Below are 114,550 nucleotides of genomic sequence, written 5' to 3'. Positions count from 1 at the left end.
TGCATGAACCACGAGATCCTTTCGATCTCGCTGTCCCGCAACGGGTTCTCCGGCTTGCGCCCGACCCCGAACAGCCAGAGTTCGTGGTACCGGTCCAGCGGGTGGTCGTCGAAGGAGAATCCCTTGATGTCCGCGCCCTTGGCGTAGTCGTCGGTTCCCCGGTGCGCTCTGGTCACCGTGAACACGGCCTCCTCGTTCCCCTCCCGCAGCAACGTGACCAGCGTGTCGAGCGAGAACGGGAAATCGGTGGAGTACGTGCCCCGGGAGTCGATCACCATCAGAACGTTGATCGTGGCCTGCGGAATCATGCCCCGAGACTGACACGCCGCCGGTCGGGCGCGCTGGGTCCGTGACCGGATACCTCACCTTCGGGTACGGAGCCCCGACGCGTGGCCGATCCCGCTCCGGCCTTCGTTCACTCGCACCAATCAGATAGGCGATTCGGGGTAATTTCTCACCAGATATTGAACTCGTTGAACCTTTTCTTCCGTGTCCGCCTAGTACACCTCCGGGTCGACGACCCCCCGGCACCTCAACGGTGTCCGGCGCTGATCCGGAGGAAGGACGCGATGGACGACACAGACCGGTCGGAACCGTTGCTGCGGCACCTCTCCAGGCGGGACCGAGAACTGTTCTGGCTGTTCGGCAAGGGGCCGCGGCGCACTGTATCCGACCCGGCCATCCACCACGCGATCGAACGCATGGCGGCCACCCATCCGACGGTCACCGCCGTGGAGCACCACGGCGAGGCCATCACCTACCGTGAGCTCGACGCCCGTGCCACCGCCCTGGCGTGTCACCTGGCCGACCTCGGCGTGCGCCCCGGCGACCACGTCGCCCTCTTCCTGCGCCGCTCGATCCCCATGGTCGTCGGCATCCTCGCCACCCTGAAGGCCGGCGCCGCCTACGTTCCCCAGGACGTGGCGATCGCCCCGCCGGCCCAGCTGCGCCACGTCCTGGCCATCGCCCGCCCCCGGGTCGTGCTCACCACCGCCGACCACGCCGACCACATCCCCGGCGGCCACCCGATCCTCACCATCCCCGCCTCCGGTGCAGACCAGGCCCGGCCGGCATTCCGCCCGCGGCGCCCCGCGCGACCCGACGACCCGTGCTACGTCCTGTTCACCTCCGGCACCACCGGCATGCCCAACGGCGTCACCGTCACCCACGGCAACGTCGTCAATCTGCTCCTCACACAACCGGGTGACCTCGGGATTCAGCCGGGCTGGCGGGTCGGTCAGCTGCTGAACATCGCCTTCGACATGGCCGCCTGGGAGATCCTCGGGTGCCTGTCCCACGGCGCGACCCTGGTGATCCGGGGCGAGGACATCGCCGCCACCGCCCGCGACCTCGACGTCATCGTCGCCACGCCGACGATCCTGAGCCGCCTGGACCCGGAGGGCTGTCCACGGGTCAGGGTCGTCGCGGTCGCGGGGGAGCCGTGCCCGGGTGCGCTGGCCGACCGGTGGGCCGGCCGCGCGGCCTTCCACAACGGCTGCGGGCCGACCGAGGTGACGATCGTGAACACGATGGGACGTCACCGGGTCGGGGAGCCGGTGACGATCGGCCGCCCCACGCCCAACAACACCGTCTACGTCCTCGACGAGCACGGCCGCCCCTGCCCGCCGGGCGAGCCGGGGGAGATGTGGGCGGGCGGTGACTGCGTGTCCGCCGGCTACCTCGACAACCCCGACCTGACCGGCGAGCGCTACCGCCCCGACCCGTTCCTTGGCGGCGACCGTCTGATGTTCCGCACCCGTGACCTGGCGCGCTGGACCCCCGACGGCGACCTGGAACACCTCGGCCGCACCGACGACCAGGTCAAGATCCGTGGTTTCCGCGTCGAGCTGGACTCGGTGTCGGCCGTCCTGGAGACCCTGCCGGGCTGCACGCGGGCCGTCACCCTCAAGCTGGACAGCGACCACCTGGTCTCGTTCACCGCCGGCGCCGGGGTCGACCCCGACGAGGCCCGCTGGGCGGTGTCGCGGGCCCTGCCGTACTACTGCGTGCCGGCCGAGGTGTATTCGCTCGACACCCTGCCCCAAACCCCTCGGGGAAAGATCGACAAAGCGACCCTGCTCGACCTCGCCCGAGGCGCCGGGGCGATCGCGTGACCTCGACCCTCCCCGCACCCCTGCCCACCCAGACCTCCTTGCCGCCGCCCACCGCCTGGTGGCGCAGGTTTGGCAAGCACCCGCTGCTGATGCACTACAATCGCTTGGCGGCCCTGGTCATCGCCGCGAACCTGGTCCTGCTGGCGACCGTGCCGATCACACCGGCAACAACCGCCGACCTGGCCATGGCCAACGTCGCCCTGGCCGTCGTGATCCGCCAGCAGTACGTGATCAACCTGCTGTTCCGGCTCGCCACCAGCGTCCCGACCAGCTGGCCGCTGCGCCTGCGCTGGACCCTCGCGAAGGTCTACCACTTCGGCGGCCTGCACGTCGGCGGCACGATCGCCGGCTCGCTGTGGTTCACCACCTCGGTCGTCCTGCTGACCGTCGACGGCACCCGACCGGCCGTCCTGGCCGTCTCCTACACCGTCGTCGCCCTCCTGGGGGCGATGATTGCCACGGCGGTGCCACCCGTGCGCTCCCGCCGGCACGACATCTTCGAACGCGTCCACCGCTTCGGCGGCTGGGCGGCCCTGGCCCTGCTGTGGACCCAGACCATGCTGCTCGGTGCCAGCTGGTGGCTTCTTGCCGTGATCACGGCAAGCATTGCCCTGCCGTGGGTGCGTCTGCGCCGGGTCCGCGTCCGGATCGAACGCCCGTCCGCGCATGTGGTGCTCGCCCGGTTCGACCACGGCGTCACCCCGTTCGCCGGCTCGTCCACCGCGATCAGCCGCCACCCTCTCCTGGAGTGGCACTCGTTCGCGAACGTCCCCGCCCCCGGCCAGTCCGGCTTCCGGCTGACGATCTCCCGGGCCGGTGACTGGACCGGCAAGCTCATCGACGACCAACCGGAAACGTTGTGGGTCAAGGGAATCACCACGGCCGGCGTGGCGAACATCGAGACCCTGTTCACCCGCGTGGTGTATGTGGCGACCGGCAGCGGCATCGGCCCCTGCCTGCCGCACCTGCTGGCCGAACAGGTCCCGTCCCGCCTGGTGTGGGCCACCCGCGACCCCCGCGTGACCTACGGCGACGCGCTGGTCGACGAGATCCTCGCCGTCCAGCCGAACGCGACCATCTGGGACACCTCCCGCAACGGCAAACCCGACATGGTCGCTCTCGCCCATGCCGTCTACCGGGAGTTCGACGCCGAGGCCGTCATCTGCATCTCCAACAAGAAACTCACCTGGCAGGTGGTCCACGGCCTGGAACGCCGCGGCATCCCCGCCTACGGCGCCATCTGGGACTCGTGAAGGAGAAACCGTTGCCCACCATCACGATCGACCGCGACGACCGCGTGGTCACCGTCACCCTCAACCGCCCGGAGGTCCTCAACGCGCTCAACGGCGAGGTCCTCGGCGAACTCCTCGACGCCCTCGTCCCGCTCGACGCCGACCCGGGCGTGGGCTGCCTGGTCATCACCGGGTCCGACCGCGCCTTCGCCGCCGGCGCCGACATCCGCGAGATGTCGACGAAGTCCTCGGTGGACATGCTGACCGAGGACTACTTCGCCGGCTGGGACACCTTCGCCGCCCTGCGCACCCCGAAGATCGCCGCGGTCGCCGGCTACGCCCTGGGCGGCGGCTGCGAACTGGCGATGATGTGTGACTTCGTCATCGCCGCCGACACCGCGAAGTTCGGCCAGCCCGAGATCAAGCTGGGCGTCATCCCGGGTATCGGCGGCACCCAGCGGCTCACCGCGCTGGTCGGCAAGTCCAAGGCCATGGACCTGATCCTCACCGGCCGTCTGATGGACGCGCGGGAGGCCGAACGCGCGGGCCTGGTCGCCCGGGTGGTGCCGGCCGACCAGCTGCGCGCCGAGGCAGCGGAGGCCGCCGCCACGATCGCCTCCTACGGCAAGCCGGCGACGATGGTCGCCCGGGAGGCGGTGAACCGCGCGTTGGAGGTGGGCCTGTCCGAGGGGGTGCTGTTCGAGCGGCGCACCTTCCACGCCCTGTTCGCCACCGACGACCAGAAGGAGGGCATGGCCGCGTTCCTGGCCAAACGCCCGGCACGGTTCATCGGCCGCTGACATCGTGCCGGCGTCCGCCGTCCCCGGGCGGCGGCCGCCGGCACGTTCGGGTGAATTCTTGGCGGCGCCTTTTCCCGCCGTGGCCAGGCGAACGGCGGCTCGAGGGGGTGAAGTCCCAGGTCGACGTGATCAGCATCGTCGTTTTTCTTAGGGCGTCCGGACAACCGTGATCCTCCGCCGGGAGCCGCCATGGCGTCGCGTCGTGCTGTTGGTGTCATCGCTGTGGCCGCGGCCCTGTTCGCCGCCATGGCCGGGCCGGCGGTGGCGGTGGTGCCGCCGGCCACCGGCTCGACCACCGTGGTCACCGTGCGCACCGGCGGGGACCGGGACACCGACACCTCCGTGGCGCCGCTGGCGGGCGTGCGGCTGGCCCTGTACGACAGCGCCGAGGCCACCGATCCGGTCGCGCAGCCGTGGGCGCTGTGCGTCGCCGACACCGACGGCGACTGCAATTTCGTCGTGCCGGCCACCGACGGCGCCAACGAGGGCCGCCGGTTCTTCGTGCGCCAACTACCTGACGGTGTCCCGGACGGCTGGTTCACCAACCCGGTCCTGCGCACCGGCTCGGGCAGCGGGTCCAACTCGGTCGAGCGCACCTACCAGTTCCAGACCCCGCCGATGGTCGCCGGCCGGACCTATTCGTCGACCGACTCGTCGATCGACTTCATGTACAGCCACACCTACAGCGACGGCGCGGCCTCCGACGGCGTGTGGCAGCAGTCGAGGGACAACCCGCCGCTGGACGCCGACTGCGGCTTGGACGTGGCTCTGGTGCTGGACCTGTCGGCGTCGGTCGGTAGCAACCTGCCCACGCTCAAACAGGCCGCGAACGGTTTCGCTGACGCGCTGGTCGGCACCCCGTCGCGGCTGGCGGTGTTCTCCTTCTCCGGCACGTCACCCAGCGCCGGGACCGACAACCACCCCGAGCTGACCTCGGTGTCCACCCAGGCCGGCGCGGACGAGTTCAAGAGCATCTACGCCGACTGGGAGCTGGGCGCGGGCACCAACTGGGACCAGGGCGTCTACGCCGTGGCGAAGGCCAGCGAGCGGTACGAGCTGGTCATGGTGCTCACCGACGGCAACCCGACCCGGTTCGGCACGCGGCCCAGCGGCGACGGCTCCAACACCCACTTCGTCGACGTCGAGAACGGCATCTTCTCGGCGAACGCCGTGAAGGCCAAGGACTCCCGGCTGGTGGCGCTGGGCATGGGTTCGGGCGTGCAGGGCCCGACCGGCCTCAACCTGCGGGCGCTGTCCGGCCCGGTCGCCTTCGACAGCGCCGACCCGAACCCCCTGGAAGCCGACTACTACCAGACCACGACCTTCGCGGCGGCCGCCCAGGCCCTGCGGGAGCTGGCGATCTCCCAGTGCAGCGGCACGGTCTCGGTGGTCAAGCTGCTGGTGCCGGCCGGGAACACCGGCGAGGACGTCACCGGTTCGACGGTCGCCGGCGCCGGCTGGCAGTTCAGCGCGACCAGCGACGACGCCACCGTCATCGACTCCCCCCAGACGACGACCGATGACGGCACCGGCTCGGTGTCGTTCGACCTGACCTTCCCCGGCGGTTCGACGTCGGCGGCGGTGACCGTCGACGAGACCCAGCAGCCCGGCCACACCCTGATCACCCAGGGCGGGGAGAACGCCGTCTGCCGCGACCTGTCCGACGGCAGCCCGGTGCCGGTCACCAACAGCGGCGCGACCGGTTTCACCGTCGAGGCGTCCGCCGACGCCCCGGTCAGCTGCCAGGTCCACAACCGCCCCGGCCTCCCCGCGACCGTGACGGTTGACAAGGAATGGATCATCGACGGCGAGGTCTACGCGGAGGGCACCCAGCCCCCCGGCTTCACCGCGGACCTGACCCTCACCGGCCCGGGCGGCGCCCCCGCCACCCCCCAGCCGTGGGCCGAACCCCGCCCCGGCTACGTCCAGGGCGACACCACGACCATCGACGAGTCGCTCACCCTGACCGACCCCGCCTGCACGGCCGGCGAGCCGCTGCTGGACGGCACCGAACCGCTACCCCACACCACCACCCTCACCTCCCCGACCAACCACCACACGATCACCAACACGGTGACCTGCCACGCCCACCTCACCCTGGTGAAGAAGGTTCGAGGCGACGCCGACCCGACCGCCTGGACCCTGTCCGCCGACGGCCCGACCCCCATTACCGGCGCCACCGGCGACGAGTCGGTGACCGGCGCGCTGGTCGACCCCGGCACGTACCTGCTGTCCGAAACCGGCCCCGCCGGCTACACGGCCGCCGACTGGACCTGCACCAGCACGGAGGGCGAGGTCCCGGTCGAGGCCGCCCAGGTGACCCTGACCCGAGGCGCCGACATCACCTGCACGATCGTCAACACCGTCGAGTCTCCTGGCCCTGGCCCTGGCCCTGGCCCTGGCCCGGGTCCGGGTCCGGGTCCTGAGCCGGGCCCCGGTCCCGTTGGTGGTGAGGGTGGGCAGCCAGGAGGGCTGGCCACCACTGGCGCCACCGTGTCCACCGCTGTGGGCGTGGCCGCCGCCCTGCTCCTCACCGGCCTCGTGATCGTCCTCACCACCCGCCGCCGCCAACGCGGCTGACGCTCACCGCCGCCGCCACGACGGTCGCCCCAACCGAGCCCACGCCAACGTGAACCGGGGGAAGAACAGAAGAATCCTCGCGAACACCGCCCCCACCGGCGCCATGATCAGCGGACTCCGCACCGCCGAGGTCACTGACGACAACACCACCCCCACCACGATCATCCCCACCAACGCCCCAAACCCCCCGACGACCAACGTCCACGCCGTCCGCCGCAACGGCTTCCGCTCGCCGGTCACCCCAACGTCACCAGCACCATGCCCGCGGCCCGCTCCGCCCGCGCGCAGTCCTCCCCACCAGCCCCTGAACCAACCGCGACATCGACGAAGGTCACCACCGAGGTGTCCGACACCCCGAGGAAGATCTTGCACCCCCTGTACTTGGCGGTCAGCTCGTCGGCAGCCCGAATCACCGGGTACCCGTCGATGCTGTCGGTGGTCCACCGAGAGCAGTCCAACGTCCCACACTGCGCATACTGATCAGCCAACCCACCCTCCGCGAACACCACGATCCGCAGGTAGTCGGACTCATCCGGCCGCTGCGCGTCCCGGTGCAGATCACACGTCCCGTCCCCGTCCCCCCGAACGACCCCCGGCAACCCCAATTCCCGCCGCTGCCTCTCATCCAGCAACGCACAGGCATCCGCCCCCACCTCCAACGGCCGCCCCACCTCCGGAATCACCAGCGAGGTCTGCTCGGCGGGCTCCGACGCAGGCGTTGGGTTCGCTCCTTCATCAGAGCACCCGGACAACACGAGTGCGGCGGCAACACCAACCGCCCACCTCGATCGCGTCATTTTGCGGCCCCCAGCCGTTGTTGCGCGGGTGATCATGTCCAGACGGCGGTTCCACACCGCGTCCACCGATCTTTAGGCACCGCTCCCGGCGGCGCCATAGTGATCGCGATGGTAGGCAAGGTGCGCTTCGTCGACATAGTGCTGGTCGTCGACAGTGAGCGGTCCCAGCAACGTCCCGTTGACCCATACTTGCCGCTCGGCGTCGATGATCATCGCCCCGTTGTCAAACAGGACATGGCAATTGGGGCACAAACACAGAACATTGGACGGAATGTCCGGCCCGTCATGCCCTCGGCCGAGTGGTCGAATATGCGCACCCTCAGAGTAGCTGCGATCGCCCGCGACGACTAATCGTGTCCTGCATGCTTGGCAAGTATCGTCATATAAGCTTTTGATGAATCGCGAAACCTTGGTCGACCGCACGATCCGTTGAACGGTCTCATCGCGGCGCCCCGGAGTGACCTCCCCGTCTGGTACCGCCAGATCACTGCGCTTCCTAGCTCCCGGACCACTGTCGGCCTTGGTCAACTTGTAGCGACAGACTTGGAACCCGTGCTGGCCGGCCTCCCGCCAGGCGTCGACTACGCGGTACAATCCGTCGTAGCGAAGGCCCGATTCTGGTGCGTAGGAAGAGCCCTTATGTGCTCCCCGGATAACTCTCACCAGCGCGCCACTGATAGAGCTCGTCAGTAGCCCTGCATTTCCCGAATCCTCGAACGTCTGATCCGCAACCTGTCGCTTGTTCTTGTCCTGCCCGCCGTGGCCGGTATAAATGATGAGGTTCCCAAGGTCCTGATCATCGATGTAGCCGCCGGATACAACAATTGATTCGGCGCCAAAAGCTCCAGTTCCACAAATCCCGGCCTGTGTAGGCCGGTGCACCCCGCTGCGATGCAGCGCTGCGCGATTGGCAAAGGTCGATCCTTCAGGATAGCCAGCGATCTCTCCGTAGCGGGCGCGTTCGCTGGGTTGCGGTAGGCGACTGAGATCGCGGGCATCGAATCCCAACCGCTGCAAGGTGCGAACGACCGAGGCAGCGCCCCCGGAGAAGTCCTTTGCCCGCCAGAACGTGTCGGTAGCAAACCCGTGCGCTACACCAACGATCGCTGTCGAATCATAGGTCCGACCATCGTGCACCAGGACGAATCGCTTCGCTGGCCCAAACCCATACGTCGAACGGAAGGCTTCGGCCCCTAGGCGCTCGTGCTCTGCAATGGCGCGCTCGACCGACACCTGCGTGACATCACCTAACCCCATACCCGCACCGTAGCCGAACCCACCGACAGGGTGTCACCTGTTCGTGTCTGTATCTGCGTGCTCCGCGCCGCAGCACTACGTACCACGGGCCCGGTGCTCCTCTTCTGCGGAAGCACCGGGGGCCGCTGTCGTGTTCGTTAGTTGACGCTCACGATCTTGCCGGTGACGGCCACATCCCCAGATTTGGTCGACAGGAACAGCGGAATCGCGTTGTACTCGGACCCGCTCACCTCCAGGGTGCTGATCACTTCGCCGCTCTCGTCACCCGCTACCGCGATGGTCACCGTGTACTGCCCGAACGTGTCGGGATCCAGGTATCCGTTGTAGTTCAGCTCCGGGGTGACCGTGATGGAACAGCCGGCGGACCCGAAACACTGCTTCTCGGTCACCTTCAGGTCGACCGTCAGGTCGGAGGCCGACGGCCAGCTCTCAGCGGGCGGCTCGGGTTCCTCGGTGTCCGGCGCCGCGGCCCGTGCGACGTTGTTGGGCTTGGCCGACTTTCCGGTCAGGTCGTTGAGGTCGTCGACGAGTTGCTGTTGCACCACCACGGTGCCGATCACGGCAAGCCCGGACAGGGCCAGCGACGCAACGGACAGCCACCGCTCCGTACCCCACACGGAAATCAGGGACATGACGACACCGGCGACGCCGAGGATCGCACCCGCGTTGTTGAGGATCGGGATGGGGATAAGGGCGCAGCCGGCGAGCCCGACACCGAAGGCAACCCACGCAAGCGGCCGGAACTTCCGCTGCGGCGCGGGCGCGGGAACCGGCGGGGCGACGGCGATGTGGTGGGGGTAGGTCATGGTCTGTCCTCAGGTGTTGTCGTTGGTGTTGGTTGGTTTGCGGACAATCACCCCGCCGATCGCCGCGACCAGCCCGATCAGCCCGACCGGGGCCGGCCACAGGCGCCGTTCTGACAGTGCCTCTCGACACTCCATCAACGAAGCTCCAAGTTGCTCTGGGAGTCGTCTCTGCCGTCTGTTTTGTGTCACTGAGGACAGAGAAATATTTCTGGACACAAAGTACGACCTTCACACCCACGTCCGCGACGATCGCGATCACCACGACGAGCACCGCCGATGCCCATCGTCGCCTCTGCGCGATGCGTCCTGGTGATCGTCAGGGAAGTCCTGTCGGTGGCCGCAACGCAGCAGTTTGGCGCGGCCAACCAGCTCAGGCGTCGGCGGTGAGGTTCGTGCCGTCCCAGACGAAGCGGGCCGTGGTGACCGCGTCGTCGCCGTCGTGGCCGGTGATGAGTTGGTGGATCGCGACGCCGCTCAGTTCGGGGTAGGTGCACCATTCGTGGTCCGAGGTGAGTAGCAGGTCGAGTCGCAGCGCGGACAGCAGCGCGAAGACCTGTCCCCGGTTGTTGGTGTCGACTCCGACGAACACCTCGTCGAGCAGAATGACCCGGGGGCCGGTCGGCACCGCCTCGTAGTGGGCCGCGACCGCGGCGAACAGCGGCAGGTGCAGGGCGATGGCCTTCTCACCGCCGGACAGCGCGCCGTGCAGTTTCTTCGTGAGCGGTTGCCAGCCGGCGCCGTTCGTGCGGTCCACCTTGACGTCGAACCGGTGCCAGGCGGTGTAGTCGAACACCTGGCCCAGCTGTTGTTCCCAGCTGGCGGCGGTGTCGTCGGCCTTGGCCTGTTCGATCCGGTCCCGGAAGAACTGGTGCAGGGATTCGCGGTCCGCGTCGGTCAGTCGCGCGGGGTCCTTCAGCAGGAGATCCCGTGCGGCTCTGGTTCCGGGGGGCAGTTCGGGCGCGACCCGCCAGACGAGCTGAACCGACACTTTCGACGCGGTCCGAACCCGCTCCAGCCGGTCGTTCATCGCGTCCACCAGTTCGCCGGCCTGACGAATGCGTGCGGCGAGGTGGCGGCGGGTGTCGCCGGTGAGGGTCTGGTCGAACAGTTGCCGCTCGCGTTCGGTGATCTCGTGCCTGCTCCGCTCGGCGTCGCTCTTCAGGATCGTCAGCAACTCGGCGGCGCCGACCCGGACACCGTCCACCAGGGCGGTGAAGACCTGGACGTCCTCGTCGGTTTCGAGGTCGAGGTCGGCCCGCGCGCTGAGCGCCGTGCGGCACTCGTGCACCGATTCCGAGAGCCGGTGCAGGGCGTCACCGAGGTTGTTCGGTTCGTGGGGCATGGTTGGCCAGGCGGCGGCGACCAGGCGGGCGGTGTCCAGGGCCGCGCGCACTCCCTCCGACGAGGAGAGCGTGGCGGTGAACCGGTCGAGTTCGTCGAACGCGCTGTCCGCCGGGAAGCTCGTGGTGGCGAGCTGCCGGAATCGGCGAGCCGCGGTGTCGCGTACTCGGGTCGCTTCGTCGCGGGCGTCCGCGTCGGCCTTGCTGCGTTCGGCCAACACGCCCAACCGCTCGGCGAGCGAGGCCACGCCGCGGTGGGCCGTGCTGAGCTCCTTGCTGAGATCGGACAGTCGACCACGCGACGCGGCCAGCTCGGCCAGCACGTCCCGGTAGTCCACTCCGATGGTCTTCTCCACCGCGTCGAGCTTCGCGGCGAGTTGACGCAGGGTGGCTTCGGCCTCCCCGGCTTCGGTCTCCCGCTGAGTCGCGGCCGCGTTCGAACGGGTGGCCCGTTCGTCCGCCTCGACGGCGGCGCCACGAGCCGCGACCAGGTCGCGATGACCGTCGAGCCACAGTTCGGCCTGCTCCCGGAAGCTCTCCACCGCGTGTTCGTGCGTGGTCAGAGCGGATCGTTGGGTGGGCAGACCGTGTTCGGCCGCGACGACGGTGAGGGCGTGCAGGGCGGCGGTGGCCCGCGCCTCTCGCGTCGACAGCGTGTCCAGCCGCTTGCGGACCGTCCGTTCGGCGGCCACCACGGCGGATTCCAGGCGCGTCAGCTTGTCGCGTGCGGCCCGGATTCCGTTGAACGGCGGCCGGGAGCTTCGTTCGCTCGCGAGCACCGCGCGGCGGGCGTCGATCGCGTCCTGGCGTCGTTCCAGTCCGCTCAGCGTCTCGTCGACGGTGGTGAGCTGGCGTTCCAGCTCGCGCCGGTGGCGTTCCCTGGCCCGTTGCCGGGCCACCGCGCCGATGAACTCCGTGTGGGCTTTCTGCCAGCTGCCGCGCAGGTTTCCCCATCGCCAGTCGCCGTCCGCGCTGATCGCCACAGGATGTCCCTCCGGCAGTCGCTCGCCGTAGGCGACAGCCGCGAGAAGCCGGGTGACGCTCGAAGGCGGCACGGGGGTGTCGGTCTCGGGAACCAGGACGTCCACCAGCGACCGTCCCGGGGCGGCCGGGACACCTTCCGGCAGGGCGAAGACGTCGTGACCGACGACCTCGCCGGTCGGGCCGACCCACGCGTCCAGCGCGCCGGCCGACTGCAGTGCGGCTTCGACGGCGCACTGGGTCGTGTCCGGCACCTCGTCGGCGAAGCGGACCAGCTGCCACAGCGGGGCGCCGGTCATCGTCGCGCGGTCCGTCGTGCGGGTGGGTGGCGCGTCCGGGGGTCGGTCGTGTTCGTCGGCCAGCCGGTCCAGGTCCGCGCCGAGCCGGTCGCGTTCGGCCAGCGCCGCCGTGCGGTCCGCGGCGATGACGGTTTCCGTGCGGACCAGGTCGGCGCGCACGGCTTCGGCGACGTGCTCCACGTGCTCGACGAGCGAGGTCTCGTTCTCCACCAGGTCGGCGAACACGTCGAGGTCGGCGAAGCGCAGCTCCCGACACCCGGCCGCCCACTCGCGGAGCGCACCGGCCAGGCCGTCCAGCGCCCGCTCGTACTCCTCGTCCGCCGCCGCCCGGTCTTCTCCGGCGCTCGAAAGGTCGGTCCGGGCCTCATCGAGGTCCGTTTCGGCCTCCCGGCGACGCTCGATCGCCTTTTCCTGGGTGTCGAGCGCCTGCCGCACGGTCCAGACCTGGCCCAGACGTCCCTTGACCGCCGCGCGGAGCAGGGGCCGTGACCGGTCGGCCTCGGTGTCCAGCGTCGCGGCGACCTCGTTGTGGACGCTGGCCAGGCCTGCCCTCGTCGCTGCCTGCCGGGCCTCGTCAGCGCGGGCGGCCACGGTGTGCTCCCGCGTCGCCACGTGGCGCTGCGCCGCGCGGGCGCGGTCGGCGTCGTCGTCCGCCTGAGCGCGTGTGACGTCGGCGTCGGCACGAACGCCCTTCGCGCGGGTTCGCGCCTCTTTCGTGTGCTGCCTGAGCTGGTCCAGCTCCCGGCCCTGCTGATAGGCCTCGCTGTCCACGAGGCCGTCGATGCGGGCCTTGGTCTCCTCCTCCTCGCGACCGAGGTTCTCGACGAGCCTTTCGGTAGTGGCCTTGTCGGCCGCGACTCGGGCGTGTTCGTCGGCCGAGCGACGCGCTGACTTGGTGAGGTTGTCCAGCTCGGTCGTGGCGGAGATCAACGTGGCCGAGGCGGCGCGCAGCACTCGCGCGGCGTAGGTGCGCTGCCGGGCCGCGAGGCTCCGTGCCGCCGTGACCTCGGCGTCCAACGTGGCCAGTCGCTCACGCTGCCGGTCGAGCCGCTCGAAACCCTCGGCCAGGTCGGCGACTTCCTGTTGCCCCAACGGCGGCAGCGCCCGAGAGAGCAAAGTGGACAGCAACGACGGGTCGAGCCGCTGGGACAGTTTTGGGGTGCGCAGCTGGAGCAGCGCGGTGATCAGCGCGTCGTAGCGTTGCTCGTTCAGCCCGGGGAACAGCGTCGTGCGCACGGCGGAGCGGTACTCGGTCGCGTTCGGATGGAGAACACCGTGGTGACCGAGCGCCTGCTCCAGCGCGCTTCTGGTGAGCGGCGTGCCGGCCTCGGTGACCAGCGACAACCCCGTCGGCAGGCCGACGCGCTGCGTGGTCGTGAAGTAGTCGGCGTGCACGGCCGTGGTGTGGGTGCTGGCCTGGAGCCGCGCGCCGCAACAGAACCACGCGTCGGGCTCACCGGGAAGGTGGAACTCCAGCCACACGTAGCCGACCCGCGTCGTGCCGGCCGCGCCTTCGCCCATGAGGTTCCAGTGCATGGTGCGCTCACTGGTGCCGAACGTCGACAGGCGGCTCGCCCGCAGGTTCGCGTCGAACAGGAACGGCAGCAGCAACTCCAGCGCCTTCGACTTCCCGGTGCCGTTCGGCCCGCGCAGCAGCAGCCTGCCATGGTGGAACTCGAACGCCTCGTCGTAGTACCGCCAGATGTTGAGAATGCCGGCACGGGTCGGCACCCAACGCCTGGTCGGCGTTTCGGCTGGTTCGGGTGCGTGCCTCGGCAGCTCGGTGACCGTCACAGCGGATCCTCCCCGGAGTGGCTGCTCCGCGCCGATCCCGCCGCGTAGCGTGCGGACGCGGGCAGCGGGTGCACCAGCCCGTCGGTGATCCGGACGAGACCGAACCCGCGCAGCACGTCCAACGCGTCGGCCACGAGAGCCGCGACACCATCGTCGCCGCGGTATCCCTTCCCCCACGACGGGAACTTGGCGAGTAGGGCGTTGGCGGCCAGGCCAAGCTGCTCAGTCGTCGTCACGGATCTGATGTCCTCCAGGAGAAGCAGCGCGGCCACCTTGGCGTTGCTCCCGTCATCGGGGAACCTGCTGTCGGTGGCGATGCCGTCTGGATCGACGAACAGCACGCCTTCGGCCCGCTCCTCGATCAGGAACCCGCCCTCCTCAGCCGCCCGCCGCACCAGCTGGCGGCCGGTCGGCGAGTTGAGGTAGGCGCGCTCGTCGGCGGACAGATCGTCGAGATGGACGACCGGGTCGTCGACCAGCTTGCGGAAGATCGAGTGCCGCAACCACAGGTTGCGTTGGACCTCCGACACGGGCGCCTGGCCGGAGGAGTGTTCGGCGGCGGCGCCGTAGCGCCGCTCCCGGGACACCGCGACGAGCAACTCCTCGAACCGCGCGGGGACCTCGTCAACCGGAACGGCGAGCTGGGACACCCCGGTCGGCGCGGACAACAGCCGCATGAGCAGCGCGGCGTCGACCTCGTAGAGCACCTTGGCCGCCGCGGAGTCGACGAAGGACTCCGTCGCACCATCGAGCACCTCGACCGCGCCGAAGTGTTCGAGCATGCGTAACGCGTCGACGAACGCCATGCGTTCCGCGCGGGCGGACGGGTCGAAGGTCGCGAGCACGGGGTCGGTCGCCGTGGCCCGGGTCACCCGGTCCGCGAGCAGCCCGATGGTGGTCACCGGCACGGTCAACAGTTCGGCGGCCGCCACACACAGCAGAACGTAGCGGCGTCGGTCGAACGGCGCCCGACCGGAACGGTGCCGGCGCGGCGGCCGGCTGGCGTCGGCCATGGGGCGGACCTTGGCCAGCCGGGCGTAACCCAGCCGTGGCTCGACGACCACCGACCAACCGCAGTAGTAGTCGAACCACTTCCTGATCGGTTCACGACGCCGGCGCACCAGGTCGAACGACTCCGCCGCCCCGCGTTCATGGACCAGCGGGCTCGCCAACATGATCCGGATCCCCCTGGCGATCTCCTCGCGCTCGGCGGTGACCAGCTGGTTCGACAGATTGCTCACCGAGCGGCCCTCCGAACGTGGCGGTGACCGAACGCGCGGATCTCGATCTCGTAGTCCGGCCCGGTGAACCGGCCGTGGGGTGTGGTCAGGTGCGCGATCGCGTTGTCGACCGGCGGACGCAGAACGATCTCGATCTTCCCGTCCGTCGTCGTGGCGCGACGAGTGCCGGCGGTGGTCGGACCGTTCGCCAACGCTCTCCCGAGCAGCTCAAGGAGCCGTTCGAACGCGCTGTGCTGGAGACGTCCGAAGCTGGACAGCCGCACCGGCCCGCCGGTGTCGAGCAGGTGCCACGCGGCCTCAAGCTGTGCCCGCTCGGCGAGCGCCTGCTCCGCGCGGGCGGCCTTCACCGCGGCGACGTCACGGACCCGCCCGGTGCGACTGAACCGCTCGGTCCTGCCGGAGGACCTCAGCAGCGGTGACACCTCGACCGGCGGCGCGTCCGCCCAACTCGTGGAGCTACTGACCAGTTCCGGATCCGGATGACCGAGATGCGCGTGCCGGGCGGGGCTGAGCCCGGTGGCGGTGGACCACAGCCGGTGCAGATGCTCCTGATCAGGCAGGACGGTGAACCACTTGGCCAACTCGCGGAAGTCGGCCACCGCGCTGCTCGCTCGGCGCCGTGACTCGGTGATCCGGTCGAGCACCTGCAGCAAGGTGATGATCGCGCGCCGGGCCACCAGATGCAGCTGTTCGACGCGGGGACGGGTGCCGTCGCCCGGCAGGAACCAGGCCCGCAGCCCCTCCCACCGGGCGTGCCGGTGCGCGAGCCACTCCGGCCCGGGGTCGTCGCCGGAAAGCCTCGGCAGCTCGGCCCCGAGCAGCGCGCGGTGATGCACCAGGCCCAGGCCGTGGGCCTCGACCCGGTCGATTCGGGTTTCGATCGCGTGCGTGCGCTGGTCCAGGTTGGTGAGGAACTCCTGCAGGTAGGCGACGGTGGCGGCTTTGACCTCGTGGAAGGTCGACAGGTCCGCGCCGTCGGCCCGCAGCAACCGTTGCAGCTCGCCGTTGAACTGCTTGGTGTTGGAGCGCAGCGCGTCGAGGTGGCCTTCCAACTCCATCACGGTGGTGTAGATGCGTCGGTCGGTTCCGGTGGCGTCGTCGAGCAGCGTGCCCAGGTCGCCGAGGCGATCGGAGATCGCGTCGAGCACGGCGGTCTGAAGTGCGCCGGCGGAGGTCAGGACCGACAGCGCGTGCAGCACCCCCGCGAACGCCGCCTCACCCTGCCTGGTCAGGGAGTACTGGAGGTTGCGCCGCTCGTACTCGCTCGCGGTGCGGTAGTTCTCGGCGTGGTTCTGGGTGACGTCGACGAGGTTCCAGTCGTGCAGTTGTCCCAGCGCGGCGGCCAGCTCGCTGTCGTCGATCGCGTCGAGCCAGCCGACCGAGCGCAGCCGGGCACGCACGTCGTCCAGGCCCAGCGACGTTTCCAGACGTTCGTTGGCCTCGCCGAACGCGTGGAGGACCGAGACGTAGAGCCCAGCACGATCACCGCTGGTGAACCGGAACATCTCCGGTGGAACACGGATGGGTTCCACGCAGTCCTCCCCCCTTTCGTCCGTCCCATCCCACCGTCCCGTCGGGCATCGGTAAACGGAAATCACCGAGTTGGGCAGTATTTGTCCAGTTTCTCCAGGAGTAGATCCACCACGCGTTCCTCACTCACCGTCACGTCGTGGGCCCGGAGCTGGTCGGCGAGAGCCGCGTCCCAGGGTGCGTCCGTCACCCGCCCGACCGAAGGCCCGGTCGTGTCGACCGCGAGCGCGTCGAGGTAGTCGGCCGTGCCCATCAGCCACGGTGTCGCGCCCGTGCGTGCCGCCACGTTCGCCGCGATCCGGATGCCCTCACCGTCGAAGTCGCCGTGATACCGCAGAGCACACCCCGCCGAGGCGAGGCCGCGCAGCAGCAGGATGCCCGCGCTGTTGGGCCACCCGGACGTGCACACCACCGGCGGGCACCGGACCCCGAACCGCGCGAGCGCCAACGCGACGACGCTCGGATTCTCGAACACCCAGACGGTGTCGGGGAGACCGGCGGGCCAGGTCGTGGCTCGTAGCTGACCGAGGGTCAGCGCCGCCACCTGACCGGCGTCGGCACACAGCCGCAGGATCGAGCTGACCAGGCCCGACCCCGGCGGGCGCATCCCCGCGACGAGGACCACGGAGGAGAGTTCGTCATCGGCGACGCCAGCGCGTTCCCAGAGTTGGCGCCGTTGGGTCACGTCGGTGGGCAGGGGCAGGTCGTAGATGGTCGCCAGCCCGCGAAGCACCATGGTGGCGCGCCGCGTCCCGTCGTCCAGGGCGTGCGTGTCCCGCAACGTCCGGTCCGCGAGCACCGGCAGCGGCTCCCCGGCGGCCGGAAGTTCGCCGAGCACCCGCAGCACGTCGTCGAGCAACGACCTGGTGCTGGCGACCGAGCCACCGACCAGCCCCGCTCGGCGCACGGACCCCACCCAGTCGATCAACGCGGGCTGCCGGACGACGACAGGATGCCGCGTCAGCCACTCCCACAACTCGGCCCGCTCCGCGGCGACCTCGGCACGCCGCCCGGCCCGATCCGCGATCGGCCCGACGAGCCGGGTCACCACTTCCCGCAGGTCATCACCGGTCTCCGCGAGAACGTCCTCAAGTCTTGCGACCGACACCGTCACCTGCTCGGCTGGCAGCCGGTCCATCCCGAGCAGGTCAGCCAGCGCGACCCGCTGGTCCTCGGTCATCGGCCCGACTCGAACCCGACTCACCGCACGTCCCGACGACAACCGCTCGTGTGCGGCACGCCACAGCGGAGCAAGGCCGGTCGAGAACTCCCGGATGGTTCCTCCCCTCCTGACCGTTCGAGCGATGTTGGATGTTCGCGATAGTAATAGTCGAGTCGTGCGGCGGCACTGACAAGGTGGACAGCGCGTGTCCGCAACGTTTCGTGTGCTGGCCGAGTTTGACCAATCCGGGAGAATCGGAGAACGCGCCATGTCGGTGGTCCGCAGGTGTCTCACTGGGCACTCCGCTCCGCGAGCCATGGGCAGGAACTGGCTGCCCACGCCGTTCCAGGCGACCGCGAGGGCGGCCAGCCGAGGTCTCCGAGGTGCTGCGGTAGTTGAGCCGCAGCCTGCTGCTACGGCCCGTGATGGAGACGCCCAGGGCACCGAGTGACACGTTGGGGTCGTAGCTCCGCTGGTGAGGCCGCCGGAGAAGCCGGCGTTGCGACGGGAGGTGGGGTGCGAGTGATGACGGGAAGTCGGTGAAGGGCTCACCAGCGAGGACGCTGCGGCCGCTGTCGGCGCGTCGCCCGCATCGGGCTGTTTCGTCACCTGATCAGAGGCCGCCGCCGGAGATGGTGCGGTGGACGGACGGGCCGAACCACGACGTCAGAATCGACGATGTCTCGAATGGAGAGTACTGATAATCCAATAACGGCGCATTACCGTATAAGAATCTGAGTCCCACCGAGTTCGAGACAGGGCACGCGTCGCCACGCCACGGCGGCGCCTGGCGCGCCCAACGTGTGCGGCAAAACGCGGTCAAGGTTAAGTCGATCTTCCAAATGCTGACGTCTGCGGTCTTGGCAACGAACTCGTTGTTTCGCTGGGGATACCGAGCGTGTGACACTCCTTGTCAACCTGTGCGCGCGGGAGGACCGTTGACGAGCACGCATCGCATCACCGACCGGCAGGACAGCGACGCGGCACTGCGCCTGCTCAAAGCCGTCGCCGTGACTCACTCCTACAACCAGCGGGCGCAGACACTGAGCTTCGGCGTCTCGATTGCCCTGGCCGTTGCTGGCCTGCTAATCGGGCCGGGTTCGCGGTACGGCACCGCGGTCGCCCTCGGTGGCACGCTCTGGGCCGCCGTCTACAAGATGGTGATGGAACCTTGGGCTGAGCGGTACCTACGGATCGCCGCGACGCTTCAGGAGAGGTTCGACACCGACGTACTAGGCCTGCCGTGGAACCGGGTCGTGGTCGGGGACCGCGTCGGCGAGGACGAGGTCAGCCGACTCAGTCGGCATTTTCGCGGCGACGAGGACCGGCTACGGGGCTACTACCTCGTGGCCAACGCCGCAGCACCTTACGACCTGCTCTTCTGCCTGGAACAGAACCTGGCCTGGGGCTCCCGGATCCGGCTCCGCTTCGCCCAGATGACGCTCTTCATGCTGGTGTTGTGGTCCGTGGCGGGCGTCCTGCTCACCCTGGCCACCGGCGCGACGGTGGCCGGACTGGTCATCGGGTGGTTCGTTCCATCGCTCGGTCTGCTGCTCCTGTGCCTGGGGACGTACCGTATTCAGATGGCGAGCACCCGAGATCGGCTGCGCGTCCTCGGGTTGGTGCGTGCGGTCGTCGACGAGCACTCGTCGCCGGTGATCGCCAGTCCAGCTGAGTTGACTCTCTTCGCCCGGCAGGTCCAGGACGCGCTCTATCACATGCGGCGTCTCCAGCCGCGCCTGCCGGCCTGGTATTTTCAGCGCTACCACGACGAGGACAGGTCCGATTTCCAAGTCAGGATGCGGGAACTTGAAGGGCGGTTTCCCCAGTCATGACCGCCTTGGACGAGCTGGCCCGCGAATTCGAGGACTCGGCCGTCGCGTCGGCGATCATCGAGTCGCTTCTTGACAATGGTGTTGAGATTCGTGGCGGCATAGAACGGCTCCGTCGTGGTTACACCGGAGCCCGGCTCGCGAAAGCACAACTAGTTAACGTCAATGGTCAGCCAATGCCGCGCTGGTGTGTTATCAAATACTGCCCGCCGGTGCTGATGAATCATCAGCGGGAGAGTAGGCGGCATGCGGCTGCTCTGCGGGAAGCGCCCCAAGAATTCTGTGAGCGACACCTCGCGAGGATTGCCTTTCCTCCGATTTCTTGTCCCTCGAACGCCCTTGTGATCGGCCAGTTCAACGCCGATGGCATTCCGCTCGGGACGGTAGAACTTGACCAACTGGCGGAGGCCTGCGAGGTGGTCTGGAACACGATTCTCGACCGGTGGGCCGGTCCGGGGTATGACAGCGAGCGGTCAACGCTGGCGGAGTTGCTGGCGTGCGAACTGGGCGACAGCTTTCGTCCTGGCGGCTGGCTACATGACTGGGCGCAGGCGAATGACCTGCTGGTGCCCGCCTTTCTGGACCTGGAGGGCGAGGAATCACCGCTGCCCAACCCATGGCGGCTGTTCGACGAGGACTTGCCCACGACGCGGGCGGAGATTCATTATCTGGTGGGCCGGACGCACGGCGACCTGCATGGGGACAACGTCCTCATACCTGTGCGCAACGGATCCATCCGCCCAGCCGATTTCCGGCTTATCGACCTGGCCACCTACGACGCGCGAGCACCGTTGAGCCGGGATCTCGCCACCCAGCTGATGTCGTTGTGCTGGCGTGAGATCGGGGCAAGCTCCGAACGCAGTCAGGAGGCGTTCCTTGTCTATCTGGTGAACGATTACCGCGACGAGCTGCTCGACGGCCGAATGCCGGGAGATGTGCGGAAGGTCATTGATGCGCTGCGCGAACCGGCGCTCCGGTTCGTCATCCAGAACGAATGGAATCAGGAGCACTGGCACCGACAGTTGAAGGTCTCCCTTCTTGCGCAGGCCATGCTGCACACCGCCTACTCGTCGGGCGGTACGCCTGCGAGCCGATGGTGCTCGCGGCTGGCTGGGCGGCTCACCCGGGCGCTTCTCGGCACGGCAAACCTGCCGACCGGCCCACTGATGCGCTTCGACGCGGGAAAGCTCGTCGAGGCGACACACGCTACGGCGGCGCGGACGATTGACCGGTCAGCGAGTGACGGATCCATCTTCGTCGACCGCACGGGTCAGCGGGGTCGCCTTCGCGCAGCCCTTGCGGACCGGGTCACCTCCGTCATTGTGGTCAGCGGACCACCCGGAATCGGCAAGACCGCGCTGGTCCGCGAGGTGCTCACTGATCTGGGCCTGACCGATCCGGAAGACGAGACCACTGCGGTCCGTTGGCACGACGCCACACCATACGGGGAGATCGATGTGCCGACCCTGCTCAAGGACATCGAGCCACCCGGATCGGACCGGGTGGCCGGTCCGTCCGCACGGGCACGCCTGGAGATCGCCCTGGACAGCCTTGGCGAGTCCGGCGGCATCCGGCCGGTGATTGTGATCGACTCGGCGGAGAACCTTCTCAAGGAGGAACATGTCCTCCGTGACTCGGAGCTTGACCTGGCGCTGGAGGCAGTACAGGGCCGGCTGCGCCCCGTCGTGAAGGTCGTCCTCGTTACGCAGCATGTGCCCAGCGCGACGACGGGTGTGGCCTGGCCGGGGACGGCGTGTCAGATCAACCTCGACGGACTCGAGCCACCCTGGCTGCGTGAGCACTTCGCCGAACTTGATCCCGGCAACGCGTACGGTCTCGCCGACCTGCCCGAGCAAGATCTACGGCACGTTCACGGCTTCCTGGCCGGTAATCCACGGCTCGCCGAACTTCTCCACGCGGTCCTCAGCTTCGACCCGCCGGGACTGCAGGCCCATGAGGTAGGACCGTGGCTGTCCTCCGTGCCGGCGAGCGAGGTGCACCAACGCCTGGTGCGCCGATATGTTGACCTCCTTCCCGCCGAACAGCAACTGGTGTCGAAGGGCTTGGCGGCGCTCGGAATCCCGGTGAGCACTGACGCCGTCATCGGCGTCCTGGCGCCATATCTGTCGAGGGAGTTGATCGAGTCGGCCCTGCGCGCGCTCGTTGCGGCGCGCCTCGTCCTGGAACGCCGGGACGGACGCAGGTATGTGCGAAAGACCGAGGTTGAGGCGGTCATCGGTTACCTGGGGCGTGACCGGCACACGGATGACGGCGGGTCCCCCACCCGGCGTGAGCTCGCTCTTCAGGCAGCCAAGGTTCTGGCGGTGATGCAGAAAGACGACGACGAAGTAGATGGCATGGTGGATCTGGAGATGCACTTCGCGCGGGTCGACGCCTGGCTACGGGCGGGTATGTACGAGCAGGCCCACAGCCTTATCGAGGAGATGGACGACCTGGTGCGTCGCTGGGGCAGCGGCGCGGAATTGCGTGCTCAACGGGAGGCCGTGCGTGGCCGGCTCGGCGACGACCGGGAGGGCGAGATGCTGAACCTCGCCGGCCTGGGTCACATCTACTCGTACAGCGGCGAGTTCCGGTCGGCGCTGGAGGCTTATCAGGCCGCGCTCAGCATCGCCAAGCAGGACCAGCTTCGCGAGGCGATGCGCCAGATCTACATCAACATGGGTGCCATGTTCTGGGAGAACAACTACCTCGCCGAAGCCGAGGACCACTACGGGTGGGCGCTGGGACTGGCAGACGAGGACGACGAGGACGGTGGTGACGACGACCGTACAGTCGTGCTGCGCGGCGACCGCGCCGCCGCACTCGTCGGTTTGGCCGACTCCCGGCAGCGGCGCGGCAGCTATCGACGTGCGGTCGAGCAGGCTCTGGCGGCTTTCGAAGCGGCTTGGGAGGCCGACCCCGGACAGGCGTTGGGCGCCGCGCTGCGGTTGGCGCGCTGGTACGCCGAGCTGGACCAAATCCCAGACGCGCTGACGATGCGGGCGAGGTCTGCCGAGCTCACATCGGCCCACCCCGATGCCTCGGCGCGAGCGGAGTTGCTCACCTTGACCGCCGACTTGTACCTGTACCAGGACCGGTACCAAGAGGCGCGGTCGGCGGCGGCGCAGGCCGTCGAGGTCGCGCGTGTCCGCCGTGACCCGATCAACTTGCGGCGCTCCCTCACCACCGTGGCGCTTGCCGATGTGCACCTGGGTGATTTTCTGGCGGCCCGCAGGGCCATTGAGGAGTCAGCCCGTTACCGGGTGGCAGGCAGGGACACCGCGGAGCTCGCGCTCCGGGCGATCATCGCATACCGGTCCGAACTGCCAGGCACCGCGCGGGATCTCTTCCGGCAACTCCACGATGAGACAAGCCGACGCACAAAGGCCGACAGCAACGATCTTGTCGCTTGGGACTTCGCCGGGATCGCCCGGTGCCATTCCGTCCTCCTCGGTGAGGTGGAGCCTGCGTGGGCGCTGGACGCGTTTCGCCGGGCACGACCGACGTCGGCCCAGCAGACGCCCGGACTGGACGACCGAATGAGATTCATGGTGAAGACGCTGGCCGGAAACTGCCCGCGCCTCGATCACGTGCTCACGGAACTGGCGCGCATCCGGCCGGGCCGCGGCGGTTAGTTCCCGAACCAGCCTTCCTCATGCGCCAGGATAATGGCCTCCAGCCGGGTACTGACGCCGATCTGTTGGTAAAGCGACTGAAGGAGCCGGTACATCGCTCGCTCGGAGTAGCCGGTGTCCGAGGCCAGCCGGGACACGGTCCAGCCGTCGGCGAGCCGTCGCAACAAGGCGACCTGCTGCGTCGAGGGAGCCGATCGGCGCGAAGGCCGGCCGCCACGCTCGGCTACCAGGAGGTCGGCCACGTCAGCAGGCATGACAGCTTCACCGCCGAGAGTCGCGGACACCGCACGCTGCAACGCCGGCACCGTCGCCGCGCGTGCCAGCACCGACCGCGCACCGGCTCGCATGGCCTGCACGCCAAGCGAGGAAAGGTCGCCGGATGGCAGCGCGACGACGAGCGGGCGGGGACGTAGACGACATAGGGCGGTCAGACGGTCCAGATCCTCGGTGGAGTGCAGGGTCAGCAGCACCACCCCACCCGGGCGTTCGCGCAGCCAGGCCACGGCGTCCACAGGCTCCTCCACGTGATGTCCCAGGCTCGACAACGCCGCTGCGACGCCACGCCGGAACATCGGTAGGGGGTCCAAGACCGCGACATGAACGGTCACCGTGACCCCCACACCTCCCCGTGGCCGCTCGGCCACCAGTGGGAACGGCAGCCGACAGCATAGGACGGGGCAGGGGTCTGCCAGCAGACGGTCGTAGGTGCGCGCGATCGGTCATAGACCTGCGGTGCTTCGCATTCTTAGCGTCAAATCGTCCGACGACGCACGGAGGTGCCCGTGGTCTACTTCGATAAGTCTGGCCGCCCCATCCGTCGGAAAGTCCGGCGCCGCACCCTACCGGTCGATCCCGAAATCAGCGACGCCAAGACCCGGTACATCCTCGAGGTCGCCACAGCCCACCCGAGGTTTACGCCGGATGAGGTGTTCGCCGAGATCTACTACGGCCGGCGCCGCCACGACATAACCAAGGCCATGGTGCGCAGCACTCTCTCCGGTCGCCGCCGCACGTCCACGCGGCGACCGCGGTGGTTGTTCGGCCGGTGAAGTCCGGTAGGGCGTTACATACGCTCGTGACGCGGTGACGCCGTTCGGCACCACCGGCGTCGTGCTGAGCCTCACCGCCCGCTGACAACTGGTCCCGAACCCGCCACCGGTCACCAGCTTGTGAAGGGAGCACACCGTGCGGTGAGCCGGTAGGTCGTCACTTCCAGGAGGGTTCACGTGCGCCCATCTCCTCGTTACCCCTGTCCGGTCGCCGGTGGTCGAGACAGGTGCAGACCCCTGGCCGCCGCCACGGTCCCGCACACCCGTGCTGGCAGCACTCACCACACTCGGCGGTCGCGACCAGACGCGCATCACCGATCCCCGTTCTCACGTCGTGTTCCGCTCGCGCCATCTCCCTGTCTTCCCGATCATTCTGCAGCTGGACTACCGCTCGCCGGGGTTCCTCGCCGTCCTCGGGTGACCGGCACTGCACGTGCCAACGGGTGAGACGACCGCCGGCCGGGTGATGGCCAGCGGGCCGCCGTGACGCCGTCTGGTCCGGCGACGCTGGACCAGACGGCGGTCTTCCGCGGAGAGCGGGGGCATTACGGTGAATTATCGGGGCGATCTTTCCGGCCGGCCGGTCGACCACCACTTCCGTTGCCAGAGCTCGGAAAGTCGAGGTGCGCTGGTGCGCATTCCCATGCACAGATACAGATTCGCGGCGTTGGCCGCCCTGGTTGTCGCGAGCGCGGCCGTTCTGGTCCCGCTCGGGTCACCGACACCGGCGGCGGCCGCGCCGGAAACCCAGCGAACATCCGTCACCGCCTACGACCACAGTGCCGAGAAGGGCATGCCGGGTACCCGGGGTCCCCTTCCCAAGGGCTTTTCCCGCACCCGGATGGCCGTGAAGTTCCGCGCCGACCGGGATGTCCACGTCCGCGCCGGTCAGCCCGTCGCTCGCGACGGTTCGGAAACCGCGGCCCTGCGGGACATCCTGGCGAGGTATCCGGGCACGGTCTTCACCAGGTCCCAACCCCAGTCCGAGGCGGCGGTGGACGCCGAACGCGAACGCCTCGAGGCCCGTTCCGGTCGTGAGCTGCCCGACCTGAACTCCTGGTTCGACGTGAGCGTCGGCGGTGACATCGAACCGCTGCTGGCCGAGCTGAACGCGCTGCCGTCCGTCGAACTGGCCATGGCGCGGCCGGACCACGCCATCACAGCACCCGCTGATCCGTTGCAGAGCACGCAGGTCTACCGCACTGGCGTGTCACCGAACTCCGGCATCGACGCGGACTTCGCGCACGCCCTGCCCGGCGGCAAGGGCGCTGGCATCACCATCACCGACGTCGAGGCTGGCGGGCGGGACTCCGCCGCGCAGTCGTTCGGGTCGATCGCCTCGGGTGACGCACACTCGTTGATGGTGGCCAAGATCGGCACCTCCGAGGTCGGCACCGTGCGGGCGTGGGGTGCGGGCAGCAGTGGCCAGCTCGGTCTCGGCACCACCACCGGCTCGCCCGTCTTCATGGCGGTGCCGGGCCTGACCGACGTCACCGCGGTGGCCGCCGGCGCCAACTTCTCCATGGCGCTGAAGTCCGACAACACCGTCTGGACCTGGGGCGCCAACGGCAACGGCCAACTCGGCAACGGCACGACGACCAACAGCACCGTTCCGGTCCAGGTGAGCGGGCTGACCTCGGTCACCGCGATCGCCGCGGGCGGCGACTTCGCCGTCGCCGTCCGCAGTGACGGCACGATGCGTGCCTGGGGTGCCAACGCCTCCGGTCAGCTCGGCGACGGCACGACCACCCAGCGCCTCACCCCGGTCACGGTGTCCGGCGTCAGCGGCATCTCGACGGCCCCCGGCGCCGTGGCGGCCGGCGCGAGCCACACGCTCGCCGTGCGCACCACCGGCGCGCTGCAGGCCTGGGGCGCCAACGCCTCCGGTCAGCTCGGCCGCGACCCCGCGACCACTCCCAGCAGCTCGACCGCCCTCACCGTGTCCGGCGTCAGCGGCGCCACCCAGGTCGCCGCGGGCTCGGCCGCCAGCTACGCACGGCTGTCCTCCGGCGCGGTCTGGTCGTGGGGTGCCAACGCCTCCGGCCAGCTCGGCAACGGGACCACCACGACCACCTTCACGCCGGCGGCCATCCCCGGCCTGAACACGGTCAGGACCGTGACCGCGGGCGGGTCCGCCGCGGCGGCGACGCTCACCGACCACTCCGTCCGGTCGTGGGGGCTCAACAGCAGCGGGCAACTCGGCACCGGCGGCACCACCAACGCCAGCACACCCACCTCGGTGTTCGTGTCCCAGGGCGCGACCCAGGTCGCCGCGGGTGCCTCCCAGATGCTCGCGGTCGAGTACACCCCCGGACTGGACACCGATCCCAACACGCAGACGTACGTGTGGGCCTGGGGCGCCAACGGCAGCGGCCAGCTCGGCACCGGGAACACGACCGCCAACACCAGCCCGGTGCGGTCGGCGGCCATGCGGAACCTGTGGAACACCTGCCACGAGGACGTCGCGACCCGGCCGGCACCCGCCGGTCCGCCGGTGCGGCTGCAGGTCATCGTCGGCTCGCCCTGCCTACCGGCCGGCGGCAGCCTGCACGGCACCGCCTCGGTCGGCTTCGTCGCCGCCGACGACGACAACGGCGTCGGCCTCAACGGTCTGCTGCCCGAGGCGCGCCTGCAACTCGTCAACGGCGACGACTGGCAGGGGTCGGTCGCCCTGGCCAGGACCAACTCCCAGCCGGGAGACGTGATCTGGTTCGAGGTGTCCGTCGCCGGCGGGCCATGGGAGATCTGGGGGCCGATCTACGACGAGGTGGTCACCGCCACCGCGGCCGGCATCACCGTCGTGCAGCCGGCGGGCAACGGCAGCCTCGACCTGGACGGCACGGACCCCTGGGCGGAAATGCTCATGGGGCGGCCGGACTCGGGGTCCATCATCGTCGGCGCGGGCCAACCGTCGTCGACCATGCCGTGGACCGAGGAATGCGACCCGGCCGACCCACACCCCGCGCCGCGCACCGTCCGGGACTTCAGCACGTACGGCACCCGCGTCGACGTGCAGGGCTGGGGGAACTGCATCGCCTCGTTCGGCGGCCTCGGGCCGGGGCGCAACGACCTCACCCCCACCGAGACCGATCCGAACCGGATGTACTGGTCGAACATGAACGGGACCTCCGGGGCGGCACCGATGGTGGTCGGTGCGGTCGGCGCCGTGCAGGGCATCCTCACACAGTCCGGGCCGCCGCTCTCGCCGCTGGAGATCCGGTCGCTGCTCAAGCGCACCGGAGCGCCGCAGCCCGCGACCGACACACGGCACATCGGTCCACTGCCCGACATCCGGGCCGCGATCAACGACATCAGCGGCGGGGTCGCGGCCGGCACCGGCCACAGCCTGACGCTGCGCTCCGACGGCGCGAACGGCCAGCTCGGTGACGCGACCACGACCAACCGACCTGTGCGACGCAGGTCAGCGGGTTGACCTCGGTGATGTGCATCGGCGCCGGCTCGGCGCACGCGGTCCGCGCGGACGGCACCGCGCGGTCGTGGGGCCAGAACAGCACCGGCCAGCTGGGTAACAGCACCATTCAGGTGATGGTCAGCGGAACCTGACCGCGAAGTGCATCCCGCCGGTGTGTCGAATGGACACACCGGCGGGATGCACCAGTTCCCTCAGCAACTTCGAGACCGTCGATCGGGCAGCGGATCTCGTTGCTGTTCAAGCAGATCAGCCGGCGGCGAGCCGACGATCCTCGTCGAGGTCGAATCCGGGGCCCTGTACCCCGACCGTCGCGAGGACTTCGAGCGGTACACCTGGATGTTCGGCCGGTTGCGTGACCTCGCGCTCGCACCGGCCAGGTCGGCGACCCTGATCAGTAAGGTGGTGGAGGAGCTGTGAACCCTGCGACAGGAAAGGTGGTCCGGGATCATGATCCCGGACCCGACCACGATGCGGTGGCGCAAATCCAGCTACTCCAGCGGTCAGGGCGGCGAGTGTGTGGAGCTGGCCCATAGCGGGGCGATGCGGGACAGCAAGAACCCGACCGGACCGGCGCTCACGACCGGCGATCTGCGGGTCCTCCTCCAGGAGGTCAGGCGCGGCCGGTTCGATCTCGGCTGAGCGCCGTCACTACAGGCTGCTGGCGAGCACGCGCTCGAGGGTTGCGCCTTTCGTGTTGTTCCTACGGAGCGCTATTGCCCGGTGACGTTTGGTTCGTAGTGTGGAAAGCGCTGCGGAAGGGGGCGACATGGGCACCTCCATCAGGTGGCGCGGACCACGCGGCGCCGGCTGGACGACGTTCCGGCGTAGCATCGGGCAGCTCGGCGGTACTGCCGGGATGGCGAGGACCCCGGAGGAGATCCCGAATCCTCGACAGGGCGACGGCCCGATCTCCCAACGGGGCGTCAGAACACGGGGGCAACGGTTCTTCGACGCCCTCGAGGAGGAACTGAGGGCGGACCCGGAGGCCTTCGGTCTCCGCGACACGATGCGCGCCGGCGCGAGCCGGCTGGTCCGGGCCATGAACGAGCTACGCCACGACCTGGCGGCGTTCGGTCCCCCGCCCGCGGAGTGGACAGGTTCCGACACCGAGTGGTTCATGTCGGAGTTCGTGACAGCGGTGGCTGGCGAGCGCACGGGCATCATCGACGCTTTCGTTCGTCGTAGCGCCACCCGGTGCGCGGAGGAACTTCTGAACGATCCTCGCGTGCGACGAGCAGTGGCGGGCCAGACGCGCTCGTCCAGTCTGGCCATGGACCTGTTCTGCAGCGTGTACAGGCTCTTCTTCGCCGACATCGTGACAGAGTTCGCCAAGGCCGCGGTGGCCGAACAGGTCAAGCTGGCGTTGCCGGGCCTGGTGCTCATCGACCCGGGTGGCCAGATCCCGGCCTGGGTCGGCGAGCAGGTCGCCTCCTGGATCCCGAACCCCTGTGAACAGGGCAAGGACGACAGTGACCGCTCGGTGGCAGACCTTGCCGCGGACCTCGTGGGCGACAACGTCGACCGGGCGCTCGGGCTCACGAGCGGGACAGAAACATGACGGCCGGAGCACGCAGGTTCGAGTTCGCCGACCCGCACCAGCACCAGCGAGGTGGCGATTGGGAACCGTTGTCCGAGGACGACTTCCGTGACCGCCATGACAGGCTGGACAAGCTGATGGACCTTGCCGGCGCCGCGCCGGACTGGGCCTTCGACCTGCTGCGTATCGCCCGCGCCGTGTATGTGGTCGACAAGCGGTACCTCCGGGCCCACACTCAGGACGGTTGGACCCGCCAAATGGACCTCACCGTCCATCTGGTGGCGCCAGAACGCTGGGCTGCCCCTGTTCTCGGCCGGGTAGCGGCCCTGCTCAACGGCCTGACCGGCGACCAGTGGACGATCACAGTCCTGGGGGGAGCCGTACCACAGCGGCCCCGTCTGCACTTCGGCACCGCCGGCGCGGTCACCTTGTTCTCCGGCGGACTCGACTCGAGCGCGCACGCAGCCCACCTCGCCAGGACACGCGACGACCGCCTGCTGTTCGTCGCGTTCGACGACGTGCTGCAGGAGACCCAGCGGCAGATCGCCGAGTCCATGGGGCAAGGGAAGGCCCTCAAACAGGTCGGCCAAACCGTCTCCCGCGGTCCGCTCGAGTCCAGCAGCCGGTCCCGTGGCCTGCTCTATCTGGCGAGCGGGGTGTGTGTGGCCGCGGCCAACAGGCTTGACCGGGTGGCCGTGCCGGAGAACGGGCAGCTCGCGGTGAACCCACCCCTCACCTCCGCACGTCCGAGCGCACTGTCCACCCGGTCCGTCCACCCGTGGACGCTGTCTCTGGTCAACCAGATCATCGACGACATCGGCGGCGACGTGCGCGTCGTCAATCCGCTACTGCACCTCACCAAGGGAGAGGTGTGTGCGCTGGCCATCGAGTCGGGCCTGGATCGCCGGATTCTGGGCACAACGATCAGCTGCGGAAACCCTCGAGGAAAACGGTTCAGTGGCTACTTCAACTGCGGTTACTGCTATCCATGCCTGCTGCGCCGCTCGGGATTACACCATGCCACCGGCGACGACCCGACCGAGTACTCCTTCGACTTGGCCGAGCTGACCGTCGACGCGACCAACTCCGGAGACTTGCGTGCTCTCATGCGTTGGCTGTCGACGCCCTTTGCGGCCCGTGACCTCATCGCGGACAGTCCGTTCCCCACCGACGTGCCCGCCCCGGCGGTTCTGCCCATCATCCGCCGAGGCCGCCAGGAACTCGGGACAATGATCGAATCACTCGTTCCCGCGAAGCATCCGCTACGACGGTTTTGGGCGCCAGCCGTAGAGACAGTCGAGTGAACGGATCACCTTGCCGATCAATTCAGAGCTCAACTCGCAGGCCTACTCGCGGACCCGCGCTCCGTGAGCAAGGTCCTCGCGGAGGTTTTCATGTTCCGCCGCTCGATCTGACAAGCGCCCGGCGACCACGTTCGTCAGGACGAACCTGGGCGGTTCAGGAGACCGTCGAGCAGTTGATGTAGGTCGAGATCGAACCAGGTATTCAGGTCGGTGTCGGGAAGGCCAGTCAGTGGCGGTGCAACGGTCCGCGTGTGACCCGACGATCGGCGATACGAGGACATGTGCGCCGCAGCAGACCGCCGTCTCGTGCACCCTGACGGAGGTACGCGTGGTCGCCTCGACGACAAGTCGTCGAGGCCGTTCGGGACGTCGTCCAGTCCAGGTGGCGGTGTCAGGGCCGACCGCTCGTTGGCTGTGCCGGTCACGGAGTGCGGTTGGACGTCTGCGCGGTTTGCGCCTCGACACTGACACTGCTGGCATCCGGATGTCGACTTGGGGTAGGAGTGCGTCGTGCGCGACTGGATCGGTGGCCTCTCCTCGACGTGTTTCGAGGCGGCCGACGGCGTCTCGTTGACGTCGCCGTGACGTTGGTCAATCCAAGCTGTTAGGCACGGCGCGAATCCCAGCCAGGCTTCGTGGCGATAGCGGAGTGTGACGGTTGTAACCTATCTAGGTTAACTCGAGGGAGTGATCTGGGGGTAGCGTGCCGTCGATACCGGACACCGCGCGGAACCTGTTGCGCGCAGATCGTGAAGACTTGGTGCGGACGTTGGCGCGTCAGACTGGCGTCGAATACTCAGGAGCGGACAAGGGTGAGCCAGGTGCGTGGCGGAACAGTGTTCCGCTGCTGCTCGATCTGTTATGCGACGCGGGACTCGGACACGTTCAGGTGCTCCTTGAATACCAGCTTCCGTACAGCCCTCGCAGAGTCGACGTGGTGCTCTGCGGAGTTCACCCGGAGACCGGGCAGGCATCCTACGTACTCGTCGAACTGAAACAGTGGTCTTACATGAGGGAGGTCGGTCCTGGCTTGGTGATGTCCGCCAAGCCACCCAGGCAGCCCGACCTGCACCCTGCCGAACAAGTGCGCAGATACTGTCGCTATCTGCTCGATTTTACCCCGTCGTTGGCCCGGGTGCCTCGTGCTGTGCGGGGGATGGCGTACCTGCATAACTTGTCGCAATCGATCGACCGTGATCCGGATGATTTTGGTCAGCTGTACGCGGCAGATCAGACCGGCGATTTCGTGGCTGATCTGGCTTCGTTGCTGGATACGGCGCCGAGCGCGGCGGACGGAGCGGTGAAAGCCGTTCAGGACCTGATCAAGATGCGTAGGGCGCCTGCGCGAACATTACTCAAGACCGCTGCCGGAACATTCGAGGGTAGGCAGGGTTACCTGCTCCTTGATGCGCAGAAGGTTGCCTACGACTTGGTGTTACGTGCAGTCGAGCAGGCAGACCGCGCAGAGGAAAGCACACAGAAGACGGTGGTCGTGGTCCGGGGTGGCCCGGGATCGGGCAAGAGCGCGATCGCGATCGCGCTCTTGAGCACGCTTGCGGAACGGCAGGGAAAGGTGCTTCATGCCACGGGATCCAGAGCATTCACTGAGACGTTACGTCGCGATGTAGCTGCCGGACTTGAGCGTCCGGAATCGATTTTCAAATATTTCAACAACTTCGACCAGGCTCCCCATAATTCCCTCGACGTGTTGATCTGCGACGAGGCTCATCGTATTCGTGACAACAACATGCCCGAGCGTTGGCTGTGGAAGTATCCGCCGCAGGTTGCGACGTTGATCGATGTAGCCAAGGTGCCAGTATTTCTGCTTGATGACAATCAGAAAGTCCGGCCTGGCGAAAGTCATTCTGCGGCGCGAATCGCCGAGGTAGCGAGCATGAAGGGACACCGAGTTCAGGAGATTGACCTGGACGGCCAGTTCCGCTGCGGCGGTTCCGCGCACTATGATGAGTGGGTCCGGCGCCTGCTGGGTATTGTTGACCGTGAACCAGTCCCTTGGTCTGATTTGGTCAGAGGTACGGATGACGAGTATGTGGTCGACTTGGTCGACACGCCGGCCGCGCTTGAAGCCTGGCTGGAGCGGCAGCGGGCCAACTTCGGCGGTGTGTCGCGAATTGCTGCCGGTTTTTGCTGGGACTGGCATGATCCGATCAGGGATGACAGTGGGTACAGGCTCGTCGACGATGTGAAAATTGGCGAATGGAGCCGTCCTTGGAACGTCAGACAAGGTATGGAGGAGCCGGGATTTCCGTCGGCTTCCTACTGGGCGTCGGACTCTCATGGCTCGGGTCAGATCGGATGCATCTATACCGCGCAAGGCTTTGAGTACGACTGGGCGGGCGTCATTTTCGGAAAGGATCTCGTGATCCGCGATGGAAGATGGTGTCCGCAGCCGAATGAGTCATTTGACCGGTCGGTGAAGAGGGCCAGTGTTGCGTCATTCGATGAACTTGTTCGCAACACCTATAAGGTTCTCATGACACGAGGAATGCAAGGTGTGTGCCTGTACTCGGAAGATCCGAAAACCAATGATTTCCTTCGAAAGTACTGTCGTTGATCTGGGCTGATGTCGCTTCCGTGTGCTAGTCATTCGTCGGCGTGGAACGCCAGAACAGTGACTCAGAACAGCATTGCGAAGAATTCGTTGGCCGTGCACGTCAGTTCCCGACGAGCTCCCGTAACTTCTCCCGTGTTTCGGGGTCGGTCGAGTACAGGGCTGTGCCGACCATGCCGCGGGTGAGTAGCACCTTGTAGGTGTTGCGGATCAACCGGTCGTAGTCGGACTGTTCGGCGCGGGCGACGACGGAGTCCTCGCTGGTCGTGCGGTCGGCGACCCATCCGTTGCCTCGCCAGACCAAGTCAGGGCCGAAGATGACACCGTTCCAGTCGTACTCGAAGCCCTGGGCGGTGTAGATGCAGCCGATCTGGTCGAAGCCCGCTGGGTCGGTGGCCCAGAGCTGGGACGGGGGTGCGCCGTTGACTCCACGGTCGCCCTTGACGTTCCACGGGCGGCGCCAGTCGCCGATGACGACGTCGTCGAGTAAGCCGCGTTGGGGATCCGGGTCGCTCCAGGGCCAGCAGAATCCGGCGGTCATCCGCGCCTTGTAGTCCTGGTCTGCCTTCGATCGCAGGAAGGCCTCGAGCTCGGTCGGTGAGTCGACCACCCGGAGTTCGAAGCGGCCGTCGGTCTCCCATGCGACCGGCTCGGCCTCGCCGTCGAGTCCGAGGAGGCGCAGTACCCACTCCTCGTACTTGCGGCTGCCGCCGCAACGGAACTGTCCATCGAGATTCACGTGCCGCACACTCAGGTTCTTGGCCGTGGCCATGGCTTCGATCTGGGCGACCGTGCCCAGCTCACCTGGCCGCACGACCTGGTGCTCGTCGAGCAGGAACACCGGTACGCGGGAGGCGTCGATCAGCTCCTCGACCTGCGGCTTGGTACTGCGCTTGGCGGCCGGCGTGTAGCGGTTGTTCGAAGTCTCCCGGATCCGGTGTGCCTCGTCGCAGACGAGGGCGTCGAGGTCGTTGCGGCCGACGTTCATGAAGCTGTTGAAGTACTGGAACAGCTTCTGAACGCGGGTGGTTCCCTTGCCCGCGACCTTGCGTAGGGTTGTCGTGAACGACTTGGAGCCGGTGGCATGGAGTGCCTTGAAGCCGTTGCGGTACAGCTCACCGAGAACGCTGAGCGCGATGACACTCTTGCCCGAGCCGGGCCCGCCGACGATGACGATGACTTCCTTGTGATCGGCCCGTGCGGATCGACGTACGGCGTTGAGGACGAGCCGGTACGCCACCTGCTGGTCGTCGAGGAGAACGAACGACTCGCGGTTCTTGATCTCCTCGGCGGCGAGGGCCATAAGCTGCTTGCTCGGACCGAGCCTGCTGGAGAGCAGTTGGTCGGCAGCGGGTGGATACGGCGCGATCCTGCTGCGCAGGAAGCTGAGCAGAGCGCCCCTGGTGGATGCGGTGAACAGCTGCCCGTGGAGGTCGGCCGGCAACTCGTGGAGAGAGCTGACCCGCGCCTCATCAGCGTTGTGCAGGTAGGCCACGCCGGCAACGGCATCGGAGATGTCTTGCAGGCTGCGAACAAAATCGACCAGGAACTCGCTGTAGCGCCGAACCTGCGCGATCGGATTCAGCGTCACCCGACCGGGTGGCCCTGCGGGTTCGCAAAGTTGAGGGTCGCCGTCGATGACGCTGGCACCGGACCACTGCTTGAGCTCTACGACGACGTAGGAGACCGCTTGGCTGACCGGATGCCGGCCGGCCAGTACCACGTCGGCACGCAGACTCGTCAGTGGAAGCTGGTACTCGACGAGCATCTCGACCTCACCCAGGTCGGCGTCGACCAGATCCTGCGCGAGGGCTGGCAGACTCGCTGCCCACGAACGCTGCTCGCTGTCACCGGGCTGGCGACCGTACGTGAACCGGAACTGGGTGGCGAGGTGTTGGGTGAGAGAACCTGAGCGGTTCATCTCGAGGACCCCGTGGGCCGTCCTCCGTAGCAAGATCATCGCATCCCCCAGGAGTGATCACCTGAAAGGGTGATAATAGGCCGATGGCGACCTGCGACTCTTGGTGGGCGTGTGGGTTTTGTCCTGCTTGGTGGCCTTCGATCCGACGGGTGTGGCGCTAGACCTCGTCGCCGCTGCGGAGCTGGTCGTACTTGTCGGCTCGCCCCTTGGCTAGTTCCACCGGATAGCGGCGCTCATTCCGCCGCACCTTGTCCCGCAACGCGGCGGCGAGATCAATGTCGAGGCGGTCTGCGAGTTGTAGCAGGTACGCAAGAACATCCGCGACCTCGTCGCGGACACGTTCCGCCTGCTCCGGTCGCGTCATGACGTCGGCTGACTCGTCGGGTGTGAGCCACTGGAACAGTTCGACCAGTTCACCGGCCTCACCAGCCAGAGCCATGACGAGGTTCTTGGGGGTGTGGAATCGCTCCCAGCCTCGCTGGGCAGCGAACTCACGCAGTTCGCGCTGAAGATCGTTCAATACCACCCCAGTTACGTATCACACACGACCTGACAGCGTGCGAAGGACTCAGTTCGTTCGACGAACTGGACCTTCGGCCCCAAAGATGGACTCAAGACTTCAGGGCGAAGTTCCCAAGAGTCGTTGTGGCTGTGCGAAACGAGTGCCCCCGGCAGGATTCGAACCTGCGACCTGCCGCTTAGGAGGCGGACGCTCTATCCCCTGAGCTACGAGGGCTACGCGGACAGGGTAGCGGGTGGGGGGTGGATGTGGGGTACACGGTCGCTGAGATCACTGTCGGTGATGGGTTGTGACCTGGGGGTGGGGGCGGAGTTGGGGGGTCGGGGGTGGGGGAACGGCGCGATAGGGTCGGGCTGAGGGTGTGAGCAGGGGAGGGCCGGTATGGGTGATGGGCGGCTGGAGATCGATGCGGTCTCGAAGCGGTTTGGGGATGTGGTTGCGCTCCGTGAGATGAGCTTCGACGTCCGGGCTGGGGAGTTGTTCGGGTTCGTGGGGAGCAACGGGGCTGGGAAGACGACCACCATGCGGATCGCGTTGGGGGTGTTGGCCGCCGACTCGGGGGAGGTTCGGTTTGATGGGCAGCCCGTGACGCTGGAGACGCGGCGGCTGATCGGGTACATGCCGGAGGAGCGGGGGCTGTACCCGAAGATGAAGGTGGGGGAGCAGCTCGTCTACCTGGCTCGGTTGCATGGGTTGTCGAACGGCGACGCCACTCGATCGATGGTGGAGTGGACTGAGCGGTTGGGGGTTGACGGCCGCCGGGACGATGACGTACAGAACCTGAGTCTGGGGAATCAGCAGCGGGTGCAGTTGGCGGCCGCCCTCGTGCACAATCCGAGCATTCTCGTGCTCGACGAACCCTTCTCGGGGTTGGATCCGCTCGCTGTTGAGGTGATGAGCAAAGTCCTGCTGGACAAGGCTTCTGAGGGGATTCCGGTGGTGTTCTCCAGTCATCAGCTGGAGTTGGTGGAGCGGCTCTGCCACCGAGTCGGGATCATCCGTAGCGGGCAGATGGTGGCCAACGGGACCGTGGACGAGCTTCGGGCGTCGGGAACCACCGAGATCGTGGTTGACGCTCCTGGTGCCCCTGTCGGGTGGGCCGACCGACTGAACGGGGTCACAGTGCGCAGTCACGACGGGGTGCGGACCGTGCTTGCCCTGGGGGACGGGGTTGACGATCAGGCCGTGCTCGCCGCCGCGCTCGCCACGGGGCCGGTGACCGAGTTCAGCCGGCGGCGGCAGTCGTTGACCGAGCTCTACCGCAACGTCGTCACCCAGGAGGAGACGGTATGAACGCGCCTCGGGGGGACGTTCGGCTCGGGTCCTGGGAAGCCGTCAGCCTGGTCGCGGGGCGGGAGGTTCGGACCAAACTTCGGTCCAAGGCCTTCATCGTCACGACCGCCGCCACGCTTCTGCTGCTGGTCGGGTTCGCGCTGGTGATGAAGTTGATCAGCGGCGGCTCGGACGCGACCATCGGGGTCACCCAGCAGACCGCCACCCTCGCCAAGCCTCTGGAGGCCGCGGCGGGCGCCGTCGGGGAGAACATCGACACCGTCACCGTGTCCGAACAGGACGGGCGGAGCCAGGTCGCTGACGAGAGCATCGACGCGCTCGTCGTCGGGAACAGTGGCGGTGAGCTGCGGGTCGTGGTCAAGAAGGACCTCGACGACAAGCTGCGCAACGCGCTGAACGTGCTCGCCGGCCAGCTCGCGCTCAACCAGGAGATCGTCGACCTCGGAGGCGACCCGGCCCAGGTCAACGAGGCCGTCGCCGACGCCACGGTCAGCGTCGAACCGCTGGAGGAGCCGTTCCCCTACGACGGGCAGCAGCTCGTGCTCGGCGCCGTCGCCGGCATCCTGATCTACATGTCCTTGCTGCTCAACGGGCAGATGGTCGCCCAGGGCGTCGTCGAGGAGAAGTCGTCGCGGGTCGTTGAGCTGCTGCTGTCGACGATTCGGCCCTCCCAACTCATGGCCGGGAAGGTGGTGGGGATCGGGTTCGTGGGGCTCGTCCAGATGATCGTCATCGGCGGGGTCGGGGTCGCGGCGGCGATCGCGTTCGACGTGCTGACGATCTCGATCTCCACCGCCGTGGGGACCGTGATCTGGCTGATTGTCTGGTACATCCTCGGATTCCTGATGTACTCGCTGCTCTTCGCTGGGCTCGCGGCGCTCGTCTCGCGGCAGGAGGACGTCGGCGGGGTGATCTCGCCAGCCCTCATGTTCGTCATCGTCGGCTACATCCTCGGGATCTCCGTGCTGCCGTCCGACCCGGACAACGCGCTGGTCGGAGCCCTGTCGATCATCCCGGTGTTCGCGCCGACACTGATGCCGATGCGGCTGGCGATGGGCGGGGTGCCCGGCTGGGAAGCGGCGCTGTCGGTCGCTCTGGTCGCCGTGCTGATCCCCGTTCTGGTGTGGCTCGCCGGACGCATCTACGCCAACGCCGTCATGCGCAGCGGGGCCCGGGTGCGGCTACGGGACGCGTTGAGAACTGCCTGAGACCCCGGTAACCGTCCGCGACCAGGTACGATCTCCCCGAACACGCACAACTGCACAAAGCCCGCATGACCGCCCACTGTCGGGGAGGCGTTCGTGATAAAGGTGCTTCTCGCGGACGACGAAGATCTCGTTCGCTCGGGACTCCGCACAATCCTGTCCAGCGCAGGCGACATCGAGGTGGTCGCCGAGTGCGACGACGGGCTGCACGTGGCCGACCTGGCCCGCCAGCACCGTCCGCACGTCGTCCTGCTCGACATCCGCATGCGTTCCGCCGACGGCATCGTCGCGTTGCGGCGGTTGCGCGGACTGCCGGAACCACCGGTCGTCGCCATGCTCACGACCTTCGACGTCGACGAATACGTGCAGGAGGCGCTGCGTGTCGGCGCCAGCGGCTTCCTGCTCAAGGACACCGAACCAGCGATGCTGATCAAAGCCGTTCGGGACCTCGCCCGAGGCGGCGCCGTGCTCGACCCGAAGGTCGCCGCGCGTGTGCTGTCGGCCGTCGCCGACGGCGAACGCGCGGCCGAACCGGCGCGGCGGCTGCTGGCCTCACTGTCCGACCGGGAACGTGAGGTCGTCGCACTCATCGGGCAGGGCATGTCCAACGCCGAGATCGGCAGCGCCCTGCACCTGTCGGAAGCAACCGTCAAAGGCTACGTGTCGGCCGTGCTGGGCAAGATCGGCGCGGTCAACCGGGTCCAGGCCGCGCTCGTCGCCTACCGAGGCGGGCTGATCGCCTAGATCCGGATCAGATCCGCCAGCAAGCCGCGCTTGACCACGGCGAGTTTCGCCAGTTGCGCGCGGGAGGCGGCGATCGTGGCCGACTGGGCGTCCAGCACGGCGCCGACACGGCGCTGCTCCGGCAGCGAGGGCACGGGGGATGGTCGCGCCGGCGTTCACCGCCGTACTGCTCGCATTGTCGCCGACGCTGGTAGCGCATGAGAACTGGTTGCCCCGACATGCTCGACGCGTTGCTCGTCGGCGCCGGAGTGCTGTGTTCGGTACGCCTTCACCAGCACGGCACGCGGAATTCCTGTCTGGTCGCGGGGCGCCAGTACGCGGCCGCGTCGGTGGCTGTCGCGGCCGTTCTGGCGCGCCGGCGGGAGTGCCGGCTGCCGGTGGCGAGGAGCGCTGCGGTTCTCGCGTTGGTGCTCAGCACGCCGATCGCGGTGCTCGACCGCGAAGCGTTCCTCTCCGGCTGGGAATTCGAACGTGCGGGTTATGCCGCCGGCCACGACAGAATGGAAGGCGACGCGGTCCGCGTCTATCTGGATCTGCTGGTCAGCGCCGCGACCACGGCGGGGTTGTCGCGCTTGCCGTGGTCGTCCGCGAACGACGGCCGCCTGGGGTCCTCATCCTCGAAGGCCTATGACTGTTCGGTGGCCTTTGGGTGGGCGGGACTCGCCAGTACGACCCAGACGATGTGCCGATCCGGATCCGGGCAGTACCAGATCCGGCCACCAGCGGTGACCTCGTACTGCCACTGCTCCAGAAGCCGCCCGTGGATCTCGCGGGTGCCGAGCGTGCCGCGTAGGCGACTCTGCCGCGAGGGGTTCTGTGGGGTGCACGGTCGCTCAGTGAGAACGACCCAGGCCTCCCAGGTGTTCGAGTGAGCGGTGTGGCACAACTGCTCCCAGCCTTTGGCGGCTTCGTTGGTGGCGAAGCGCGCCTCCCAGCCGTCGGGACGTCGTGGCGGGGCGACGCGGTCGCCGCGTTTCGCGGGCACGATCAGGACTCGAACGGGCTGGCCACCGGGCCGAGATCGTCGTTGAGGGGGGTGCTGAGGCTGGCGGCGAGTTCCGGGGCGGCGTGGACGGTCGCGGTGGTGTGCCACTCGGCGATCGTCTGTTCTAGTGGGGACCACTGGCCGAGTTCGGCCGAGATCTGGAACGCCCGGGTGAAGTCGGCGACGAACTGGCGCTGGTCGTCGGGCGGGAGCACGTCGACCCAGGGGAACGCGTCGATCAGCGATCGCGCGATCGCCTCGTGGGCCTCCGGCGGGAGGTGCTCGACCAGGCTGCGCAGGGCGCGGGCGGCCTGTACGGCACCGGCGGCGGACCTGGAGGCCCGGTCGGCGCGGATGAGCAGCAGCGCGGCGCCGTCGCGGCGGCGCACGCGCACGTCACCCTGGTCGGCCAGTGCGGCGACCGCCTTGGGGTCGCGTTGCAGTTCGCTCCACTGCACCTCGGTGGTCATGAGTTAATTCTGAACTTTTTCAGAAGACTTCGCAACCGCGGTCAGGTGCCTGTGACCTGCGATGTTCCGTCGGGGGAGGAGCGCCACTGGGCGAACGGCCGGTCCAGGTGCCACCGCCCGTCCCGGTGGCTGAGGACCCGGTGTGCGCAGTGCTCGGGGTTCGACAGCGACTCGAACAGGTCGATGCTCCACGCGAACAGCCGCCTGACCAGCAGTCGCATGGTCAGGCCGTGGGAGACGATCAGCACGTTCCCCGGGTGGTCGGTGTCCTTGGCGATCCGTGTCTCCAGCTCCGCCAGGAAGCTCGCCACACGGTCGTCGACGTCGGCGCCCGACTCGCCGTGTTCGAGCCGGTAGAAGAAGTGGCCGAACTCGTGCCGCTTGCGTTTCTGGATCTCCTGCTCGATCGGGTCCTGCAGGTTCCCCCAGTCCTGTTCGCGCAGGCGGGGCTCCGGGACGGTGCGTTCCAGCAGGTCGGACACGCCGAGCAGGGCCAGCGTGCGCACCGAGCGCACGTACGGGCTGACGTACGCGGCCGCCGGTTCGGTCAGCAGCCCGCGGACCGCCGCGCCGGCCGTCCGCGCCTGGGACTCGCCGCGGGCGGTCAGGGGCAGGGCGTGGTCGGGGGTTCTGGTGTACGCCAACTCGTCGATGTTGCCGACGCTCTCCGCGTGCCTCAACAGGATGATCCGCACAGTACGTATCGTGCACGGTCGGTACCTATTACATTGCTTGTGCTGGCCAACGCGAGGAGTGTCACATGATCAAGTACGTTGCCCTCTACCAGGCACCGGCCGACCCCGAGGCGTTCGACAAGGCCTATCTCGAGTCCCACAAGCCGCTCATCGACGACGTTCCGGGGCTGGTCCGCCAGGAGGTCGCCAAGGTGACGCGGACCTTCGTGCCCGGCTTCCTCGGTGAGACCGCCCCCTACCTGATCGCTGAGCTGTACTTCGAGTCCAAAGAGGACATGAAGACCGCGCTGCGGTCGCCGCAGTGGCAGGCCGCTGGCGCGAACCTCACCGAGATCGGTGGCATGGAGCTGGTGGCGATGTTCTCCGCCGAGGTCGTCGAGTGAGTGCTCCCCGCACCGCCGCGGTGATCGGCGGCGGCACCATGGGCGCGGGCATCGCGCACGTCCTGCTCGCCGCCGGCACCCGGGTCACCGTCGCCGAGAACGGCGCCGCCCGGGTCGCCGCCGCCCAGGACGCCGTGGCCGCCTCGCTGCGCAAGGCCAGCGAGCGCGGCAAGCTGACCACCGGCGTCGACGAGCTGCTCGCCCGGCTCTCGGTCGTCGACGGCATCGCCTCGCTGCCGCCGGCCGCCGAGCTGGTCGTCGAGGCCGTCCCGGAGGACGTCGCGCTCAAGCGGCAGGTGCTCGGCGACGCCGCGGTGAGCTGCCCGGACGCGGTGCTCGCGTCGAACACCTCGTCGCTGTCGATCGGGGGGCTGGCGGCCGGGCTGCCCGGCGAGCGGGTCATCGGCATGCACTTCTTCAACCCCGTGCCGGTGCAGGTGCTCGTCGAACTCGTCGTGCACGACGGGCTCGCCGAGGGCACCGCCGCGACCGTGCGCGGCTACGCCGAGGCGCTGGGCAAGACCGTCATCGAGGTCCGCGACTCGCCCGGCTTCGCGACCTCACGCCTCGGCGTGGCGGTCGGCCTGGAGGCCATCCGCATGCTGGCGGAGGGCGTCGCCACCGCCGAGGACATCGACACCGGCATGCGCCTGGGCTACGGCTGGCCGATGGGCCCGCTGCGGCTGACCGACCTCGTCGGCCTCGACGTGCGGCTGTCCATCGCCGAGCACCTCGAACGCGAACTCGGCCCGAGGTTCACCCCTCCCGACCTGCTGCGAAACATGGTGGCGCGCGGCGACCTCGGTCGTAAGACTGGCCGGGGATTCTTCGACTGGTCATAGAGGAGCGGTGGCATGCGGGTGCGGGACTACCAGGCCGACGACGACGCCGACCTGTACGAGCTGTCCCGGATCGCGTTCGGCGGCCCGCGCGAGCCCGGCCCCCGGTCCTACTGGTCGGCCCACGTCGGCTTCACCGGCCTGGTCGCCGAGGACGACGGCGGGCTGGCCGGCTGTGTCAAGGTGCGCGAGTACGGCCAGTTCTTCGGCGGCGAGTCGGTGCCGATGGGCGGGCTGGCCAACGTCGCCGTGCACCCGCACGCCCGGGGCCACGGCGTGGCGAACACCCTGCTCGACGCCGCCCTGGTGCACATGCGTGACCGGGGCCAGGTCGTCTCCGCGCTGTTCCCGTCCGCGCCGGCGCTCTACCGGGGGCGGGGCTGGGAGCAGGTCGGCGTCTACGAGAGGGTGACGCTGCGGGTCGAGGCGCTGGCGATGCTGCCCAGGCCGGCGACGCGCCCGGTGCTGCGCCGGGCCGCCGAGGAGGACCTGCCGGCCGTGCTGGACGCCTACTACGCCCTGGCGTCCACAGTGGACGGAATGCTGGACAGGTCGAGCGCGTCGTTCCGCCCCGAGCAGCCTCTCGAGTTCGACCTGATCGACCTCGTGCCCGGCCCGGACGGCTCGGTCCAGGGCTACCTGCTGGCCGACCGCCCCGACGGCCAGCAGGTCATCTGCCACGACCTGGTCGCGCGCGACCCGCTGACCGCGCTGGGCCTGCTGGCCAACCTCGGCCGCTGGACCGGCATCGTCGACGAGGTGTCGCTGCGGATCGTCGACCCCGCCTGCTGGCAGTTCCTGGTGAACCAGCCGGTCGCCCACGACATCCGCAACCACCCGTGGATGCTGCGCGTGGTCGACCTGCCGGCCGCCGTCGCCGCCAGGGGCTGGCCGATGGCCGAACACCTCACCCCGTTCGCCATCGACCTGGACGTCACCGACGAGCACGCGCCGTGGAACGCCGGGCGCCACCGCATCGTCGTCGAGCACGGCAAGGTCACCTGTGAACCCGGCGGCGCCGGCACCGTCCGGGTCGACGCCCGGGCCCTGGGCCCCTGGTACGCCGGCTCCGCCGACAGCGCCATGCTCCGGCGCGCCGGCCTGATCGACGCCGCCCCGGCCGACGCCCGGATGCTCGACGTTCTCACCGGCGCCCCGCACCCCTGCCGAATGGCCAACACGTTCTGAGGCGGGAATTGTTGTCCCGGCGGGGAAAGCGCCGGGAAAGCATCGACAGAATTCCTGTGCGGGCTAGGGTGGAGCCATGCCTGACCGTGAGCCGACGCCCGAGGACGGTCCGTTGTTCCGCTCGGCCCACGACCGGGCGGACGCGATCGACCGCGCGGACGGGGGACCCGAGAAACGCAGGGCCTGGACACGTTTCGTCCCGACCGCCCTGGCCGCGCTGGCGGAAGGGTTTCTGCGGGAGGCACTGATCACCGGCGCCGTGTTGTTCTCGGTGATCGCCGGGGTGATCGGGGCGACCTCGGGAGACACCGTGTGGGCGGTGATCTGTGTGGTGTCGGGAGTTGTCGGGGTGGTGGCGATGCTCGTCGCCGTGGCGCGGCACTGGTCGTTCGGTCGACAGTGGGCGGTCATCCTCGGCGTGTTCGTCCTCCAGGCGGCCGTGATGGTCGCTTTTTGGCAAACGCACTGAAATTCCCGCTGGCGGCGTGGCATGCTCTCCGGGTTGACGACGTTGACGGGGAGTGTTCATGGCGGACATCACGGTGGAACTCAGTGATCTTCGGGGTTGGGCGGGTCAGGTCGAGCGTGGATCCGGGGCCATGGAAGCGGCCCACGGCTATGCCGCCAGCAATATCGCCGACGCCGATTTCGGGAGAATTCTGGAGCTGATCACCGGCGACTACGCGGCGCTGATCACCGCCTTCCACACCGTCCTCCAGGCCGACGCCACCGGGCTCGGGCGGGCCTCGACCGCGCTCGGGTCCAGCGCCGACACCTACCAGGCCGAGGACGAGCGCTCCCGCGAGCGGTTCACCACGATCGGCGGCCAGACCGCCGACATCACCGACGACGGTGTCGCCACCGGGTTCGACGACGGCGCGTCGGCCACCGGCAAGCTCACCCCGCCGACCGACGGCGGGGCGACGCTGCCCGAGGTGTCGTTCGGCTGGATCCTGGACAAGGTGTGCGAACTGGTGGTGTGGGTGGGCGGCCCGGACCCGCGCGAGTACGTCACCAAGTGGATCGCCGGTGACGTGGCGAAGGCGTCGAAGCAGGTGTCCGCCTGGGAACACGTCGCCGACTGCGTCGAGGTCGTCGACGCGAACCTCGACGCGGGGCGCGGGGCGATCGTGCGCACCTGGACCGGTGACGCGTCGGCCGCGTCCGCGTCGCACATGGACAAGTGGAGCACGTGTTTCACCGACCAGAGCACGGCGATGCGCCAGGTCGCCGCGCACCTGCGCGACGCCATCCAGCAGGCGGTCAACATGGCCCAGGTCGTCGTCGACATCATCAAGACGGTGATCAGCCTGGTCTCCGCCGCGCTGAGCAACGCCGCGATTCCCGCCTACGGGCAGTGGAAACTCATCAAGACCGTCAAAGAAGCCATCACGATGATCAACAGCGCCCGTAAGGTGATCATGGTGTTCTGGAACGCGCTGAACATGGTCAAGGCGCTGTTCGTCGCCGCCGTCAGCACGTTCAGCGCCGAGTCGCTGCCGCCGGCGCCCGCGGCGGTCCCGGCGTGACCAGCGACTTCTCCAGCCTGGAGGACCAGTTCCGCGAGGCCAGCGCCCAGTTCGACGAACTCGTCACCCAGACCAGGCAGGACCTCGCCCGCTTCCAACGCGACAACGAGCCGACCCCGGAGGAACTGCGCGACCTCCAGGAGGCCGCGCAGGCCGGCGACCTCGGCTTCGACATGGAGGAACTCGCCCGCCTGGTCTCCGAGGGCGACGACACCTGGCCGGCGATCTTCGCCGGCGAGTCCCCGAACGCCGCCCTCCTCCAGGGCCTGCTCACCCGCATGATCGACGAGAACCAGGAAGCCACCCGAACCGCCATCGAGGACGACCCCGACTTCGATCCGCTGCCACCTCCCGAGGAGCTGTAGCGCGGTAGGCAACACTTCCGGTCGTGGTGGGCACTACCTGACATGACGATCGACAACCGGACGGACCGGGAGCTGTGGGACACCGCCCGCGGCGGCGACGGCGGGGCCTTCGGCCTGCTGTTCGACCGCCACGCGCGTGCGGTCTACAACCACTGCTTCCGGCTCGTCGGGTCCTGGGGAGCGGCCGAGGACCTGACGCAAGCCGTCTTTCTCCTGGCCTGGCGCAAACGGGCGCGGGTGCGGCTGACCAACGACTCGGCGCTGCCGTGGCTGCTCGGCGTGGCCACCAACGTGGTGCACTCGCACCACCGCTCGGTGACCAGATGGCTGCGCACCACCCAGCGACTGCCGATTGAGGACATCCCCGACCACGCCGAGGACGTCGCCCGCCGCATCGACGACGAACGACGCATGACCGAGCTGCTGGCGGCGGTGCGGGAACTTCCCCGCAACCAGCGGGAAGCACTCAGCCTGTGCGTGTGGTCCGGCGTGTCCTACGCCGACGCCGCCGCGGTGCTGGGGATCGCCGAGGTCAGCGTGCGGGCGCGGGTCAGCAAGGCCCGCGCCCGGCTCCGTGACCAGCTCACAGCGCCCGTCGTCGCGCTCACCACCCCGGAGGAGGCTCTCTGATGAACACCACACTGCCGCCGGCCCGCGACCTGCCGCCCCACCGGCACGCCCGGATCCGCGCCACCCTCGTCCGCGCCGCGAGCCAACCGCCGCCGCGCCGGTGGCTGGCCCCGGCTCTCACCGTGACCACGGCGGTCGTCGCCCTCGGCCTGGTCATGTGGTTCGTCCCCCTCGGTGACAGTGACGGGCAGGTGGCCGGGTCGGCCACGACCACCGCCGCCGCGCCCCCGACCACCGCCGAGGAGGGCCTGCGGCAGATCCAGGTGCCTGCCGAGGACGTCCCCGGGCTCGTCCAGGGCTGCGTGGACAGCGCGGGCGTCGAGGACTATGCGGCGTTGGCCGGCGAGCCGGCCGGCACCTTCGAGCTGAAACTCGCGTTCGCCGACGCCGCCGGCCAACTCGCCGTGCTCTACAGCGGCGAGATGGTGATCACCTGCGAGTTCGGCGGCGAGTACAAGCCCGGTTTCGCCGTCCTGGGCGAGTTCCGGCCACCGATCTCCGCGGACCTCAACCAGACCGCCCCCGTCACAGGCGACCCGGAGCAGGGCTACCAGCTCGTCGTCGGCCGCGTCGATCCCGCCACGACCGCCCGGGTCACCCTCACCGTGGCGGACCTGACCACCGACGCGACGCTCGTGGGCGACGTCTACGCCGCCCGCGTCATCCGCCCGACCGACTGGTGGCTCGCGGGCGACAACCCCCCACCGGCGACGGTCGACGCGTACGACGCCGAGGGCAACCGCGTGGGCGGCGTGACCCCGCACCCCTGACGGGGCCTGTCCACTAGTCACCGGTCGCGCAGCCACAGTGCGTTTCCCAGACGAGGTCCAGCGGGGTGATCACGCTGAATCGCCGCCGCGCCGATTCCACGGACTCGTGGGTGGCGAACAGTTTCTGCCCGGTGGGTTCCCGGCGGAAGGTGACGACGTTACGGCCGGACGGCAGGTCGATGTCGAGCCCGTAGGCGAAAACCTTGTCCGGATCCTCGGTGCTGACCAGGGCGAACGGTGTGGCGGTCATGTGGTTGCTCCATGGGGTAGTGGCCCGAAGGGCCAGGTGGTCGCGATCTCGTTGCCCAGCCACTGGTACAGCGTGTCGTCGCCGAGTTCGTCCGGCCGGCCGGGCTCCAGGTCGTGGTCGAGACCGCAGTCGTTCGGGACCGGCCCGGCGACCACCGTGATGGGCACCTCGGTGTCCTCCGGCGCGTGCCCGGTGGTCGCGACGTGGATCTCGGTGCCGCACGGTGTGCGCCACGCCCAGGTGTTCCCCCGGGCGAGCGTGCGTCTCCATTCGACGATCCCCGCCGCGATCAGCGCCGGGTCCGTCGCCCGCAACCGGACGATCACCTGCGGGTGGCCGTCGGCGGTGAGCTGGATCGAGGACATCTCCGAGTTCATCGGACAGTCCCGGAAGAACTCCCGAAGGGAATCCAGGACGGCCAGATAGCGGGCGGATCCGTTCATGTGCTCCCCAGGGTTGATCGTCGGCGCAGTCGGACCGGGACCCGGGCGCCCGGCACGACGGTGCCCTCGGGTGCGGGGGTCAACGGCCCCAGCCCGCCCGGCTCGTCGGGGCGGGGGATCGTGAGCAGCGCGCGCAGCACCCACACCGCACTGACCTGCGGCGGCTGGTAGTAGCCCCAGTGGACGTGCGTCGGCGCGAACACGTCCGCCGCGTCGAGCGGTACCCGGTAGGCGTGCGAGGTGTTCTCGTCGAGAAGCACCACGACATCCGCGCACGTCGGCCACCGGTACAGGCCGGCGAGCACGTCCGGGCCGTGCTCGTCGACCCGGAACTGGTGCCAGAGGAAACCGCGCCGGCCGGCCTCCGCCAGCAGCGCGTCCAACTCCGTCATGGTGTGTCCCGTTCGGTGCTCGTGCCGGCCTTTCCGGCTCCCCACCCAGAGTCGGTCCACGGCAGCGGCGGCAGTACGCCGCCGCCGCTGCCGTCTGGCGCCTTCTCCCGTCGTCTGCCCTGATGAGGCGGTCGGCCGGCGTACGGTGAGGCGAGAACGGAACGGGGTCGGAGGTACACGGTGGGTGATCAGCCACGGACACGGCTGGAGCAGATCCTGCGCCAACGCCACCTGACCCTGGAGGACTTCCGGCGACGCTACGAACGCGCCGCCGGCACCGACCTGAGCGAACGACAGGCCTACCGCTGGGTCGCCGGAGACCTCCAGTCCCTGCCCTACCCGCACGCCCAGGCCGCGCTGGAACGCCTGTTCGGCGAACCGGCGGCCCACCTGTTCGGCGCGCCGTACGGGACCGGGGCGGTGGTGCCGGCCCGCCGGTACGGCGACCGGGGCAGCGCCCGAACCGACTGGCAGGGGCAGGTGGTCGCCATGAGCGCCGACCGCGCACGAGATTTTCTGACAAGAGCGGAGGCATCCAACGTGGGTGCGGAAACCATCGACCAGTTGGCAGACGACATCCGCCGGCTGGCGGTCGCCTCCCGGGAGCAGACGCTCATCCAGCTCCTCGGCGACCTGGTGGACACCCAGGACCGTGCGTTCAACCTGCTCGAAGGTCGCCAGAAACCGGACCAGGCCCGGGACCTGTACCTGCTCGCGGGCGTCGCGACCGGGTTCATGGCCAAGGTGTCCCACGACGTCGGCGCCGCCCACGACGCGATGACCCAGGCCCGCACGGCCTACGTCTGCGCGGACAACGCCGGACACGACGGGCTACGCACCTGGGTACGTGGCCTGCAGTCAGGGATCGCCTACTGGTCGGGCCGCCGCGACGACGCACTCCGGTACGCCGAACAGGGCGCCGAAACCGCCGCCCGCAGCCGTGGCAGTGCCAGCATCCGACTCAGCAGCGGTCAGGCACGGGCGCTGGCGGCGCTGGGCCGCATCGCCGACGCGCGTGTCGAGATCGACCGGGCCGCCGAACTGCGCGAGCGGTTCCAGCCGGACGACCTGGACAACCTGGGAGGCGGCTACTGGTTCCCCCGGTCCCGGCAGCTCTACTTCGCCGCCGACGCCCTGACCTGGGCCGCAGACGAAGCCCCCCACACCGAGCGGCTGGCGACCGAGGCACTCGACGCCCTCACCACCGCCCCCGCCCACGACCGAGGCTTCGGCGACGAACCAGGTGCGCGGTGCGCGCTGGCCCTGGCCCGCGTCCAACAGGGAAACGTCGACGGCGCCGCCGAAGCACTGGCCCCGGTACTGGAACTGAAACCAGCCCAACGAATCCACGGCATCGTGACCTCGGTCGAACACGTCCACATCGCCCTCCACCGGACCAGCCGGCCCAGCAGAACGACGACCGACCTGCTGGAAGCCATCCAGGCCTTCACCGCCGCCCGCCTGTCCCTCCCCAAAGCCGACGACCTCCCGTGACACCGCGCCGCACGCGTGTCAGAACCTGGACCACCGAGCTGACATGGCACTGAGACCAGCCGGCAGGACACTGTCGTCCCTGACCGGGATCGTGGTCATGGCCGCCGTGCTGTGGCTGGTCCTGAACTTCCTCTACGCCCCGAGCTGTGGCCGGTTCGCCTGCTCCTACATCCCATCCTGGTGGCCGACGGCATCGGCGGAAGGCACCACCGGGGACGGCTGCCCGGACAGCCTCACCGACGCCGTCACCGACGCCGCGTGGGCCGCCGACCGCTATGACAGCATCGCGGATGCCACGATCACGACCGGTCTGTTCTTCGACGAGGACGGCAACGCGTTCCGGTTCGACAGCCGGCGGGACGACGACTCGGAACGAGTTCTGTCCACCTTGTACGACCTGGGTGTGGTGCGGTCGCCGGTGCGGCCCAACGTGGTCGATCATGTGGAGGCCAAGGTGGCGGCGCTGATGCGCGAGAACGAACTCAGCTCGGGAGTGCTTGTGATCAACTTTCCTCGCGGGGTGTGCGGAACCGAGATCCAACTCCCGTACACCTGTGCGGCCCTCGTCCCGGCTCTTCTGCCCGACGGTGCCACGTTGGCAGTCTGGTCACCCCGCGAAATCGCCGACGGTCGCCCCTCGGTGAAACTCACCGGGAACGCGTCATGACCGCCAGGCTGGCCACGGTCGACCTTGCCGGTCCGGACGACCGGAACCTGCGGGCAACCGGGGTCTTCTACCTCCGTGATGCCGTCCACAACGTCTCGTTCGACAGTGTGGACGCGGTGGTCACGGTGCTGGACCTGCTGGACTCGCTGGGCGACGACTCCATGGTGCACAGCCTGTACCTCACCCCCCAGGGTGAGCCGGCGTCGGCCAACCTGCGGTTCCAGTTCAACCGGGACCACCAGGTGGCCGCCGCCGTACTGGTCGCCCTGGACAAACAGCGACGCCTTCACTCCTGGCGCACGACAGGCACCGCCGGCCGGGACGACGTCACGCTCGTCCATGACGCCTGGAACCCGGGCGACACCGTGCTTCCACCCGAGTCGTTCATCTCCGTCCAGGCACTGCGGTCTGTGGTCGTCGAGTTCGCCATCGGCACCGGGCTGCCGCCCGGCCCGGTCGAGTGGGTCGCGGTGCCTGATGTCGGCTGGTCCTGAGGTGGTGAACGCGAACCACAACGGCGCGGAGCGTCTACGGGACGTAGGTCGGGGTGAAGGTCACCGGGAGGGCGGTCAGGGCGCGCATCCACACCGACGCCCGCCAGTTCAGGGCTTCGGCGGGGACGGCCAGGGTCAGGTCCGGCAGGCGGTCCAGCAGGACCTCGACGCTGGTCTTCGCGATCGTCTCGGCGAGTTCTGGGGCGGGGTAGGGGCAGCCGTGTTCGCCGTGGCCGAAGGACATCTGGGCGCGGTTGCCGCCGGCGCCCGGGTCGGCGGCCTGGACGTGCGGGTCGGCGTTGGCCGCCGCCAGGCCGAGGACCAGCAGGTCGCCGGTGCGGATGCGTTGGCCGCCCAGGCGGGTGTCGCGCGTCGCGATACGGCCGATGTAGTTCTGGGTGGGTGTGTCGTGCCAGAGGACCTCGTTGAGGGCGTCGCCGACGCTGGCTCGGCCGCCGGACAGGTTGGTGGCGAAGCGGTCGTCGGTGAGCATCAGGCGGATGGTGTTGCCGATCCAGTTCGTGGTGTGCTGGTGGGCGGCCGACAGGATCAACAACAGGTCCAGGCGGATCTCCTCGCCGGTGAGGTTGGCGGCGTCGGCCAACAGTGCACTGGGGACGTCCTGGCCTGGCAGCTCACGCTTGTCCTCCACCAGGACCCGCATCGTCTCCTGGACCCGGTCGAACGCCTCCATGGAGTTCGCGCCGGTCGAGTCCAACGACGCCACCAGGTCGGCGACCAGGCCGGGGGTGTCGGCCTCGGTCATGCCGCACATGACCGCCGCCGCCTGCAACGGGATGCGCTCGGCGTACTGGGACATCAGCTCCGCCTCGCCGCTGCCGGCGAACTTGTCGATCAGCTGGTCGGCGATGCGTTCGCAGTGCGCGCCGAGGTCGAACTGGTCCACCGACGCCAGCGCGTCGCTGATCGCGGTCGCCCGGCGGCGATGCTCTGGGCCCTCGGTGAACATGATCGAACGGTTGTAGACCACGTAGGCCATCAGCGGCCAGTCGTCCGGAATGCGGTCCCACGCGTTCCACCGGCGGGTGTCCCTGGCGAACAGTTGCGCGTCCGTCGTCACCTGGTGCAGTTCGCGGTAGCCGCACACGAACCACGCCGGCACGTCGCCCTCCAGCAGCACCGGGGCGACCGGGCCGTAACGCCGCCGGATGTCCTCGTAGAGCGCACCCGGGTCGCGCTGGAACTGGGGGCCGTAGAGCTTGGCCAACGCCTCGGTCATGTGCCGGCACCTTCCGTGGACAGCGCGTACAGGTGGTCGACGAGGGTGATCAGCACCCGCTTCACCGACTCCCGGTCCCGCGCGTCACAGTCGACCAGCGGCACGTCCCCGGCCAGCGACAGCGCCTCGCGGACCGCGTCCAGGTCGTGGCCGGCGCCCGGGAAACTGTTGCGGGCCACGATGAACGGCGTCCCGTGGTGCTCCAGGCGGTCGATGGCGTACCAGGAGTCCTCAAGGCGCCGGGTGTCCACCAGCACCACGGCGCCGAGCGTGCCGGCGAACAGCCTGTCCCACAGGAACCAGAACCGTTCCTGGCCTGGCGCGCCGAACAGGTAGAGCACCATCTGCTCGTTGAGGCTGATCCGGCCGAAGTCGAACGCGACGGTCGTGGTCGTCTTGTCCACCGCGCCGGCGTTGTCGTCGACCCCGACCCCGGCCTGGGTCATGGTCTCCTCGGTGCTCAACGGTCGGATCTCGCTCACCGAACGGACCAGGGTCGTCTTGCCGACCCCGAAACCACCGACGACCACGATCTTGAGGCCCTCGGTCACTGTGCTGGCCAGCGGCGTGTGTGCCTGCGGGTCAGAGGTTCTTGAGTCCAACGAGCACCTTCTTCAGGATCGCGGCATCGGGCAAGTGCGCGTTCGCGCGGGCGGACGTCGGGTTGCGCGCGGTCACCCGGCCGCCCGCGACCAGGTCCGACAGCAGGATCTTCGTCACCCCGACGGGCAGGCCGAGCTCGGCGGAGATCTCCACGACGGCCGCCGGCGCGCGGCACATCCGCATGATCCGCACGTGCTCGGACTGCATCCCCGGCTCCGGCTCACCGTTGGTGACGATCAGCGTGACCAGATCCAGGTTGGTGTCCTTGGAGCTGCTGCGGCCCCTGGTCAGCGTGTAGAGCCGGTCGGGGCCCTCGCTGTCGAGGTGGCGGCGGGTCATGCCGGCCGCGAGTGCTGGGGCCGGCGGGGCGGGGCGATCAGGAAGTCGCCGATCTGCTCGACCAGCTCGTTCATCTTGTGGCCGATCAGGCCCACGTCGGCTTCGGCCTCGGCCAGCACCGCCAGGTGCGCGCCCTCACCGGCCTCCACGATGAACAGGATGCCGCCGTGGAACTCGGTCATCGACTGCCGCACGCCGCCGGTGCCGTCGCCGAACTCCACCGACGCGCCCTGCGAGAGCGCCTGCACACCGGCGGCGATCGCGGCGAGCTGGTCGGCCTTGTCGATGCTCAGGCCAGCGGTGTGGCACAGCTTCAGGCCGTCCCGGGACAGCACGAGCGCGTGCGTGGCACCCGCGGTGTCGGACACCAGGGTCTCCAGCAGCCACGTGAGGTTGGCGTCGGTCGCCATGCCGGTCATCGGTGATCATCCTCTCCGGTCGCTGACGGACCTGCGGACGGATCGGTGGTCTGGCCACCGTCCGGGGACTTGGGGGTGCGGCTGCCTTGCTGGAACGCGCTGAACCGCGCGGCGAGGTCGGTGCGCGGCTTGGGCCGGGGCGGCACCGGCGGCTCGCTGGCGCCCCGCACGCGGGCCAGGGTGCTGCCGCGCGGACGCTTGGGCAGCGTCAGCTTGTCCGGTGGCTCGGTGTCCTCCGGTGTGCTGTCCGGTTCGGGAGGCTGCCCGGGATCGTCCTCGGTGGGCCGGGCGGCGAGCTGACCGGGCTCGGGCTCCGGTCGCGGCGGCGGGTCCGGGTCGAGGACGGCGGTCGTGCCCCTGGCCTGCCGGGCGGTGCCCCGGCGCGGCTGCGGCGACGGGGTCGTCGGCAGCGCCATCGGCAGGGTCGACGGCGCCGGCAGATCGGCCTCCTCACGCGGGTGCACGACCAGCTGGTTGGGCACCCGCACGACCACACCGGTGCCGCCGCGCGAGGAGGGCCGGAAGTACACGTGCAGCTTGTGTTTGCGCGCCAGGGCACCCACGACGACCAGGCCCAACCGGCTGCCGGAGAGCCGGGCGAGGTCCAGCGGCCCGTCGGTCGAGACCACCGCCTCGGCGCGCGAGAGCGCCTGCGGTTTCATCCCGAGGCCGCCGTCCTCGATGGTCACGACGACGCCGCTGTGCAGCTCCTCGACGTAGACGTGCACCTCCTCGGTCGGCGCGGAGAACCGGGTGGCGTTGTCCATCAGCTCGGCCAGCGCGTGCATCACGTCCTCGGCGGCGTAGCCGACGATCGCCGCCTCGCTGCCCGAGTGGACCCGAACCCGCTGGTAGGCCCGGATGCGGCCCATCGCGCCGCGCAGGATGCTCTCCATCACGATCGGCCTGGTCCAGCGCCGGCCGGAGCGGGCGCCGGTGAGCACCGCGATGCTGTCGGCCAGCCGGCCGGTCTGGGCGGTGCTGTGGTCGAGTTTGAGGAGGTCACCGAGCACCTCCTCGGAGTGCCGGCCCTCCATCTCGCGCAGTTCGGCGAGCATGCTGGTCGCCATCGCCTGCACGCGGCCGGCGGCGCTCGCGCACGCGGCCATCACCGCCGCGCGCTGGCGTTCGCTCACGCCGACCTCGCGGGTCACGGTGCGCAGCAGTTCACGGTGGATCCCGTTGGCCGGACGGGGAAACTCGTTGAGCACGGTGGTCGCGGTGGCGCCGTCGCGGACCCGGCCGGCCGCCGCCGGCACCACGTCGTTGACCAGCGTCGCGCTCTCCCGCTCCAGGGCCGCGAGCCGGGCGCGGTGCACCTGGACCCTGGTCGCCGCGTAGACGCCGGTGCCGACCGCGACGCACAGCGCGACCGACAGTCCGCCGGCCACCAGCGCGACCGGTAACTGGTGGTCCTCCGGCACCCGTAACACGATCCAGACGGTCGCCACACCGGTGACCACAACCGCGACGAGCAGGGCGAATAACGCATCGGTCAGCGAAGACCGTTGGGACCGTTCGGAAACAGGCGCTCGTGCTGACATCGCGTTCATCCTCGTGCTCGGCTGCGCACAGAAACATACTGGACAGCGCAATCCAGGGACCTGCGCACCGGTACTGACCAGGAAAATCCTGTACTGCCAAGGAGTTCCCAGCGGCCGTGAACACGGTGCCGACAAGGTCTGGTCCATTTTCTGGCATGATGTCCCGACGCGCGCCGGCGAGGTGCCGGCCATTCGGGGAAGGGCGGCCTACTCATGCCTGGCCAGGTGTCCACCGACGAGCCGACATCCCGATCGCTGCCAGGCTCGGGGAACTTCGTCCGGACCACACTGACCTTCCAGCGCTCCCCACTGGACTTCCTCGGCGACATGTTCCAGGACTACGGGGACATCTGCACGTTCCGGTTGGCCGCCAACAAGGTCGTGGCACTGTCGCACCCGCACCACGTCAAGCACGTCCTCCAGCAGCGGGCCGGCAACTACACCCGCAGCACCGCCGCGCACAAGATGGCCCGCAACATCTTCGGCAACGGGCTGTCGGTCATGGAGGGCGGGCCGGTGTGGCGTCGTCAGCGCAGGCTGATGCAGCCCTCGTTCCACTACCAGCGGGTCGCGTCCATGAGCGACCACATGGTCGCCGTGATCAACGACCGGCTCAGCTGGTGGGACCAGGCCGCGGCCGACGGCGAGGTCATCGACATCAACGACGAGATGCGCCGGCTGACCTTACGCGTGGTGGCGCGGGCGCTGTTCGCGCTGGAGGAGGGCCCGGTCGTCGACCGGTTCGCCAACGCCATCGAGACGCTCGACAGCGAGCTGACCGCCTACATGCGCTTCCCGCTGCTGCCGCTGTCGGTGCCGACCGCCGGGCACCGCCGCTTCCACACCAGCCAGGCGATCGTCGAGGAGATCATCGACTACGTGATCACCGAGCACATGGTCGACGACCATGACCGCGGTGACCTGCTGTCGATGCTGATCCAGACCGAGGACGAGGACACCGGCGAGCGGATGTCCGAGCGCCAGCTGCGCGACGAGGTGTTCACCATGCTCTTCGCCGGCCACGAGACCGGCGCCAACATCCTGACCTGGGTCTTCTACCGCCTGGGCCGCCACGCCGACATCCAGCAGCGCGTGCAGCAGGAGATCGACCACGAGCTCGACGGCCGCGACCCGACCCTGGCCGACACCACCAAGCTCACCTACACCCGCCTGGTGATCGACGAGGCGCTGCGGATGTATCCGCAGCAGTGGCAGGGCTGGCGGCGCTGCGTGGAGGAGGACGAGATCGGCGGCTACCGCGTCCCCGCCGGCACCGACATCTTCTTCAGCCCCTACCACCTGCACCGCCACCAGGACTTCTGGGACGACCCGGACGCCTTCCGCCCGGAGCGGTTCGCGCCAGAGGAGGTCGCCCGCCGCGACCGCAGCGCCTACATCCCGTTCGGCTCCGGCCACCACATGTGCATCGGCAACCAGTTCGCGCTGACCGAGATGCTGCTGGTGATCGCGAGCGCGGTGCAGCGGTACCGGTTCGAGCTGACCACTGACAAGCCGGTCGAGCCCAAGCCGCTGATCACCCTGGGCCCCGACCAGCCGGTCCTCACCAGGCTGCTGCCCAGGGCCCGCTGACCGGCGGTTTTGTGGCGCGATTCTCGGGGGCTTCTCAGGCGCGTCTCAGCAGCGGGCGCGACACTGGCCGCATGCGCATCCTCGTTGTCGACGACGACCGGGCCGTTCGGGAGTCGCTGCGACGGTCCCTGCAGTTCAACGGTTACCAGGTGGACCTGGCCAGCGACGGCGCGCAGGCGCTGGACTCGATCACCGCCGACCGCCCGGACGCGATGGTGCTGGACGTGATGATGCCGCGCGTCGACGGCCTGGAGGTGTGCCGGCGGCTGCGCGGCACGGGCGACGACCTGCCGATCCTGGTGCTCACGGCCAGGGACACGGTGTCCGACCGGGTCGCCGGCCTGGACGCCGGCGCCGACGACTACCTGCCCAAGCCGTTCGCCCTGGAGGAGCTGCTGGCCAGGCTGCGTGCGCTGCTGCGCCGCCGCAGCTTCGACCCGGCCGGCGGCCAGGAGGCGAACCGGCTGTCCTTCGCCGGCCTCGAACTGGACCCCGGAACCCGGGAGGTGCGCCGGGGTGAGCGGCCGATCAGCCTCACCCGCACCGAGTTCGCGCTGCTGGAGCTGCTGCTGGCCCACCCCAAGCAGGTGCTGACCCGCAGCCGCATCCTGGAGGAGGTGTGGGGCTACGACTTCCCGACCTCGGGCAACGCGCTGGAGGTCTACATCGGCTACCTGCGCCGCAAGACCGAGGCCGACGGTGAGCCGCGGCTGATCCACACCGTGCGGGGCATCGGCTACGTGCTGCGGGAGACGCCTCCGTGAGTTCGGCGACCATCGTCAGCCGCCGGCGGATGTCGCTGCGGTCCAGGGTGACCTGGCTCGTGGCGAGCTGTGTGGCCGGCGCGGTCGCCCTGGTGTCGCTCGGTGCCTACCTGACGGTCAAGGAGAACCTCTACGCCCAGATCGACAACGCGCTGATCCGCAAGGCCACCGAGACGGTCAAGTCCGACGTCATCGCCAACACCCCCAGCGGCAGCTTCCCGGCGGCGTTCCTGCAGCTCAGCGACGTGCAGTTCGCGGTGATCGACGCCAACGGCCGGGCGCTGTTCCCGGAGGAGGACCTGCCGCCGATCGGCGGCACCGAGGTGGGCGTGGCCCGGGGCCAGGACAACGGCGAGATCCGCACCGACCTGCGCACCGACACCCGGGTGCTGTCGGTGCGCTACGGGGACGGGCAGGCGCTGGTGCTGGCCCAGTCGCTCAAGCCGACCAAACAGCAGCTGGCCGACCTGGCGTTGGTGCTGCTGCTGATCGGTGGTGCCGGGGTGGTGGTGGCGGCGCTGGCCGGCACGGCCGTGGCGCGCACCGGGCTGAGCCCGGTCCAGCGGCTGACCAGGGCGACCGAGCGGGTGGCCAGAACGGGTGACCTGCGCCCGATCCAGGTCGACGGCGACGACGAGCTGGCCAGGCTCTCGCACAGTTTCAACGTGATGCTGGCGGCGGTGTCCGACGCGCAGGACCGCCAGCGGCAGCTGGTGGCCGACGCCGGCCACGAGCTGCGCACGCCGCTGACCTCGCTGCGCACGAACCTGGAGCTGCTGCTGTCGGCCGAGCGCCCGGACGCCCCCACTCTGTCCGAAGTGGACAGATCGGAGATCCACGCCGACCTGCGCGCCCAGCTCGACGAGCTGACCCAGCTCATCGGCGACCTGGTCGAACTGGCGCGCGAGGACGGCCCGGGGCAGGTCCGGGAAAGCGTCGACATGGTCGAGCTCACCGAACAGGCCCTCGACCGCGCCCGCCGCCGCGCCGGCGACGTGCACTTCGAGGTCGACCTGCGACCGTGGTTCCTGCTCGGCGACCCCGCCGCCCTGGAACGGGCCGTGCTCAACCTGCTGGACAACGCCGTGAAGTTCAGCCCGCCGGGCGGGACCGTGCGGGTCGACCTGCGCCCGGCCGGGCACGGGTACGCGTTCCTGCAGGTCGCCGATGCCGGGCCGGGGATCAAGGACAGCGACCTGCCGTACGTGTTCAACCGCTTCTACCGCTCGGACGAGGCGCGCACGCTGCCCGGCTCCGGGCTGGGCCTGGCGATCGTGAAGAGCGCGGTCGAGCGGCACGGCGGGGCGGTGTACGCGGGGCGCTCGGCCGACGGCGGCGCGCTGATGGCGATCCGGCTGCCCGGGGCACCTTCGACGGGCTGAACTCACCAGGTCCCCATAGGTTGGTCTCAGGCCGCTCTCAGGACGAGCACGCAAGGTGATGACATGACCGAGGACAACCGGGACACCACCCCCGAGGAGCCGACGCGCCGGCCGGACGACGGCCCGCCGGCCGACCGGACCGGCTCCACCCCTGGTGACCAGCCCACCGCAGCCCCGGGGACCCCGCCCTCCGGCGAGCCGTCCTCGACGTCGCCCTACGCCCGTCCGCCCAGCGCCCCGACCCCGCCCGCCGACCCGGCCCCGCCCGCCGCGCCCTACGGCGCGTCGCCCGCCGGCGGCGAACCGGCTCCCGGCTCGTCGCCCTACGGCACCCCGCCCTCCGCCGACCCGGCCACCCCGCCCTCCGCCGGCCCGCCGGCCGGTGAACCCGCCACGGGTTCGACCACCCCGCCCGCCGGGCCGGTTTCCGGCTCCTCGCCCTACGGCGCCTCGCCCTACGGCTCCCCGGGCACCTCCCCGTACGCCAGACCCGGCTCGTACGGCCAGCAGCCGGCCGGATCGTCGGCCGGATCGTCGGCCGGATCGTTCGCCGGGTCCGGCGAGGACACCCCGCCGCGCGGGTTCCCCGCCCAGGGCGAGCGCGTCCTCTACGGCACCGCCTTCACCCAGGGCGGCACCCACACCTACAGCCCGCCCTCGGCCGCCCCCACCCCGCCCGGGGCGCGACCGGGACGCCGGACCAACGGGCTGGTCGTCGGGCTCACCGCGCTCGCGCTGCTGGTCGGGGGCGGCGCGGGCGCGGTCGGCGGCTACCTCGTCGCCGAGAACAACACCTCCGGCGGACCCGTGCAGAACTCCCTGGACACCCCGCCGCCGACCGAGCAGACCTCGGCCGCGCCGGCGGGCTCGATCGAAGCGGTGGCGCAGAAGGTGTCGCCGAGCGTGGTGCAGTTGAAGGTGCGTGGCCAGACCTCGGCAGGGGAGGGCTCCGGCTTCGTGATCAGCTCCGACGGGCTGATCGTCACCAACAACCACGTCGTGGAGGCCGCCGCGCGCGGCGGCGAGATCGTCGCCGTGTTCCACGACGGCAGCACCGCCTCGGCCGACATCGTCGGGCGCGACCCGACCTCGGACGTCGCCGTCGTGCGGGCCGACCGCACCGGCCTGCCGGTGGTCGACCTCGGCCGCTCCGACGACCTGCGGGTCGGCGAGGGCGTGGTGGCCTTCGGGTCGCCGTTCGAGCTGTCCGGCACGGTCACCTCCGGCATCGTCAGCGCGCTGCACCGCCCGACCAGGGCCGGCGGCGAGGACGGCTCGCAGGCCTCGGTGATGGACGCCATCCAGACCGACGCGGCCATCAACCCCGGCAACTCCGGCGGGCCGCTGGTGAACATGCAGGGGCAGGTCGTGGGCATCAACTCGGCCATCTACAGCCCCACCCAGAGCGGCTCGGTCGGCATCGGCTTCGCCATCCCCATCGACCAGGCCCGACGCACCGCCGACGAGATCGTCGACACCGGCAAGGCCACCCAGACCGTGCTCGGCGTGACCGTCCGGGACAACGAGGAGGGCGGCGCGCTGATCGTCGAGGTCAGCCCGGACGGGCCGGGCGCCAAGGCCGGTCTCAAGCAGGGTGACGTCGTCACCAAGCTCGACGACCGGCGGATCGACACCTCCGACGCCCTGGTCGCCGCGGTCCGCTCACACGCCCCTGACGACAAGGTCACGCTCGAGTTGAGCAACGGTTCGCGCACAGTTGACGCGACTCTTGCCGGACAGGAGGTTGAAACTGAATGATTAGCATGTCAACCACCTGACCCCTGGAACGCTCGGCCCCAGGAAGGGGCCGAGACCAACCCCGGCTCGATGCCCCCGGGCCGGAAAGAGCTCCTCGCGGGCTCTGCACGACGGCACCGCACGCGGACGGATCACCCCTCGCTCGCCCGCGTGCGGTGCCCTTTTGGGAGCCGTCGGCTCACTGTTCCCGACGACCCCGTCCGGTCAGGCCGGCCGTCACACCGGCTGTCAGACCGGCGACGGCGACCCCCAGCCACACCACGCCCAGCGCGACGGCCAACCCGGTGACGTAGTCCCGGTCATGCAGCCCGGGGTTGGTCGCCACGCCGAACGGACGCCACAGCAACGGCACGGCGAGCAGGGCGAGCAGCCCGCTCAGCGCCGCCCCCAGCGCGACCGGCGCCCGCCACGCCACCGGCACCACCCGCGCCACCGCCAGCCCGGTGAGCCCGACCGCCGGCGCCACCACCAGGTCGTGCACCAGCGGGGCGCCGACCAACCACACCAGGACCTGCGCCCAGTTCCGGGCGCCGAGGGCGAACTCCAGCGCCAGCCACCCGCCCCACGCGAGCGCCGCCACGCCGGCGAGCGCGAACACGGCCCTCACCGCGGCTCCACCTCCAGTCGCGTGACCCACTTGGTCTGCGTCACCCCCGGCCGGCTGGGCGCGATCAGCCGGCACGGGTACCCGTGGTCCAGTGCCAGTGGCTCGTCACCCAGCCGCAGCGCCAGCAGCGTTGCCGGGTCGGCGGCGTGCGCGCCGGGCAGCAGGCTCGACCGGTACGCGCCCCGCCGTTCCAGCGACCGCACCCGCACCGGCGACCCCGGCGCGCCGCCGGCCAGCCGCAGCAGGTCGGCCACCGGCACCCCCGTCCAGGACGCCGACTGGTTCCACCCCTCCACACACGCGATCGGCAACGACGCGCTGGTCTGCGGCAGCGCGCGCAGCTCGGCCAGGGAGAACGCCCGGGTGCCGCCCGGGGTCACCACCGTGAGCCGCCACGAGTCGTCGACCGCGCGTACCCCGGCCGCCCGCGCCGTGCGGTTGACCGGCACCCCCTGCGGCCCCCGGTCCGAGCGCCACGACAGCGGCGACACCGGGCGCAGCAACGGAACCGCGGCGCCGGCGGTGGCGACCACCGCGACCCCGGTCGCCAGCCCCGTGCCCCGCAGGAACCCCCGCCGGGTGAGGATCCCGCCGGGCGGCGCGGACCGCTCCCCGCCGTCACCTCGGGTGAGCCCGCGCCGGATCACCGGCAGCTTCACCGCGACATGCACCAGCACCGAGCCGATCGCCAGCCACCCGGCCACGTGGTGCGCGGCCGGGAAGCCGAACCCCCACACGTAGTTCTGCGCCACGTTGAACAGTCCGGTCACGACCTCGAACAACGCCGCCCCGGACAGCACCAGGATCGACCCGCGCTCGATCGCGTGGGGCAGGGACCGCACCAGCGGTCGCGCGAACAGCTTCGGGTAGACGCTCCACAGCTTGGCCAGCAGCAACGGAATCGCCGCGACCCCGGCCACCACGTGCGCGCCCTGGGTGACCCGGTAGAGGTCGACCGGCGAGGTCGGCCAGCCCGACCCGGCGCGCGCGAGCTGGCTGAGCAGGCCGGTGAGAAAACAGATCCCGAACGCGATCCCCAGCCACAGCCCGATCCTCGCGGTCACCCGCTGGTCGTGCGCCGCACCGCGGAAGTCCCGCTCGGCGGGCGGCCGCAATTTCCTGCCCGTCATGCCCGTACCTGCGCGAACCACCGGCCGCCGGCCTCGCGGACCCAGCCGGTCGACAGGCCGGCCGCACCGGCGACACCGGCCACCGCGTCCGCCGCCAGCCACGCCCAGTCGAACCAGGCGCCGCCGGTCGCCGCCGTGGCCACCCGCACCCGGCCGTGCCGCACACCGCCGCCGGGCGGGTCCACCTCGATCAGGGCGCTTCCGCCGGCGCGCAACAGTTCCCGGACGCGGCCCAGCAGCCTGACCGGGTTGCCGCCGATGCCGATGTTGCCGTCGACGAGCAGGACGTGGTGCCACCAGCCCTCGCCGGGCAGCCGGTCGAACACGTCCCGCCGCACCGCCGGTGCGCCGGCCGCGACCGCCAGCCGCACCGCCACCGGGGACACGTCGGTGCCCAGCGCCGGCACGCCGCGCGCGCACAGGGCGGCCACCATCCGTCCCGGGCCACAGCCGACGTCCAGCGTCGGTCCGGTGCAGTGCCGCAGCAGCAGTTCCTCCCCGGACTCCGGGGCGGCCCGCCAGCGGTCGGTCGGCAGGGCGATCCGCTCGCCGTCGCTGCGCTCCAACCAGCAGGGCTGGCCGAGCAGACCCGGCGCGAACGCGTCGGTGGTGATCACCCGGCCACCGCCGCCAGCTCCCGCGCGAAGCGCGTCCCCGGTGCGATCGCCGCCACCCTGACCGCGTCCACCATGGTGTCCACATCGGACAACACGGGCAGCAGGTCCACTCGCAACCCGTTGTCGCGCAGCGCGAGCAGCGTCCGCGACCCGGTGTCGGACCGGGACATCGGCACCGAACGCAACGCGGCGGCCTCGGCGGGGGAGCGCAGGCCAAGACCCCACCACCCGCCGTCGCTGGCCGGCCCGAGCACCGCGTCCGTGCCGTCAGCGACCAGCCGCACCACCGCCGAGGCCAGCACCCGCTGGCTGACCTGCGGGGTGTCCATGCCGATCTGGAGCACCGCCAGCCCGGGAAAGCGCTCGCCGACCTCGGCGTGCGCGTTCACCAGCCGCTCGGCGAAGCCGTCGCCGCGCTGGTCGATCACCGTGCACGCCGCCAGCTCCCCGGCCAGCTCGGCGGACCGCTCCGCCGCCGCCAGCTCGCCGGTCAACGCCACGACCGGGACCACGCCGGGAACCGTCCGTACCGCAGCCAGCGTGTCCAACAGCGCCGCCGCCGCCAGCCGGGCGGCCAACCGGTCGCCGACCGCGCGGGCCAGCCGGGTCTTCGCCAGGCCGGCGACCGGCGCCTTCGCCACCACCAGCAGACACACCTCACTCACGACGACACCCCCTCGCGGGCCCGGTCACGCGCCCGCAGCACCGTCGCCATGTCCCGCACCGCCCGCGCGGTGCCGAGCGGTGAACCGGACACCTTCGAGCGGGTTCCGGCCGTGCGCGGACGGTAGGCCACGTCCAGCTCCGCCACCGGCCAGCGCGCGTCGGCCGCCCGCAGCAGCAGCTCCAGCGGGTAGCCGAACGCGCGGTCGGTCACCCCGAGGTCGAGCAGGTCCTCCCGGCGCACCGCCCTGGCGGGCGCGAGGTCGGTCACCGGAAGTCCCCGCCGGCGCACCAGCGAGGCCAGCAGCCGGTTGCCCAGCCGTGCGTGCCACGGCCACGCCCCCCGGGCGACCGGGACCCGCCGACCCAGCGCGAGCCGCGCCCCGCCGGCCACCGCCGACACGAGGCCGACGAGGTCGGCGGGGTCCAGCGAGCCGTCGGCGTCGAGGAAGCACACGATCTCCGACCCGGCGTTGAGCAGTCCTGTGTGGACAGCGGAGCCGTAGCCCGGCCTCGGCTCCAGGACGACGGTCGCGCCGTGCGCGGCGGCCACCTCCGGCGACCCGTCGGTCGATCCGTTGTCCACCACGATCGGGCGGTAGCCCGGCGGCATCGCGGCGAGCACGCCGGGCAGGGCAGCCGCTTCGTCCAGGCACGGCAGCACCACGTCAACTTGGTCCATGCCAGCAGAAGCTAGGCCCACCCAGGAAGGTCGGAAACCCTTGTGACGCTTACCAAAATATGACGTCGCCGAAGTTCTTACGGAGTGCTGACGGATGCCGGTACCGCCCGGCCCGAGCACCCCGCCGGGCCTACCGTTGGCCGCCGTGCCCACTGTCCCGACCCGACACCGCCCGCCCGCGCGCACCGGCGCGCGCGCCGACCTGATCGCCGGCACCGCGGCCTGGGTGCTCGTGGCCGTCGCCCTCGCCGTGGGCATGCTCACCGACGCCCGGCTCTACGGCGGCGCCCAGTTCCCCAACGCCTCACCGCGTTTCGGCGAGTACCCGGTCCTCGCGCACCTCGCGCCGCACCTCGGGCCGGGCACGCCGCTCGCGGTCCTGCTCGCGGTCGCCGTGGTCGCGTGGGGTCCCACACTGGCGCGACGGCTGCGCTGGCGCGTCCTGCTGGCCACCGCCTACCTGACCTCGCTGGCCTGGATCCTCGCGCTGGCGCTGGTCGACGGCTGGCGCCAGGGCGTGGTGCACCGGCTGGCGACCCGCGACGAGTACCTGTACGAGGTCCCCGGGATCACCGACATCCCCACCATGCTGCGTACGTTCACCACCAGAATCCTGTCCCAGCAACCGGACTCGTGGACGACACACGTCTCCGGGCACCCGCCGGGCGCCACCCTGACGTTCGTCTGGCTCGACCGGATCGGGCTCGGTGGCCCCACCGCCGCGGCCCTGGTGTGCGTCGCGGTCGCCGCGCTGGTCGCGGTGGCCGTGCCGGTCACCGTCGCCGCGCTCGGCCGCGCCGACCTCGCCCGCGCGGCGGTGCCGTTCGTGTGCCTGCTGCCGGGCGCGGTGTGGCTGGGGGTCTCGGCCGACGCGATGTTCGCCGGCGTCGCCGCGGTCGGGGTGATGCTGGTGGCCCTCGGCGCTGCCAGGGGAGTGATGCCGCTGTGCGCAGCCGGCGGCGCGGTGCTCGGCTGGTCGGTGTTCCTGTCCTACGGCCTGGTGCTGATGGCCCCGGTCGCCCTGGCCGTCGTGTGGGTGACGCGGTGCTGGCGGGCGCTGGCCCACGCCGTGCCGGCCGCGCTGGCGGTCGCCGCGGTGTTCGCCCTCGCCGGGTTCTGGTGGCCGGAGGGCTACGAGTTGGTCGTGCGCCGGTACTACGAGGGGATCGGTGCGGTCCGCCCGTACTGGTACTGGGTGTGGGCGAACCTGGCGTGCCTGGCGCTGGTGGTCGGCCCGGCCGCCGCCGCCGGGCTGCGCCGCGCCGCCCCCCGGTTTCTGACCCCGCGTCCCGACCCGGTCGTCGCACTGGTCGCCGCCGCGGCGCTCGCGGTGGTGGCCGCCGACCTCTCCGGCCTGTCCAAGGCCGAAACCGAACGGATCTGGCTACCGTTCGCGGTGTGGCTGGTGGTCGCCGCCGCGCTGCTGCCCAGGGCGTCGTGGCGGTGGTGGCTGGCGGCCCAGGCCGCGACGGCACTGGCGGTCAACCACCTCCTGCTGACGAACTGGTGACTGGATGAGTGCCCCCTCAACCGGCCACCGGGGCGCGGAGCGGGGCGTCGGCGAACTCGGCCACCCCCTGGGCGAACGGCGTCGCGGCGCGGAAGCCGAGGAGTTCGCGGGCCCTGGCGGGATCGGCGACCACGTGCCGCACGTCGCCGGGGCGGGCGCCGCCGACGACCTCGGGGGCGGGGCCCGCGCAGGCCCTGGACAGCTCGGTGGCCAGGTCGAGCACGGTGCGCGGATCGCCGGAGCAGACGTTGACCGGGGTCAGGGCGCCCTGGCGGGCGGGGGTCCCGGCGGCCAGCACGTTGGCCAGGGCGACGTCGGTGACGTGGACGAAGTCCCGGAGTTGGTGGCCGTCCTCAAGGACGGTGGGCGGCTCGCCCCGGTGCAGGGACGAGCGGAACAGCGACGCCACGCCGGCATAGGGCGTGTCGCGGGGCATCCGAGGGCCGTAGACGTTGTGGTACCGCAGCGCCCAGACCGCGCCGCCGGTCTGCCGGGCCCAGGCCGACGCGAGATGTTCCTGGGCGGCCTTCGTCGCGGCATAGGTGCTTCTCGGGTCGATCGGGGCGTCCTCGCCGACGAGGGCGGGGGTGAGGTCGCCGCCGCAGGTGGGGCAGGGCGGTTCGTAACGACCACGGTCGAGGTCGCCGGCGGTGCGGGCGGGCGGCCGGACCGGGCCGTGTTCGGGGCACCGGTAGCGGCCCTCGCCGTAGACGACCATGGAGGAGGCGAGGACCAGGTTCGCCACGCCGGCGCGGTACATCTCGGTGAGGAGCACGGCCGTGCCGTAGTCGTTGTGCAGCACGTATTCCGGGATGTCGGACGGGTCGAGTCCGTGGCCGACGACCGCGGCCTGGTGGCAGACGACGTCCACGCCCCGCAGCAGCCGCGCGACCAGCTCCGCGTCCCGGACGTCACCGACGACCACCGACCGGTCCGTGCCCTGTGGCCCGTGGGCCTTCGGCAACAGGTTGTCCAGCTGGACGGTCTCGTGGCCGTGTTCGGTGAGCAGGTCGGCGACGTGGGAGCCGACGAAGCCTGCCGCGCCCGTGATCAGCACTCGCATGCTCCCGACGCTAGGGCGACGGGAGCCGTGGGACGCCCGCCAGGACGACCACGTCACCGAATCGTCAGATCCTCGGCGTCCGGCCCGGTGACCAGCGGGCCGGCACGAGGACGCCGCCGTGCGCTGGTCGCCGGGCCGCCGGCGTCCGCTCCGGCTGGTGGACCCGGACCGTACTGTGACCGGCATGAGTCGTGTCGCCGTCGTGTTGCCCGGGGGCAGGTTCGGGCCGCACGCGCCGTTGCTGATGTACGCCGCCGACGCCGCCGAGGCCAGGGGCGCCACGCCGCACCACGTCACCTGGGACCCGCCCTACGACCCGGCCGCCCTGCCGCTGGAGCGCGCGGAGCGGTGGGTCGCCGAGCAGGTCCCGGCCGGGGACCTGCTGATCGGCAAGTCGCTGGGCAGTCTCGGCGCGGGGGTGGCCGCCGCGCGCGGGCTGCCGGCGGTGTGGCTGACCCCGCTGCTGACCATCGCCCCGGCCGCGACGGCGCTGCGCCGGGCCAGCGCGCCGGTGCTGCTCGTCGGCGGCACCGCCGACCCGGTCTGGGACGGTGCCCTCGCCCGGGAGATCACCCCGCACGTCCTGGAGGTCGAGGGCGCCGACCACGGCATGTACGTTCCCGGGCGGCTGGCCCGCTCGGCCGAGATCCTCGGGCGGGTCGCGACCGCCGTCGAGGACTTCCTCGACGACGTCGTCTGGCCGGCGTGACCGCCGTCCTGGTCGTGGACGACGACCTGACCGTGCGTGACGTCGTGCGCCGCTACCTGGAACAGGCCGGGCACCGGGTGGCGCTGGCCGACAACGGCGAGGACGCGCTGGCCTGGGTCGCCGGGAACTCCCCGGACCTGGTGGTGCTGGACCTGATGTTGCCGGGCATCGACGGCCTGGAGGTGTGCCGGCGGCTGCGGGCCACCAGCACGGTCCCGGTGATCATGCTGACCGCGCTCGGTGAGGAGGAGGACCGGATCGCCGGGCTGAGCCTGGGCGCCGACGACTACGTCACCAAACCGTTCAGCCCCAAGGAACTCACCCTGCGGGTGGGCTCGGTCCTTCGCCGCGCGGCCACCCCGCCCCCGCCGCCGCCCAGCAGGGTCCTCGCCGACGGCGACCTGGTCCTGGACCTGTCCGCGCGGGCCGCCACGCTGCGCGGCACCGGGCTCGCGCTGACCACCCGCGAGTTCGACCTGCTGGCCTTCCTGCTGGCCAACCCCGGCGAGGCGTTCGACCGCGAGCAACTGCTGGAACGGGTGTGGGGCTGGGACTTCGGCGACCAGTCCACAGTGACCGTCCACGTGAGACGACTGCGGGAGAAGGTCGAGCCGGTGCCGGCGAAACCGGTCCGGATCGTGACCGTGTGGGGACTGGGGTACCGGTATGACCCCGCGTCCTAGCCAGCTGATCGACCCTGGCGAGTCCTTCGGCGACCTGCTCACCCACGCCCTGCACATCCTGCCGGTGGCGCTCGCGCTGGTGGCGCCGGTCGTCGCGCTCGGCGCCGCGCTGCTCTACCGGGTGCGGCGCGGCTCGCTGGCGCTGACGATGACCGTGCTCGGGCTGGTACCGGTGATCGCGATGCTGACCGGCGTGCTGGGAGTCAGCGGGTTCATGTTCACCGCGACGTTCACCACCGTCGCGCTGGTGTGCCTGCTGGTGGTCGCGGTGACCCTGCCGGTGGCGCTGATGCTCGGCCGGGCCATCGCCCGGCGCAGCGTGTGGGAACGCGAGGCGCGGGAACGCGAACGGGCCGCCGAGGCGTCCCGGCGCGAGCTGGTGGCGTGGATCAGCCACGACCTGCGCACCCCACTGGCCGGCATCCGCGCCATGGCCGAAGCGCTCGCCGACCGCGTGGTGGCCGAACCCGGCGAGGTCGCCGGCTACGCGCACCGCATCGGCGGCGAGACCCGGCGGCTCTCGGACATGGTCGACGACCTGTTCGAGCTGTCCCGGATCACCGCCGGCACCCTGGCGCTGACGATGTCGCAGGTGGCGCTGCGCGAGGTGGTCGGCGACGTGCTCGCCGCCCAGACTCCGCTGGCCACCCGCAAACGCGTGCGGGTCCTCGCCGACGCCGCGCACGCGCCGGTCGTGCTCGGCAGCGACCCCGAACTCGCCCGCGTCGTGCGCAACCTGGTGTCCAACGCGATCCGGCACACCCCGCCGGAGGGCACGGTCGCCGTCCAGCTCGGCGTCGAGGGCCGACACGCCGTGCTCGCCGTCGACGACGCCTGCGGCGGCATCCCCGACGGCGAGCTGACCAGGGTCTTCGACGTCGCGTTCCGGGGCTCGGCCGCCCGCACCCCCAGCCGCACCGACGACGACCAGGTCGGCGGCGGGCTCGGCCTGGCGATCGCCAAAGGCCTGGTGGAGGCGCACCACGGCCGGATCGGCGCCCGCAACCACGGGCCCGGCTGCCGGTTCGAGGTGCGCCTACCGCTGGCCGGCTAGACCGTCACGAAGTAGCCGGCCAGGTCGGCGACCAGGTCGATCGTGCCGAAACCGTTGTAGAGCCACACCTGCGAGCCGGTCCCGACAGCCGTCGACACCAGGTTCGACGACGTCTGGCCGGCCACCAGGTTCAGGTTGGACGAGCCGGGCCGCACCGGCGCCGCCGCCGTCCTCGGGAAGACGGTGACGTAGGTGCCGACGGTCGGCGCGACGCCGGTGACGTTGAGAACCGCGCCCGCCGTGCCGTCCTGGCCGTAGGTGGGCAGCGACACCGCGCTGCCGCCACCGGTGGCCGGAACCCAGGTCACGGCCGCCGAACGGGTGTCAAGCAGCCGACGCGGGACGACCGCGACGAACCGCGCGCCGCCACCGGGCGCGTAGTACCCGGCGAGGTCGGCGAGCAGATGCACCGTGCCGGAGTTGTTGTAGAGATTGACCGACCGGTCGGCGCCGAGCTTGACGGTGACCAGGTTCGGCGTCGGGTCGGCGCCCCGCACGTTCAACGCCGACACGTCCGGCCGGGGCGCACCCGTCGGCCAGGCCGTGACATACGTGGAGCGCGAGGCGGACACGCCGGTCAGCGTCAGCGTCACCGCCGTCGCGTCCGCCGGCACGGCCGCCGACAGGTCCAGCGTGTGCGTGGCGCCCTGCCCGACCGGCGCGCCGGCGCGGGTGTCGAGCACGCGCCTCGGCGCGAGCGGGGTGTGCAGCCCGGTGGCGTCGGGGGCGTACCAGCCGGCGAGGTCGGCCAGCAGGTGGGTGCTGCCGGTGTTGTTGTACAGCCGCACGATCCGGTCCGCGCCGACCTGCACGGTCACCAGGTTGGACCGGATCTCGCCGGCCGCCAGGTTGAGGTTGGACACCGTCGGCCGGGGCGCCCCGTCGGGCCACACGGTGACGAAGGTCGGGGAGGTGGTGGTGACCCCGGTGACGTTGAGCACCGCCGCCGTGGCGCCCGCCGGCAGCCGCGACGACAGGTCGAGCACCACCGACCCGCGCGGCCCGACCGGCGCGCCGGACCGGGTGTTGAGCACCCGCACCGGGTCCACGGCGGTGTAGCCGGCCGGCGCGGAGGCCTGCGTGGCGAGCGCGTCCAGCGTGGCCTCGCCGCCCCGGACGTAGTTGAGGTCGGTGTTCGCGTCGATGCCGGGGACCGTGCCGGTGGCGGTGTACTGCCAGAGCGTGTAGTCCGGCCAGCCGGCGGGCATCGTCGGGGTGGGGGCGTAGGAGGCGACCCAGAGTGGGTGGCTGGCGAACGCGGCGCTGCCGCCGGTGCAGTCCCGCCACCAGCTGGCGGCGGTGTAGATGATGGCGTCGGTGCCGGTGCGCCGCTTCACCTGGTCGACGAAGTCGCGGATCCAGGTCACCATCTGGGCCGGGGTGAGGCCGTAGCAGTGGTCGGTGCCGTCGTCGTCGACGTACGGGTTGGCCTCGACGTCCAGGGCCGGGGGCAGGGTGCGCCCGTCCTGCCGGTAGTTGGCGCGGTCGAGCAGGAAGTCGGCCTGGGCCGCGCCACCGGTCACGTTCGGAATCGCGAAGTGGTAGGAGAAGGTGTACAGCCCAGCGCCGCTGGCCCCGGTCTGGTCCCCGGCGTGGTGCGGGTTCGTGTAGTAGTCCCCCTCCGAGGCCTTGATCCCCACGAACCGGTACCCGGCGCCGGCGACCTGCCCCCAGTCGATCGCGGCCCCACCCGGATGCTGGTGACGGGCGACGTCGATCCCCTGGACGTCGGCGGCGGCGGCGCGCGGCGTCCCGACACCCTGCGCGGTCAACTCGGCGGTCATCCGGGGGCTGTGGGTGTTGTCCACGTTGTCCCGCACGACCCCGTCGACAACGGGCGGTGTCGGGCCCTCGGCCGCGGCTGTTCCACTGACCACGCCGCCGCTCGCGAACGTCGCCGCCGCGAGCAGCCCTGCCATGACACTTCGAACAACAGGCACTCTGACCTCCAGTTTCGCTGTGCTGGCCTCTCTATCGCGAGAAATCACCGATGGTTACACCGCTTGGTGACCAGCTCACCGCGCCGGGGTGTCCTAGTTTGTGGTCATGATCGCCACGCTCCAGTGCATAGTCCTCGACTGCCCCGACCCCGCCGCCCTGTGCCGCTTCTACGCGTCACTGCTGGGCGGCAAGATCGACACCCCCGATCCTCGCTGGTCCCTCGACGAGGACTGGTCGACGCTCCACCTGCCCAGCGGGATGGTCCTGGCCTTCCAGCGGGTCGCCGACCACCGCCCGCCGCGCTGGCCCGACCCCGCCCACCCCCAGCAGTCCCACCTGGACCTCGGTGTGCCCGACCTCGACCAGGCCCAGTCCCACGCCGAAGCCGCCGGCGCCACCGTCCTCGACGCGACCCCCGACCGAAGCTGGCGCGTCCTGGCCGACCCGGCCGGCCACCCCTTCTGCCTGGTCCGCGACTGACCTTCCCCGGCGGGGCCTGAGACACGCACCTTGAGGTAGGGGAGCCGGATCACCCAACCGTCCACAAGGGACACACCGCGCACCCGCCCTGGGCGTCGCGGACCCGCGCCGGGTCGCTGGCGGCGTAGCCGGCCGTCTCGGGGCCGTGCGGTGATGACGTGTGGCTGCCGTGACAGTGGGTCCGGCCCAGCCACTCCCGTCCACCGGATTCCCGCGATGATCACCGGTGGGGCCTCCGTCCACGTCACCGGCTCGGCTCTTGGCCCAGGCGATCCACGGCCTCGACTTCGCCCGGTGAGTCCGATGTCCTGGCTCGTCCACCCGGTTCGCGCCCGATCACGTCACGGTCGACGGAGCGCCACCGGCGAACCCACGGTGCCCGAAGTGCGGTGGCGTCGTCGGGCGGTCGGGAGGGTGGTCGCGCGAGCCCGGACCGTCGCCCCCCTTGTCGGTGGATCCGGCTACGGTGGCAGGCATGGAACGCAGCGCGCAGCGGCTCGGCAGGGCCCTCATCGTGATCGTTGACGACCGGGTGGCCCACGGGGAGCACGAGGATTCCGTCGGCCCGCTGGTCACCGAGCTGCTCGAGGAGACCGGGTTCATCGTGGACGGGATCGTCGCGGTGGCCGGTGAGACCGTGGATATTCGGAACGCGTTGAACACCGCCGTCATCGGGGGCGCCGACCTGGTGATCACCGTCGGCGGCACCGGCGTGTCCCCCCGCGACGTGACCCCCGACGCCACCCAGGGAGTCCTGGACCGCCCCATCCCGGGCATCGCCGAGGCGATCCGCTCGTCCGGCCTGGCCGCCGGAGCCGTCGACGGCGGCATTTCCCGTGGCCTGGTCGGCATCTCCGGCAGCACCCTGGTCGTCAACCTCGCCGGCTCCCGCTCCGCCGTCCGCGACGGCATGGCGACCCTGTCGTCCCTGGTACCACACGTCATCGACGAACTGTCCGGCCTGGACCCCAACTGACCCAACCAAAACCGGCCCGGCCCCGAACCCGGATCCACTCCGGCCAACCGACCCCGCACCGGCCTCATGCGCCTGCCCCCGGTTCCGGCTGGGCCGGATCGGTTGGGCTGGGGTCTCGGATGTTCTGGTCTCGGACCGGGTCGCGTTCGGCCGGGCCTGGTGCGGGCCGGTCCGGAGCGGGCGGGGCTCGGACCTGACCGAGCCCACGCCCCCCTGGGTGCTAACCGTTCCCCGGGGCGGGAGTCGGAACGGGGCGGGTCAGTCGCGGTCGTGGTGTGGGGGGCGGTTCTGCTCGTACCACGAGTCGCGGTCGTCGGTGGGGGGCTGCGGGTCTCGTTCGTCCGAGGTGGTGGTGGGCAGAACGTCTCCGAAGACCTCGTCCAGGGTCGGGCGGCGGCGATGAGGGCGAGGGGCGGGGCGGTGCTCGTCCTCGGGGTCGTTGGTCACCCCGCCATCGTCCACCCAACGGGCCCGGGACGTGGGGCGACCCGGTAGCGGAGGTGGTTCGCCGAACCGCCGCGCGGAGCCCGGGCCGGAACCAGGGCCGCCTGTTCACCGGCGAACAGGCGGGTGCCGGAGCCGAGCAGGAACGGGGCCACGTGGAGGTGGACCTCGTCGAGCAGGTTCGCCCGCAGCAGCGCCCTGGCCACGTCGGAACCCAGGACCACGACGTCCTTGGCGCCCGCCGCCGCCCTGGCGCGGGCGACCGCCTCCCGGAGACCCGTGAAGGCGAAGGTCCCGCCGTTGTCGCCGACCAGGTCCGGACGCGCCCGGTGGGTGACCACGAAACTGGCCTTTCCCGGCCACGGCGTGCCGCCCCACGGCTCCAGGCCGAGATCGAACGTGCGGCGGCCGATGATCACGGCCCCGACGGAGTCGTCGACCTCACCGCGGATCGTGCGGTCGACCTCGTTGGCCGACTCGTCGGCGGACTCGGTGCCCGACATCCAGCTGTGCAGGAACTCACCACCGTCGCCCATCGGCTCCGCCCGGCGGACGTTCGGGCCGGCGGTGAAACCGTCGAGCGACACCGACACGTCCAGTACGACCTTGCTCATCGTCGACCTCCTGATCGTCGGTGCCGCCGTCGGGCACCGTCAGGAGGAAGTCGGCGGCCGTCGGCGTCGTTCGACATCTCTCGCTGAGGAACTGTGCTTTCCGGTGTTCCTTCCTTTCTGGATGGCGTCAGTAGCCGGGTTCCGGGGGGTAGTTGGGGCCCCGGGGCGGCTGCTGGCCAGGCGGCCTCTGCGGCGGGTACTGCTGGCCGAACGGAGGCTGGTGCTGGGCGGGCATCGGCCGCTGTTGCTGGCGGAGCAGGTCGCGGATCTCGGTGAGCAGTTCCACGTCGGTGGGTTCGACGAGATCCGGATCCTGGCCCCGCCGCCGGCGTTCCTGGAGCTTGTTCATCGGGAAGACGAGGATGAAGTAGACGACGGCGGCAACGATCACGAAGTTCAACCCGGCGGTGATGATCGCGGCGAAGTCGATGGTGGACTTGTCGTTGCCGTCCACGATCGTCCACGACAGGCCGGTCACGTTGGCGCCGCCCAGGGCGGCGATCAGCGGCTGGATCAGGTTCTCGGTGATCGAGGTGACGATCGCCGTGAACGCCGTGCCGATGACCACCGCCACCGCGAGCTCGATCAAGTTGCCGCGCATCAAGAATTCCTTGAACCCCTTCAGCACGTCACTGCTCCTTCCCGTTCGGCTGCGCTGAGTCAACGGAGCGTAACGGCAACGGGTTGTCCCAACGAGACGGACGCCAGTCGGGTCGCCGTGTCCGGCGGTACGGCGATCACCACCAGGCGACCTGGCTCGTCGGACGTCTCGCGAACCGTCACGACCGTGGCGCCGGCCGCGAGCACGACACCGGGCGACCCGGTGCCTGGCGAGGCCGTGACGACGTCGATCCGTGCGCCGGGGGTGAGTAACGCGGCCACCTCCGGATCGGCCAGACGGACCGGGACACCGACCGCGGACGGGTCGCCGGTGGTCAGCCGGGTGTTCTCGCGCCCGACCAGGCGGGTGCTGGTGAGCGGCTCGCCCCGGGACGCGGCACCGGCCAGGACACGGCCGGACGCCTGGTCGGCGGCGGTGAGGGCCGAGTCGGGCAGCAGCGACTCGGGGGCCCGCACGATCCGCAGGTCGGCCGCGCGCAGGGTCGAGCCGGGCGCCAGGTCGCGGGCGGCGACCAGCAGCGGCACCGTGGGCTCACCGGCCGCGCGGGGCGGCGGGCGGACCCACGCGACCACCGCCAACAGCACCAGCACGGTGGCGACGACGCGGCGTAGGCCGCCCAGCCGGGGCTGGGCGTGCCGGGAGAGGAGCTGTCGGAGGCGGTCTCGGGTCAGGGGCGTCAGAGGTGGCGTGAGAGGCATGCCGACGACGCTACGAGGAGAACGGGCTCCTCGGGGAAGTCGGACCGTGACCTGTGGACAACTCGGGGTGAGCGAGCAGCCTGTGGATAACTCGACCCGTCAGGACGCGACGGCGGTCGTGCTCGTGCTACTGCTGGAAGAGGACGACGACGTCGACGACGAGGTCGACGAACCCGAACCCGAGGACGACGAACCCGAAGACGAACCCGAAGACGAACCCGAAGAAGAATCCGAGGAGGACGAGGAGGTGGTCGATGTCGACTTGCTCTCGGACGAGGACGAACCGGACTCCGCCTTGGCGGGCGTCGAGGAGGACGACTCCGAGCGGCTGTCGTTGCGGTAGAAGCCGCTGCCCTTGAACACCACGCCGACCGAGCCGTAGAGCTTGCGCAACTGGCCCGAGCACTCCGGGCACTCGGTCAGCGACGCGTCGGTGAAGGACTGCACCGCCTCGAAGCGGTGCTCACAGGCCTTGCAGGCGTACTGGTAGGTGGGCACGGGCGGTTCCTCTCCCCGGTTCTGGCACTCGTGCGATGAGAGTGCCAAACCATTCTGCGACAGGCCGCGCCCGGAGCGCAAACCTCCTCGGGCCCGCGTGCGTCACACGAACCGGAGCAGACCCCGGTTCGGCGTGAGCACGGCCGTCATCCGCACGTCGTGCGGCTCGCTGGGCAGCGCCTCGAAGATCTCCTGGTCACGCACGATCGCCACCAGCTCGGTGCCGTTCGAGGCCAGGGGTAACGACTGGTCATAGTGGCCGGCGCCCCGCCCGAGCCGTACGCCGTTGCGGTCGACGGCGAGCGCGGGAACGAGCACCATGTCCGCGATCCGGAGAGCCGAGACGCCGAGAAGTTCGCCGTTGGGCTCGCGCAGCCCGTACGGTCCGGGCACCAGCGAGTCCTTACCCGCATACCAGCCCCACTCGAGCGGCCCCTGGTTGGTCACCACCGGCAGCAGCACGCGTGCGCCGTAGTCGTTCAGCTCGTCGAGCATCTGGACCGAACCCGGTTCGGAGGCGATCGGGACGAACGCGCACACCGTCTGCCCAGGGCGGACCACCCTTCCGCTGGTCAGGTGTGTGGACAGGGAGATCGCCTCGGCGAAACGGACGCTCGCCGGTACGCGGCGGCGCTCGGAGAGCAGCTCCTTGCGCCACCGCCATTTCGTCAACGCGGCTGTCGGTTCTCGATCACTCCCAGGCCGGGCCACGACATGAGGTTAGGCTGGTTGTCCATGGCGCCATCTACCGCAGTCAGTTCCGACCCCGGTTCCGCGTCCGTGAGCGGCATCAGAACGGCCATCGTGCCGGCCGCCGGGCTGGGCACACGGTTCCTGCCGACGACCAAGGCCGTGCCGAAGGAATTACTGCCGGTCGTGGACACCCCGGGCATCGAGTTCGTCGCGGCCGAGGCCGCCGAGGCGGGTGCGCGGCGCCTGGTCATCGTGACCTCGCCGGGCAAGGACGCGGTCGCCCAGTACTTCCAGCCGCAGCCCGAGTTGGAGCAGACCCTCGAACGCCGGGGCAAGACCGCACTGCTGGAGAAGGTGCGCCGCGCCCCCGGCCTGCTCGAGGTCGAGACCGCCGTCCAGAAGGAGGCGCTGGGCCTCGGGCACGCCGTGGGCTGCGCCGAGGGCAACCTGCGTCCCGACGACGACGTGGTCGCGGTCCTGCTGCCCGACGACCTGGTCCTGCCGACCGGGGTGCTCGGGCGGATGGCCAGCGCCCGCGCCGAGCACGGCGGCACGGTGCTGTGCGCGTTCGACATCCCGAAGGAACAGATCTCCGCCTACGGGGTGTTCGACGTCGCCGACACCGACGACCCGGACGTCAAGAAGGTCAACGGCATGGTCGAGAAGCCGGCGGTGGCCGACGCCCCGTCGACCTTCGCCGCGGCCGGGCGCTACCTGCTCGACCGGGCGGTGTTCGACGCGATCAAGCGGATCACGCCGGGCGCCGGCGGCGAACTGCAGCTGACCGACGCCATCGCACTGTTGATCTCCGAGGGCCACCCCGTGCACGTCGTCGTGCACCGGGGTGGACGTCACGACCTGGGCAATCCTGGGGGTTTCCTGCGTGCCGCCGTGGACTTCGCACTCGCTCACCCGGAGTATGGGCCCGACCTGCGTGAGTGGTTGCGCGGGCGCGTGGAGGAATAGCGACACAGGGCGGGGTCGGGAATGAGGTCAGTCGACGAGCAGCTCGGCCGGGCGCTTGCCGCGGCCGTTCGGCCCGCACCGGTCCGGGTGGCCATCGCCGAGGCGCAGGGACTGCTCTGCGCCGAGGAGGTCGTCGCCGAACGTGCGCTGCCCGGGTTCGACCAGGCTGCGGTGGACGGTTACGCCGTGCGCAGCGTCGACGTCCAGGCCGCCGGCTCCGAGCCCGTGATGCTGCCGGTCGTCGGCGAGATCCAGGCCGGGTCCCGCCAACCGAGACGGTTGCAGCCCGGCCAGGCGGTCCGGGTGGACACCGGCGCGCCGCTGCCGACCCTGGCCGACGCCGTGGTCCCGCTCGGCTACACCGACGGCCACCACGCGAGGGTCGCGGTCAAGCAGCCGGTGCCCTCGGCCGCGTTCGTCCGGCGCACCGGCGAGGACGTGCAGACCGGGGACGTGGCCGTGCGCCGGGGTGCGCCGATCGGCTCGGCCCAGGTCGGGCTGCTGGCCGCCGTCGGCCGGTCCAAGGTGCTCGTCTACCCGAGGCCGAGGGTGTCGGTCATCTCGCTGGGCGACGAGCTGATCGACATCGACCGCACGCCGGGCCAGGGCCAGGTCTACGACGTCAACTCGTACTCGCTGGCCGCCGCCGCCCGCGACGCCGGTGCCGAGGTGAACCGGGTCGGCATCGTGCCGGCCGACGCCCGGCGGCTGCGCGAGCTCGTCGAGAGCCGGCTGCTGCTCTCGGAGATCGTGGTCATCGCCGGCGGGGTCGGTGGTGAGCTGGCCGAGGAGATCCGTTCGGCACTGTCCGAACTGGGCGACGTCGACATGACCCGGGTGGCCATGCATCCCGGCTCGGTGCAGGGCTTCGGGCGCCTTGGCCCGGACGCGGTGCCGACGTTCCTGCTGCCGTCCAACCCGATGAGCGCGCTGGTCGTGTTCGAGGTGATGGTGCGCCCGCTGATCAGGGCCGCGCAGGGCAAGCGCAACCCGCAGCGGCGCCAGATCACCGCGCGGCTGCTCTCGCCGATCGTGTCGGTCAAGGGCCGCAAGGGTTTCCTGCGTGGACAGTTGCTGCGCGACGAGAGCAACGGCGAGTACCTCGCCCAGCCGTTGGGCACGTCCGGTTCGCACCTGTTGGCCTCCCTCGCGGAGGCCAACTGCCTGATCCTGGTGGACGAGGAGACCACCGAGGTCGTCGTCGGAGAACAGGTGCAGGTCAGTTTCCTGGCGCAACGTGGCTGAAGGGACGGCCCACGGGGTGAGTTGGTCGGTGCCGCAGGGACGGCATCCAGGGTGGCCGGCCCGGTTAGGCGCGCTGCGGGTGCCCGCCGGGGTGGTCGAGGTGCGCCCGCCCCGGCTGCTGGACGGGTCGGCGTGGAGCCGGGTGCGGCGCCGGGACCGGTTGCATCTGGAGAGCTGGGAGCCGACGGTGCCCGGCAGCTGGTCGGACAACAACTCGTCGCTGGCCTGGCCGGGGCAGTGGTCGACGCTGCGTGGGCTGGGCCGGCGGGGGATGTCGCTACCCTTCGTGATCGTCGTGGACGGTGAGTTGGCCGGGCAGGTGACCGTCGGCAACGTGGTGCGCGGGTCGCTGTGTTCGGCGTGGATCGGGTACTGGGTCGGCACCCACGCGACCGCCGGCGGGGTGGCGACCGGGGCGGTGGCCCTGGTGGTGGACCACAGTTTCCGGGCTGCGGGGCTGCACCGGCTGGAGGCGACCGTCCGGCCGGAGAACACCGCGAGCCTGCGGGTGCTCGGCAAGCTCGGCTTCCGGGAGGAGGGGATGTTTCGCCGTTACCTGGATGTCGCCGGGAGTTGGCGCGACCACCTGTGTTTCGCACTGACCACAGAGGACGTTCCGAATGGACTTGTCGCAGGTCTGATCGCTGATGGGCGGGCTGAACTGGTGTGATCATCCGCGGCGGGCACGGCGCGCCTCCGACACTGATGTGACTGTTGTGACTAACGTGGCGACGAGTCGCCGGAATCGTCACTGGGGAGGTGTCGAGGCATGCCGAGCTCACTGGTTGTAGTCGCGCTCGTGCTGGCGTGGCTCGTCGTGCTCGTGCCGATGATCGTGCGCAAGCGCCAGGCAGTCGCCAGGACGGCCGACTCGGAGCTGGCGGCGAGGGTCGTGCGCAGCGGCAGCGCCGAGGCCGACGAGACGGCCGACGAGGAGGCCGCCCTGCGCGAGGTCGACGGGATGAGCGAGGATTTCGGTGAGGAATTCGCCGAGACCGCGCCCGACTCACCCGATGTCGACCACGACGACGTCGAGGTGGACGACAATGTCGTCGACGACGCTCCGGAGGACACCGCCCATGACGCCGACGGTGAGGACATGACCGCCCGGTACTACGACGAGGCGGACCTGCCCTACGGGAGCCGGTACCGCCCCGGCAGAGGCGGCTTCGACCCCGAAGCGGCGGCCATCATCGCGCGGGCCAAGTACGCCTTCCGGCAGCGGGTCGTCCTCGCCATGCTGATCGGCGCCGTCGCGACCGCCGTCGTCGCCGCCGTCGTGTTCCCCCTGCTCTGGTGGGGCCACGGCCTCCTCGACGTCATCCTCATCTCCTACCTCGTCTACCTGCGCCGACAGGTCCGCATCGAGACCGAGATCCGCGAACGCCGCCTCGCGCGACTCCAACGCGTCCGCCGCTACCAGGCCGTCGCCCGCACCCGCCCCACCGCCGAACCCGCCTACGACACCCCCGCCGACCAGTACGACGACTACGACGACGAGATCGCCTACGACGAGCCCTACGAGCCCTACGACCCCGAACAGGACCACGGCCCCCGCGAACGCGTCGCCGACGGCCCCGCCGCCCCCGCCGTCACCAGGTCCGGCGCCATCCGCGTCGAGATCGACGACGAGGACCCCATGTTCGACGAACTGGAGCAGCCAGGGTCCCTCCCCTACCGACGGGCAGCGGGGGAGTAGCTGCTACGCTGACGTCGCACGACCAGGGGCTGTAGCGCAGTTGGTAGCGCACCTCGTTCGCATCGAGGGGGTCAGGGGTTCGATTCCCCTCAGCTCCACCACGGTGGCCCTGTTTCAGCCGGGTCCAAGTGGACAGGACTTGAGTAGATCCGCCTCGGTCAGATGTTCGACAGCGGCTCCGTCCTCCGGGATGGGGCCGCTGTCGTTTGTGCTGCTCGCGGCAGGCCTTGTTCTGTCGATGATGACTTTCGACGGCGCTACGTTTTTCGCGATCGTGTCAGCTTGGCCTTGAGCTTCGCTTGCGGCCAACTCGGGTCACCCAGCAGCTCCTTTCTGCGTGCTCAACTCCTTCCAGCGGTCTGAGGCGACGCTTCAACTCCTCGACTGTGCGGAGCTCATGCCGAAGCGTGTCGTCCATCCAACGGTGCAGCGTGGCTCGAACGACTTGTCGTGCAACGCGAACTGGGCAATATTTTCGGACTCTTTGCGTCGAGAACGGCTTTCAGTCGAACGTGCCAGAAATCAAGGCAGGCATGCGGTTTTGCTTCCCGTGGATGGCCATAATCTCTCGCGATTGTATAGGTCATGAGAATGGGCTTGATTACGTGCGAGTCATGCAACAGGGGGAGAATTACTTGAAGCGATGGCGATTATTTACAGTCTCGTTGATCAGAAATAGGATCTATTTGGGGAGCCGGCTGGCGAGTCCCCTTCACCTTCTGGCGTCTCGTGCCGGGTGCGGACCGCGTGGTGGCCGGCCGGGCCTCGCCCAGCCTCGTCACGCGTCTCGCGTCGGGGTGTGGAGAGCCAGGGCGTCCCTGAGGTCCGCGCGCTGGCGGCTGCGGGACAGCCGGGACTCGCCGTGGGCGATGGGGTAGGCGCGGTAGGCGCCGTCGATCGGAGGGCCGAGTTCCCACGGTGGGGTGCCGGGGGCGGGGGTGACGAGCAGCCAGGGGCGGTAGTGGTCGTTGGTGATGTGGGTTCTGGCGATCGTGGACCACGGGAGGTGGTGGGTCCGCCGGCCGTGGCGGACGGTGAGGCCGGTGGGGGAGACCTGGAGACGGCGGCGGGGGCGGAGCAGGCGCCACAGCTGGTAGAGGGAAGGGAGGGCGAAGCCGAGGGTGAGGGCGGCGGTCACCGCCGCCGTGGTGAGGTCGGTGACGGAGAGGCTGGAAGCCGTGGCGTTGCCCAGGAGAGTGGTGCAGGTACCGAGGACGGCCAGCGTCAACGCCGCGCGGAGACGGCCGCCGGTGCGGAAGGTTTCCGTCGCGGCGGGGGCCGGCGGGGGTGTGGTGTCGAGCCTGGTGCGGGCCTGGGTCGGGGGATTGGGGATCTCGTGGGGGTGCGAGGTGTACGGGAGTGTCCGGGGACGTGCTGTCGAGGTGGGTGGTTCGTTGTCGGGGTGGGGCGCCGCGGTGTCGGGGTGCGGGGTGTCGAGGTGCGCGGTGGTGGGGCTCGGGTCGGGCGGCCGGGACAGTGCGGTGAGCAGGTCGGTGGTGGTGGGGCGGGTCGTGGGGTCGCGGTTGAGGCAGTGGGTGATCAGGGCGCGCAGGGAGTCAGGGACGTGGTCGAGAGTGGGAGTGCCGTGGACTATGCGGTAGAGGAGGGCGGGGACGGGACCGGAGCCGAACGGGGGTTCGCCGGTGGTGGCGTGGACCAGGACGGCGCCCAGGGCGTGGATGTCGCTCGCGGGGGTCAGCGGGTCGCCCTGGATCTGTTCGGGGGACAGGTAGTGGGGGGGTGCCCACCACCAGGCCGGTGGCGGTCAGACCGGGGCCGTCGAGGGTTCTCGCGATGCCGAAGTCGATCACTCGAGGGCCGGTGGGGGCCAGGAGGACGTTGGCGGGCTTGAGGTCGCGGTGGATCAGGCCGGCGGCGTGGATGGCGCGCAGGGCCTCGGCGAGGCCGGCGGCCAGCGCGCGGGCCTCGGGCTCGGGCAGCGGGCCCTGGGTGGCGACGGCCGTGTGCAGGGTGGGGCCGGGGACGTACTCGCTGGCCAGCCACGGAACCGCTGCGTCGGGGTCGGCGTCCACCACGGCGGCGGTCCAGAACCCGCCCACCGCGCGCATCGCGGCGACCTCGTGGCGGAAGCGGGTGCGGAAGTCGTCGTCGTCGGCCAGTTCGGGGCGGACCAGCTTCACCGCCACCTCGCGGCCGCCGGGGGAGCGGGCCAGGTAGACCGAACCCATGGCGCCGCTGCCGAGGCGGGCGACGGTCGTGTAGTCGCCGATCCGGTCCGGATCGCCTGGTCGTAGCGCATCCACCGGACATCGCTCCTCACGACGGCTCGTCGGGGCAGCATAGCCAGGATCACGAGATCGATCTTGGTAAAGGTGGGTCCGGCGCGCGCCCACGCCACCGCCGGGGCGTCCACGAGTGGCCGGCGAAACCGGACACCGGGGACACCCGGGCGGGGTGACCCCGAGTGCCCGCCGGTCGACGGTGTGTGCCGGGCGGCGTCGCTGCCGGGGCCACGTGGGCGTTCGTTACCATCGCGGTATGGGTGAGAAGATCGCGGAGGCCGTGGACCAGACGGAGACGCCGTACGCGCCGGCCCGGATGACCACCGAAGGACCGGTGCACAGCGTCGCCGCGTGGGAGGACTTCGCCGAGACGGAGTACGTCGACGACGGCCGCATCGTGATCAACATGGGGCCGATCCACCCGTCGTCGCACGGTGTGCTGCGGATGGTCATGGAGCTGGAGGGCGAGACGGTCACCCAGTGCCGCCTGGTCATCGGCTACCTGCACACCGGCATCGAGAAGAACCTCGAGTACCGCACGTGGACCCAGGGCGTCACCTTCGTGACCCGCATGGACTACCTGTCGCCGCTGCACAACGAGACGGCCTACTGCCTGTCGGTGGAGAAGCTGCTCGGCATCGAGGCGCCGGCCCGCGCGCAGGTCATCCGCGTCCTGCTGATGGAGATCAGCCGCATCGGCTCGCACCTGGTGTCCATCGGCGCCGGTGGCATGGAGCTCGGCGCCATCACCGCGATGACCATCGGTTTCCGTGAGCGCGAGGAGGTCCTGCACCTCCTGGAGCACCTCACCGGCCTGCGGATGAACCACGCGTTCATCCGGCCCGGCGGCGTCGCCCAGGACCTGCCCGAGGACGCCGCCGCGCACATCAACCAGTTCCTCAAGGTCATGCACCAGCGGCTGCCGGACTTCGACAAGCTGCTGACCGGCCAGCCGATCTGGCGCAACCGGCTCCAGGGCATCGGCTACCTGCCGCTGGACGCGTGCCTCGCGCTCGGCGCCAGCGGCCCGCTGCTGCGCTCGGCCGGCCTGGCGTGGGACCTGCGCAAGATCGAGCCGGTGTGCGGCTACGAGGACTACGACTTCGAGGTGCCGACCACCACCGAGGCCGACGCGTTCGCCCGCTACCTGCTGCGCATCGAGGAGATGCGCCAGTCGCTGCGGATCATCAAGCAGTGCGTGCGGCGGCTCAAGGAGCCGGGTCCGGTCATGGTCGAGGACGGCAAGATCGCCTGGCCGGCCAAGCTGAGCATCGGCTCCGACGGCATGGGCAACTCCCTGGAGCACGTCCGCAAGATCATGGGCCAGTCGATGGAGTCGCTCATCCACCACTTCAAGCTGGTGACCGAGGGCTTCTCGGTGCCGGCCGGGCAGGTGTTCGTCCCGGTCGAGTCGCCGCGCGGCGAGCTGGGCTACCACGTCGTGTCCGACGGCGGCACCAGGCCGATGCGCGTCCACGTGCGCGACCCAAGCTACGTGAACCTCCAGTCGATGCCGGCGATGGCCGAGGGCGGTCTGGTCGCCGACGCGATCGCCGCGCTGGCGTCCATCGACCCGGTCATGGGCGGCGTCGACCGCTGATCCCTGATCCCACAGGGATCAGGGACACGTGCGTCTTTCCGACCGCGAGCACGCACTGGGGGCGTGATGGTCAAGGTCATGAGGGCGGCGCTGAACGTCGCCACCGTGGCGTCGGACCCGGAGGGGTTCCTGCGCCGGCAGAAGGACCTGTTCGGTGACCCGGTCGTGGTGCGGGTACCCGGGTCCGGCCGGATGGTGATCAGCGGAAAACCGGAGGCGGCCCGCGAGCTGTTCTCCGGCCCGCTGGAGCTGTTCGCGGTGGCCCGGCCGAACATGGTGGAGCCGCTGCTCGGGCCGGGATCGCTGATCATGATCGACGGCGAGGCGCACCGGCGGGAGCGGCGGCTGCTCGCCCCCGCGTTCCACGGCGAACGGATCCGAGGCTACGGCGAGACCATGCGCGCGGCCACCGTCGCCCAGGTCGCCGGCTGGCAGGCCGGGCAGACCGTGGACCTGCTGGAGTTCGGCCAGCAGGTGACGCTGCGGGTGATCGTCCGGGCGATCTTCGGGGTGGCCGACGAGACCAGAGGCGCGCGGTTCGCCGCCGCCACGGCGAAACTCCTGCACGGCTACAGCGCGAAGCTGGTCATGCCCGCCTACCGCAACACCGTCGGCCGGCTGGGGGCGGTGTCGCGGCTGCGGGCGCGGCTGGCCGAGTTCGACGCGCTGCTCACCACCGAGATCGAACAGCGCCGGGCCAGCGGCGTCGAGGGCCGCGAGGACATCCTGTCGCTGCTGCTGTCCGCGCGCTACGAGGACGGCTCCGGCCTGTCCGACGGCGAGCTGCTCGACGAGCTGCGCACCATGGTCGTCGCCGGGCACGAGACCACCGCCACCACACTGGCCTGGGCGCTCTACCACCTGCACCGCGAGCCCGACCTGGCCGCGCGGCTGGCCGACGAGCTGGCCCCGCTCGGCGACCACCCGGACCCGGCCGACCTCGCCGCCCAGCCCTACCTCGGCGCGGTCTGCCAGGAGGCGCTGCGGCTGCACCCGGTGGTGCCGATCGTGGCGCGCCAGCTGGTGGGGCCGTGGCGGTACCAGGGCGTCGACCTGGTCGCCGGGGACACCGCGGCCGTCGCGCCCTCGCTGCTGCACCGCAACCCCGAGGTGTGGCCGGAGCCGTTCGTGTTCCGCCCGGACCGGTTCGTCGAGCGGAAACCGAAACCGACCGAGTACGTGCCCTTCGGCGGCGGGAACCGGCGCTGTATCGGCGCCACGTTCGGCGAGTACGAGCTGCGGGTGGTGCTCGGCTCGGTGATCGCCGCCGCCCGGTTCTCGATGCCCGCCGACGACCGCGCCAGGGCCGTCCCGCGCGCCCGGCCGACCAACATCACGCTGGGCCCCAACCGGGCGCTCGCGCTGAGGTTCGACGGGGTGGTCAGCCGGTGATGTCCGGCGGCGCCCCGGCCGGCTCGTCCGGGTGCCGCACGTCCAGGATCCGCCACGAGTTGCCCGCCGGGAGCAGGACCTTCCAGTGGCTCAGGGCCAGCGGGCCGGTCAGGTAGCCGCCGGTGGCGTCGGGGCCGAACAGGTCCTCGCTGGTGTTGACGCCGTGCCCGACGCGGAACCAGGCCTTGACGTCGGCCGCGAGCCCGGGGTCGGCGACGACCTCGGTGATCCAGCCGGCGAACGCCGCCCGCAGCCGCGCCGCCCGCTCGTCCGGCAGGCCGGCGTCGATGAGGACGGCCGCCGGGCGGAAGCTCTCGTGCCCGACGTCCAGCGGAGTCCAGTACGCCTGGGCGAGCACCCCGTGCTCGACGAACCGGGTGTGCGCCCGCTCGTAGGCGCCGACCCGGGTGCGGCTGTCCCACAGCAGCGCCCCGGCCGCGGCCAGCGCGAGCGTGCCGGCCAGCGCCCACAGCACCACCGGGGCGGTGTCGGACACGACCGAGTAGGCGACGCAGAACACCGCCAGCCCACCGAGCAGCGCCGGGACCTGCCAGCGGGGCCCTCGGACCTCGACGTAGGTCACGAACGCGGTCCGGTCGGTCAGGTCCGGGGCCGGGTGCCGGGGCAGCGTGGAGGTCGCCGACGCGGCCCAGAACCGGCCGGGATCACCCAGTGACATGGGCCGATTCTCGCAGCCGCAGGTCGACCCTGGCACGGTAGTTCGGGCAGGTGGTGATGTCCTCGTGGGTGCACTCGATGGCGCCCTCCACCAGGCGCAGCGCCGCGGTGGTCCTGGCCAGCCGCTCGGCCAGCAGCCGCCGCTGGCGGGCGAGCACCTCCTTGCGTGACACCGGGTCCGTGGCGGTCAGCAGCGCGCGGATGTCGGGCAGCGACAGGCCGGCCTCCTTGGCGTTGAGGATCGACGCGATCCGGTACAGGTCGTCGGTGCCGTAGCGGCGGTGGGTGCTCGCCGTGCGGTCCGGCCTCAGCAGGCCCTCGGCCTCCCAGTGGCGCAGCACGTGGGTGGGCAGCCCGAACCGGTCGGCCACCTCACCGATCGTCAGCTCGTGTGCGGTCATACCTCCATCAAGCCACACGCCGCCCGCGTCGTCCCAGCAGGATGACGGCGGTCGCCACCGCCGCCGTGACCAGGACGCTGACCCCGGCCGCGACCTGGAAACCGGTGGTGAACGCGTCCCGGGCCGGGGTGAGCAGGGCAGCCGCGTCCGGCAGCCGGGCGGTGGCGCCGAGGCTCTCCTCGAACGCGGTGAGCGTGGTCGCCGGGGTGCCGGCCGGCGCGGTGCCCTCGACGACGGCGCGGTAGGTGGCGGCGATGACGCTGCCCAGCACGGCGATGCCGAACGCGCCACCGAGCTGCGGGGTGGTGCTGGCGATCGCGGCGGCGGCCCCGGTCCGCGCCGGCGGTGCCGAACTGATCATCAGGTCGGTCGACAGGGCCATCATCGGGCCGAGACCGGCCGAGACGATCACGGCCCCGGTGACCAGGACGGCGAGCCCGTGCGCACCGCCGACCTGGGTCAGGGTCGCGTAGCCGGCGGCCGAGAGCACCAGACCGGCGCCGATGACCGAGGTCGGGCGGAACCGGCGGGCCAGGCGCGGCGCCAGCGTCGAGCCGGCGATCACGCCGAACGCGGACGGCGCCGTCCACAGCCCGGCCCGCAGCGGTGAGAGCTCCGCCACCTGCTGGAGGTACTGGGCGATCGCGTAGTTCGAGCCCCACAGCACGAAGATGCCCAACGCCAGGGTCGCGCCCGCGGTCGCGAACGTCCGGTCGCGGAACAGGCCGAGGTCGACGAACGGTTCGGGCAGCCGCCGCTGCCGCACGGCGAACACCACCGCCGCCGCGACGCCCACGGCGACGGCCAGCACGGCGGTCCAGGACAGGCCGTCGGCGGCGACCCGCTTGATGCCGAACACCACCGGCAGCACCGCCGCGAGCGACAGCAGCGCGCTCAGCACGTCCAGCCGGCCCCGGCCGGTTCCCCGGTCCCGGGGCACCAGCACCGGAACCAGGACCAGGAGCACCGCCATCACCGGCACGGCCAGCAGGAACGCCGAGCCCCACCAGAACCGGTCGAGCAGCCAACCGCCGACCAGCGGCCCGATGGCCGTGCCGGCCGACACGCTGGCGACGATCACGGCGATCGCGGTCGCCCGCTGCCGGGGGTGGGGGAACAGCGCGGTCGCCAGCGCCAGCGTCGAGGGCATCAGGGTGGCGCCGGCGATGCCCATCAGCCCGCGCGCGGTGATCAGCATCTCGATGCTGGTCGCGTAGGCCGCCAGCAGCGACGCCGCGCCGTAGCCGGCCGACCCGACCAGCAGGACCCGCCGGCGGCCGATCCGGTCGCCCCAGGCACCCATCATGATCAGCGACCCGGCGAGCAGGAACGCGTAGAGGTCCACGGTCCACAGCAACTGGGTGCCGCTCGCCAGCAGGTCCCCGGCGATCGAGGGCAGGGCGAGGTTGGTGACCGTGAGCTCCAGCGAGGCGAGCAGCGCGGGGAGCGCGAGGACCGCGAGGCCGATCCACTCCCGGCGGCCGGCGAGGGCGGCTTCCTCTCCGCTGCGTGTCGTCATGACCCCACATCCTGAGATCTCGACCAAGGTCGAGGTCAATTCCCGGGTTTGACTTCAGGTCGACCTGAGGTCGCACCATCGTCGGTATGTCGAACCTGTTGGCCGTGTTGGACCTCGCCGAGCGGATGCCCTGGGCCGTGGAGGTGCGGGAACGCAGTTACGAGCTGTTGGGGGAGGTCCGCGACCAGGTCGTGGTGGACGTGGGCTGCGGCGGCGGCCGGGCGGTCGCCGAACTGACCGAACGCGGCGCGAACGCCGTGGGCGTCGACCTCGACGAGGGGATGCTGACCGCCGCGCGGCAACGCTGGGGTCCGCGCTTCCGTGCCGGGGACGCGCTGGCGCTGCCGTTCGACGACGGCACGGTCGGCGGGTACCGGGCGGACAAGGTGCTGCACGCGCTGGACCGCCCGGCCGACGCGGTGCGCGAGGCCCGGCGGGTGCTGGCCCCCGGCGGCCGGGCCGTGCTGCTCGGCCAGGACTGGGACACGATGGTCATCGACTCCGACGACCCGGCGACGACCAGGCGGATCGTGGCGCGGCGGGCCGACCGGGTGGCCTCACCGAGGGTCGCGCGGGCCTACCGCGCGCTGCTGCTCGACGCGGGGTTCACCGATCCGGTCGTCGAGGTGGTGACCGCCGTGTTCACCGGGCCGGAGAGCCTGCCGGTGCTCGGCACGCTGGACGCGCCGCCCGACTGGCTCGCCGAACAGCGCGACCGGGCCGAACGGGACCGGCTGTTCGTGGCGATGCCGATGTTCCTGGTCGCCGCCACCGCCCCCGGACGACCTGGTGAGCGCCGCTAGCTGTTGAGGTTCGTCGGCGTCGAGCGGTGGTCGAGCCGCGTTGTCCACCGGCGTGGCCCAGGTCACCATGGAAGCACCCTGGCCGGTGACGGGAGCGGAGGCCCACGTCATCGGCCAGTCCCACGTCCTTGCGCGCCACCCCACCGATCGGTCACGCTCCGGGCGTGCGCACCCTGGTGGTCGACAACCACGACTCGTTCACCGTCAACCTGGTGCACCTCGTCGGTGCGGTGACCGGTGCACGGCCCGACGTGGTGCGCAACGACCAGCCGGGCTGGGCGCCGGCCGACCTCGCCGGCTACGACAACGTGATCATCTCGCCGGGGCCGGGGCGGCCCGACCGGCCGGCGGACTTCGGTGTCTGCGGCGAGATCATCCGGGCCGGCACGCGTCCGCTGCTCGGCGTGTGCCTGGGCCACCAGGGGATCTGCCACGCCTACGGCGGTGTCGTCGGCCCGGCGCCCGAACCCCGGCACGGGCTGGTCTCCCGGATCCACCACGACCGCGCCGGGATCTTCGCCGGCCTGCCATCGCCGTTCACCGCGGTGCGCTACCACTCGCTGGCCGTCTCCGGTCTGCCGGCCGACCTGGAGGCGGTGGCCAGCGCCGAGGACGGGGTGCTGATGGCCGTGCGGCACCGCACCCGGCCGCAGTGGGGCGTGCAGTTCCACCCGGAGTCCATCCACACCGAGCACGGGCACCGGCTGTTGGCCAACTTCCTGGGCGAGCGGGGGAGCATTCCGGTGCGTGGCCCCAGGCGACGGCCGGCCGCGCCGACGCTGCTGCACCGTCGCCTGGACACCGATGTCGAGGCCGAGGCGGTGTTCGACGCGCTGTACCGGGAGTCGGCGTGGGCGTTCTGGCTGGACAGCGCGGCCGGCGGGCGGTTCTCCTTCCTCGGTGACGCCAGCGGACCGCTCGCCAGGGTGGCCACCGCCGACGTCGCCGCCGGCGAGGTCACCGTCCGCTCCCGCGACGGCGACACCGTCGTCCGTGAGTCCTTTTTGGACTGGCTGGCCGCCGACCTGGCCGACGGCCGGGCCGATCTCCCCGCCGGGCTGCCGTTCGACTTCGCCCTGGGTTGGGTCGGTCATCTCGGCTACGAGCTGAAGGCCGAGTGCGGCGGGGACATCGCCCACCGCGCCGACGCGCCGGACGCGGCGATGATCTCCCCGGACCGTGCGGTGGTCGTCGACCACCACGAGCGCGCGGTCCACCTGCTCGCCGTGCCGCACGCGCACAACCTCGCCTGGCTCGCCGACACCGAGGCCACCCTGACCGGTCTGGGTCCGCTGGGCGAACACCCGCCCGCCCCGGAACTGGGGGCGTTGCGCGCCCGGCACGACCGGGCCGGGTACCTGGACCTGATCGCCCGCAGCCAGGCCGAGATCGTCGCCGGCGAGAGCTACGAGGTGTGCCTGACCAACCAGCTCGTCGCCGACGGCAAGCTCGACCCGTGGCCCGCCTACCGGCGATTACGCCGGGACAACCCCGAGCCGTTCGCCGCCCTGCTGCGCCTGGGCGAACGCAGTGTGCTGAGCGCGTCGCCCGAGCGGTTCCTGCGGGTGAGCCCCGACGGGCTGGCCGAGTCCCGGCCGATCAAGGGCACCCGCCCACGCGGAGAGTCCGAAATGGACGATCAACGACTGCGTGCGGAGCTGGCCGCCAGCGCCAAGGACCGGGCGGAGAACCTGATGATCGTCGACCTGGTGCGCAACGACCTGGGTGTCGTCGCCGAACTGGGGTCGGTCAGCGTGCCGGAACTGTTCGCCGTGGAGACGCATCCGACCGTGCACCAGCTCGTGTCGACGGTCCGTGCACGGCTGCGGGCCGACGCGACCGCCGTGGACTGCGTGCGGGCCGCCTTCCCCGGCGGCTCCATGACCGGGGCCCCCAAGAAACGCACCATGGAGATCATCGACCGTCTCGAAGGCGGGCCGAGAGGTGTGTACTCGGGCGCTTTGGGGTACTTCTCGCGCAACGGCGCGGCGGACTTCAGTATCGTTATCCGCACGCTCGTGGTCGAGCCGGACCGGGTGTCCTACGGCGTCGGTGGTGCGGTCATCGCGCTCTCCGACCCGGACGGCGAGGTCGCCGAGACCGCGGTGAAGGCCACCCCGCTGCTCAGGCTGCTTGACCAGGAGTTCCCTGAATGATTCTCGACCAGTTGTCCCAGCCGATCGTGCAGGCGCCGATGGCCGGTGGCGTGTCGACACCCGCGCTCGCCGCCGCCGTGTCCAACGCGGGCGGCCTCGGCTTCCTGGCCGCCGGCTACCGCACCGCCGACGCCGTCCGCGAGCAGATCGCCACCACCAGGACACTGACCGCCGAGCCGTTCGGGATCAACATCTTCGTCCCCGACACCTCCACTGTGGACGGTGAGGCGCTGGCGACCTACCGGGAACGCCTGGCCGCCGAGGCCCGCCGCTACCGGGTCGAACTGGCCGACCCGGCCGACGACGACGACGCCTGGGCCGCCAAACTCGCCCTGGTCCAGGAGGAACAGGTGCCGGTGGTCAGCTTCACCTTCGGCTGCCCCGACCCGACCGTGCTGACCGAACTGCGCGAGGCCGGCTGCACCACCGTGGTCACCGTCACCTCCGCCGGCGAGGCCCTCACCGCCGCCGCCGCCGGCGCCGACGCCCTGTGCGTGCAGGGCACCGAGGCCGGCGGGCACCGCGGCACCTTCCACAACACCGACCCGGTCGACGACACCGCGCTGCTCCCGTTGCTGCGCAAGGTCTCCGCCGCCGTCACCGTGCCGCTCATCGCCGCCGGCGGCCTGTCCGGCGGGCGCGACGTGGCCGCCGTGCTCGTCGCCGGCGCCCGCGCCGCCCAACTCGGCACGATGTTCCTCGCCTGTCCCGAGGCCGGCACCAACCCCGTGCACCGCGCGTCCCTGCCCGGCGACCGGCCCACCGCCGTGACCCGCGCGTTCACCGGCCGGCCCGCCAGGGGACTGGTCAACCGGTTCCTCGTCGAGCACACCGCCGCCGCGCCGGCCGCCTACCCGCACATCCACCACCTGACCAAGGTCCTGCGCCAGGCCGGCGACCCGGAGGCGATGTCGCTGTGGGCCGGGCAGGCCCACGAGTTCGCCAGGACCGCCCCGGCCGCCGACGTGGTCCGCGACCTGGGGGCCGGCGCGCGGGCCGCGCTCACCGAGACCGCGCTGCGCTGGTCGGCCGGTTAACCCTTCCGTGTACACAGTGGACTTGAAGATGTGGAGGCGTTTGACCTGGTGGTAAGACTGGTCGGTCGGGGTGTTGGGCTGACCAGTACGGAGTGATGACATGCGTCGGTTCCTCGTTGCCACTGGCGGAATAACGATGACGGTGTTCGCGACCGCGGCGCTGTTCGGTGTCGCCGGCCCGGCGTCCTCCGAACCGGCCGGGGGCCCCGGCGCCCATCAGGGCCCGACGATCACCCGGCCCTCCATCACCGGCCCGAACATCACCCGGCCAGGCTCGACGGACACCACCCACTCGACCTCCACCGGCACCTCCACGCGCCCCACGACGTCGACCCACTCGACGTCCACGCGCCCCACCCACTCCACGTCGACCCGCCCCACGACGTCAACGCACTCGACGTCGACGCGGCCCACGACCTCGACCCACTCGACGTCGACGCGGCCCACGACGACGACGCACTCCACGTCCACGCGGCCCACCACCACGACGCACACGACGTCGACGCGGCCCACAACGTCGACGCACACGACCACGACGCGTCCGACGACGACCACGACGCGTCCGACGACGACCACGACGCGTCCGACGACGACCACGACGCGTCCGACGACCACCACGACGCGCCCGACCACGACCACGACGCGCCCGACGACCACCACGACCCGCCCGACCACGACCACCACCCACACCACGACCACCCACACGACGACCACCCACACGACGACGTCCACGACCACCACCACGCCGTCGACCACGTCCACCACCCCGTCGACGTCCACCACCACGACGACGCCGTCGACCACGACCACCACCCCGTCGACAACGACCCCGTCGACCAGCACCACGACGACCACCACGACCGCGCCGCCCAGCACGCCGCCCAGCACGCCGCCCAGCACGACGACCAAGCCCCACCAGCCGCTCGCCCAGACCGGCGGCAACCTCGGCCTGCTCGTCGTCCTCGGGTCCGCGTTGTCGCTCTGCGGCGCCGCCCTGCTCCGCCTGGTACGCACCCGCCGCCCGCGCTGACCGACCCGCGCTGACCGACCCGCGCGACCCCCGCGCGAGCCCGTGCGATCGTGTAGCCCATGACTGATCTCGCGGGCTGGCTCGGCCAGGGCCTGGACGCGGTCCACCGCTGGCAGCGCGGCTTCGCCGACTACCCGGAGCACCCCGCCCAGCGGGTCGACCCGGACCGGTTCCAGGCCGCGTTCACCGAACTGACCGAGCGGCTGACCGACAACTACCCGTACTTCCACCCCGACTACGCGGGCCAGATGCTCAAGCCCCCGCATCCGGTCGCGGTCGCCGGGTACCTGACGGCCATGCTGGTCAACCCCAACAACCACGCCCTGGACGGCGGCCCGGCCACCGCGCGGATGGAGGTCGAGGCCATCGCCGCGCTCGCCGGCATGGTCGGCTTCGGCGAGCACCTCGGCCACCTGACCGGCGGCGGCACGGTCGCGAACCTGGAGGCCCTGTTCGTGGCCCGCGAGTCACACCCGGGCCTGGGCGTGGCGTTCAGCGCGCAGGCCCACTACACCCACGCCAGGATGTGCCACCTGCTCGGCGTGCCGGCCCACCCGGTCGCGGTCGACGCCGCCGGCCGGATGGACCTCGACGCGCTCACCGACCTGCTGGACACCGGCACCGTCGGCACGGTCGTGCTGACCGCCGGCACCACCGGCCTCGGCGCGGTCGACCCGATCCACGACGCCCTGGCCCTGCGTGAACGCTATGGCGTGCGCCTGCACGTCGACGCCGCCTACGGTGGCTTCTTCACCCTGCTGGCCGGCGACGACCCGCTCGTCGACCCGCGTCCGTGGCGGGCGATCGCGCACTGCGACTCGGTCGTCATCGACCCGCACAAGCACGGCCTGCAACCGTACGGCTGCGGCGCGGTCCTGTTCGCCGACCCGACGGTCGAGCGGTTCTACCGCCACGACTCGCCCTACACCTACTTCACCGACGGCGACCTGCACCTGGGTGAGATCAGCCTGGAGTGCTCCCGCCCCGGCGCCGTCGCCGCCGCCCTGTGGCTGACCCTCCAGGTCATCCCGCCGACCCGCGAGGGCCTCGGCGAGTTCCTCGCCGCCGGCCGCCGGGCCGCCCTGACCTGGGCGGACCTGCTGGAGAAGTCGCCGGTGCTCGACCTGCACCAGACACCAGAACTGGACATCGTGACCTACTTCCCCCGTCGCGACACGCTCTCGGCCGTCGACGCCGCCACCGCCCGCGTCTTCACCGAGAGCATGCGCGCCCCGGACCCGGTCTTCCTGTCGGTGCTGACCGCCACGGCCGCCGACCTCACCCGCCGCCACCCCGCCCTGGTGGCCGACCGCGACCGCGCGCGCCTGCTGCGCAGCGTCCTGATGAAGCCCGAGTCGCTGTCGCGGGTCGAGCGTCTCCACCAGCGGATCGAGGACCTGGCCGCCTGACATGCTCGCCGACGTCACCCCCTACCTGGCCTGCCCGCACTGCGCGGCGACGCTGACCGTCGCCGGCCAGCAGCTGCGGTGCGCCGCCGGCCACGCCTTCGACGTGGCCCGCCAGGGCTACGTGACCCTGCTCGCGGCCCCCACCTCGCTGCGGGGCGACACCGCCGACATGGTCACCGCCCGCGCCGCGTTCCTCGACGCCGGCCACTACCGGCCCATCGCCGAGGCCATCACCGCCGCCGCGTCCGGCGCCGGGTGTGTGGCGGGCTGTGTGGTGGATGTCGGCGCCGGCACCGGCCACTACCTGGCCCAGGTCCTCGACGCCGACCCCCGGCGGGTCGGGATCGCCCTGGAGATCAGCAAACCGGCCCTGCGCCGCGCCGCCCGCGCCCACCCCCGGCTCGGTGCGGTCGGCTGTGACGTCTGGGCGCCGCTGCCGGTGCGCGACGCCGCGATCTCCGTGGCGCTCAACGTGTTCGCCCCGCGCAACCCGGCCGAGCTGGCCAGGGTCGTCGCCCCCGGCGGGACGCTGGTGGTGGTCACGCCGACCGAGGCGCACCTCGCCGGCCTGGTCGCCGGGCTCGGGCTGCTGACGGTTCCACCGGACAAGCACCGCCAGGTGACCGCCGCGCTCGCCGGACCCTTCGAACCGTCCACACGCGACGTTGTGGAGTTCGGACTGGAACTGCTCCACGACGACGTGCTGTCATTGGTCGGGATGGGACCCAGCGCCTGGCACGTCGGCGCGCAGGTCCTGCGGGAACGGGTACTGGCGCTGCCCGAACCGGTACGGGTCACCGTGTCGGTCCTGGTGGCCGGCTACGGGAGGACATGAATGGACCGGCCGGTGACGTACGCGGTGGTGGGCGCCGGCGACCGGGGCACCGGCTACGCCAACTGGATCGCGGGCCATCCCGAGCGGGCCCGCGTGGTGGCCGTCGCCGAACCGAGGGACCTCCAGCGCACCGAGTTGGCCCGCCGGCACGACATCCCGCCCGAGCGCGCCTTCCGGTCCTGGCAGGAACTCGCCGCCGCGCCGCGCCTGGCCGACGCCGCCATCGTCGCCACCCAGGACAGTGACCACGTCGGCCCGGCGATCACGTTGGCGGACAACGGATACCACCTCGTCGTGGAGAAGCCGCTCGCCCCGACCGAACAGGAGTGCGCCGAGCTGGTCAGGGCGGTCGTCGACGCCGGGGTGCTGTTCGCCGTGTGCCACGTGCTGCGCTACCGGCCCTACACGCGGCTGGTCAAGTCACTGATCGACGAGGGCCGCCTCGGCGAGGTGATGAGCGTGCAGCACCTCGAACCCGTGGGGCACTGGCACTACGCGCACTCCTACGTCCGCGGCAACTGGCGCCGCGCCGACCTCGCGTCGTTCATGCTGCTCGCCAAGTCCGGGCACGACATCGACTGGCTGCGCCACCTCGTCGGCCGGCCCGTCGAACGGGTCGCCAGCTTCGGCTCACTGCGCCACTTCCGCCGCGAGTCCCAACCGGCCGGAGCGTCGGACCGCTGCCTGACCTGCGCCGTCGAACCGGACTGCCCCTACTCGGCCACCCGGCTCTACCTCGACCTGGTGCGCGCCGGGCGCACCGGCTGGCCGATCACCGTGCTCACCGACGACCCCACCGAGGACGGCGTGCGCGCCGCCCTGGCCGACGGGCCCTACGGCCGCTGCGTGTACGCCTGCGACAACGACGTCGTCGACCACCAGGTGGTGGCGCTGGAGTTCGGCGGCGGCGTGACCGCGACGTTCACGATGGCCGCGTTCACCCCGCACATGGACCGCCGCACCCAGATCTTCGGCACGCGCGGATCCCTCGACGGCGACGGCGAGCGGGTGACCCTGCACGAGTTCACCACCGGCGAGACCACCGAGCTGACGGTGCCCGGCGGCGGCCAGGACGCCGGTGACGGGCACGGCGGCGGTGACGCCGGCCTGCTGGCGGCGTTCACCAGCGCGGTCGCCACCGGCGACGACGGGCACATCCTGTCCGGCCCGCACGAGTCGCTCCAGTCGCACCTGGCGGTGTTCGCCGCCGAACGTGCCCGGCTGTCCGGGACGGTCGAGCCGGTGGCCCCGGCCGGCTGACGCGCCGACCGGGGCCACCTTTCCCGGTCAGGGCCAGTCGATCTGGGGGGAGCGGTAGAAGTTGATGCCCGCCTGCTCCCAGCGGGGCGCCTGCGCGGCCAGCCGGGTGCGGAAGGACTCCCAGTCGTGCGTCGACCACGGCGACCAGGCCAGCTCGGCGACCGCCGGCAGCCGGGGGAAGGCCATGAACTCGATGTGGTCGCTGGTCTCCAGGGTCTCGGCCCACAGCGGAGCCTCGACCCCCAGCACGGCCGACTCCGGGACACCGTCGAGGTAGTCGCCGGGGTTCCAGCCGTAGGCCTCGTCGACCTCGATGTAGCCGGCCCAGGACAGGCCGAGCGGGGTGTTCTCGTCGTACTTCATGTCCAGGTAGGTCTTGTTCGCCGGTGAGAGCAGGATCTTGTTGCCGCGCGCGGCGGCGTCCCGGACCAGCTCGTTGGCGTCGGTCGTCCCCCAGTACTGCGGCAGCGCGGAGGTCGACGGCGTCGCCTTGAGGAACTCGTGCCACCCGGTGACCTTCTTGCCGAGCCCCTCGGCGATCGGCAGCACCCGCTGGAAGAACTTGATGTAGTCGGGATCCGACGTCGCGTGCGCCTCGTCGCCGCCGATGTGCAGGTACTCGCCGGGCGTCAGCTCCGCCAGCTCGGTCAGCACGTCCTCGACGAACCGGTAGGTGATCTCCTTGTCGATGCACAGCGAGCTGAAACCGACCTCGATGCCGGTGTAGAGCGGCGGCGCGACGCCGTCACAGTTCAGCTCGGCGTAGGAGGACAGCGCGGCGTTGGTGTGCCCCGGCATGTCGATCTCCGGGACGATCTCGATGTGCCGCTGCGCGGCGTAGGCGATCAGGTCGCGGAACTCGTCCTTGGTGTAGAAGCCGCCCGGCCCGCCGCCGACCTCGGTGCTGCCGCCGTGCGTGGTCAGGTTCGGCCAGCTGTCGATCTGGATCCGCCAGCCCTGGTCGTCGGCCAGGTGCAGGTGCAGCCGGTTGATCTTGTACAGCGCGATCTGGTCGATGTAGCTCTTGACCTCGTCGGGGGAGAAGAAGTGCCGGGACACGTCGAGCATCGCGCTGCGGTACTCGAAGCGCGGGTGGTCGACGATGCGCCCGGCGGGGACCGTCCACGGCCCGCGCCGCTGCTCGCGGCTCTCGATCTCGGCCGGCAGCAGCTGGCGCAGGGTCTGCACCCCGGCGAACAGGCCGGCCGAGGTCCTGGCCCGCAGGTCGACGCCGCGCCGGTCCGCGCGCAGCTCGTAGCCCTGGTCTCCGATCTCGTCGGCGACCCGGCCCAGCTTCAGCGAGATCGTGTTCCCGTCGCGGGGGCTGTCCCCGCCCACCGGCAGCCGGTAGCCGGTAGCCGGGCGCAGCACGCCGGCGAGGTACTCGCCGACCTGCCGCGCGCCCCGGTCGGTCTCGATCACGGTGGCCGGGGTGAGCCGGAACTCCCCGCCGTCACGGTCAGGTGTGACCGACACCGGGGTCGGTATCACCTGGATCATGCGCGACTCCTTGACTTGGTGGTGGTCAGGTGCTGCTGCCGACGGCGCACCGGCGCCGCCGACGGCCAGCGCGGTGACGGTCAGGACCGTCAGCACGCGTGGTCTCGCCGCAGGGAACCTGGACACGGATCCTCCTTGTGGAAGGACGACAGGTCATCCAGGTATAAACCACAAGTGGTCCAGACCACAAGGTCAGCCCTTGAGAGCCCCGGCCGTGGCCCCCGCGACGAGTTTGCGTTGGACGATCAGGAAGAACACCAGCGCGGGCAGGGCGTAGAGCACCGACGCGGCCATGATCGCGCCCCAGTCGGTGCCGAACACCGAACGGAACGTCGAGAGCCACACCGGCAGCGTCTGCTTGTCCGAGTCCCGCATGAACACCAGCGCGTACAGGAACTCGTTCCACGCCGTGATGAACGCGAACACCGAGGTCGCCACCAGGCCGGGGCCCAGCAGCGGCAGCACGATCCGGCGGAACGCGCCGAAGCGGGACAGGCCGTCGACCATGCCCGCCTCCTCCAGCTCGTAGGGGATGCCCTGGACGAACCCGCGCAGCGTCCACACCGTGAACGGCAGCGTGATCGCGAAGTACACCAGCAGCAGCGAGGGCAGCTGGTTGAGCAGCCCCGCGTCCTGCATCAGCAGGAACATCGGGATGAACAGCGCCTCCAGCGGCGCCATCTGCGCGATCAGCACCAGCAGCAGGAACCCCCGTCTGCCCCGGAACCGCAGCCGCGCCAGCGGGAACGCCGCCAGCACACCGGCCACCAGCGAACAGGCCACCGCACCGAGGGTGACGATCAGGCTGTTCGTCAGGTGCACGGTGAACCCCGGCTGGGTGAACGCGCTGACGAAGTTGTCGAACGTGACCGACAGCGGGATCAGGTCGTAGTCCGGCGTGAGCAGGTCGCCGCTCGGCTTGAACGCGCTGGTCAGCATCCAGTACGTGGGGAAGGCGAACAGTACGGCGACGATCACGCCGATCGTGTTCAGCGCGACGCGCTTCACGACAGGTCACCTTCCTTCGAGCGCAGCAGCAACTGCAGGTAGCGGATGCTGAGCACCAGCAGCACCAGGATCATCAGCACCGCGATCGCCGACGCCACGCCGAAGTGCCGCCCGGCGATGCCCTTGAGGTAGAGCAGCACCGGCAACGTCGTGCTCTCCCCGTCCGGGCCGCCCTGACGGATCGCCCAGACCTGCGCCATGACCTTGAAGTCCCAGATCAGCGACAGGAACGTGGCCAGCGTGACCAGCGGCCGGATCACCGGCCAGGACACGGTGGAGAACGTCTGCCAGCCGCTGGCGCCGTCCATGCTGGCGGCCTCGTAGAGCTCCTTGGGCGCGGTGAGCAGACCGGCGTAGATCGTGAAGCAGACGAACGGCATGGCCTGCCAGACGATCAGCAGGCCGACCACGGTCAGCGTGCTGGCGCCGCTGGAGAACCACGAGTAGCCGGCGAAGCTGTCGAAACCCAGCTTGACCAGCGTCTTGTTCAGGATCCCGTACTGCTGGTCGAAGATCCACTGGAAGACCGTGGTGGTGGCCAGGATCGGCGTCGCCCAGGCGAGCACCAGACAGATCTGCACCGCGACCCGCACCCCGGCCGCGATGTGGCGCATCAGCAGCGCCAGCAGCAGCCCGCCGATCACCGTGGCGGCCACCACGCTGGCGGTGAACACCACTGTGCGCAGCGTGACCGTCCAGACCTCCGGATCGGCCAGCACCGCGCGGTAGTTGTCCAGCCCCACCCAGACGACCTCGCCCCGGACCAGTTCGCCCAGGTCCAGGCGCCGGAAGCTGATCGCGATGACCTGGACCGCCGGCCAGCCCAGCAGCACCAGCATGGTGACCACGGCCGGCGCGAGCAGCAGGTACGGGATGGTGCGCTCCCCGAGCCCGGCCCTGCCCCGGCCGGCGCGCGGTGGTGCCGGCGGGGTCCCCGCCGGCACCACGGGCAGTGCGGTCGTCGTCATGAAGCGGAGAAGGCGGCGTCCAGCGCCGTGCTCGCGTCCTTGGTCGCCTGGTCCAGGCTCTTGGAGCCGGTCAGGTAGGCGGTCAGCATGTCCTTGAGCGGGTTCTGACCGGCCTCGATGGTCGCCCAGGTCGGGGTCGCCGGAACCGACCGGCCGTTCTTGGAGGCGTCGGCCATGGCCTTGCTCACGGCGTTCTTCTCCAGCGCCGACAGGTCGGTCGAGGCGCCCGGCACCATGCCACCCTCGGCGAGCATGCCCTGGTACTTGTCGCTGAGCATGAGCTTGAGGTAGTCCTTGGCCAGGTCGGCGTTGGCGCTGTTGACCGGGATGGCCAGGTTGGAGCCGCCCTGGAAGACCGGCGCGGTCTCACCGGCGTTCTTCGACGGGATCGGGAACGCGGAGATCTTCTCCTTGAGCTCGGGCTTGTCCTTGGTGGCGGTGTCGACCTCCCACGGCAGGCCGATCATCATCGCGACCTCGCCCTGGCCGAAGATGCCGGCCTGCTCGGGGTTCTGCTCGTCGTTGTCCTTGGGCGCGGTGGTGCCCGAGGCCTCGACCAGCTGCTTGTAGAACTCCAGGCCCGCCTTGGCCTCGGGGGAGGTCATCGTGGCGGTGAACGTCGTGCCGTCCTTCTCGGCGATGTCGCCGCCCTCGTCGTAGATGAACGACAGCAGCGCGTACCAGTTCTGACCGGGCAGGTAGAGCGGCTGGAAGGTCTTCGAGCTGCCGAACTTGGCCTCCAGCTTGGCGATGGCGTCGAGCCACTCCTGGCGGGAGGTCGGCGTGGCGGTGATGCCGGCCTGCTCGAACATGTCGGTGCGGTAGAGGACCTCACGGTTGGCCGCGTAGAACGGGGTGGAGAACTGCTTGCCGTCCCACTCGCCGGAGGCCTTGAGGCTGTCCAGCCACTGGCCGCCGTTGAGCGCGTCGATGTCGCCGGTGAGGTCGGTGAGCACGCCCTCGGCGGCGAACGCGGGGGCCTGGGTGTTGCCGAGCTCGATGATGTCCGGCGGTTCCTGGCTGGCCAGGGCGGTGGTCAGCTTGTCCTGGATGCCGTTCCACTCCTGGATCTCGTACTTGACCGTGACATTCTCGTTGGCCTTCTCGAACTCCTCGTGCAGGGCCGTGGTGAGGGTTTCGGGTGCCGAACCATCCATCAGCCACACGGTGAGCGTGCGCTGCTCGTCCGTGCCGGCGTCGCTCCCCGGGTCGGTGCCGCCCGAGCCGGCACAGCCGGCGGTAACCAGGGCGATGCTGGCGACACCCACCATCGCCTTCGTCCAGCGCTTCACTTCTCTGCCGTCCCTTCCGTGCCCGAAACACGAGCCCGTACCGGTGGTTTAGACCTAGTGGTATAGACCAATGGGAGAACTTTGGGCCCGTCGGCCCCCGCTGTCAAGACACCTGCGAAAGACGTTGTAAACCGGACAGGAAATCCTGGGCGTTACCAGGGAATTCCTGTTCGTTTCCCACTAGATACACATTGGTCTGGACAACCTCTAACAGTCTGGTACCACACCCCAGTATCAGATGCCAGGTTCCAAGATCGTCTTGTGGACACCCCATCCGCCTGTGGACAGCTCCCCACGCTCGCCACGGCCCCCCACGCCGAGGCGATTAGGGTGGAGCCCGTGAGCACACATTTCAACGTCGTGGTACTCGGAGCCGGACCTGGTGGATACGTCGCCGCCGTGCGGGCGGCGCAGTTGGGGCTGTCGGTCGCGGTCGTCGAGGAGCGCTACTGGGGAGGGGTCTGCCTCAACGTCGGCTGCATCCCGTCGAAGGCGCTGCTGCGCAACGCGGAGCTGGCGCACCTGTTCCACAACGAACAGAAGACCTTCGGCATCAGCGTCGACGGAGAGGTGAGGTTCGACTTCGGGGTCGCGCACGCGCGCAGCCGCACCGTCGCCGACGGCCGGGTCAAGGGCGTGCACTACCTGATGAAGAAGAACTCGATCACCGAGATCGACGGTCGGGGGACGTTCACCGGGCCCAACGCCCTGCGCGTCGGTGACCAGGAGATCACGTTCGACAACTGCGTCATCGCGACCGGGGCGTCGGCCAAGCTGCTGCCCGGCACGTCGCTGTCGCAGCGGGTGGTCACCTTCGAGGAGCAGATCCTCACCGACCAGCTGCCCGGGTCCATCATCATCGCCGGCGCCGGGGCGATCGGCGTCGAGTTCGCGTACGTGCTGGCCAACTACGGCGTCGACGTGACGATCGTCGAGTTCCTGGATCGCCTGGTCCCGCTGGAGGACAAGGAGGTGTCCAAGGAGCTGGCGCGCCACTACCGCAAGCTGGGCGTCACGGTGATGACCTCGACCAGGGTCGAGTCCATCGACGACTCCGGTGACCAGGTCACCGTCGAGGTGTCGGCGGGCGGCGAACGCAGGACCCTGAAGGCGGACAAGGTCCTCCAGGCCATCGGCTTCCAGCCCAACGTCACCGGCTACGGCCTGGAGAACACCGGCGTCGCGGTCACCGACCGTGGCGCCATCGACGTGGACGGTCACTGCCGCACGAACGTCCCCCACATCTACGCCATCGGCGACGTGACGGCCAAGCTGATGCTCGCCCACACGGCCGAGTCCATGGGCATCATCGCCTCGGAAACCATCGCCGGCGCCGAGACCATGGAACTCGACTACCGCATGATCCCCCGGGCGACGTACTGCCAGCCCCAGATCGCCAGCTTCGGCTACACCGAGGAGCAGGCCAGGGAAGCGGGCTTCGACGTCCAGGTCGCCAAGTTCCCCTTCACCGCCAACGGCAAGGCCCACGGCCTTGGCGACGCCCGAGGCTTCGTCAAGCTCCTCTCGGACAAGACCCACGGCGAGCTGCTCGGCGGCCACCTGATCGGCCCCGACGTGACGGAACTGCTGCCGGAGCTGACCCTGGCCCAACAGTGGGACCTGACCGTGCACGAAGTGGCACGCAACGTCCACGCCCACCCCACCCTGGGCGAAGCCGTCAAGGAAGCCATCCACGGCCTCGCCGGTCACATGATCAACATGTGACCCTGGTCATGGCCTCGGTCCCGACCGGATGCGGTCGTGGGCCGAGGCCGGACCGAGGCCTGGGCCGTGGCGTCAGGAACCACCACGCAGCACACCCCGAAGACCCTCCAACACCGCGGGATCCTCGATGGTCGACGGCACGCCCTCGTCCCGCCCGTCAGCCATCGCCCGCATGGTCTTGCGCAGGATCTTCCCCGACCGGGTCTTCGGCAGCGCCTCCACCACCGAGACCGTCCGGAACGCCGCCACCGGTCCGATCTCGTTCCGGACGGCCGCGACCAGTTCCTCGCGCAGCACCTCCTCGGTCACCGTGACGCCGGCCTTGAGCACCACCAGACCGACCGGTAGCTGCCCCTTCAGCGCGTCCCGCACCCCGATCACCGCGCATTCGGCCACGGCAGGGTGCGCGGCCAGCACGGCCTCCATCGAGCCGGTGGACAGCCGGTGTCCGGCCACGTTGATCACGTCGTCGGTGCGGCCCATGACGTACACGTAGCCGTCCTCGTCGACGTAGCCGCTGTCACCGGTGAGGTAGTTGCCGGGGTAGCGGGACAGGTACGACTCGACGTAACGGTCGTCGTCGCCCCACAAGGTGGACAGAGTGCCGGGTGGGAGGGGCAGGCGCAGGACGATGGCGCCTTCCTGGGCCGGCGGTAGCTCCTCGCCCTGCTGGTCGACGACGTGCAGGTCGTAGCCGGGCACGGGCACGCTGGGTGAGCCGGGCCGCAGCGGCAGGGGCTCGACCCCGCGAAGATTGGCGACGATCGGCCAACCGGTCTCGGTCTGCCACCAGTGGTCGACGACCGGCACCCCGAGGTGCTCGCTGGCCCAGTGGTACGTCTCCGGGTCCAGGCGCTCCCCCGCCAGGAACAGCGTGCGGAACGCCGACAGGTCGTAGTTGGCCAACTCCTTCGCCTCCGGGTCAACGCGTTTGATCGCGCGGAACGCCGTCGGCGCGGTGAACAGTGCCTTCACGCCGTGTTCGGACGCCACCCGCCAGAACGCGCCGGCGTCGGGGGTTCCCACCGGCTTGCCTTCGTAGATCACCGACGTGGCGCCCACCAACAGTGGGGCGTAGACGATGTAGGAGTGGCCGACGACCCACCCCACGTCCGAGGCCGTCCAGAAGACGTCGCCGGCATGGATGTCGTAGATGGCGGGCAGTGACCAGGCCAGCGCCACGGCGTGACCGCCGTTGTCGCGGACCACACCCTTCGGTTTACCGGTCGTGCCGGACGTGTAGAGGATGTACAGGGGATCGGTCGCGGCTACCGGGACGCAGGCGGCCGGCGTGGCCGTGGACATCGCCTCGTCCCAGTCGAGGTCGCGGGGGCCGAGGGGGCGTGCGGCCTGGGGGCGGCGCAGGATCACCACGGTGTCGGGCTGGTGGGCGGCCAGCCCCAGCGCCTCGTCGATGATCGGCTGGTACTCGACGACCCGCGACGGTTCGATGCCGCACGACGCGGCGACGATGACCTTCGGCGTCGCGTCGTCGACGCGGGTCGCCAGCTCGCGTGGGGCGAAGCCGCCGAAGACCACCGAGTGGATCGCGCCAAGGCGCGCGCAGGCCAGCATCGCGACCACCGCCGCCGGCACCATCGGCATGTAGATGATGACCCGGTCGCCCTTCGCCACCCCGAGACCGGCGAGCACCCCGGCGAACCGGGCCACCTGGTCGAGCAGCTCACGGTAGGTGAGTGACGTCGTCGTCCCGGTCACCGGGGAGTCGTGGATCAGCGCGGCCTGATCGCCCCGGCCGGCCTCGACGTGCCGGTCCAGCGCGTTGTGACAGGTGTTCAGCTCCCCGTCGGGGAACCACCGGTACAGCGGCGCGCGGGAGTCGTCCAGTGCCCTGGTGGGCTGGCGGGTCCAGTCGATCGCCTCGGCCGCGGTCAGCCAGAACCGCTCGGGTTCGGTGAGGCTGCGCCGGTACATCTCCTGATAGCTGCCCATACCGGCAACCTAGCCCACCAGCACCGTCGCGGGCCGCCACCGACGGTGACCGAACTGTAGTTGCCGAGCCACACACGACGTTGGAAGACTGGTGGCCTCACAGGCCCCCTACACGCAGGGGTCGGGGGCGCATCTGGTGGTTTCGTCTGCTCCGTGTCGTGCCGCGACATAGGCTGGATCCCTGGTCCGGCCGACCTGTCTCGTCGGCGTCGACGGCGGAGGGGAGGGTGGTTCGTGAACTTCCTGGTCAACCTGGGTAGTTCGCTGTTGTCGTTCGCGCACGGCATCTTCTCGCCCGATCTCTGTCCTGGTGACTGGGTCTGGGCGACGGTGATGGCCGGGGCGCTGATCGGGCTGTTCCCCGTCGTCGGGATGCTGCTCGTCGCGCTCGTGCGCAAGGGGACCGGCAACACCTACAACGCCGCCACCATCTCGGTCATCGCCGCGGCCGGTGGGTTCTTCGTGTTCCTCATGCCGTGGCTGTTCTCGATGGGCGTCTACGAGGTCTTCCACAACATCTACCTCGGCGAGCCGAGCGGCCTGAACTCCGCCGAGGTCAGCACCGTCATGCAGGGTGACTGCTGGGTCGGGCCCGAGGTCGAGCACTTCGGCCGCAGCTCGCTGGTCTACGACGTGCTGATCCACCCGTCGGGCAACACGCCCATCCTGTTGCTGCGCATCCTGATGTTGGTGGGGCTGCCGGGGCTGATCTTCCTGTTCATCTGGTTGCAGGCGCGCAGCGCGATGCGCCGGGGCCCGAAGTGGCCGGCCCGCCTGCTGTGGCTGCCGTTCGTGCTGCTGGTGCTGGGCAACGGGATGGTGTCGGCCAACGTGGCCTCCTACCTGTGGCTGGGGTTCCTGCCGGTCAGCATCCTGGGCCTGGTGCCGCTGCTGGTGATCGGCCCGCCGAGCTGGTCGGTGATCGAACGCTCGTACCAGAAACCCCAACAGCCACCCCCGCCGCAGCAGCCCCAGCAGCAGCCGCCACAGGCTCTGCAGCAGCAACCGCCTCCGTACGAGCCGCCTCCGCCGCTGCCGCCCTACCAGGCACCGGGCCAGGCTGGCCCGACCCCGACCAGGGTCGCGCCCCCGATGGCCGACCCGGAGCCCGACCGGGCCGCGCTCGCCAAACTCGCCGCCGACCCCGGGCCGCTGCCCTTCGCCTCTCCCGGAGGTCCACCCCGGCCCACGCAGACGGGCCTGTGGCAGAACCACGGCGGCCGGTTCCGCAAGCTCAAGCCGCTGGGCCAGGGCGGGTTCGGCACGGTGTGGTTGGCGCGTGACACCCAGCTCGACCGCACGGTCGCCGTGAAGCTCGCGCACGCCCCCAACGCCGAGGCCGAGGCCAGGATGCTGCGCGAGGCCCGCGCCCTGGCGGCCGTGCATCACCCGCACTGTGTGCGGGTCTACGACATCATCGCCGACCCCGACGGCCTGGGCATCGTCATGGAGTACATCGAGGGCCAGCAACTGGCCGACGCCGTCCACGAGGGCGGCGCCCTGGGCGACGTGGCGGCGGCGCGCCTGTGGGTCACCATGGCCGGCGCCCTGACCGCGGCCCACGCCAAAGGCGTCCTGCACCGCGACGTGAAACCGGCGAACGTCATCGTCGACCCGAGCGGCAACCCGCACCTCATCGACTTCGGCATCGCCCGCTCGGAAGGCGACTCGACGCTCACCGCGGCCGGGATGATGGTCGGCACCCCGGACTTCCTCGCTCCCGAAACAGCCAGCGGCAAGGCCGCCACCCCGGCCTCGGACGCCTGGCAACTGGCCGCGACCGTCAGTTTCGCCCTGACCGGTCAACCGCCGCGCGGCGTGCGCGACAACGCGATGGCATCGCTCATGGCCGCGGCGAAGGGCGAGCCGTTGTCGCAGCTGCCGCACCGGAGCGCGCACCTGCGGTTGCTGACCGCGTCCCTGGACGCCGACCCCGGCCGCCGGCCGACGTTGGCGGCGGTGACCCGGGAGATGAGTACGTGGCTCAACCACTCGGGGCAGGGGGCTGAGGGGCCGGTCACCCGCATCATGAACGGGACTCGACCGTTGCGGTGATCCGCACCCGCCCGGACACCGGCGTCAACGCCAGGACGGCAGCCACAGCTCGGCCTGCCAGTGTCCTTCGGTGATGGAGTCGGCGTTGAGGACCGGCCACAGCCACACGAAGTTGGCCACCACCAGCCCCAGGTAGAGAGCGACGACCAGCAGGCCCGTACCTCTGCGTTCCCGCCCCTCCCGCGCGCCGCCCAGGATCTGACCGAGGACGAGGACCAACCCGAGTACCAGGAAGGCCGCCATGGGTGTGGCGTAGAAGAAGTACATCTGGCGGTCGAGGTTGGTGAACCAGGGGAGCAGGCCGGTGAGGTAGGCGACCACCACGGCCGCGTACCGCCAGTCGAGGCGGCCGAACATGCGCCACAGGCCCCAGGCGAGCATCGGCAGCGCCAGCCACCACATCGCGGGGGTGCCGATGAGCATGGTGGCGCTGACGCAACGGTCCTCGCCGCAGCCCACCGTGCTGCCGTTGTAGTGGTAGAGCATCGGTCGCAGGCCCATCGGCCACGTCCAGGGTTTCGACTCCCACGGGTGCTGGTCCTTGACCGGCGTCGACAGGTTCTCGTGGAAGTTCAGGACGTTGCCGGAGTACTGCCACAGCGAGCGCAGCGCGGTGGGGAACACGTCGTACCAGCCGTCGTGGCCGGCTGCCTCGGCCAGGTGGCGGTCGATGGCGGTCTCGCTGGCGAACCAGGACCACCAGGTCGCCAGGTAGACCAGGATCGGCACCAGCAGCAGCGCCCACAGTGCCGGCAGGACGTCACGGACCAGCGTTCCCAGCCAGGGGCGCGCCACCCCGGCCGAGCGGCGGGCGGTGGCGTCCCAGATCACCGTCATCAGGCCGAAGGCGGCCACGAAGAAGATGCCTGACCACTTCGAGCCGCAGGCCAGGCCCAACGACACCCCGGCGGCGAAACGCCACCAGCGGAAACCCAGGCGGGGGCCGAACAGGGACTCGTCCGCCCAGCCCTCGCGCACGGCGGTGGCCAGGCGGGTGCGCATCTGGTCCCGGTCGAGCAGCAGGCAGCCGAACGCCAGCAGGACGAAGAACGCCAGGTAGATGTCGAGCATCGCCATGCGGCTCTGCACGTGGGACAGGCCGTCGCAGATCAGCAGGACGCCGGCGACGGCGCCGAGCAGCGTCGAGCGGGTCAGGCGGCGGGCGATCCGCACGATCAGCAGGATCATCAGCGCGCCGACGAGCGCCGCGGTGAACCGCCAGCCCCAGCCGTTGTAGCCGAACAGCCACTCGCCGGCGGCGATCAGCTGTTTGCTCAGCGGCGGGTGGACGGTCAGCTCGTAGGCCGGGTTGTCCTCGTAGCCGCCGTTGCGCAGCATCTCCCACGCCTGCGGCGCGTAGTGCTTCTCGTCGAAGACCGGGGCACCCTTGTCGGTCGGGTAGCCCAGGTTCTGCAGTCGGATGAAGCCGCCGACCAGCGCGAAGAAACCGGCGACCAGCCAGCCGCGCAGACGGTCGGTCGGCATCGGCTTGCCGAGCAGCTGACGCTCGGCAAGCTCGGCTTCCGACAGCGGGGGCCCCTCGGCCGAGGCTGGGGACTCCGTCGGCCGGGTGGCCTCGTCCGGGGCGAGAACACTCACGGCGACTGATCGTAGGCGGCTCGGTGTGCGGCCGGTGTCGGGATCAGGGGATGTCGGTGGGCGGTGACAGGATGGGCGACATGTTGATCCTGGCCGCCACCCCGCTCGGCGACTCGCGGGACGCGTCCCCGCGACTGGTCGAGGCGCTGGGCAGTGCGGACGTGGTCGCCGCCGAGGACACCCGGAGGTTGCGGTCGCTGGCCGCCGCGCTCGGCGTGACACCGGCCGGCAAGGTCGTCAGCTTCTACGACGCGGTGGAGACCTCGCGGCTGTCCGGCCTGGTCGGCGCGGTCGAGCAGGGCCGCACGGTGCTGTTGGTAACCGACGCCGGCATGCCCAGCGTGTCCGATCCCGGCTACCGGCTGGTCGCGGCCTGTGTCGCGGCCGACCTGCCGGTGACCTGCCTGCCCGGGCCGTCGGCGGTGACCACCGCGCTGGCGCTGTCCGGGCTGCCGTGCGAACGGTTCTGCTTCGAGGGGTTCGCCCCGCGCAAGGACGGTGAGCGGCGCCGCTTCTTCGACACCCTGGCCCGCGAGCAGCGCACCGCCGTGTTCTTCGAGTCCCCGCACCGCATCGCCGCCACGCTGGCGACCGCCGCCGAGGTCCTTGGCGGCGCGCGGCGGGCGGCGGTGTGCCGCGAGCTGACCAAGCCGTACGAGGAGGTGCGGCGCGGCGGGCTGGCCGAGCTGGCCGCATGGGCGGCCGAGGGGGTGCGCGGCGAGATCACCGTGGTGCTGGCCGGCGCCGAACCCGGGTCGGTGGACCTGACTGCGCTGGTCGGGCGGGTCGCGGAGCTGGTCGAGGACGGTTCGCGGCTCAAGGACGCGGCCGGTGAGGTGGCGTCGGCCGCCGGGGTGAGCCGCAAACAGCTCTACGACGCGGTGCTCGCCGCGCGCCGGGACACTTGACCTGAAGCGCACACCAGGGTGTTGCCTTGATCGTGGATGGTGTTCGCGCGACAGGAGGAACATATGGACAGGCGCATGCTGGGTGGACTGGAGGTGTCCGCGCTCGGGCTGGGCTGCATGGGCATGTCGCGCACGTACGGGCCGGCCGACGACGCCGAGTCGGTCAGGGTCATCCACCGGGCGCTGGACCTCGGGGTGACGTTGCTGGACACGGCCGACGTGTACGGCGTCGGACACAACGAGGAGCTGGTCGGCCGGGCGATCCGCGGCCGCCGCGACGAGGTGGTGCTGGCGACCAAGTTCGGCATCCGCGAGGTCGTCGGCGGCGGCGAGGTGCGGGTCGAGGGGAGCCCCGAGTACGTGCGCGCGGCCGTCGACCGCTCGCTGACCCGGCTGGGTGTGGACGTGATCGACCTGTACTACCTGCACCGACGCGACCCGAACGTGCCGATCGAGGAGACCGTCGGGGCGATGGCCGGGCTGGTCGAGGCGGGCAAGGTGCGGTACCTGGGGTTGTCGGAGGTGAACGCCGACACGCTGCGCCGGGCCAACGCGACCTCTCCGATCACCGCGTTGCAGTCGGAGTACTCGCTGTTCAACCGGGGTGTGGAGGAGCAGGTGTGGCCGGTGTGCGCCGAACTGGGCATCGGCCTGGTGCCGTACTCGCCGGTGGGCCGGGGCATGCTCACCGGGCGGCCCGAGGCCCTGCGTGACCTCGGCGAGGACGACTTCCGCGGCCAACTCCCGCAGTTCCGTGGCGAGAACCTGGAGCGGAACATCGCCCTCGCGCGGCGCGTCCAGGACCTGGCGGCCACCCTGGGCGTGACGCCGGTGCGGGTGGCGCTCGCCTGGCTGCTCGCCCGGGACGAGCACGTGGTGCCGATCCCGGGGACGAAACGGATCGCGTACCTGGAGGACAACGCCGGCGCGGCCGAGGTCAGGCTCACCGAGGAGCAGGTCGCCGAGATCGACTCGGCGGTGCCCCGCGACGCCGTGGCCGGCGACCGGTACACACCGGCCGGGTTGGCGGCCGTCAACCGCTGACCCCGGTCGTTGTCGGGGGTCGTGCCTAGACTCGGGCCCATGAGCAGGACAGACAGGGCGAATCGGGTGATCAGGGCATCGCGGACGGCGGTGTACGGCGCGTTGCTGGACCAGGGGGCCGTCGAGGCGTGGCTGCCACCGGACGAGATGACCGGTCGGATCGAGCGGTGGGACCCCCGGGTGGGCGGCGGGTTCCGCATGACCCTCACCTACGCCGATCCGACCGGCAGCCCCGGCAAGACCTCCGACGGGACCGACGTGGTCGACCTGGAGTTCGCCGACCTGGTGCCGGGGGAGCGGGTGGTCCACCGCGCGGTGTTCGAGTCCGACGACCCGGCCTACGCGGGCACGATGACGATGACCTGGAGCCTCGCCGACCGTGACGACGGGACCGAGGTCAACGTGACCGCGGCGGACGTGCCGGCCGGTATCGACCAGGCGGTACACGAGGAGGCCATCGCCTCGTCCCTGGCCAAACTGGCCGGGTGGGTCGAGGGCCGGGCCGGGTGATCGGTGCGGTGGGTGGGTACTGGGGTGGAGGTTCATGGGTCACGGGCCTTGGCGGTGGGATCGGACAGGTGGATGGTGTCGCTGGTTCGGGCAGCCGGCAGTGGTCGGAGATGGCCGGTGTCGGAGTGGGGCGGCTTGGGTAGGTGGGCGGTTTGGCAGGTGTCGGGTTGGGTAGGCGAGCGCCGGGGTGGGTGGAGCGGGGTTGGGCGAGCGCCGGGGTGGGTGGAGCAGGTTGGGCAGGCGTTGGGGGCGGGCGGCATGGGTGGGTGGGCGGTGGGGTGGAGCAGTTGGGGTAACTGAGCGACGGTTTGGTGGTGGAGTCGGGGCGGGTCTGAGTAACTGAGCGGCAGTTGGCTGTGGGTGGGGCGGTTGGGGGGGCTGAGTGCCGGTGGGGAAGTGCCGTGCGAGGTGCAGCGGCGGGTCGTTGGTCCGGGGGTGGGTCAGGCGTTTTCTCGGTGGAAGGTTGTGGTGGCCCACCAGATGGTGAGAGCTGTGATGGCTACGAGGACGACGCTGCCGGTCAGGAGGGCGTCCACGGTGTACTCGCCGCGGAAGGTGGCTCGTTGGGCTTCCATGACGTGGGCGAAGGGGTTGAGTCGGGAGAGGGTGTAGAGCCAGTGGGGGGCGAGGTTGGTGGTGATCGGGACGAGGATGCCGGTCAGCAGCAGCACGGGGGTCGAGATGCTGGTGAGGACGGCGGGGAACGTTTCTTCGCTGCGGAGGGTCAGGGCCAGCGCGTAGGAGGCGGCCGAGAGGGTGATGCCGATCAGGGCGACCATGGTCAGGCAGAGGGCGATCCCGGCCAACGGGGCTCGTAGGCCGAAGATGACCACCGCCAGCAGGATCAGGATCACCGCTTGGACGAGGAGTTGGACCGTGTCGTGGAGGACTCGGCCCAGCAGCAGGGACAGTCGGCGGGCCGGGGTCACCCGGAGGCGTTCCAGGACGCCGGTCGTCAGGTCGGCCAGCAGCGAGAAGCCGGCGAACAGGCTGCCGAACAGGCTCAGCTGCACCAGCAACCCCGGGGTGAGGATCTGCCAGGCGTCGCCCTGCGGGAAGCCCGGTGTGCTGGACACGATCCGCTCCATCAGCGGTCCGAAGAGGACCAGGTAGAGGATCGGCTGGGTCAGGCCGACGATCACCCACGCCGGGTTGCGTAACGACACCGCCATGTGTCGGCGGAACACCAACCAGATCTCACGCGGCACCGGGCACCTCCGCGTCCCGCAGTGTCCTGCCGGTGAGGGTCAGGAAGACGTCGTTCAGGGACGGGCGGTGGACCTGGACAGATCTCAGGTCGATGCCGTGGGTGTGCAGGGCGCGCAGCAACTCGGGCAACGCGGTGTCTCCTCTCGGGACTCGGAAGCGGATGGTGTTCTCGCCGGTCGTCACCTCGTGGGCCCCGGGGAGGCGGCCGGCGATCCCGGCGGCGTCGGGCACCGTGCCGGGTGCCACCTCGACCGAGACGCTGTCGCCGGAGATGCGGGACTTCAGCTCGTCGGGGGTGCCCGTGGCCACGATGGTGCCGTTGTCGATCACCAGGACGCGGTCGCACAGAGCGTCGGCCTCGTCGAGGTAATGGGTGGTCAGAAAGACGGTCAGACCGTGTTCGGCGCGCAGGGCGCGGATGTGCTCCCACAGGTTGGCCCTGCTCTGCGGATCCAGGCCGGTGGTCGGCTCGTCCAGGAACACCAGAGCGGGTGCGTGGATCAGGCCCAGGGCGATGTCCAGGCGGCGCCGCTGGCCGCCGGACAGTGTCCGGACCAGACGGTGCTCCAGGCCGGCGATGTCCAGCCGGGACGCGAGCGCGGCACCCCGGCGGACCGTGTCGGCCTTGGACAGGCCGTAGAACCGGCCCTGGATCTCGATCTCCTCGCGGACCCGGCACTCGTACGCGGTGCCGCCGCCCTGGGCGACGTACCCGATCTGGCGGCGCACGCCGACCGGGTCGGTGAGCAGATCGCACCCGCCGACCGTGGCCCGGCCGGTGGTGGGACGTAACAGTGTGGTGAGCAGGCGCAGGGTCGTGGTCTTGCCCGCGCCGTTGGGGCCGAGGAAACCGACCAACTCGCCGGGAGCGACGTCGAGATCGACTCCGCGCACGGCCTCGACCGGGCCGCCTCGCGACCGGAACGTTCTGGCGAGGCCTCGTGCCTCGATCATGATGACCCCTCCTCGGATAGTCAAATTTGACTAGTGAGGCAAGGATGCCCCGCGAAGGGGGACTAGTCAAGTTTGATCAGCCAGGAAATCCGAACGACGGTCCGTCGTCGTCGGCCATCACGTAGTTGCCGCCGGCGAGCCTGGCCACCAGACCCTGCAGCCAGGTCACCTTCGCCTCGACGGTGATCAGCCAGAACCGGTACAGCTCCATCACGTGCGGCGGCTGGCCCCAGTCCTCCGCCTCCTCGACCAGGTTGCGCGTCGTCGCCTCCTGGGCGCGCACCGCGGTGATCCGGTGCCGCAGCAGGCTGATCGCCTTTGCCCTGGTCAGCGTGGGCAGAAAGGTCACCGCCGCCGCCAGCCGGTAGTCGCCCTGCGGGGACTGGTCGTCCTCCGACAGGCTCTTGGCCATCATCAGCTGGAACTCGGACTCGCCGTCGGGGGTCAGCCGGTAGGCGACGCGGTCGGGCCCGCGCGCCTCCCCGGGCTCCGCGTCGGCCGCGACCTCCTCCAACAACCGCTCGGCGGTCATCTTCTTCAGGGCGTGGTAGATCGAGCCGGGCGCCACGTTCGCCCACTTGTCCGCCGACCAGCTCAGCAGCTCTCTCCTGACCTGGTAGCCGTGTGCCCGGCCGTACATCCGCACGACCCCGAGCACCAGCAGTCGCGTGGCCGACACGAGCCCTCCCGAATGCGTCAACCCGTTCGATCCGGACGGGTCCCTCTCCGTAGGCTAAGCCGACATGAGCATCCCCGTGTTGACCGCGGTGGCCTGGCCCTATGCCAACGGCCCCCGCCACATCGGTCACGTGTCCGGTATCGGCGTCCCCTCCGACGTGTTCTCCCGGTACATGCGGATGGCCGGCAACCGGGTGCTGATGGTCTCGGGCAGCGACGAGCACGGCACGCCGATCCTGGTCCAGGCCGACAAGGAGGGCCTGACGCCGCAGCAGACCGCCGACAAGTACCACCGGGTCATCGCCGAGGACCTGCGCGGGCTGGGCGTGACCTACGACCTGTACACCCGCACCACCACGGGCAACCACTACGAGGTCGTCCAGCAGATCTTCCTGGCCCTGCACCGCAACGGCTACATCCAGCCCAGGACGACCACCGGGGCGGTCAGCCCGTCGACCGGCCGCACCCTGCCCGACCGCTACATCGAGGGCACCTGCCCGATCTGCGGCTACGACGGCGCCCGGGGCGACCAGTGCGACAACTGCGGCAACCAGCTCGACGCGGCCGACCTGATCAGGCCGAGGTCGCGGATCAACGGCGAGGTGCCGAAGTTCGTCGAGACCGAGCACCTGTTCCTCGACCTGCCGGCGTTCACCCAGACGCTGGGCAAGTGGCTGTCCACCAAGACCGACTGGCGGCCCAACGTCCTCAACTTCACCCGCAACCTGGTCGACGACATGCGGCCCCGGCCGATCACCCGCGACCTGGACTGGGGGGTGCCGATCCCGCTCGACGGCTGGCGTGACCAGCCGCTCAAGCGGTTCTACGTCTGGTTCGACGCGGTCATCGGCTACTTCTCGGCCAGTGTCGAGTGGGCGCGGCGTTCCGGGGACAAGGACGCCTGGCAGCAGTGGTGGAACAACCCGGACGCGCAGGCCGTGTACTTCATGGGCAAGGACAACATCACCTTCCACGCCCA

107 protein-coding genes, 2 tRNA genes and 3 pseudogenes (2 of these 112 only partly in view) are annotated in these 114,550 nt (G+C 70.4%); 60 read left to right on the top strand and 52 right to left on the bottom strand.

Annotated features, from left to right (window positions below; genetic code table 11):
• Positions 1-308, bottom strand: the beginning of a protein-coding gene (locus tag BLA60_RS14430; RefSeq protein WP_075133337.1) for a hypothetical protein. It extends 1,207 nt beyond the left edge of the window; the window shows 308 of its 1,515 coding nt (coding positions 1-308); it begins with the start codon at positions 306-308; its stop codon lies off the left edge, out of view.
• A 261-nt stretch (positions 309-569) separates the two neighbouring features.
• On the opposite strand from BLA60_RS14430, the gene BLA60_RS14425 reads away from it, so the two are divergent.
• The 4 genes from BLA60_RS14425 to BLA60_RS14410 all read left to right on the top strand — a co-directional run bounded on the left by BLA60_RS14425 (position 570) and on the right by BLA60_RS14410 (position 6,726).
• Entirely contained in the window at positions 570-2,114 is a 1,545-nt protein-coding gene (locus BLA60_RS14425) for an amino acid adenylation domain-containing protein (protein WP_075133336.1), read from the top strand.
• An 89-nt stretch (positions 2,115-2,203) separates the two neighbouring features.
• On the top strand, positions 2,204-3,367 hold the full coding sequence (locus BLA60_RS14420; protein WP_211288721.1) for a ferredoxin reductase domain-containing protein: 1,164 nt from the start codon (positions 2,204-2,206) through the stop codon (positions 3,365-3,367).
• Between the two features lie 11 nt (positions 3,368-3,378).
• The gene (locus BLA60_RS14415; protein WP_075133334.1) at positions 3,379-4,146 is read left to right on the top strand and encodes an enoyl-CoA hydratase; all 768 of its coding nucleotides are present in this window, start codon (positions 3,379-3,381) and stop codon (positions 4,144-4,146) included.
• Positions 4,147-4,368: 222 nt separating this feature from the next.
• A complete protein-coding gene (locus BLA60_RS14410) occupies positions 4,369-6,726 on the top strand; it encodes a prealbumin-like fold domain-containing protein (RefSeq protein ID WP_075133333.1) in 2,358 nt (785 codons plus the stop codon).
• Positions 6,727-6,962: 236 nt separating this feature from the next.
• Here BLA60_RS14410 and BLA60_RS14400 read toward each other — a convergent pair whose 3' ends face one another.
• From BLA60_RS14400 to BLA60_RS14370, 7 genes are all read right to left on the bottom strand, one after another.
• Positions 6,963-7,589 carry a DUF3558 family protein gene (locus tag BLA60_RS14400; RefSeq protein ID WP_154814342.1) on the bottom strand — a complete coding sequence of 209 codons (627 nt, stop codon included), beginning with the start codon at positions 7,587-7,589 and terminating at the stop codon, positions 6,963-6,965.
• Between the two features lie 6 nt (positions 7,590-7,595).
• Positions 7,596-8,780, bottom strand: coding sequence for a YDG/SRA domain-containing protein (locus BLA60_RS14395; protein ID WP_211288720.1), 1,185 nt, complete (start codon positions 8,778-8,780; stop codon positions 7,596-7,598).
• A 137-nt stretch (positions 8,781-8,917) separates the two neighbouring features.
• Positions 8,918-9,586, bottom strand: a complete 669-nt coding sequence (locus BLA60_RS14390) for a hypothetical protein (RefSeq protein WP_075133330.1) — start codon at positions 9,584-9,586, stop codon at positions 8,918-8,920.
• 370 nt (positions 9,587-9,956) lie between these two features.
• The gene (locus tag BLA60_RS14385) at positions 9,957-14,000 is read right to left on the bottom strand and encodes a TIGR02680 family protein (RefSeq protein ID WP_075133329.1); all 4,044 of its coding nucleotides are present in this window, start codon (positions 13,998-14,000) and stop codon (positions 9,957-9,959) included.
• Positions 13,997-15,241, bottom strand: coding sequence for a TIGR02678 family protein (locus BLA60_RS14380; RefSeq protein ID WP_075133328.1), 1,245 nt, complete (start codon positions 15,239-15,241; stop codon positions 13,997-13,999). The genes BLA60_RS14385 and BLA60_RS14380 overlap by 4 nt, the downstream gene beginning before the upstream one ends.
• The gene (locus tag BLA60_RS14375; RefSeq protein ID WP_075133327.1) at positions 15,238-16,773 is read right to left on the bottom strand and encodes a TIGR02677 family protein; all 1,536 of its coding nucleotides are present in this window, start codon (positions 16,771-16,773) and stop codon (positions 15,238-15,240) included. Before BLA60_RS14375 ends, BLA60_RS14380 begins: the two co-directional genes overlap by 4 nt.
• Positions 16,774-16,835: 62 nt before the next feature.
• A complete protein-coding gene (locus BLA60_RS14370) occupies positions 16,836-17,993 on the bottom strand; it encodes a TIGR02679 family protein (protein WP_281257440.1) in 1,158 nt (385 codons plus the stop codon).
• A gap of 878 nt (positions 17,994-18,871) precedes the next feature.
• On the opposite strand from BLA60_RS14370, the gene BLA60_RS14365 reads away from it, so the two are divergent.
• Both BLA60_RS14365 and BLA60_RS14360 read left to right on the top strand, forming a co-directional pair.
• Positions 18,872-19,768 carry an S-4TM family putative pore-forming effector gene (locus tag BLA60_RS14365; RefSeq protein ID WP_075133326.1) on the top strand — a complete coding sequence of 299 codons (897 nt, stop codon included), beginning with the start codon at positions 18,872-18,874 and terminating at the stop codon, positions 19,766-19,768.
• Positions 19,765-23,400 carry a tetratricopeptide repeat protein gene (locus BLA60_RS14360; protein WP_154814341.1) on the top strand — a complete coding sequence of 1,212 codons (3,636 nt, stop codon included), beginning with the start codon at positions 19,765-19,767 and terminating at the stop codon, positions 23,398-23,400. Before BLA60_RS14365 ends, BLA60_RS14360 begins: the two co-directional genes overlap by 4 nt.
• Here BLA60_RS14360 and BLA60_RS14355 read toward each other — a convergent pair.
• On the bottom strand, positions 23,397-23,912 hold the full coding sequence (locus tag BLA60_RS14355) for a helix-turn-helix domain-containing protein (protein WP_245811974.1): 516 nt from the start codon (positions 23,910-23,912) through the stop codon (positions 23,397-23,399). The genes BLA60_RS14360 and BLA60_RS14355 overlap by 4 nt on opposite strands.
• Before the next feature lie 270 nt (positions 23,913-24,182).
• Between BLA60_RS14355 and BLA60_RS14350 the strand changes: the two genes are divergently transcribed.
• From BLA60_RS14350 to BLA60_RS14325, 9 genes are all read left to right on the top strand, one after another.
• Positions 24,183-24,449, top strand: a complete 267-nt coding sequence (locus BLA60_RS14350) for a hypothetical protein (RefSeq protein WP_154814340.1) — start codon at positions 24,183-24,185, stop codon at positions 24,447-24,449.
• 265 nt (positions 24,450-24,714) lie between these two features.
• On the top strand, positions 24,715-24,870 hold the full coding sequence (locus BLA60_RS44215) for a hypothetical protein (protein ID WP_162292960.1): 156 nt from the start codon (positions 24,715-24,717) through the stop codon (positions 24,868-24,870).
• A gap of 222 nt (positions 24,871-25,092) precedes the next feature.
• Positions 25,093-27,882 carry an RCC1 domain-containing protein gene (locus BLA60_RS14345; RefSeq protein WP_084734906.1) on the top strand — a complete coding sequence of 930 codons (2,790 nt, stop codon included), beginning with the start codon at positions 25,093-25,095 and terminating at the stop codon, positions 27,880-27,882.
• Positions 27,879-28,013, top strand: coding sequence for a hypothetical protein (locus BLA60_RS46215; RefSeq protein WP_281257439.1), 135 nt, complete (start codon positions 27,879-27,881; stop codon positions 28,011-28,013). The genes BLA60_RS14345 and BLA60_RS46215 overlap by 4 nt, the downstream gene beginning before the upstream one ends.
• 46 nt (positions 28,014-28,059) lie before the next feature.
• Positions 28,060-28,299: a Scr1 family TA system antitoxin-like transcriptional regulator gene (locus BLA60_RS43190; protein WP_154814339.1), complete on the top strand. Its 240-nt coding sequence runs from the start codon at positions 28,060-28,062 to the stop codon at positions 28,297-28,299.
• Positions 28,300-28,329: 30 nt separating this feature from the next.
• Complete coding sequence (locus tag BLA60_RS14340; protein WP_075133321.1) at positions 28,330-28,521, top strand: DUF397 domain-containing protein; 192 nt, start codon at positions 28,330-28,332, stop codon at positions 28,519-28,521.
• Between the two features lie 127 nt (positions 28,522-28,648).
• A complete protein-coding gene (locus BLA60_RS14335) occupies positions 28,649-29,440 on the top strand; it encodes a hypothetical protein (protein ID WP_154814338.1) in 792 nt (263 codons plus the stop codon).
• Complete coding sequence (locus tag BLA60_RS14330) at positions 29,437-30,723, top strand: 7-cyano-7-deazaguanine synthase (protein WP_075133319.1); 1,287 nt, start codon at positions 29,437-29,439, stop codon at positions 30,721-30,723. The genes BLA60_RS14335 and BLA60_RS14330 overlap by 4 nt, the downstream gene beginning before the upstream one ends.
• A 703-nt stretch (positions 30,724-31,426) precedes the next feature.
• A complete protein-coding gene (locus tag BLA60_RS14325; protein WP_245811973.1) occupies positions 31,427-33,298 on the top strand; it encodes a DUF2075 domain-containing protein in 1,872 nt (623 codons plus the stop codon).
• A 100-nt stretch (positions 33,299-33,398) separates the two neighbouring features.
• Here the strand turns inward: BLA60_RS14325 and BLA60_RS14320 are convergent, their stop codons facing one another.
• From BLA60_RS14320 to BLA60_RS14310, 3 genes are all read right to left on the bottom strand, one after another.
• The gene (locus BLA60_RS14320) at positions 33,399-35,216 is read right to left on the bottom strand and encodes a DUF2075 domain-containing protein (protein WP_075133318.1); all 1,818 of its coding nucleotides are present in this window, start codon (positions 35,214-35,216) and stop codon (positions 33,399-33,401) included.
• A gap of 157 nt (positions 35,217-35,373) precedes the next feature.
• Positions 35,374-35,742, bottom strand: coding sequence for a nucleotide pyrophosphohydrolase (locus BLA60_RS14315; protein ID WP_075133317.1), 369 nt, complete (start codon positions 35,740-35,742; stop codon positions 35,374-35,376).
• A gap of 137 nt (positions 35,743-35,879) precedes the next feature.
• Positions 35,880-35,952: transfer RNA gene (locus BLA60_RS14310), tRNA-Arg, on the bottom strand.
• 165 nt (positions 35,953-36,117) lie between these two features.
• On the opposite strand from BLA60_RS14310, the gene BLA60_RS14305 reads away from it, so the two are divergent.
• The 3 genes from BLA60_RS14305 (at position 36,118) to BLA60_RS14295 (ending at position 38,978) form a co-directional block, all read left to right on the top strand.
• Positions 36,118-37,029: an ABC transporter ATP-binding protein gene (locus tag BLA60_RS14305; RefSeq protein ID WP_075133316.1), complete on the top strand. Its 912-nt coding sequence runs from the start codon at positions 36,118-36,120 to the stop codon at positions 37,027-37,029.
• On the top strand, positions 37,026-38,237 hold the full coding sequence (locus BLA60_RS14300; protein ID WP_075133315.1) for an ABC transporter permease: 1,212 nt from the start codon (positions 37,026-37,028) through the stop codon (positions 38,235-38,237). Before BLA60_RS14305 ends, BLA60_RS14300 begins: the two co-directional genes overlap by 4 nt.
• Before the next feature lie 93 nt (positions 38,238-38,330).
• A complete protein-coding gene (locus BLA60_RS14295) occupies positions 38,331-38,978 on the top strand; it encodes a response regulator (RefSeq protein WP_075133314.1) in 648 nt (215 codons plus the stop codon).
• Here BLA60_RS14295 and BLA60_RS43185 read toward each other — a convergent pair.
• The gene (locus tag BLA60_RS43185) at positions 38,975-39,112 is read right to left on the bottom strand and encodes a restriction endonuclease subunit S domain-containing protein (RefSeq protein ID WP_154814337.1); all 138 of its coding nucleotides are present in this window, start codon (positions 39,110-39,112) and stop codon (positions 38,975-38,977) included. The two genes, BLA60_RS14295 and BLA60_RS43185, sit on opposite strands and share 4 nt — an antisense overlap.
• A gap of 84 nt (positions 39,113-39,196) precedes the next feature.
• Here BLA60_RS43185 and BLA60_RS43180 point away from each other — a divergent pair, with 84 nt between their 5' ends.
• Entirely contained in the window at positions 39,197-39,850 is a 654-nt protein-coding gene (locus tag BLA60_RS43180) for a hypothetical protein (protein ID WP_154814336.1), read from the top strand.
• Between the two features lie 115 nt (positions 39,851-39,965).
• On the opposite strand, the gene BLA60_RS14285 is transcribed toward BLA60_RS43180, so the two are convergent.
• Together BLA60_RS14285 and BLA60_RS14280 are read right to left on the bottom strand one after the other, a co-directional pair.
• The gene (locus BLA60_RS14285) at positions 39,966-40,433 is read right to left on the bottom strand and encodes a hypothetical protein (protein WP_075133313.1); all 468 of its coding nucleotides are present in this window, start codon (positions 40,431-40,433) and stop codon (positions 39,966-39,968) included.
• A 41-nt stretch (positions 40,434-40,474) separates the two neighbouring features.
• On the bottom strand, positions 40,475-41,128 hold the full coding sequence (locus BLA60_RS14280) for a histidine phosphatase family protein (RefSeq protein ID WP_075133312.1): 654 nt from the start codon (positions 41,126-41,128) through the stop codon (positions 40,475-40,477).
• Between the two features lie 65 nt (positions 41,129-41,193).
• Here BLA60_RS14280 and BLA60_RS14275 point away from each other — a divergent pair, with 65 nt between their 5' ends.
• From BLA60_RS14275 to BLA60_RS14240, 8 genes are all read left to right on the top strand, one after another.
• Positions 41,194-41,511, top strand: coding sequence for an EthD family reductase (locus BLA60_RS14275; RefSeq protein WP_075133311.1), 318 nt, complete (start codon positions 41,194-41,196; stop codon positions 41,509-41,511).
• The gene (locus tag BLA60_RS14270; protein ID WP_075133310.1) at positions 41,508-42,353 is read left to right on the top strand and encodes a 3-hydroxyacyl-CoA dehydrogenase family protein; all 846 of its coding nucleotides are present in this window, start codon (positions 41,508-41,510) and stop codon (positions 42,351-42,353) included. Before BLA60_RS14275 ends, BLA60_RS14270 begins: the two co-directional genes overlap by 4 nt.
• Positions 42,354-42,365: 12 nt before the next feature.
• Positions 42,366-43,538: a GNAT family N-acetyltransferase gene (locus BLA60_RS14265; RefSeq protein ID WP_075133309.1), complete on the top strand. Its 1,173-nt coding sequence runs from the start codon at positions 42,366-42,368 to the stop codon at positions 43,536-43,538.
• A 76-nt stretch (positions 43,539-43,614) separates the two neighbouring features.
• Positions 43,615-44,007: a hypothetical protein gene (locus tag BLA60_RS14260; RefSeq protein WP_075133308.1), complete on the top strand. Its 393-nt coding sequence runs from the start codon at positions 43,615-43,617 to the stop codon at positions 44,005-44,007.
• A gap of 58 nt (positions 44,008-44,065) precedes the next feature.
• On the top strand, positions 44,066-45,067 hold the full coding sequence (locus tag BLA60_RS14255) for a hypothetical protein (protein ID WP_154814335.1): 1,002 nt from the start codon (positions 44,066-44,068) through the stop codon (positions 45,065-45,067).
• On the top strand, positions 45,064-45,432 hold the full coding sequence (locus tag BLA60_RS14250; RefSeq protein WP_075133306.1) for a hypothetical protein: 369 nt from the start codon (positions 45,064-45,066) through the stop codon (positions 45,430-45,432). Before BLA60_RS14255 ends, BLA60_RS14250 begins: the two co-directional genes overlap by 4 nt.
• Positions 45,433-45,474: 42 nt before the next feature.
• The gene (locus tag BLA60_RS14245; RefSeq protein ID WP_075133305.1) at positions 45,475-46,062 is read left to right on the top strand and encodes an RNA polymerase sigma factor; all 588 of its coding nucleotides are present in this window, start codon (positions 45,475-45,477) and stop codon (positions 46,060-46,062) included.
• Positions 46,062-46,832, top strand: coding sequence for a hypothetical protein (locus BLA60_RS14240; protein WP_075133304.1), 771 nt, complete (start codon positions 46,062-46,064; stop codon positions 46,830-46,832). Before BLA60_RS14245 ends, BLA60_RS14240 begins: the two co-directional genes overlap by 1 nt.
• Before the next feature lie 13 nt (positions 46,833-46,845).
• On the opposite strand, the gene BLA60_RS14235 is transcribed toward BLA60_RS14240, so the two are convergent.
• The 3 genes from BLA60_RS14235 to BLA60_RS14225 are packed head-to-tail and all read right to left on the bottom strand — an operon-like array spanning position 46,846 to position 47,917.
• The gene (locus tag BLA60_RS14235; protein ID WP_075133303.1) at positions 46,846-47,082 is read right to left on the bottom strand and encodes a hypothetical protein; all 237 of its coding nucleotides are present in this window, start codon (positions 47,080-47,082) and stop codon (positions 46,846-46,848) included.
• Positions 47,079-47,525 carry a hypothetical protein gene (locus BLA60_RS14230; protein ID WP_075133302.1) on the bottom strand — a complete coding sequence of 149 codons (447 nt, stop codon included), beginning with the start codon at positions 47,523-47,525 and terminating at the stop codon, positions 47,079-47,081. Before BLA60_RS14230 ends, BLA60_RS14235 begins: the two co-directional genes overlap by 4 nt.
• On the bottom strand, positions 47,522-47,917 hold the full coding sequence (locus tag BLA60_RS14225) for a hypothetical protein (RefSeq protein ID WP_075133301.1): 396 nt from the start codon (positions 47,915-47,917) through the stop codon (positions 47,522-47,524). The genes BLA60_RS14230 and BLA60_RS14225 overlap by 4 nt, the downstream gene beginning before the upstream one ends.
• A gap of 180 nt (positions 47,918-48,097) precedes the next feature.
• Here BLA60_RS14225 and BLA60_RS14220 point away from each other — a divergent pair, with 180 nt between their 5' ends.
• The 3 genes from BLA60_RS14220 (at position 48,098) to BLA60_RS14210 (ending at position 50,572) form a co-directional block, all read left to right on the top strand.
• The gene (locus BLA60_RS14220) at positions 48,098-49,411 is read left to right on the top strand and encodes an NsdA family TPR-like regulatory protein (protein WP_084734905.1); all 1,314 of its coding nucleotides are present in this window, start codon (positions 48,098-48,100) and stop codon (positions 49,409-49,411) included.
• A gap of 97 nt (positions 49,412-49,508) precedes the next feature.
• Positions 49,509-50,078, top strand: a complete 570-nt coding sequence (locus BLA60_RS14215; protein WP_162292959.1) for a DddA-like double-stranded DNA deaminase toxin — start codon at positions 49,509-49,511, stop codon at positions 50,076-50,078.
• The gene (locus BLA60_RS14210; RefSeq protein WP_075133299.1) at positions 50,075-50,572 is read left to right on the top strand and encodes an Imm1 family immunity protein; all 498 of its coding nucleotides are present in this window, start codon (positions 50,075-50,077) and stop codon (positions 50,570-50,572) included. The genes BLA60_RS14215 and BLA60_RS14210 overlap by 4 nt, the downstream gene beginning before the upstream one ends.
• A gap of 34 nt (positions 50,573-50,606) precedes the next feature.
• Here the strand turns inward: BLA60_RS14210 and BLA60_RS14205 are convergent, their stop codons facing one another.
• The 5 genes from BLA60_RS14205 to BLA60_RS14185 are packed head-to-tail and all read right to left on the bottom strand — an operon-like array spanning position 50,607 to position 54,717.
• The gene (locus tag BLA60_RS14205; RefSeq protein ID WP_075133298.1) at positions 50,607-51,812 is read right to left on the bottom strand and encodes a cytochrome P450; all 1,206 of its coding nucleotides are present in this window, start codon (positions 51,810-51,812) and stop codon (positions 50,607-50,609) included.
• Complete coding sequence (locus BLA60_RS14200) at positions 51,809-52,414, bottom strand: GTP-binding protein (protein WP_075133297.1); 606 nt, start codon at positions 52,412-52,414, stop codon at positions 51,809-51,811. The genes BLA60_RS14205 and BLA60_RS14200 overlap by 4 nt, the downstream gene beginning before the upstream one ends.
• Positions 52,395-52,754 carry a DUF742 domain-containing protein gene (locus tag BLA60_RS14195; RefSeq protein ID WP_075133296.1) on the bottom strand — a complete coding sequence of 120 codons (360 nt, stop codon included), beginning with the start codon at positions 52,752-52,754 and terminating at the stop codon, positions 52,395-52,397. The genes BLA60_RS14200 and BLA60_RS14195 overlap by 20 nt, the downstream gene beginning before the upstream one ends.
• Positions 52,751-53,173, bottom strand: coding sequence for a roadblock/LC7 domain-containing protein (locus tag BLA60_RS14190; protein ID WP_084734904.1), 423 nt, complete (start codon positions 53,171-53,173; stop codon positions 52,751-52,753). Before BLA60_RS14190 ends, BLA60_RS14195 begins: the two co-directional genes overlap by 4 nt.
• Entirely contained in the window at positions 53,170-54,717 is a 1,548-nt protein-coding gene (locus BLA60_RS14185) for a sensor histidine kinase (RefSeq protein WP_075133295.1), read from the bottom strand. Before BLA60_RS14185 ends, BLA60_RS14190 begins: the two co-directional genes overlap by 4 nt.
• Before the next feature lie 213 nt (positions 54,718-54,930).
• On the opposite strand from BLA60_RS14185, the gene BLA60_RS14180 reads away from it, so the two are divergent.
• The 4 genes from BLA60_RS14180 (at position 54,931) to BLA60_RS14165 (ending at position 60,211) form a co-directional block, all read left to right on the top strand.
• Positions 54,931-56,307 (top strand): cytochrome P450, encoded by a 1,377-nt coding sequence (locus tag BLA60_RS14180; RefSeq protein WP_075133294.1) that lies wholly within the window; start codon positions 54,931-54,933, stop codon positions 56,305-56,307.
• Positions 56,308-56,378: 71 nt separating this feature from the next.
• Positions 56,379-57,071: a response regulator transcription factor gene (locus BLA60_RS14175; protein WP_075133293.1), complete on the top strand. Its 693-nt coding sequence runs from the start codon at positions 56,379-56,381 to the stop codon at positions 57,069-57,071.
• 29 nt (positions 57,072-57,100) lie between these two features.
• Positions 57,101-58,453 (top strand): sensor histidine kinase, encoded by a 1,353-nt coding sequence (locus tag BLA60_RS14170; RefSeq protein WP_075133408.1) that lies wholly within the window; start codon positions 57,101-57,103, stop codon positions 58,451-58,453.
• A 63-nt stretch (positions 58,454-58,516) separates the two neighbouring features.
• Positions 58,517-60,211, top strand: a complete 1,695-nt coding sequence (locus BLA60_RS14165) for a trypsin-like peptidase domain-containing protein (RefSeq protein WP_084734903.1) — start codon at positions 58,517-58,519, stop codon at positions 60,209-60,211.
• A gap of 178 nt (positions 60,212-60,389) precedes the next feature.
• Here the strand turns inward: BLA60_RS14165 and BLA60_RS46210 are convergent, their stop codons facing one another.
• The 5 genes from BLA60_RS46210 to BLA60_RS14140 are packed head-to-tail and all read right to left on the bottom strand — an operon-like array spanning position 60,390 to position 63,910.
• Positions 60,390-60,818 carry a hypothetical protein gene (locus BLA60_RS46210; RefSeq protein ID WP_075133292.1) on the bottom strand — a complete coding sequence of 143 codons (429 nt, stop codon included), beginning with the start codon at positions 60,816-60,818 and terminating at the stop codon, positions 60,390-60,392.
• On the bottom strand, positions 60,815-61,948 hold the full coding sequence (locus BLA60_RS14155) for a molybdopterin-dependent oxidoreductase (protein WP_075133291.1): 1,134 nt from the start codon (positions 61,946-61,948) through the stop codon (positions 60,815-60,817). The genes BLA60_RS46210 and BLA60_RS14155 overlap by 4 nt, the downstream gene beginning before the upstream one ends.
• Positions 61,945-62,565, bottom strand: coding sequence for a class I SAM-dependent methyltransferase (locus BLA60_RS14150; protein WP_075133290.1), 621 nt, complete (start codon positions 62,563-62,565; stop codon positions 61,945-61,947). Before BLA60_RS14150 ends, BLA60_RS14155 begins: the two co-directional genes overlap by 4 nt.
• On the bottom strand, positions 62,562-63,230 hold the full coding sequence (locus tag BLA60_RS14145; RefSeq protein WP_075133289.1) for a TIGR04282 family arsenosugar biosynthesis glycosyltransferase: 669 nt from the start codon (positions 63,228-63,230) through the stop codon (positions 62,562-62,564). The genes BLA60_RS14150 and BLA60_RS14145 overlap by 4 nt, the downstream gene beginning before the upstream one ends.
• Positions 63,227-63,910, bottom strand: a complete 684-nt coding sequence (locus BLA60_RS14140) for a glycosyltransferase family 2 protein (RefSeq protein ID WP_075133288.1) — start codon at positions 63,908-63,910, stop codon at positions 63,227-63,229. Before BLA60_RS14140 ends, BLA60_RS14145 begins: the two co-directional genes overlap by 4 nt.
• A gap of 145 nt (positions 63,911-64,055) precedes the next feature.
• Here BLA60_RS14140 and BLA60_RS14135 point away from each other — a divergent pair, with 145 nt between their 5' ends.
• Entirely contained in the window at positions 64,056-65,420 is a 1,365-nt protein-coding gene (locus tag BLA60_RS14135; protein WP_075133407.1) for a hypothetical protein, read from the top strand.
• 16 nt (positions 65,421-65,436) lie between these two features.
• On the opposite strand, the gene BLA60_RS14130 is transcribed toward BLA60_RS14135, so the two are convergent.
• Entirely contained in the window at positions 65,437-66,483 is a 1,047-nt protein-coding gene (locus BLA60_RS14130; protein ID WP_075133287.1) for an NAD-dependent epimerase/dehydratase family protein, read from the bottom strand.
• Between the two features lie 184 nt (positions 66,484-66,667).
• On the opposite strand from BLA60_RS14130, the gene BLA60_RS14125 reads away from it, so the two are divergent.
• From BLA60_RS14125 to BLA60_RS14115, 3 genes are read left to right on the top strand one after another with little or no spacing between them, the layout of a single operon-like run.
• Positions 66,668-67,192, top strand: a complete 525-nt coding sequence (locus BLA60_RS14125; RefSeq protein WP_075133406.1) for an alpha/beta hydrolase family protein — start codon at positions 66,668-66,670, stop codon at positions 67,190-67,192.
• Positions 67,189-67,875 carry a response regulator transcription factor gene (locus BLA60_RS14120; protein ID WP_245811972.1) on the top strand — a complete coding sequence of 229 codons (687 nt, stop codon included), beginning with the start codon at positions 67,189-67,191 and terminating at the stop codon, positions 67,873-67,875. Before BLA60_RS14125 ends, BLA60_RS14120 begins: the two co-directional genes overlap by 4 nt.
• A gap of 4 nt (positions 67,876-67,879) precedes the next feature.
• Positions 67,880-68,929, top strand: a complete 1,050-nt coding sequence (locus BLA60_RS14115; protein ID WP_075133404.1) for a sensor histidine kinase — start codon at positions 67,880-67,882, stop codon at positions 68,927-68,929.
• On the opposite strand, the gene BLA60_RS14110 is transcribed toward BLA60_RS14115, so the two are convergent.
• Positions 68,926-70,848: a GH25 family lysozyme gene (locus tag BLA60_RS14110; RefSeq protein WP_075133286.1), complete on the bottom strand. Its 1,923-nt coding sequence runs from the start codon at positions 70,846-70,848 to the stop codon at positions 68,926-68,928. The genes BLA60_RS14115 and BLA60_RS14110 overlap by 4 nt on opposite strands.
• Positions 70,849-70,975: 127 nt before the next feature.
• Between BLA60_RS14110 and BLA60_RS14105 the strand changes: the two genes are divergently transcribed.
• Positions 70,976-71,350 carry a VOC family protein gene (locus BLA60_RS14105; RefSeq protein WP_075133403.1) on the top strand — a complete coding sequence of 125 codons (375 nt, stop codon included), beginning with the start codon at positions 70,976-70,978 and terminating at the stop codon, positions 71,348-71,350.
• Between the two features lie 475 nt (positions 71,351-71,825).
• Positions 71,826-72,326 carry a MogA/MoaB family molybdenum cofactor biosynthesis protein gene (locus BLA60_RS14100; RefSeq protein ID WP_075133285.1) on the top strand — a complete coding sequence of 167 codons (501 nt, stop codon included), beginning with the start codon at positions 71,826-71,828 and terminating at the stop codon, positions 72,324-72,326.
• Between the two features lie 258 nt (positions 72,327-72,584).
• On the opposite strand, the gene BLA60_RS14095 is transcribed toward BLA60_RS14100, so the two are convergent.
• The 4 genes from BLA60_RS14095 to BLA60_RS14080 all read right to left on the bottom strand — a co-directional run bounded on the left by BLA60_RS14095 (position 72,585) and on the right by BLA60_RS14080 (position 74,704).
• Positions 72,585-72,773, bottom strand: coding sequence for a hypothetical protein (locus tag BLA60_RS14095; RefSeq protein WP_075133284.1), 189 nt, complete (start codon positions 72,771-72,773; stop codon positions 72,585-72,587).
• A complete protein-coding gene (locus tag BLA60_RS14090) occupies positions 72,770-73,384 on the bottom strand; it encodes a dihydrofolate reductase family protein (protein WP_075133283.1) in 615 nt (204 codons plus the stop codon). Before BLA60_RS14090 ends, BLA60_RS14095 begins: the two co-directional genes overlap by 4 nt.
• Positions 73,385-73,511: 127 nt before the next feature.
• Positions 73,512-74,012 (bottom strand): large conductance mechanosensitive channel protein MscL, encoded by a 501-nt coding sequence (gene mscL / locus BLA60_RS14085; RefSeq protein WP_075133282.1) that lies wholly within the window; start codon positions 74,010-74,012, stop codon positions 73,512-73,514.
• 32 nt (positions 74,013-74,044) lie between these two features.
• Positions 74,045-74,704 carry an SAF domain-containing protein gene (locus tag BLA60_RS14080; protein ID WP_084734902.1) on the bottom strand — a complete coding sequence of 220 codons (660 nt, stop codon included), beginning with the start codon at positions 74,702-74,704 and terminating at the stop codon, positions 74,045-74,047.
• A 67-nt stretch (positions 74,705-74,771) separates the two neighbouring features.
• On the opposite strand from BLA60_RS14080, the gene BLA60_RS46420 reads away from it, so the two are divergent.
• Positions 74,772-75,047 carry a hypothetical protein gene (locus BLA60_RS46420; protein WP_342744743.1) on the top strand — a complete coding sequence of 92 codons (276 nt, stop codon included), beginning with the start codon at positions 74,772-74,774 and terminating at the stop codon, positions 75,045-75,047.
• 14 nt (positions 75,048-75,061) lie between these two features.
• Here the strand turns inward: BLA60_RS46420 and BLA60_RS46415 are convergent.
• Together BLA60_RS46415 and BLA60_RS14070 are read right to left on the bottom strand one after the other, a co-directional pair.
• Positions 75,062-75,202, bottom strand: a pseudogene (locus BLA60_RS46415) (FmdB family zinc ribbon protein); the annotation flags it as partial.
• Positions 75,203-75,304: 102 nt separating this feature from the next.
• Complete coding sequence (locus BLA60_RS14070; protein WP_154814334.1) at positions 75,305-75,874, bottom strand: 5-formyltetrahydrofolate cyclo-ligase; 570 nt, start codon at positions 75,872-75,874, stop codon at positions 75,305-75,307.
• 108 nt (positions 75,875-75,982) lie between these two features.
• Here BLA60_RS14070 and BLA60_RS14065 point away from each other — a divergent pair, with 108 nt between their 5' ends.
• The 5 genes from BLA60_RS14065 to BLA60_RS14045 all read left to right on the top strand — a co-directional run bounded on the left by BLA60_RS14065 (position 75,983) and on the right by BLA60_RS14045 (position 79,906).
• On the top strand, positions 75,983-76,861 hold the full coding sequence (locus BLA60_RS14065) for a UTP--glucose-1-phosphate uridylyltransferase (RefSeq protein ID WP_245811971.1): 879 nt from the start codon (positions 75,983-75,985) through the stop codon (positions 76,859-76,861).
• A gap of 21 nt (positions 76,862-76,882) precedes the next feature.
• Positions 76,883-78,106 carry a molybdotransferase-like divisome protein Glp gene (glp, locus tag BLA60_RS14060; RefSeq protein ID WP_075133277.1) on the top strand — a complete coding sequence of 408 codons (1,224 nt, stop codon included), beginning with the start codon at positions 76,883-76,885 and terminating at the stop codon, positions 78,104-78,106.
• On the top strand, positions 78,099-78,776 hold the full coding sequence (locus BLA60_RS14055; protein WP_075133276.1) for a GNAT family N-acetyltransferase: 678 nt from the start codon (positions 78,099-78,101) through the stop codon (positions 78,774-78,776). Before glp ends, BLA60_RS14055 begins: the two co-directional genes overlap by 8 nt.
• 99 nt (positions 78,777-78,875) lie before the next feature.
• Complete coding sequence (gene sepX / locus BLA60_RS14050) at positions 78,876-79,805, top strand: divisome protein SepX/GlpR (RefSeq protein ID WP_075133275.1); 930 nt, start codon at positions 78,876-78,878, stop codon at positions 79,803-79,805.
• 25 nt (positions 79,806-79,830) lie between these two features.
• Positions 79,831-79,906, top strand: a tRNA-Ala gene (locus BLA60_RS14045).
• Between the two features lie 677 nt (positions 79,907-80,583).
• On the opposite strand, the gene BLA60_RS44210 is transcribed toward BLA60_RS14045, so the two are convergent.
• From BLA60_RS44210 to BLA60_RS46200, 3 genes and pseudogenes are all read right to left on the bottom strand, one after another.
• Entirely contained in the window at positions 80,584-81,033 is a 450-nt protein-coding gene (locus tag BLA60_RS44210) for a PH domain-containing protein (RefSeq protein ID WP_075133274.1), read from the bottom strand.
• 309 nt (positions 81,034-81,342) lie between these two features.
• A pseudogene (locus BLA60_RS46205) lies at positions 81,343-81,486 on the bottom strand (hypothetical protein); the annotation flags it as partial.
• 145 nt (positions 81,487-81,631) lie between these two features.
• Positions 81,632-81,994, bottom strand: a pseudogene (locus tag BLA60_RS46200) (protein kinase domain-containing protein); the annotation flags it as partial.
• A gap of 310 nt (positions 81,995-82,304) precedes the next feature.
• Here BLA60_RS46200 and BLA60_RS14025 point away from each other — a divergent pair.
• Entirely contained in the window at positions 82,305-83,648 is a 1,344-nt protein-coding gene (locus BLA60_RS14025) for an NADH-quinone oxidoreductase subunit D (protein ID WP_075133272.1), read from the top strand.
• A gap of 78 nt (positions 83,649-83,726) precedes the next feature.
• On the top strand, positions 83,727-85,040 hold the full coding sequence (locus tag BLA60_RS14020; RefSeq protein ID WP_162292958.1) for a cytochrome P450: 1,314 nt from the start codon (positions 83,727-83,729) through the stop codon (positions 85,038-85,040).
• Here the strand turns inward: BLA60_RS14020 and BLA60_RS14015 are convergent.
• Genes BLA60_RS14015 through BLA60_RS14005 form a run of 3 tightly spaced genes read right to left on the bottom strand, consistent with a single transcriptional unit; the run spans position 85,030 to position 87,638 of the window.
• Positions 85,030-85,719, bottom strand: a complete 690-nt coding sequence (locus BLA60_RS14015) for a hypothetical protein (protein ID WP_075133271.1) — start codon at positions 85,717-85,719, stop codon at positions 85,030-85,032. The genes BLA60_RS14020 and BLA60_RS14015 overlap by 11 nt on opposite strands.
• Complete coding sequence (locus BLA60_RS14010) at positions 85,706-86,119, bottom strand: MerR family transcriptional regulator (RefSeq protein ID WP_075133270.1); 414 nt, start codon at positions 86,117-86,119, stop codon at positions 85,706-85,708. Before BLA60_RS14010 ends, BLA60_RS14015 begins: the two co-directional genes overlap by 14 nt.
• A 7-nt stretch (positions 86,120-86,126) precedes the next feature.
• On the bottom strand, positions 86,127-87,638 hold the full coding sequence (locus BLA60_RS14005) for an MFS transporter (RefSeq protein WP_075133269.1): 1,512 nt from the start codon (positions 87,636-87,638) through the stop codon (positions 86,127-86,129).
• 86 nt (positions 87,639-87,724) lie between these two features.
• Between BLA60_RS14005 and BLA60_RS14000 the strand changes: the two genes are divergently transcribed.
• From BLA60_RS14000 to BLA60_RS13990, 3 genes are all read left to right on the top strand, one after another.
• Positions 87,725-88,441 carry a methyltransferase domain-containing protein gene (locus BLA60_RS14000; RefSeq protein WP_075133268.1) on the top strand — a complete coding sequence of 239 codons (717 nt, stop codon included), beginning with the start codon at positions 87,725-87,727 and terminating at the stop codon, positions 88,439-88,441.
• 164 nt (positions 88,442-88,605) lie between these two features.
• Positions 88,606-90,597, top strand: a complete 1,992-nt coding sequence (gene pabB, locus BLA60_RS13995; RefSeq protein ID WP_075133267.1) for an aminodeoxychorismate synthase component I — start codon at positions 88,606-88,608, stop codon at positions 90,595-90,597.
• The gene (locus tag BLA60_RS13990; protein ID WP_425427059.1) at positions 90,597-91,634 is read left to right on the top strand and encodes a nitronate monooxygenase; all 1,038 of its coding nucleotides are present in this window, start codon (positions 90,597-90,599) and stop codon (positions 91,632-91,634) included. Before pabB ends, BLA60_RS13990 begins: the two co-directional genes overlap by 1 nt.
• Positions 91,635-91,850: 216 nt before the next feature.
• Here the strand turns inward: BLA60_RS13990 and BLA60_RS44810 are convergent, their stop codons facing one another.
• Positions 91,851-92,648, bottom strand: coding sequence for a hypothetical protein (locus tag BLA60_RS44810; protein ID WP_211288719.1), 798 nt, complete (start codon positions 92,646-92,648; stop codon positions 91,851-91,853).
• A 75-nt stretch (positions 92,649-92,723) separates the two neighbouring features.
• On the opposite strand from BLA60_RS44810, the gene BLA60_RS13980 reads away from it, so the two are divergent.
• The 3 genes from BLA60_RS13980 to BLA60_RS13970 are packed head-to-tail and all read left to right on the top strand — an operon-like array spanning position 92,724 to position 96,168.
• Positions 92,724-94,073, top strand: a complete 1,350-nt coding sequence (locus BLA60_RS13980) for a pyridoxal phosphate-dependent decarboxylase family protein (protein WP_075133264.1) — start codon at positions 92,724-92,726, stop codon at positions 94,071-94,073.
• A 1-nt stretch (position 94,074) separates the two neighbouring features.
• Positions 94,075-94,908: a putative RNA methyltransferase gene (locus BLA60_RS13975; protein WP_075133263.1), complete on the top strand. Its 834-nt coding sequence runs from the start codon at positions 94,075-94,077 to the stop codon at positions 94,906-94,908.
• Positions 94,909-96,168 (top strand): Gfo/Idh/MocA family protein, encoded by a 1,260-nt coding sequence (locus BLA60_RS13970; RefSeq protein WP_075133262.1) that lies wholly within the window; start codon positions 94,909-94,911, stop codon positions 96,166-96,168.
• A gap of 27 nt (positions 96,169-96,195) precedes the next feature.
• Here BLA60_RS13970 and BLA60_RS13965 read toward each other — a convergent pair whose 3' ends face one another.
• The 4 genes from BLA60_RS13965 to BLA60_RS13950 all read right to left on the bottom strand — a co-directional run bounded on the left by BLA60_RS13965 (position 96,196) and on the right by BLA60_RS13950 (position 100,936).
• Positions 96,196-97,794: a beta-N-acetylhexosaminidase gene (locus tag BLA60_RS13965; RefSeq protein WP_075133261.1), complete on the bottom strand. Its 1,599-nt coding sequence runs from the start codon at positions 97,792-97,794 to the stop codon at positions 96,196-96,198.
• A gap of 66 nt (positions 97,795-97,860) precedes the next feature.
• Positions 97,861-98,676, bottom strand: coding sequence for a carbohydrate ABC transporter permease (locus tag BLA60_RS13960; RefSeq protein ID WP_075133260.1), 816 nt, complete (start codon positions 98,674-98,676; stop codon positions 97,861-97,863).
• A complete protein-coding gene (locus tag BLA60_RS13955) occupies positions 98,673-99,644 on the bottom strand; it encodes a carbohydrate ABC transporter permease (protein ID WP_075133259.1) in 972 nt (323 codons plus the stop codon). The genes BLA60_RS13960 and BLA60_RS13955 overlap by 4 nt, the downstream gene beginning before the upstream one ends.
• Positions 99,641-100,936: an extracellular solute-binding protein gene (locus BLA60_RS13950; RefSeq protein ID WP_075133258.1), complete on the bottom strand. Its 1,296-nt coding sequence runs from the start codon at positions 100,934-100,936 to the stop codon at positions 99,641-99,643. The genes BLA60_RS13955 and BLA60_RS13950 overlap by 4 nt, the downstream gene beginning before the upstream one ends.
• A 339-nt stretch (positions 100,937-101,275) precedes the next feature.
• Between BLA60_RS13950 and lpdA the strand changes: the two genes are divergently transcribed.
• The gene (gene lpdA / locus BLA60_RS13945) at positions 101,276-102,661 is read left to right on the top strand and encodes a dihydrolipoyl dehydrogenase (RefSeq protein ID WP_075133257.1); all 1,386 of its coding nucleotides are present in this window, start codon (positions 101,276-101,278) and stop codon (positions 102,659-102,661) included.
• 72 nt (positions 102,662-102,733) lie between these two features.
• Here the strand turns inward: lpdA and BLA60_RS13940 are convergent, their stop codons facing one another.
• Positions 102,734-104,614, bottom strand: coding sequence for a propionyl-CoA synthetase (locus BLA60_RS13940; protein ID WP_075133256.1), 1,881 nt, complete (start codon positions 104,612-104,614; stop codon positions 102,734-102,736).
• A 234-nt stretch (positions 104,615-104,848) separates the two neighbouring features.
• Here BLA60_RS13940 and BLA60_RS13935 point away from each other — a divergent pair, with 234 nt between their 5' ends.
• Complete coding sequence (locus tag BLA60_RS13935) at positions 104,849-106,669, top strand: serine/threonine-protein kinase (RefSeq protein ID WP_245811970.1); 1,821 nt, start codon at positions 104,849-104,851, stop codon at positions 106,667-106,669.
• A 24-nt stretch (positions 106,670-106,693) separates the two neighbouring features.
• Here BLA60_RS13935 and BLA60_RS13930 read toward each other — a convergent pair whose 3' ends face one another.
• Positions 106,694-108,268, bottom strand: coding sequence for a dolichyl-phosphate-mannose--protein mannosyltransferase (locus BLA60_RS13930; protein WP_425427056.1), 1,575 nt, complete (start codon positions 108,266-108,268; stop codon positions 106,694-106,696).
• A gap of 71 nt (positions 108,269-108,339) precedes the next feature.
• Between BLA60_RS13930 and rsmI the strand changes: the two genes are divergently transcribed.
• The 3 genes from rsmI to BLA60_RS13915 all read left to right on the top strand — a co-directional run bounded on the left by rsmI (position 108,340) and on the right by BLA60_RS13915 (position 110,730).
• Entirely contained in the window at positions 108,340-109,176 is an 837-nt protein-coding gene (rsmI, locus tag BLA60_RS13925) for a 16S rRNA (cytidine(1402)-2'-O)-methyltransferase (protein ID WP_154814333.1), read from the top strand.
• Positions 109,177-109,239: 63 nt separating this feature from the next.
• Positions 109,240-110,220, top strand: a complete 981-nt coding sequence (locus BLA60_RS13920) for an aldo/keto reductase (protein WP_075133254.1) — start codon at positions 109,240-109,242, stop codon at positions 110,218-110,220.
• Between the two features lie 39 nt (positions 110,221-110,259).
• A complete protein-coding gene (locus BLA60_RS13915; RefSeq protein WP_075133253.1) occupies positions 110,260-110,730 on the top strand; it encodes an SRPBCC family protein in 471 nt (156 codons plus the stop codon).
• A 440-nt stretch (positions 110,731-111,170) separates the two neighbouring features.
• Here BLA60_RS13915 and BLA60_RS13910 read toward each other — a convergent pair whose 3' ends face one another.
• The 3 genes from BLA60_RS13910 to BLA60_RS13900 form a co-directional block, all read right to left on the bottom strand.
• Entirely contained in the window at positions 111,171-111,938 is a 768-nt protein-coding gene (locus BLA60_RS13910) for an ABC transporter permease (protein WP_075133252.1), read from the bottom strand.
• Positions 111,928-112,893, bottom strand: coding sequence for an ATP-binding cassette domain-containing protein (locus BLA60_RS13905; RefSeq protein ID WP_075133251.1), 966 nt, complete (start codon positions 112,891-112,893; stop codon positions 111,928-111,930). The genes BLA60_RS13910 and BLA60_RS13905 overlap by 11 nt, the downstream gene beginning before the upstream one ends.
• Before the next feature lie 76 nt (positions 112,894-112,969).
• Positions 112,970-113,572 (bottom strand): PadR family transcriptional regulator, encoded by a 603-nt coding sequence (locus BLA60_RS13900; RefSeq protein WP_075133250.1) that lies wholly within the window; start codon positions 113,570-113,572, stop codon positions 112,970-112,972.
• Between the two features lie 64 nt (positions 113,573-113,636).
• Between BLA60_RS13900 and metG the strand changes: the two genes are divergently transcribed.
• Positions 113,637-114,550: the 5' portion of a methionine--tRNA ligase gene (gene metG / locus BLA60_RS13895; protein ID WP_075133249.1), read on the top strand. Its footprint extends 883 nt past the window's final position; the window shows 914 of its 1,797 coding nt (coding positions 1-914); the start codon lies at positions 113,637-113,639; the stop codon falls past the right edge of the window.

It is taken from the genome of Actinophytocola xinjiangensis (assembly GCF_001921215.1).
Taxonomy (GTDB): domain Bacteria; phylum Actinomycetota; class Actinomycetes; order Mycobacteriales; family Pseudonocardiaceae; genus Actinophytocola; species Actinophytocola xinjiangensis.
This window is presented reverse-complemented; position numbering and strand designations above follow the sequence as displayed.

Coding starts and splice junctions, on each gene's coding strand:
- BLA60_RS14425 (WP_075133336.1), top strand. CDS start 570: ATGGACGACACAGACCGGTCGGAACCGTTGCTGCGGCACCTCTCCAGG.
- BLA60_RS14420 (WP_211288721.1), top strand. CDS start 2,204: ATGCACTACAATCGCTTGGCGGCCCTGGTCATCGCCGCGAACCTGGTC.
- BLA60_RS14395 (WP_211288720.1), bottom strand. CDS start 8,780: ATGGGGTTAGGTGATGTCACGCAGGTGTCGGTCGAGCGCGCCATTGCA.
- BLA60_RS14390 (WP_075133330.1), bottom strand. CDS start 9,586: ATGACCTACCCCCACCACATCGCCGTCGCCCCGCCGGTTCCCGCGCCC.
- BLA60_RS14360 (WP_154814341.1), top strand. CDS start 19,765: ATGACCGCCTTGGACGAGCTGGCCCGCGAATTCGAGGACTCGGCCGTC.
- BLA60_RS14345 (WP_084734906.1), top strand. CDS start 25,093: ATGCACAGATACAGATTCGCGGCGTTGGCCGCCCTGGTTGTCGCGAGC.
- BLA60_RS43190 (WP_154814339.1), top strand. CDS start 28,060: ATGCACCAGTTCCCTCAGCAACTTCGAGACCGTCGATCGGGCAGCGGA.
- BLA60_RS14340 (WP_075133321.1), top strand. CDS start 28,330: ATGATCCCGGACCCGACCACGATGCGGTGGCGCAAATCCAGCTACTCC.
- BLA60_RS14335 (WP_154814338.1), top strand. CDS start 28,649: ATGGGCACCTCCATCAGGTGGCGCGGACCACGCGGCGCCGGCTGGACG.
- BLA60_RS14330 (WP_075133319.1), top strand. CDS start 29,437: ATGACGGCCGGAGCACGCAGGTTCGAGTTCGCCGACCCGCACCAGCAC.
- BLA60_RS14320 (WP_075133318.1), bottom strand. CDS start 35,216: ATGAACCGCTCAGGTTCTCTCACCCAACACCTCGCCACCCAGTTCCGG.
- BLA60_RS14305 (WP_075133316.1), top strand. CDS start 36,118: ATGGGTGATGGGCGGCTGGAGATCGATGCGGTCTCGAAGCGGTTTGGG.
- BLA60_RS14300 (WP_075133315.1), top strand. CDS start 37,026: ATGAACGCGCCTCGGGGGGACGTTCGGCTCGGGTCCTGGGAAGCCGTC.
- BLA60_RS43180 (WP_154814336.1), top strand. CDS start 39,197: ATGCTCGACGCGTTGCTCGTCGGCGCCGGAGTGCTGTGTTCGGTACGC.
- BLA60_RS14285 (WP_075133313.1), bottom strand. CDS start 40,433: ATGACCACCGAGGTGCAGTGGAGCGAACTGCAACGCGACCCCAAGGCG.
- BLA60_RS14275 (WP_075133311.1), top strand. CDS start 41,194: ATGATCAAGTACGTTGCCCTCTACCAGGCACCGGCCGACCCCGAGGCG.
- BLA60_RS14265 (WP_075133309.1), top strand. CDS start 42,366: ATGCGGGTGCGGGACTACCAGGCCGACGACGACGCCGACCTGTACGAG.
- BLA60_RS14260 (WP_075133308.1), top strand. CDS start 43,615: ATGCCTGACCGTGAGCCGACGCCCGAGGACGGTCCGTTGTTCCGCTCG.
- BLA60_RS14255 (WP_154814335.1), top strand. CDS start 44,066: ATGGCGGACATCACGGTGGAACTCAGTGATCTTCGGGGTTGGGCGGGT.
- BLA60_RS14245 (WP_075133305.1), top strand. CDS start 45,475: ATGACGATCGACAACCGGACGGACCGGGAGCTGTGGGACACCGCCCGC.
- BLA60_RS14240 (WP_075133304.1), top strand. CDS start 46,062: ATGAACACCACACTGCCGCCGGCCCGCGACCTGCCGCCCCACCGGCAC.
- BLA60_RS14235 (WP_075133303.1), bottom strand. CDS start 47,082: ATGACCGCCACACCGTTCGCCCTGGTCAGCACCGAGGATCCGGACAAG.
- BLA60_RS14230 (WP_075133302.1), bottom strand. CDS start 47,525: ATGAACGGATCCGCCCGCTATCTGGCCGTCCTGGATTCCCTTCGGGAG.
- BLA60_RS14225 (WP_075133301.1), bottom strand. CDS start 47,917: ATGACGGAGTTGGACGCGCTGCTGGCGGAGGCCGGCCGGCGCGGTTTC.
- BLA60_RS14215 (WP_162292959.1), top strand. CDS start 49,509: ATGGCCGCCGTGCTGTGGCTGGTCCTGAACTTCCTCTACGCCCCGAGC.
- BLA60_RS14210 (WP_075133299.1), top strand. CDS start 50,075: ATGACCGCCAGGCTGGCCACGGTCGACCTTGCCGGTCCGGACGACCGG.
- BLA60_RS14205 (WP_075133298.1), bottom strand. CDS start 51,812: ATGACCGAGGCGTTGGCCAAGCTCTACGGCCCCCAGTTCCAGCGCGAC.
- BLA60_RS14195 (WP_075133296.1), bottom strand. CDS start 52,754: ATGACCCGCCGCCACCTCGACAGCGAGGGCCCCGACCGGCTCTACACG.
- BLA60_RS14190 (WP_084734904.1), bottom strand. CDS start 53,173: ATGACCGGCATGGCGACCGACGCCAACCTCACGTGGCTGCTGGAGACC.
- BLA60_RS14185 (WP_075133295.1), bottom strand. CDS start 54,717: ATGTCAGCACGAGCGCCTGTTTCCGAACGGTCCCAACGGTCTTCGCTG.
- BLA60_RS14180 (WP_075133294.1), top strand. CDS start 54,931: ATGCCTGGCCAGGTGTCCACCGACGAGCCGACATCCCGATCGCTGCCA.
- BLA60_RS14175 (WP_075133293.1), top strand. CDS start 56,379: ATGCGCATCCTCGTTGTCGACGACGACCGGGCCGTTCGGGAGTCGCTG.
- BLA60_RS14170 (WP_075133408.1), top strand. CDS start 57,101: ATGTCGCTGCGGTCCAGGGTGACCTGGCTCGTGGCGAGCTGTGTGGCC.
- BLA60_RS14165 (WP_084734903.1), top strand. CDS start 58,517: ATGACCGAGGACAACCGGGACACCACCCCCGAGGAGCCGACGCGCCGG.
- BLA60_RS14155 (WP_075133291.1), bottom strand. CDS start 61,948: ATGACGGGCAGGAAATTGCGGCCGCCCGCCGAGCGGGACTTCCGCGGT.
- BLA60_RS14140 (WP_075133288.1), bottom strand. CDS start 63,910: ATGGACCAAGTTGACGTGGTGCTGCCGTGCCTGGACGAAGCGGCTGCC.
- BLA60_RS14130 (WP_075133287.1), bottom strand. CDS start 66,483: ATGCGAGTGCTGATCACGGGCGCGGCAGGCTTCGTCGGCTCCCACGTC.
- BLA60_RS14125 (WP_075133406.1), top strand. CDS start 66,668: ATGAGTCGTGTCGCCGTCGTGTTGCCCGGGGGCAGGTTCGGGCCGCAC.
- BLA60_RS14110 (WP_075133286.1), bottom strand. CDS start 70,848: ATGGCAGGGCTGCTCGCGGCGGCGACGTTCGCGAGCGGCGGCGTGGTC.
- BLA60_RS14105 (WP_075133403.1), top strand. CDS start 70,976: ATGATCGCCACGCTCCAGTGCATAGTCCTCGACTGCCCCGACCCCGCC.
- BLA60_RS14100 (WP_075133285.1), top strand. CDS start 71,826: ATGGAACGCAGCGCGCAGCGGCTCGGCAGGGCCCTCATCGTGATCGTT.
- BLA60_RS14090 (WP_075133283.1), bottom strand. CDS start 73,384: ATGAGCAAGGTCGTACTGGACGTGTCGGTGTCGCTCGACGGTTTCACC.
- BLA60_RS14080 (WP_084734902.1), bottom strand. CDS start 74,704: ATGCCTCTCACGCCACCTCTGACGCCCCTGACCCGAGACCGCCTCCGA.
- glp (WP_075133277.1), top strand. CDS start 76,883: ATGAGGTCAGTCGACGAGCAGCTCGGCCGGGCGCTTGCCGCGGCCGTT.
- sepX (WP_075133275.1), top strand. CDS start 78,876: ATGCCGAGCTCACTGGTTGTAGTCGCGCTCGTGCTGGCGTGGCTCGTC.
- BLA60_RS14025 (WP_075133272.1), top strand. CDS start 82,305: ATGGGTGAGAAGATCGCGGAGGCCGTGGACCAGACGGAGACGCCGTAC.
- BLA60_RS14020 (WP_162292958.1), top strand. CDS start 83,727: ATGAGGGCGGCGCTGAACGTCGCCACCGTGGCGTCGGACCCGGAGGGG.
- BLA60_RS14015 (WP_075133271.1), bottom strand. CDS start 85,719: ATGTCACTGGGTGATCCCGGCCGGTTCTGGGCCGCGTCGGCGACCTCC.
- BLA60_RS14010 (WP_075133270.1), bottom strand. CDS start 86,119: ATGACCGCACACGAGCTGACGATCGGTGAGGTGGCCGACCGGTTCGGG.
- BLA60_RS14005 (WP_075133269.1), bottom strand. CDS start 87,638: ATGACGACACGCAGCGGAGAGGAAGCCGCCCTCGCCGGCCGCCGGGAG.
- BLA60_RS14000 (WP_075133268.1), top strand. CDS start 87,725: ATGTCGAACCTGTTGGCCGTGTTGGACCTCGCCGAGCGGATGCCCTGG.
- BLA60_RS13980 (WP_075133264.1), top strand. CDS start 92,724: ATGACTGATCTCGCGGGCTGGCTCGGCCAGGGCCTGGACGCGGTCCAC.
- BLA60_RS13975 (WP_075133263.1), top strand. CDS start 94,075: ATGCTCGCCGACGTCACCCCCTACCTGGCCTGCCCGCACTGCGCGGCG.
- BLA60_RS13970 (WP_075133262.1), top strand. CDS start 94,909: ATGGACCGGCCGGTGACGTACGCGGTGGTGGGCGCCGGCGACCGGGGC.
- BLA60_RS13955 (WP_075133259.1), bottom strand. CDS start 99,644: ATGACGACGACCGCACTGCCCGTGGTGCCGGCGGGGACCCCGCCGGCA.
- BLA60_RS13940 (WP_075133256.1), bottom strand. CDS start 104,614: ATGGGCAGCTATCAGGAGATGTACCGGCGCAGCCTCACCGAACCCGAG.
- rsmI (WP_154814333.1), top strand. CDS start 108,340: ATGGGCGACATGTTGATCCTGGCCGCCACCCCGCTCGGCGACTCGCGG.
- BLA60_RS13920 (WP_075133254.1), top strand. CDS start 109,240: ATGGACAGGCGCATGCTGGGTGGACTGGAGGTGTCCGCGCTCGGGCTG.
- BLA60_RS13915 (WP_075133253.1), top strand. CDS start 110,260: ATGAGCAGGACAGACAGGGCGAATCGGGTGATCAGGGCATCGCGGACG.
- BLA60_RS13905 (WP_075133251.1), bottom strand. CDS start 112,893: ATGATCGAGGCACGAGGCCTCGCCAGAACGTTCCGGTCGCGAGGCGGC.